This is a genomic window from Bacillus cereus group sp. MG9, from assembly GCF_040459995.1.
Lineage (GTDB): Bacteria > Bacillota > Bacilli > Bacillales > Bacillaceae_G > Bacillus_A > Bacillus_A mycoides.
Genome location: NZ_JARVHC010000001.1, coordinates 90,001 through 205,343 on the forward strand (window position 1 = coordinate 90,001; position 115,343 = coordinate 205,343).

Genomic DNA, 115,343 nt, shown 5'->3' on the forward strand with positions numbered 1-115,343 from the left:
GAAACTTCGTTCTCTCTTGAATGTATCCTGAGTACGGCGGAACACGTGAAATTCCGTCGGAATCTGGGAGGACCATCTCCCAAGGCTAAATACTCCCTAGTGATCGATAGTGAACCAGTACCGTGAGGGAAAGGTGAAAAGCACCCCGGAAGGGGAGTGAAAGAGATCCTGAAACCGTGTGCCTACAAATAGTCAGAGCCCGTTAATGGGTGATGGCGTGCCTTTTGTAGAATGAACCGGCGAGTTACGATCCCGTGCGAGGTTAAGCTGAAGAGGCGGAGCCGCAGCGAAAGCGAGTCTGAATAGGGCGTTTAGTACGTGGTCGTAGACCCGAAACCAGGTGATCTACCCATGTCCAGGGTGAAGTTCAGGTAACACTGAATGGAGGCCCGAACCCACGCACGTTGAAAAGTGCGGGGATGAGGTGTGGGTAGCGGAGAAATTCCAATCGAACCTGGAGATAGCTGGTTCTCCCCGAAATAGCTTTAGGGCTAGCCTTAAGTGTAAGAGTCTTGGAGGTAGAGCACTGATTGAACTAGGGGTCCTCATCGGATTACCGAATTCAGTCAAACTCCGAATGCCAATGACTTATCCTTAGGAGTCAGACTGCGAGTGATAAGATCCGTAGTCAAGAGGGAAACAGCCCAGATCGCCAGCTAAGGTCCCAAAGTGTGTATTAAGTGGAAAAGGATGTGGAGTTGCTTAGACAACTAGGATGTTGGCTCAGAAGCAGCCACCATTTAAAGAGTGCGTAATAGCTCACTAGTCGAGTGACTCTGCGCCGAAAATGTACCGGGGCTAAATACACCACCGAAGCTGCGAATTGATACCAATGGTATCAGTGGTAGGGGAGCGTTCTAAGTGCAGTGAAGTCAGACCGGAAGGACTGGTGGAGCGCTTAGAAGTGAGAATGCCGGTATGAGTAGCGAAAGACGGGTGAGAATCCCGTCCACCGAATGCCTAAGGTTTCCTGAGGAAGGCTCGTCCGCTCAGGGTTAGTCAGGACCTAAGCCGAGGCCGACAGGCGTAGGCGATGGACAACAGGTTGATATTCCTGTACCACCTCTTTATCGTTTGAGCAATGGAGGGACGCAGAAGGATAGAAGAAGCGTGCGATTGGTTGTGCACGTCCAAGCAGTTAGGCTGATAAGTAGGCAAATCCGCTTATCGTGAAGGCTGAGCTGTGATGGGGAAGCTCCTTATGGAGCGAAGTCTTTGATTCCCCGCTGCCAAGAAAAGCTTCTAGCGAGATAAAAGGTGCCTGTACCGCAAACCGACACAGGTAGGCGAGGAGAGAATCCTAAGGTGTGCGAGAGAACTCTGGTTAAGGAACTCGGCAAAATGACCCCGTAACTTCGGGAGAAGGGGTGCTTTCTTAACGGAAAGCCGCAGTGAATAGGCCCAAGCGACTGTTTAGCAAAAACACAGGTCTCTGCGAAGCCGTAAGGCGAAGTATAGGGGCTGACACCTGCCCGGTGCTGGAAGGTTAAGGAGAGGGGTTAGCGTAAGCGAAGCTCTGAACTGAAGCCCCAGTAAACGGCGGCCGTAACTATAACGGTCCTAAGGTAGCGAAATTCCTTGTCGGGTAAGTTCCGACCCGCACGAAAGGTGTAACGATTTGGGCACTGTCTCAACCAGAGACTCGGTGAAATTATAGTACCTGTGAAGATGCAGGTTACCCGCGACAGGACGGAAAGACCCCGTGGAGCTTTACTGTAGCCTGATATTGAATTTTGGTACAGTTTGTACAGGATAGGCGGGAGCCATTGAAACCGGAGCGCTAGCTTCGGTGGAGGCGCTGGTGGGATACCGCCCTGACTGTATTGAAATTCTAACCTACGGGTCTCATCGACCCGGGAGACAGTGTCAGGTGGGCAGTTTGACTGGGGCGGTCGCCTCCTAAAGTGTAACGGAGGCGCCCAAAGGTTCCCTCAGAATGGTTGGAAATCATTCGTAGAGTGCAAAGGCATAAGGGAGCTTGACTGCGAGACCTACAAGTCGAGCAGGGACGAAAGTCGGGCTTAGTGATCCGGTGGTTCCGCATGGAAGGGCCATCGCTCAACGGATAAAAGCTACCCCGGGGATAACAGGCTTATCTCCCCCAAGAGTCCACATCGACGGGGAGGTTTGGCACCTCGATGTCGGCTCATCGCATCCTGGGGCTGTAGTCGGTCCCAAGGGTTGGGCTGTTCGCCCATTAAAGCGGTACGCGAGCTGGGTTCAGAACGTCGTGAGACAGTTCGGTCCCTATCCGTCGTGGGCGCAGGAAATTTGAGAGGAGCTGTCCTTAGTACGAGAGGACCGGGATGGACGCACCGCTGGTGTACCAGTTGTTCTGCCAAGGGCATAGCTGGGTAGCTATGTGCGGAAGGGATAAGTGCTGAAAGCATCTAAGCATGAAGCCCCCCTCAAGATGAGATTTCCCATAGCGTAAGCTAGTAAGATCCCTGAAAGATGATCAGGTTGATAGGTTCGAGGTGGAAGCATGGTGACATGTGGAGCTGACGAATACTAATAGATCGAGGACTTAACCATATAATATGAAGCAATGTTATCTAGTTTTGAAGGAATATACCTTCATCAGTTTGGTGATGATGGCAGAGAGGTCACACCCGTTCCCATACCGAACACGGAAGTTAAGCTCTCTAGCGCCGATGGTAGTTGGGACCTTGTCCCTGTGAGAGTAGGACGTCGCCAAGCAAAATAAAAACACAAGTCTTTTGACTTGTGTTTTTTCGTGTTTCTTTTTACAATTCATAGTAATTTAAAAAATCTTTACTTAAAGAATCGTCCTTTTGATTAAAGACAGGGAAATGTGGCTAGGATAGTGAATAAGCAAAAGAGTTGCAAATTTTTTTAATACGTATATAATTAAAGTCAAAGATAGTCAAAGTCAATAAAGGTGGCGGATAAATGAGAAATATATCTGATATCATTGAGAAATATCTAAAGCAAGTTATTGACTTAAGCAATAATAATGCGATTGAAATCAAGAGGAATGAGGTCGCTGATCGATTCGATTGTGTGCCGTCTCAAATCAACTATGTAATCAATACCCGTTTTACGTTAGAAAGAGGATTCGTAGTAGAAAGTAAACGAGGTGGAGGAGGTTACATTCGCATTATAAAAGTCAAACTGCATGATGATATAGACATTATTGATCAAATGCTTCATATGATTGATCATAGCGTTGCACAAGGAAATGCTGAAAGTATGATTATACGTTTAATAGAAGAAGGAATTATAACAAATCGTGAAGCTAAACTTATGTTAAGCGTACTAGATCGTTCTGTATTATTAATGGATGTTCCTTCTCGAGATGAACTTAGGGCTCGAATATTATGCGCAATGTTAAGAACACTGAAATATAAATAAATATAACTTTTGTTAAGAATGATAGCTAAGATAATGCAGTTTAATATTGTAGGGATTTTGAAAGATGACATGTGCTTTTACTAAATGGATTAAGGAAAGAGAACAATCTAGTAATGTATGAAAAGTATCATGAGATAGATCGTTCCTGTTGTAAAGGTGGGGGATAGCGATGACTTGTCAAAACTGTAATATAAGACCAGCAACTTTACATTATACAAAAGTAATCAACGGAAAAAAGGCGGAAGTTCATCTTTGCGAGCAATGTGCAGAACAAAGTGGCTATACGTCTTTCTTTCAATCACCGCAGTCTAATTTTTCATTCCATGACCTATTAGCCGGATTATTGCATAGTGAACCGGCAATGTTTGAAGAAGGGCAAGATGCATTTTCAAATACAAATATATCAAGATGTCCGAATTGTAAGATGACATATGAACAATTTACAAAAGTGGGACGCTTTGGATGTGCTTCTTGTTACGATACATTTAAGGGGCATTTAAAACCGTTGTTAAAACGTCTTCACGGTGGGCATACGGATCATTGTGGAAAAATTCCTGAACGTATAGAAGGAAATATCTACTTAAAGAAAGAATTAGATGAACTAAAACTCAATCTGAAACAATATGTACAGAAAGAGGAATTTGAGAAAGCGGCTGAAGTACGAGATAAAATTCGAGGTCTTGTAAATCAGCTTAGTGAGCATAGAGAGGGGGAATAGTTCTATGTCACTGGACAGAATCATGAATGAAGCGATTAGTCCATGGATGAAGGGAGATGGCCCTGATTCTGATATTGTTTTAAGTAGTCGAATTCGTTTGGCTCGTAATTTTAAAAAATATCAATTCTCTACTATGCAAAACGAGGAAGAAGCTAAGCAGATTCATGAGTTATTTAAGAAGAAGTTTATAAAAAAACCTGTAGAACCTTTTGGGGAGTTTGAACTATTAAAAATGAATGAATTAAATCCTCTTCAAAGGAGAGTTTTAGTTGAGAAGCATTTAATTAGTCCAAATCTTGCAGGAACAGAATACGGAGCATGCCTACTATCAGAAAGTGAACATATAAGTATCATGCTTAATGAAGAGGATCATGTTAGGATTCAGTGCCTATTTTCAGGTTTACAGTTATCAGAGGCGCTTCAAAGTGCCAATCAAATAGATAATTGGATCGAGGAGCAGGTTGAATATGCTTTTGATGAATCGCTTGGATATATTACGAGTTGCCCCACTAACGTCGGTACAGGATTAAGGGCTTCGGTAATGATTCATTTGCCGGGACTGGTTTTAACGAAAAGAATTAACCGTATTATACAAGTAATTCAAAAATTAGGGTTAGTAGTAAGAGGAATATACGGTGAAGGTAGCGAAGCGTTAGGTAATATATTTCAAGTGTCAAATCAAATGACACTAGGGAAATCAGAAGAAGATATTATTGCAGATTTAAAGAGTGTCATTCAACAAATCATCCATCAAGAAAAAACGGCTAGAGAATTAATTGTACAAAATTCAAGCATTGAGCTTGAAGATAAAGTATATCGTTCTTACGGAATACTAGCTAACAGTCGTTTAATTCAATCTGCAGAAGCAGCCACTTGCTTATCAGATGTACGGCTTGGTATTGACTTAGGATATATACAAGGTATATCGAGAAATATTTTAACTGAGTTAATGGTTCTTACTCAGCCAGGCATTTTGCAACAATATGCAGGAGGACCTTTAGGGCCAGAAGAAAGAGATTATCGAAGAGCAACCTTAATCCGTGAGCGATTACGAATTGAACAAAATTAAGCGCAAGTAGGAGGCGATTTCTATGATGTTTGGAAGGTTTACAGAACGAGCACAGAAAGTATTAGCTTTATCTCAAGAGGAAGCAATTCGCATTGGGCATAATAATATTGGAACAGAACATATTTTACTTGGGCTTGTACGCGAAGGTGAAGGAATTGCAGCAAAAGCGTTAATTGCTCTTGGATTAAGTCCAGAGAAAGTTCAAAAAGAGGTAGAAGCATTAATTGGACGTGGAACAGAAGCTTCTCAAACAGTACATTACACACCTCGTGCTAAAAAAGTTATTGAGTTGTCTATGGACGAAGCTCGTAAGCTAGGCCATTCCTACGTTGGAACAGAACATATTTTACTTGGTTTAATCCGTGAAGGTGAAGGTGTAGCAGCACGCGTTTTAAATAATTTAGGTGTAAGCCTAAATAAAGCAAGACAACAAGTGTTACAACTCCTTGGAAGTAATGAAGCTAGTTCAGGTCACCAGGGTGGTTCATCAACAAATGCGAATACACCTACACTTGACAGTCTAGCACGTGATTTAACAGTTGTTGCACGTGAAAATCGTTTAGATCCTGTTATTGGACGTAGTAAAGAAATTCAACGTGTAATTGAAGTGTTAAGCCGTAGAACAAAAAACAATCCAGTATTAATTGGAGAACCTGGTGTAGGTAAGACAGCAATTGCGGAAGGATTAGCACAGCAAATTGTAAATAATGAAGTTCCTGAAACTTTAAGAGATAAGCGTGTTATGACATTAGATATGGGTACAGTTGTTGCTGGAACAAAATATCGTGGTGAATTTGAGGATCGTTTAAAGAAAGTGATGGATGAGATTCGCCAAGCTGGTAACATCATTCTATTTATTGATGAGCTTCATACGTTAATTGGTGCAGGAGGGGCGGAAGGTGCAATTGATGCATCGAATATTTTAAAACCATCTTTAGCACGTGGTGAATTACAATGTATTGGTGCAACAACTTTAGACGAATATCGTAAATATATTGAAAAGGATGCGGCATTAGAAAGACGTTTCCAACCAATTCATGTTGATGAACCAAACTTAGAAGAATCAGTTCAAATTTTAAAAGGTTTACGTGATCGTTATGAGGCGCATCACCGCGTATCTATTACAGATGATGCAATCGATGCGGCTGTAAAACTTTCAGATCGTTACATTACAGACCGTTTTTTACCTGATAAAGCAATCGATTTAATTGATGAGGCTGCATCAAAAGTGCGCTTACGTTCTTATACAACACCGCCAAACTTAAAAGAGCTTGAAGTGAAGCTTGAGGAAATTAGAAAAGAAAAAGATGCAGCTGTACAAAGCCAAGAATTTGAAAAAGCTGCTTCCTTACGTGATATGGAACAACGTTTACGTGAAAAGTTAGAAGATACAAAGCGTCAGTGGAAAGAGAAACAAGGACAAGAAAACTCAGAAGTAACAGTAGAAGATATTGCAAATGTCGTTTCCACATGGACACGTATTCCAGTTTCTAAACTTGCACAAACAGAGACAGATAAATTATTAAACTTGGAATCAATTTTACATGATCGTTTAATTGGGCAGGATGAAGCAGTTGTAGCTGTGGCAAAAGCTGTTCGTCGTGCGAGAGCGGGATTAAAAGATCCGAAACGTCCAATTGGCTCATTTATTTTCCTAGGACCTACTGGTGTAGGTAAAACAGAACTAGCAAGGGCATTAGCAGAATCTATGTTCGGTGATGAGGATGCAATGATCCGCATCGATATGTCTGAGTACATGGAAAAGCATTCTACTTCTCGTTTAGTTGGATCTCCTCCAGGATATGTTGGATATGAAGAAGGTGGACAATTAACAGAGAAAGTTCGTCGTAAGCCATATTCAGTTGTCTTATTAGATGAAGTAGAGAAAGCTCATCCTGATGTGTTTAATATTTTACTACAAGTATTAGAAGATGGCCGTTTAACAGATTCTAAAGGACGTACAGTTGATTTCCGTAATACAATTGTTATTATGACGTCTAATGTTGGTGCAGACGCATTAAAACGTAATAAACATCTTGGATTTAACGTACAAGATGAGAGCCGCGATTATTCAGATATGAAAGGTAAAGTAATGGATGAATTGAAAAAAGCATTTCGTCCAGAATTCTTAAACCGTATTGATGAAATTATCGTGTTCCATATGCTTGAGAAAAAACATATTCAAGAAATTGTAACTCTTATGGTGAATCAGTTAGTGAAACGCTTAAAAGAACAAGAGATTGAATTGCACTTAACAGAAGGAGCAATTTCAGCAATTGCTGATAAAGGATTTGATCGAGAGTACGGTGCTCGTCCGCTTCGTAGAGCAATTCAAAAACATGTAGAAGATAGACTATCAGAAGAACTGTTAAAAGGTGCTATTGAGAAAGGACAAAAAGTTATCTTTGATATAGAAGGAGAATCATTTGTCATTCATAGTGCGGAAAAGGTAAAATAAGTATAGACAAACAAAGAGGGCTACGCGATAGCCCTCTTTCTTGTACGAGAAGGATAAACGTTTGTAGATGAAAGTGAAGTGAACTATAAAAGATATGGCTAAAAAGAAAACAAAATTTACATGTCAAGAATGTGGTTATCAGTCGCCAAAATATATGGGGAAATGTCCTGGATGTGGTCAATGGAATACGCTTGTTGAAGAGATGGAACCAGTTGTATCATCAAGACGCCTTAATTATGCCAATGCAATTCAATCAGAAGTAACAAAACCAAGACGCTTAACAGAGGTAGAAACAAAGTCTGAGGCGCGTATTGAAACGAAATTTCAAGAGTTTAACCGTGTACTTGGTGGCGGGATTGTAGATGGATCTTTAGTACTTATTGGTGGAGACCCTGGGATTGGGAAATCAACATTGTTATTACAAATTTCATCGCAATTAGCAGATTCTTCATATGATGTACTATACATATCAGGTGAGGAGTCAGCAAAGCAGATCAAACTTCGTGCAGATCGTTTGCATGTAAAGGGTAGTAATCTATTTGTTGTAGCAGAGACTGATTTACAGAGAATTGCAGCGCACATTGAAGAGATGAATCCAGCTTTTGTTGTTATTGACTCCATTCAGACGATACATTTACCTGAAGTGGCGTCAGCCCCAGGGAGTGTAACGCAAGTACGTGAATGTACAGCGGAATTAATGAAACTTGCAAAGACGAAAGGGATTCCTATTTTTATCGTCGGACATGTGACAAAAGAAGGTGCAATTGCAGGACCACGTATGCTAGAACATATGGTTGATGCAGTTCTTTACTTTGAAGGAGATCGTCACCATACATATCGTATTTTGCGAGCTGTGAAGAACCGTTTTGGTTCCACAAATGAAATGGGTATCTTTGAAATGAAGGAACTAGGTCTTGCAGAAGTACTAAATCCTTCTGAAATTTTCCTTGAGGAACGTCCAGTTGGAGTTGCAGGATCCACAGTGGTTGCTTCAATGGAAGGAACAAGACCGGTTTTAGTAGAAATACAAGCATTAATCTCCCCTACTAGTTTTGGAAATCCTCGAAGAATGGCGACGGGAATTGATCATAACCGCGTTTCACTTATTATGGCAGTGCTAGAAAAAAGAACAGGTTTATTGTTGCAAAATCAAGACGCATATTTAAAAGTTGCGGGTGGCTTGAAATTAGATGAACCAGCAATCGATTTAGCTGTCGCCTTAAGTATTGCTTCAAGTTTCAGAGATAAAGCTACTGCACCAGCCGATGCGGTAATAGGAGAAGTAGGCCTAACTGGAGAAATAAGAAGAGTATCAAGAATTGAACAACGTGTACAAGAAGCAGCGAAATTAGGATTTCAACGTGCTATTATTCCTAGAAAAAATTTGGGAGGATGGACAATTCCAGATGGGATTGAGGTAGTAGGTGTTTCTAATTTAGGAGAAGCGCTTCGTTTGACATTAGGAGGCTAGGCTATGGAGGAAAACAAGCAACGTGTCAAAAGTATGATTAATATTCTACAGCTTGTTGCCCCAGGAACACCACTACGCGAAGGGATAGATAACGTACTTCGTGCGCAAACTGGAGGGCTAATTGTTCTTGGGTATAATGAGCAGATTAAAAGTATTGTTGATGGAGGATTTCACATTAATTGTGCATTCTCACCGGCTAGTTTATATGAATTAGCAAAAATGGATGGGGCACTTATTTTAAATGAAACTGGGAGCAAAATTTTAATTGCAAATGCACAATTAGTTCCAGATCCATCCATTGATTCTATTGAAACAGGTATGCGTCACCGAACGGCAGAGCGTGTAGCAAAGCAGACGGCTAGCCTTGTTGTGGCTATTTCACAAAGACGTAACGTAATTACACTATATCAAGGGAACTTACGTTATACACTAAAAGATATAGGGGTAATTTTAACAAAGGCAAACCAAGCTATTCAAACGTTAGAAAAATATAAAGCTGTATGGAATGATGGGATTACGAATTTGGGCATTCTAGAATTTGAAGAGGTCGTTACAATGTCCGAGGTAGTCCACGTTTTACATAGTGTTGAAATGGTACTGCGTATTAAAAATGAAATAGTGAGCTACATTCATGAGTTAGGAACGGAAGGAAGGTTAATTCGTTTACAACTTACAGAATTACTAGCTGACTTAGAAGCAGAGGCAGCGTTATTAATTAAGGATTATTATCAAGAAAAAACGCAGGATCACCATCAAATTTTGAAAAAGTTACAAGATCTTGCAAATACACAGCTTTTAGAGGATAGCGATTTAGTTAAATTGCTCGGCTATCCAGGGCAAATGAGCTTAGAAGAAAGCGTGACACCGAGGGGATACCGAATCGCAAGCAAAATTTCTCGTGTTCCACCACTTATCATTGAAAATTTAATTAATCGATTTAAAACATTGCAAGGTGTTTGTCGTGCAACTATTAATGAATTGGATGATGTGGAAGGAATTGGGGAAGTTAGGGCGAAGAAAATACGAGAGGGCCTAAAAAGAATTCAAGAGCATCTCTATATGAGTAGACACAATTAAGAATATTACATTGATTCCATAATATAACGACACTAGAACATTTTTGTTATATGATATGGTATATTGGTAAATAAAACTATTTACAAAAAAACACGTCCGCTTTTGCATTCGGCGTTTTGATTAGCAAAACAATGGTTAATAATGAGTAGGAGGTGGTTGGATGTTAAAAAGGATCGTACAGCTCTTCTTTTTAGTGATCGGGGGAGCGTTAGGGATTTTTCTAATCCCAAAAGTTATTAATGTATTGGACGTTGGTGCTGTTCCTTTGCTTGAGGGATCGTACGTTCGTGCGATTATTGGTGCAATTATTTTATTTTTAACAACATTTTGGCTTGTGGATTATATTGTTCAACTTATTAAACATATCGAAGAAGCCCTTGTAAAGGCACCGGTAGCGGATGTTTTATTTGGTACATTAGGGTTGATCTCTGGTCTTATTGTTGCATATTTAATTTTGATACCAATTCGTGAATTCACGATTCCAGTCATTAGTACAGTATTACAAGTGTTCTTTACTCTTTTACTTGGTTATTTAGGATTCCAAGTAGGATTTAAAAAGAGAAATGAATTGCTAGGATTATTTACATTACCCCAGCGTGGAGGTAAGAAGAAAAACAATAGCGAGAACGAAGAGGTAGAGGTAGAAAAATCTACAACTCATTGGAAAATTCTCGATACAAGTGTAATTATTGATGGACGTATTGCGGATATTTGCCAAACGAAGTTTTTAGAAGGAACAATTGTGATTCCACAATTCGTATTAGAAGAGCTTCAGCATATTGCCGATTCTTCTGATGCTTTAAAGCGTAATCGTGGTCGCAGAGGATTAGACATTTTAAATCGTATTCAAAAAGAGCTACCAATTCCGGTGGAAATTTATGAAGGCGATTTTGAGGATATCCAAGAGGTGGATAGCAAGCTTGTAAAGTTAGCTAAAATCACTGGTGGAACTGTTGTAACAAATGATTTCAACTTAAACAAAGTTTCTGAATTACAAGGAGTAACAGTATTAAACATTAACGATTTAGCAAATGCAATTAAACCAGTCGTACTCCCTGGCGAAGAATTAAGTGTTTATGTTGTGAAAGATGGTAAAGAACAAAATCAAGGTGTGGCATATTTAGATGATGGCACGATGATTGTAGTAGAAGACGGTAGAGAATATGTCGGTTCGCAACTTAATGTACTAGTTACAAGTGTGTTGCAAACATCGGCTGGTCGTATGATTTTCGCAAAACGTAAATTATTAGAAAAAGCATTATAAGTAGAGGATTATTAATATGTATACGTTAATTATTCCGGCAGCGGGTCAAGGGAAACGGATGGGTGCTGGCAAAAACAAGTTGTTCTTACTTATAAATGGAGTACCTATCATTGTGCATACATTACGTGCTTTTGAAAAAGATAAAGCATGTAAACGTATTATCATGGCAATTAACGAAGAGGAACGCCCTTATTTTGAGGAGTTAATGCAGAAGTACCCGGTTGAAAAGCAGGTGCAATTTATTCAAGGCGGGGCCGAAAGACAAGATAGTGTGTATAATGCGCTTCAGTATGTGAGTGGTGTTGAATATGTTCTCGTACACGATGGTGCGCGCCCGTTCGTAACGAATAAGATGATGCAGGATGTATTAACTGCAGCAGAGAAATATGGTGCTTCCATTTGTGCGGTGCCAGTGAAGGATACCATTAAGAAAGTAGAACAGGGTGTTGTTGTTGAAACGGTAGAACGTTCTCAGCTTAAAGCGGTTCAAACACCGCAAGGATTTTCTGTTCCTCTTTTATTAGAAGCTCATAGAAGTGCAAAGCAAAGTTGTTTTCTTGGTACAGATGACGCAAGTCTCGTAGAACGTGTAGGGAAGAAAGTGGGCGTAGTAGAGGGGAGTTACTATAATATTAAAGTGACGACTCCAGAGGATTTACTAATTGCTGAAAGTTTCCTTCATGTTCAGAAGAAATAGAAGTGATGGTATTATAGTAAAGAAAAGCTCGGCAGTTGCCGGGCTTTTCTTTATAGAGATAGCAATATAATATAGAATTCATAAAGTAGTTTAGATTGAGGAGGATGTAAAGAATGTTTCGAATTGGACAAGGTTTTGATGTACATGAATTTGCGGAAGGTAGACCGTTAATTATCGGTGGAATTACAATTCCTCATGAAAAAGGATTAATCGGTCACTCGGATGCAGATGTATTGTTACATACGATTGCTGACGCATGTCTAGGAGCAATTGCAGCAGGAGATATTGGAAAACATTTTCCCGATACAGATCCTGCCTTTAAAGATGCGGATTCAGCCGTATTGTTACAAAAGGTTTGGGAATTTGTGCGTGAACAAGGTTATGAGCTAGGGAACCTAGATTGTACAATTATTGCCCAAAAGCCAAAAATGGCACCGCATATTGAAAGCATGCGTAAACGCATTAGTGAACTATTAGAAACGTCTATTGATAATATTAATGTAAAGGCAACAACAACAGAAAAATTAGGATTTACAGGTAGAGAAGAAGGGATTGCTTCTCAAGCGGTTGTTTTATTACAGAAAAAATAGTGGTTTTTAATTCGTAAGATGGATAATCACGTTTTTTTGGTGTACAATTATAGAATGTGTTGACATTAAGATTGGAAGGTGTACCAACTATGGAAAAGCAAGTGAGAGTGCGCTATGCGCCAAGTCCAACAGGACACTTACATATCGGAAATGCGCGTACGGCATTATTTAATTATTTATTTGCTCGTCATCAAGATGGTAAGTTTATTATTCGTATTGAAGATACTGATGTGAAACGTAATGTTGCTGGTGGAGAAGAAAGCCAATTAAAATACTTGAAATGGCTCGGTATGGACTGGGATGAAGGTGTTGATGTTGGTGGTGAATTTGGACCATATCGTCAAACAGAGCGTTTAGATATTTATAAAAAATTATATAAAGATTTATTAGAGCGTGATTTAGCTTACAAATGTTATATGACAGAAGAAGAGCTAGAAGCAGAGCGTGAAGGTCAAATCGCTCGTGGTGAAACACCGCGTTATGCAGGAAACCACCGTGATTTAACTGAGGAGCAAATTAAAGGATTTGAGGCTGAAGGCCGTATTCCAAGTATTCGCTTCCGTGTGCCGGCTGATAGCGACTACACGTTTAAAGATCTCGTAAAAGATGAAGTTGCATTCCATTCAAATGATTTTGGTGATTTCGTTATCGTGAAAAAAGATGGAATTCCAACTTATAACTTTGCGGTAGCGGTAGATGATCACTTAATGGAGATTACACACGTACTTCGTGGTGATGATCATATTTCAAACACGCCAAAACAAATGATGATTTATGAAGCTTTCGGTTGGGATATCCCGAAGTTCGGTCATATGACTTTAATTGTAAACGAAAGCCGTAAAAAGCTAAGTAAGCGTGACGAATCTATTATTCAATTTATTGAGCAATATAAAGAGCTTGGATATCTTCCAGAAGCAATCTTTAACTTTATTGCATTACTAGGTTGGTCACCAGTAGGTGAAGAAGAAGTCTTCTCTCAAGATGAGTTTATCAAAATGTTTGATGCAGCTCGTTTATCAAAATCACCTGCATTATTTGATTCCCAAAAACTAAAATGGATGAACAACCAATATATGAAAAAACAAGATTTAGATACGGTTGTTGAACTAAGCTTACCGCATTTAGTGAAAGCGGGTCGCGTAGGTGAAAACTTAAGCGAACAAGAACAAGCCTGGGTTCGTGATGTAATTGCTTTATATCATGACCAAATGAGCTTTGGAGCTGAAATTGTAGAGCTTTCTGAAATGTTCTTTAAAGATCATGTTGATCATGAAGAAGAGGGACAAGAAGTATTGAAAGGTGAACAAGTACCTGAAGTACTTCGTGCATTTGCCGATCAATTAGAAGCTTTAGAAGCAATGGAGCCAGCGGCAGTTAAGGCGGCTATTAAAGCAGTTCAAAAAGAAACAGGACATAAAGGTAAAAACCTATTTATGCCAATCCGTGTTGCTACTACTGGACAAACACATGGTCCAGAGCTTCCTAACGCTATTGCTCTTCTTGGAAAAGAAAAAGTTTTAAATCGTATTCAAAAAGTAATTGGTTAACATTTTCTAGGTTTAGCAATATAATAAGTATATCTAAAATCTAATAAGGAAAAGCGACGAGAAGGAGAAGTAGAAAATCAGGCTTTTTACAGAGAGAACCACCCTTAGGCTGGAAGTGGTTTATAAGCGGATTTTTGAAATGCCCCTTCGAGTCTTCTGTTGAACAGCGAAGTATTTCGCGGAACGTCTTAGGGCGCAAAGTAAACAGAAGCGGTGTAAACCGTTATCATGGATGAGTTTGAGGCTTCTTTAGCCTAAACAGAGTGGAACCGCGCTTAAAAGGCGTCTCTGTCTATATGACAGAGGCGTCTTTTTTTTATACCATGTAAATGGTGTGAGTATAAGTTTTATCTCCTTGTATAGAGATTTAGGGGGAAGTGGGGAGTTAGTTCACTCGAAAAAAGCAGCCCATAAAGGGGAGGGAACATCGATGTTTAAGAGGCTTCGGGAAGATATTGAAGTCGTTTTTGAACAGGATCCAGCGGCAAGAAGTTATTTCGAAGTCATTTTAACTTACTCTGGATTACATGCAGTTTGGGCCCATCGAATTGCACATGCTTTTTATAAAAGGAATTTTTTCTTTATGGCACGTTGGATTTCGCAAGTTAGTCGTTTTTTTACTGGCATTGAGATTCATCCAGGAGCAACTATTGGTCGTCGTTTTTTCATTGATCATGGAATGGGGGTTGTAATTGGAGAAACGTGTGAAATTGGTGAAAACGTAACAATTTATCAAGGTGTCACATTAGGTGGTACAGGTAAAGAAAAAGGAAAGAGGCACCCTACAATTCAGGATAATGTATTAATTGCAACAGGTGCTAAAGTACTAGGTTCTATTACTATTGGAGAGAATTCTAAAATTGGAGCAGGATCTGTCGTGTTAAAGGAAGTTCCTGCGCATTCTACAGTTGTAGGTATACCTGGCCGAGTCGTTATTCAAAATGGAGTAAAGATTGGTCAAGAATTAAATCATTCTGATCTTCCGGATCCGATTTTTGATAAATTAAAGGTTATGGAAGTAGAACTTGATAAATTGAGAAAGCAACTTGAAGTAAAGGTAGGAAGGAAGGATAAAAATGACTATTCACATTTATAATACGTTAACGCGTCAAAAAGAAGAGTTTATGCCATTAGAAGAAAATAAGGTAAAGATGTATGTGTGCGGACCTACAGTGTATAACTACATTCACATTGGGAATGCAAGACCACCTATGGTGTTTGATACAGTACGCCGTTACTTAGAATATAAAGGATATGATGTGCAGTATGTATCTAACTTTACTGACGTGGATGATAAATTAATTAAGGCGGCAAACGAATTAGGTGAAGATGTGCCAACAATTGCAGATCGTTTTGTTGAAGCTTACTTTGAAGATGTAACGGCACTAGGTTGCAAACATGCAACGGTTCATCCACGTGTAACGGAAAATATGGATATCATTATTGAATTTATTCAAGAACTTGTGAATAAAGGGTATGCATATGAATCAGAAGGTGATGTGTACTTTAAAACGAAAGAATTCGAAGGTTACGGTAAATTATCACATCAACCGATTGCAGACTTACGTCACGGTGCACGTATTGAAGTAGGAGAAAAGAAACAAGACCCTCTTGATTTTGCTTTATGGAAAGCTGCGAAAGAAGGAGAAATCTTCTGGGAAAGCCCTTGGGGGAAAGGACGCCCAGGGTGGCATATTGAATGCTCAGCAATGGCGCGTAAATATTTAGGGGATACAATTGATATTCATGCTGGTGGTCAAGATTTAGCATTTCCTCATCATGAAAATGAAATTGCGCAGTCTGAGGCGTTGACAGGAAAAACATTTGCACGTTATTGGATGCATAACGGATATATTAATATTAATAACGAGAAGATGTCTAAGTCGCTTGGAAACTTCATTTTAGTTCACGATATCATTAAACAATATGATCCACAGTTAATCAGGTTCTTTATGCTATCGGTACATTACCGTCACCCAATTAACTTTAGCGAGGATTTATTGCAAAGTACTAATAATGGACTAGAAAGAATTAAAACAGCTTACGGTAACTTAAAGCATCGTATGGAAAGTAGTACGGATTTAACGGACCATAATGAAAAATGGTTAGCTGAAATGGAAAAGTTCCAGGTTGCATTCGAAGAAGCGATGGATGATGATTTCAATACGGCTAATGCGATTACTGAATTATATAACGTAGCAAATCACGCAAATCAATATTTGTTAGAAGAACATACTTCTAAAGTTGTAATTGAAGCGTATGTAAAACAACTTGAAACATTATTTAGTATTTTAGGATTAGAATTAGCACAAGAAGAGTTGCTTGATGAAGAAATTGAAGCACTAATCCAAAAGCGTATTGAAGCTCGTCAAAATCGTGACTTCGCACTATCTGATCAAATTCGCGATGATTTAAAAGGACGTAATATTATTTTAGAAGATACCGCTCAAGGTACAAGATGGAAAAGAGGATAAGAATGATTGATGCAAAGCAATTGAACAGCTTAGCTTTAGCATATATGGGTGATGCGGTATATGAGCAATATATCCGCTATCACCTCCTTCAAAAGGGGACAGTTCGCCCTAATCAATTACATCGCTTAGGGACGGGCTTTGTTTCGGCAAAAGCACAGGCGAAAGTTGTTTATCATTTATTAGAAACGGCATTTTTGACAGAAGAGGAAGAGGCGGTATTAAGAAGAGGGCGTAATGCGAATTCGGGTACTGTTCCAAAAAATACAGATGTACAAACATATCGACACAGTACAGCCTTTGAAGCGCTAATCGGTTATCATCACTTGTTGAATAATCGTGAAAGATTGGACGAGATTGTATATAAGGCGATTGACGTTTTGGAAGAAAAGGAAGGGAGCACATCATCATGAGTAGTGAATATATTATCGGACGTAACCCTGTAATTGAAGCTTTAAGAGCGGGGAGAGATATTAATAAAATTTTGGTAGCGGAAGGTGCTGCCAAAGGACAAGTGCAAATTGTACTAGCATTAGCAAAAGAGAATAAGGTTATTTTGCAACACGCACCAAAGAAGAAATTAGATCAATTGGTTGAGGGTAATCATCAAGGTGTAATTGCTCAAGTAGCTGCATATCAATATGCTGAGTTAGAGGATTTGTTTAAATTAGCAGAAAAACGCAATGAAGATCCGTTCTTCTTAATTTTAGATGAAATTGAAGACCCGCATAACTTAGGCTCTATTATGCGTACTGCAGATGCAACAGGGGCTCAGGGGGTTATTATTCCAAAAAGAAGAGCGGTGGGGCTTACAGCGTCAGTTGCGAAAGCGTCGACTGGGGCAATTGAATATATTCCTGTTGCACGTGTAACAAATTTATCGCGTACAATTGATGAATTAAAAGAACGTGGACTTTGGATTGCTGGTACAGATGCCAAAGGGAAAACAGATTACCGTAATTTAGATGGTAATATGCCAATCGGACTAGTAATTGGTAGTGAAGGAAAAGGTATGAGTCGTATTATTGGTGAAAAGTGTGATTTCCTAATTACTTTACCGATGGTCGGTAAAGTTACATCCTTAAATGCTTCAGTAGCCGCAAGTTTGTTAATGTATGAGGTATATCGTAAACGTCACGAAATTGGTAAATAAAAAATGAACGATATTTTAATCGTTGACGGTTACAACATTATCGGGGCTTGGGGAGACTTGAAGAAACTGCGGGATGTAGATTTACAGTCATCAAGAGACGCACTTATTGATAAGATGGCGGATTATCAAGGTTATACAGGCACAAAGGTAATGATTGTCTTTGATGCCTATACAGTCTATGGTATTGAAAAAAAGATGAAACAATCACGGGTGGAAGTAATATTCACGAGAAAAAATCAAACTGCAGATGAAAAGATAGAACAACTTGCGATTGAGCTTAGAAATATAAATACACAAATATACGTTGCAACTTCGGATTATACGGAGCAATGGATTATATTTGCGCAAGGTGCACTTCGAAAATCTGCGCGTGAATTAGAGTTAGAAGTGCAAGCGATGGAACAACAAGTAAGAAGGTGTACAAAAGACACGAAAGAAAAGCAACCCGCCATGCGAAAGATATTTAGTGAAGATATTACAGAAAAATTAGAAAAATTAAGAAGAGGAGAGCGTTGAAGCATTGACGCTCTTTATCTTTTTACTGTATAATATTGCTAAATATATAGCGGTCGGAGGGATCAGGGTGGAAGCAGGCTTCGTAAGTGTAGGCGACGTTACATTTCGTGATTTAGAGGATGAGGCAATCGTTGAGTTAGTTCGAAAAGGTAATACTGACGCTCTAGAATATTTAATTCACAAATATAAGAACTTTGTTCGCGCGAAATCAAGATCTTATTTCTTAGTGGGTGCCGATCGAGAAGATATTGTTCAAGAAGGCATGATTGGATTGTTTAAAGCTATTCGTGATTATAAAGGGGACAAGCTGTCTTCGTTCAAAGCATTTGCTGAACTGTGTATCACTCGACAAATTATTACCGCTATTAAAACAGCAACAAGGCAAAAACATATTCCGTTAAATTCGTATGTGTCTTTAGATAAGCCAATTTACGATGAGGAATCTGATCGAACATTATTAGATGTTATTTCGGAATCGAAAGTAACTGATCCAGAAGAGATGATTATAAGTCAGGAAGAATATACAGACATAGAATCTAAAATATCTGAATTATTAAGCGATTTAGAAAGAAAAGTGCTCTCTTTATACTTAGATGGTCGTTCCTATCAAGAAATTTCAGAACAGTTAAACAGGCACGTGAAATCTATTGATAACGCATTGCAGCGTGTAAAAAGGAAATTAGAAAGATATATGGAGATGAGAGAGAGCACAACTTTAAATTCATAGCAAGTGCCGCAGGTGTAAAATAATTCACCTGTTTTCTTTTTGTTAAGAGAGTGAAAGTCATGACATTGACATTGTCTTTTGTTGTATGATACATTTTTAGGGACAATGTTACAAGGTTGGTGTAACTAATGAGGAAAAAAGTTGTACTCTCATGTGAAGAGTGTAAAAATCGAAACTACTCTACGATGAAAGATACGAGCTCAGTAGAGCGACTTGAGATAAAGAAGTTTTGTAAAACATGCAATAAGCATACAGTTCACAAAGAAACAAAATAAATAATTGAAATAATAAACTGGAGGTCCCGTAGATGCGTTTAACGAACTTTTTCGGCGATGTAGGTCGCGAAATGAAAAAAGTAAGTTGGCCTAAAAAAGATGAATTACTCCGATCAACAACGACTGTTATCGCGACAGTTGTGTTCTTTGCGATTTTCTTCGCAGTGGTTGATATGGGCATTTCTTCTTTAATTCGGTTAATTCTTGGTTAATTCTTGAATAAGAAGCACTTATCCATGATATAATGTTATTTATAAGAACTGTGTAAAAGCCCGGTGAACGGGTTTTTTCATTTGCGCAAAAAAATGTACGTCAGGGAGGGAAGGACGCTCGTCCTAAATGAATGGAAAAAAGTTGGTATGTTGTCCATACTTATTCTGGATATGAAAATAAAGTAAAAGCAAACCTAGAGAAGCGTGTAGAATCAATGGGTATGCAAGATAAAATTTTCCGTGTTGTTGTCCCGGAAGAAGTAGAAGTAGAAATGAAAAATGGTAAAGAAAAAATAACGAAAAGAAAAGTGTTCCCAGGTTACGTATTAGTAGAACTAATCATGACTGACGATTCTTGGTATGTTGTTCGTAATACGCCAGGTGTAACAGGCTTTGTCGGTTCTTCTGGTTCAGGATCTAAACCATCGCCTCTATTAGAAGAGGAAGTTGTTACCATCATGAAGCATATGGGAATGGACAATGAAGTGGTTGATTTCGAATTTGAACTTCATGAAACAGTGCGTGTAAATGAGGGGCCATTCGCGGATTATACAGGTGCGATTGAAGAAATTGATGTGGAAAAGAAAAAAGTTAGCGTGCTTGTAGACATGTTCGGTCGCGAGACTCCGGTTGAACTTGATTTCCATCAAATTGAAAAATTATAAAATGAAACTTGAAATGAATTGTAAAAAGTGATAATATCTTTTAAGTCAGTACGTCTTCGGTAACGGAGACGTTTTTTGAAAAAGATTTTATCATTATGATAAAATATGAAGTGGGAGGGCAAATCACTGCCCAATTGACCACATCACGGACTTAAGGAGGTGTGTCTCGTGGCTAAAAAGGTAATTAAAATGGTAAAACTTCAGATTCCTGCAGGTAAAGCTAATCCAGCTCCGCCGGTTGGTCCAGCATTAGGACAAGCAGGTGTTAACATCATGGGCTTCTGTAAAGAGTTTAACGCTCGTACAGCTGATCAAGCTGGTCTTATCATCCCTGTTGAAATTACGGTATTTGAAGACCGTTCATTCACTTTCATTACTAAAACTCCTCCTGCTGCTGTTCTTCTTAAGAAAGTAGCTGGTATTGAGTCTGGTTCTGGTGAACCAAACCGTAATAAAGTGGCAACTGTTAAGCGTGATAAAGTACGCGAAATCGCTGAAACTAAAATGCCTGACCTAAACGCTGCTAGCGTAGAAGCTGCAATGCGTATGGTTGAAGGTACTGCGCGCAGTATGGGCATCGTTATCGAAGACTAATTCGATTTGTTTTTTGTAAAAAAGGTTGCGGGTCTGGAATTCCAATTCGCAACCTTTATTATCGTAAATGATCATCATTTTTAAATAAATGGATGGGCGCACATCCTCGGGGGTTCCCGGAATGAAGGCGTAAACGTGGGAGGTTATTCCGCTAAAACCACATTCAAGGAGGAAATAAACATGGCTAAAAGAGGTAAAAAGTACGTTGAAGCTGCAAAGCTTGTTGATCGTGCGTCTGCTTACTCTGCAACAGAAGCAGTAGAATTAGTAAAGAAAACAAACACAGCTAAATTTGATGCAACTGTAGAAGCTGCATTCCGTTTAGGTGTTGACCCTAAGAAAGCTGACCAACAAATTCGTGGTGCAGTTGTTCTTCCACACGGTACTGGTAAAGTACAACGTGTATTAGTATTCGCTAAAGGCGAAAAAGCAAAAGAAGCTGAAGCTGCTGGCGCTGAATTCGTAGGCGATGCTGATTACATCGGTAAAATCCAAAAAGGTTGGTTCGATTTCGATGTAGTAGTAGCAACTCCTGACATGATGGGTGAAGTTGGTAAACTTGGTCGTGTATTAGGACCTAAAGGTTTAATGCCAAACCCTAAAACTGGAACAGTTACTTTCGATGTAACTAAAGCTGTTAACGAAATCAAAGCTGGTAAAGTTGAATACCGCGTTGATAAAGCTGGTAACATCCACGTTCCAATCGGTAAAGTATCTTTCGAAGATGCTAAATTAGTAGAAAACTTCAAAATAATTGCTGACACGCTACAAAAAGCTAAGCCAGCTGCTGCAAAAGGTACTTACATGAAGAACGCAACTGTTGCTTCTACAATGGGACCTGGCGTACGCGTAGACGTTTCTACACTTGCGTAAAAATTGGAAGTTGACTTCATAAAGAAGTTTTAATATAATCATTTATGTTGTGAATTTTAATAGTGTACCGTAGACAGTAGGAGTCGATTCGACTTAATTTCCTACCTAGGTGTTAATATACGAAGCGGAATCTTTTTTCTGTGACTATATGCCTCCATGTCTACAAGTTGGGCATGGAGGTTTTTAGTGCACTTTCGGTACATCTTCTATATAATCTACAGGAGGTGTAATAACATGAGCAAAGTAATCGAAACTAAACAACAAGTTGTAACTGAAATCGCTGAAAAACTTCGCGCGAGTAAATCTACAATTGTTGTTGACTACCGTGGTTTAACAGTTTCTGAAGCAACAGAATTACGTAAAAACTTACGTGAAGCTGGCGTTGAGTTCAAAGTTTACAAAAACTCTTTAACTCGTCGTGCTGCAGAGTCTGCTGAAATGGCTGAGTTAAACGAATTCTTAACAGGACCAAACGCAATCGCGTTCAGTAACGAGGATGTAGTTGCTCCTGCGAAAGTATTAAACGACTTCGCTAAAAATCATGAAGCTTTAGAAATTAAAGCGGGCGTAATCGAAGGTAAACTTGTAACACTTGATGAGGTTAAAGCTATCGCTACTCTTCCATCACGTGAAGGCTTACTTTCTATGCTTCTTAGCGTTCTTCAAGCTCCAATCCGTAACCTTGCACTTGCTACTAAAGCAGTTGCAGATCAAAAGGAAGAGCAAGGCGCTTAATTTTTTAAAAGATAATTACTTGTTATCTATAAAACAATACAAACCTATTTAAGGGAGGATATTTACAATGACTAAAGAACAAATCATTGAAGCAGTTAAATCTATGACTGTATTAGAACTTAACGACTTAGTAAAAGCTATCGAGGAAGAATTCGGCGTAACTGCTGCTGCTCCTGTAGCTGTAGCTGGTGGCGCTGGTGAAGCTGCTGCTGAGCAAACTGAATTTGACGTAGTACTTGCAAGTGCTGGCGCTCAAAAAATCAAAGTTATCAAAGCTGTACGTGAAATCACTGGTCTTGGCTTAAAAGAAGCTAAAGAATTAGTTGACAACACTCCAAAAGCAATCAAAGAAGGCGTTACTAAAGAGGAAGCTGAAGAAATGAAAGCTAAACTTGAAGAAGTTGGCGCTGCTGTAGAAGTTAAGTAATTAACTTTTGGTGCTTTAAAAAAGCTCGCTCTTATGCGAGCTTTTTTTTTAACTGTAAAGAAAAGAGGTGGCCATATGGCAGACCATTATTTTTCTAACGACCCTTCTAGTAAAAGTGATCGTAAACGATGGGAAGTTACACTTCGTGAATCTCGATTTACTTTTTTATCTGACCATGGGGTGTTCTCGAAAAACGAAGTGGACTTTGGTTCTCGTCTTTTAATTGAAGCGTTTCAAATGCCAGATGTTAAAGGTAATGTGTTAGACGTAGGATGTGGGTACGGTCCAATCGGTTTGTCGTTAGCGAAAGAGTTTCAAGATCGTGAAATTCACATGGTGGATGTGAATGAAAGGGCCTTGGGACTTGCAAAAGAAAATGCCGCTAATAACAGAATTGAAAATATACGTATTTTGCAAAGTAGTGTCTATGAAAATGTAGATGGCAAGTATGCTGTTATTCTATCTAATCCTCCAATTCGTGCTGGTAAAGATATCGTGCATGAGATTTTAGAAAAGGCTGTGGAGTATTTAGTTTCAGGTGGAGAATTGTGGATTGTTATTCAAAAGAAACAAGGTGCGCCATCTGCGATGAAAAAACTAGAAGAAGTATTTTCTGAAGTTGAAGTTGTAGAAAAGAAAAAAGGATATTATATCATAAAATCAAAAAAGCGTTGACGGTTATTTTTGGCTATGTTAACATTATACAATGCCAATATATGATTTTCTGCGTTGAGAAAGATGTATATTTTTGCTTCTCTTGGAAAAGATAGTAAAATCAGCAGATTATGAAACAGAATGATGGTTTTCTTATAGAAGCCATTTTTCTTTTTTGAGCAGGTAGAAAGACTCAACGTATCTATCTTTAAGAGAAAAAAACTACGCTAATAGCAGTAGTTGTATTTATTTGTGATTTTGCACAAATTTTTTTGTGCATTTATAATACTCATGATTTGAGGGGTGAAGCAGTTGACAGGTCAACTAGTTCAATACGGACGCCACCGCCAACGAAGAAGTTATGCCCGTATTAGTGAAGTATTAGAGTTACCAAATCTTATCGAAATTCAAACCTCTTCTTATCAGTGGTTTCTTGATGAGGGTTTGCGAGAAATGTTCCAAGACATTTCTCCGATCGAAGACTTTACGGGAAATCTATCGCTTGAATTTATCGACTACAGCTTGGGTGAACCTAAATACTCTGTAGAAGAATGCAAAGAGCGTGATGTGACGTATGCAGCACCACTTCGTGTAAAAGTGCGTCTAATCAACAAGGAAACTGGTGAAGTAAAAGAACAAGATGTGTTCATGGGAGATTTCCCACTCATGACAGAGACTGGAACATTCGTAATTAACGGTGCAGAACGTGTTATCGTTTCCCAGTTAGTTCGCTCTCCAAGCGTATACTATAGTGGCAAAGTGGATAAAAACGGAAAACGTGGTTTTACTGCTACTGTAATTCCAAACCGCGGAGCTTGGTTAGAGTATGAAACAGATGCTAAGGATGTTGTATATGTGCGTATTGACCGTACGCGTAAACTTCCTGTAACTGTTTTGTTACGCGCATTAGGGTTTGGCTCTGATCAAGAAATCACCGAGCTTTTAGGTGATAACGAATACTTAAGCAATACGTTAGAAAAAGACAACACAGATAGCACAGAGAAAGCATTGCTTGAAATTTATGAGCGTCTACGCCCTGGTGAACCACCAACAGTAGAAAATGCAAAGAGCTTACTTGTGTCTCGTTTCTTTGATCCGAAGCGCTACGATTTAGCAAATGTAGGTCGCTATAAGATCAACAAAAAGCTACACATTAAAAACAGATTGTTTAACCAACGTTTAGCTGAAACACTGGTGGATCCAGAAACTGGTGAAATTTTAGCGGCAGAAGGAACAGTCTTAGATCGTCGTACACTGGATCGCATTCTACCTTACTTAGAGAAAAACATTGGATTCAAAACAGCGAAACCAATGGGTGGAGTGGTAGCAGGCGATGTTGAGCTGCAATCTATTAAGATTTATGCTCCAGAATCAGAAGGCGAACGATCTATAAACGTAATTGGGAATGCAAATATTACTCGTGATATAAAACACATCACACCAGGTGATATTCTTGCTTCTATTAGCTACTTCTTTAACTTGCTATATAAAGTAGGGGATACAGATGATATTGACCACTTAGGAAATCGTCGTCTGCGTTCTGTAGGAGAGTTACTACAAAACCAATTCCGTATCGGTCTTTCTCGTATGGAACGTGTTGTTCGTGAGAGAATGTCGATTCAAGATACAAATGCAATTACACCACAAGCGTTAATTAACATTCGCCCGGTTATTGCATCTATTAAAGAGTTCTTCGGAAGTTCTCAGTTATCTCAGTTCATGGATCAAACAAACCCATTAGCAGAGTTAACTCACAAACGAAGACTATCTGCATTAGGACCCGGTGGTTTAACGCGTGAGCGCGCAGGCTTTGAAGTACGTGACGTTCACTACTCTCACTATGGTCGTATGTGTCCAATTGAAACGCCAGAGGGACCAAACATCGGTTTGATTAACTCATTATCTTCGTTTGCGAAAGTAAATGAGTTTGGTTTCATTGAAACGCCATACCGTCGTGTTGACCCAGAAACTGGTCTTGTAACAGGGCAGGTTGATTATTTAACAGCAGATGAAGAAGATAACTATGTTGTAGCCCAAGCGAATATGAAATTATCTGAAGTAGGGGAATTCCTTGATGAAGATATCGTAGCTCGTTTCCGTGGTGAAAACATTGTCACAAATAAAGAACGCATCGACTACATGGATGTATCTCCAAAACAAGTAGTGTCGGCAGCGACAGCTTGTATTCCGTTCTTAGAAAACGATGACTCTAACCGCGCACTTATGGGAGCGAACATGCAACGTCAGGCGGTTCCGTTAATAAATCCGGAATCTCCGATTGTAGGTACAGGTATGGAGTACGTATCAGCAAAAGACTCAGGTGCTGCAGTAATCTGTAAACAGCCTGGTGTTGTTGAGCGCGTAGAAGCACGTGAAGTTTGGGTACGTCGCTATGTAGACGTTGACGGTCAAACAGTAAAAGGCGACTTAGATCGCTACAAAATGCAAAAATTCATTCGTTCTAACCAAGGAACTTGCTACAACCAACGTCCAATCGTAAGTGTTGGAGACCAAGTTGTAAAAGGTGAAATCCTTGCGGATGGTCCTTCTATGGAACTAGGTGAACTGGCGCTTGGACGTAACGTGCTTGTTGGCTTTATGACATGGGACGGTTATAACTATGAGGATGCGATCATCATGAGTGAGCGCCTTGTAAAAGATGATGTGTACACTTCTATCCATATTGAAGAATATGAATCAGAAGCTCGTGATACGAAGCTTGGACCAGAAGAAATTACACGTGATATCCCGAATGTTGGAGAAGATGCACTTCGTAATCTTGACGAGCGCGGTATTATTCGCGTCGGTGCTGAAGTAAAAGATGGAGATCTACTTGTTGGTAAAGTAACGCCAAAAGGTGTAACAGAATTAACGGCAGAAGAACGTCTATTACATGCAATCTTCGGTGAAAAAGCACGTGAAGTACGTGATACATCACTACGTGTACCACACGGTGGTGGCGGTATTATCTTAGACGTAAAAGTGTTTAACCGTGAAGATGGCGATGAATTGCCACCAGGCGTGAATCAACTTGTACGTGCATATATCGTTCAAAAGCGTAAAATTTCTGAAGGTGACAAAATGGCCGGTCGTCATGGTAACAAAGGTGTTATCTCCCGTATTTTACCGGAAGAAGATATGCCTTACTTACCAGATGGTACGCCAATCGATATCATGTTAAACCCATTAGGGGTACCATCTCGTATGAATATCGGTCAGGTATTAGAGCTTCATCTTGGTATGGCAGCAAGATACCTTGGTATTCACATTGCAACACCGGTATTCGATGGTGCTCGTGAGGAAGATGTATGGGGCACAATTGAAGAAGCTGGTATGGCAAATGACGCGAAAACAATCCTGTATGACGGACGTACTGGTGAGCCATTCGATAACCGTGTATCTGTTGGTGTCATGTATATGATCAAACTTGCGCACATGGTTGACGATAAACTTCATGCTCGTTCTACTGGACCATACTCACTTGTAACGCAGCAACCTCTTGGAGGTAAAGCTCAGTTCGGTGGACAGCGTTTCGGTGAGATGGAGGTTTGGGCACTTGAAGCTTATGGTGCTGCTTATACTCTTCAAGAAATCTTAACAGTGAAGTCTGATGATGTTATTGGACGTGTTAAGACGTATGAAGCAATTGTTAAAGGTGAAAATGTTCCAGAACCAGGCGTTCCTGAATCATTCAAAGTATTGATTAAAGAACTGCAAAGTTTAGGTATGGACGTTAAAATGATGTCTATCAACGATACAGAAATTGAAATGCGTGATACGGAAGATGACGATGATCATCAATCAGCAGATAAATTGAATGTTGAAGTTGAGACAACTAAGGAATAATTGGGATAACCTGTAGACTAAAAGGGAGGTAGGCCCCTTGATAGATGTAAATAACTTTGAATATATGAAGATTGGACTTGCTTCACCTGACAAGATTCGTTCTTGGTCATACGGTGAAGTTAAGAAACCAGAAACAATTAACTATCGTACGTTAAAGCCTGAAAAAGATGGCTTGTTCTGTGAGCGTATTTTCGGACCACAAAAGGACTGGGAATGTCATTGCGGGAAATATAAACGTGTACGTTATAAAGGTGTAGTTTGTGATCGATGTGGCGTTGAAGTAACGCGTGCAAAAGTTCGTCGTGAACGTATGGGTCATATCGAATTAGCTGCTCCTGTATCTCATATTTGGTATTTCAAAGGTATCCCGAGCCGCATGGGACTTGTCTTAGACATGTCCCCTCGCGCGCTTGAAGAAGTAATTTATTTCGCTTCTTATGTTGTAACAGAAAGTGGAGATACACCACTTGATAAGAAGCAATTACTTTCTGAAAAAGAATACCGTGCATATCGTGATCGATATGGCAGTACATTCCATGCTGCTATGGGTGCAGAAGCGATTAAAAAATTACTGCAAGACATCGATTTAGATAAAGAAGTAGACTTCTTAAAAGAAGAATTAAAAACAGCACAAGGACAACGCCGTACTCGTGCTATTAAACGTCTAGAAGTATTAGAAGCATTCCGTAACTCTGGAAATCACCCATCTTGGATGATCTTAGAGGTTCTTCCAGTTATCCCACCAGAACTACGCCCAATGGTACAGTTAGATGGTGGACGTTTTGCTACTTCTGACTTAAACGACTTATATCGTCGTGTAATTAACCGTAACAACCGTTTAAAACGTCTATTGGACTTAGGTGCACCAAGCATTATCGTTCAAAACGAAAAACGTATGTTACAAGAAGCTGTAGACGCATTAATCGATAATGGTCGCCGTGGCCGTCCAGTTACTGGACCAGGTAACCGTCCATTAAAATCACTATCTCACATGCTTAAAGGTAAACAAGGACGTTTCCGTCAAAACTTATTAGGTAAACGTGTTGACTACTCTGGCCGTTCTGTAATCGTTGTAGGACCGAACTTAAAGATGTACCAATGTGGATTGCCGAAAGAAATGGCACTTGAATTGTTTAAACCTTTCGTTATGAAAGAGTTAGTTGGAAAAGGATTAGCACACAACATTAAGAGTGCTAAACGTAAAATCGAGCGTGTACACCCTGAAGTTTGGGACGTTTTAGAATCTGTGATCAAAGAGCATCCAGTACTTCTAAACCGCGCACCAACACTTCACCGTCTTGGTATCCAGGCGTTTGAACCTACACTAGTAGAAGGTCGTGCAATCCGTCTTCACCCACTTGTATGTACTGCATACAACGCGGACTTTGACGGTGACCAAATGGCGGTTCACGTTCCGTTATCATCAGAGGCACAAGCAGAAGCTCGTATCCTTATGTTAGCGGCACAAAACATCTTGAATCCAAAAGACGGAAAACCAGTTGTTACTCCATCTCAGGATATGGTATTAGGTAACTATTACTTAACACTTGAGCGCGAGGGTGCAATCGGTGAAGGTATGGTCTTCAAAGATGCAAACGAAGCAATACTTGCATACCAAAATGGATATGTACATCTGCACACACGTGTTGCAGTTGCTGCGAGTTCGGTAAATAATGTAACGTTTACTGAAGAGCAAAAGAGTAAGCTTCTATTAACAACAGTTGGTAAATTAATATTTAACGAAATCTTACCAGAGTCGTTCCCGTATATTAATGAACCAACAAACTCAAACCTTGAAAAAGAAACACCAGCGGAATATTTCGTTGAAAAAGGTGCGAACATTAAAGAAATTATTGCTAGTCGCGAAGAAGTGGCACCATTTAGCAAGAAAATCCTTGGTAATATTATTGCGGAAGTATTCAAACGTTTCCAAATTACAGAAACGTCTCGCATGCTTGACCGTATGAAAAACTTAGGATTTAAATACTCTACAAAAGCTGGTATTACAGTTGGGGTATCAGATATTCTTGTATTAGGTGAAAAAGATGAAATTCTCCATGAAGCACAAGCAAAAGTAGATAATGTAATTAAACAATTCCGTCGCGGTTTAATCACGGAAGAAGAACGTTACGATCGCGTTATCTCTATTTGGAGTAATGCAAAAGATGTTATCCAAGGAAAGCTGATGAAATCCTTGAATAAACGCAACCCAATCTTCATGATGAGTGATTCCGGTGCCCGTGGTAACGCATCGAACTTTACTCAGCTTGCTGGTATGCGTGGTCTGATGGCCAATCCATCTGGTCGTATCATTGAGCTTCCGATCAAATCGAGTTTCCGTGAAGGTTTAACAGTACTTGAGTACTTCATCTCTACGCATGGTGCGCGTAAAGGTCTTGCCGATACAGCACTTAAAACTGCCGATTCTGGTTACTTAACACGTCGTCTTGTAGACGTTGCACAAGATGTAATTGTTCGTCAAGATGATTGTGGAACAGATCGCGGTTTACTAATTGGTGCGATTAAAGAGGGTAATGAAGTTATTGAGTCACTATATGATCGTCTTGTTGGACGTTTTGCAAGAAAAACTGTAAAACATCCTGAAACAGGTGAAGTATTAGTTGTTGAAAATCAATTAATTACTGAAGATATTGCTCATATCGTTGAAAAGTCGGGTGTTGAAACTGTAAACATTCGTTCAGCGTTTACGTGTAATACTCGCCATGGTGTATGTAAGAAGTGTTACGGTCGTAACTTAGCAACTGGTACAGACGTAGAAGTAGGAGAAGCGGTAGGTATTATCGCAGCTCAATCTATCGGTGAGCCAGGTACACAGTTAACGATGCGTACGTTCCATACAGGTGGGGTTGCCGGGGATGATATCACACAAGGTTTACCTCGTATCCAAGAGATCTTCGAAGCTCGTAATCCGAAGGGTCAGGCAGTTATCAGTGAAATTGACGGTGTTATCGCAGCGATCAACGATGTTAAAGATCGCCAAGAAGTAGTTGTACAGGGTGAAGTTGAAGCTCGTACGTATGCTATTCCTTACGGTGCTCGTCTGAAAGTAACTCTAGGACAGCCAATTAGCCACGGTAAAGAGTTAACAGAAGGTTCTATTGATCCGAAGGAATTACTAAAAGTAACGGACATTACAGCAGTTCAAGAATACTTATTACGTGAAGTTCAAAAAGTATACCGTATGCAAGGGGTAGAAATTGGTGACAAACACGTAGAAGTAATGGTACGTCAAATGCTACGTAAAGTTCGTGTAAGTGATGCGGGTGAAACAGATGTATTACCAGGAACATTACTAGATATCCATCAGTTTACTGATGCGAATGCGAAGGTGTTACTGAAAGGTAAACAACCAGCAACGGCTAGACCGGTTCTACTTGGTATTACAAAAGCTTCACTTGAGACAGATTCGTTCTTATCTGCGGCGTCATTCCAAGAAACAACTCGTGTTCTAACAGATGCAGCAATTAAGGGTAAACGCGATGAGCTTCTAGGATTGAAAGAGAATGTTATTATCGGTAAGCTTGTTCCTGCTGGAACAGGTATGAATCGTTATCGCAAAGTGGATCTTGTAAAAACAACACAAGATAACATGAATGTAGAAAACGATGAAGTTTATGTGGAACAGTAAAATTTTCCGTCGTAAATTTTGTATAAAAACAGCTGATCCTAGTTGACATTGTATGAGACAAAATGTTACTATAATCAAGGTTGCTCCTGAACGATGCTTTGGAGGATATTTAAATGTCTTATCAAAAAGTGTCAAATGCTGAAAATGTAGTCGTTGGTCATAAACGAACATTGGAAGCAATCAAAAATGGTATAGTTAAAGAAGTTGTTATTGCGGAAGATGCTGATGTGCGGTTAACCCATGTTATCATTCGTACTGCCTTGCAACATAACATACCCATAACCAAAGTTGAATCAGTTCGTAAGCTTGGAAAAGTTTCGGGGATTCAAGTGGGAGCTTCAGCAATAGGAATAATAAGTTAAAACTGTTTTTGTGAGGAGAGAGCATTTGCTCTTCCTTGCAAAAACTTTGTTTTCAACTAATAATGAACCACCTGGATATGTGGTCATACAAACATGCGAAGGGAGGATAATCAAATGCCTACTATTAACCAATTAGTGAGAAATGGTCGTACTGATAAAGTATGGAAGTCTAAATCACCTGCGTTAAACAAAGGTTTTAATTCTTTAAAGAAAAAATCAACTGATATCTCTGCACCTCAAAAACGTGGTGTGTGTACTCGTGTTGGTACAATGACTCCGAAGAAACCTAACTCAGCGTTACGTAAATACGCTCGTGTACGTTTAACAAATGGTATTGAAGTTACAGCTTACATCCCAGGTATCGGTCATAACCTACAAGAGCATAGCGTAGTATTAATTCGCGGTGGTCGAGTAAAGGATTTACCAGGGGTACGTTACCACATCGTTCGTGGTGCGCTTGATACAGCTGGTGTTGACAAACGTATGCAAGGACGTTCTAAATATGGTACTAAGCGACCAAAACCTGCTAAAAAATAATAAATTTATAATGAAAGGAGGAACTCAATATGCCTCGTAAAGGACCTGTTGCGAAACGTGACGTGTTACCAGATCCAATGTACAATTCTAAGCTTGTAACACGCCTAATCAACAAAATGATGGTTGACGGTAAAAAAGGTAAATCTCAAACAATTCTTTATAACGCTTTCGAGATCGTTCGTGAACGTTCAGATAAAGAACCAATGGAAGTATTCGAGCAAGCTCTTAAGAACATCATGCCTGTTCTTGAAGTACGCGCTCGTCGTGTTGGTGGTGCTAACTACCAAGTTCCAGTTGAGGTTCGTCCAGAACGCCGTACAACTTTAGGTCTTCGCTGGTTAGTAAACTATGCTCGTCTTCGTGGTGAAAAAACTATGGAAGAGCGTCTAGCTTACGAAATCTTAGATGCATCTAACAACGCTGGTGCAGCTGTTAAGAAACGTGAAGATACTCATAAAATGGCAGAAGCTAACAAAGCATTTGCTCATTACCGTTGGTAGGATTCAACGTAAAATAAATGTAAGCATAAACCGCTTTATTTGTCGCTTATGGAAGTGTGGAGAGGGAGAATGCCTCTCCCTTTCGTTGGGCGCTCGTTTTACATAATGAGGGTACTGGACACTGGCATATGTAACAATATAAAGTGGCTTTTTTGCTACTTAAAATAAAATAATCCAATCCATATATGGAAGGAGCAAGACACCAAATGACTAGAGAGTTCTCTTTAGAAAACACTCGTAATATTGGTATCATGGCTCACATCGATGCTGGTAAAACAACAGCAACTGAGCGTATTCTGTATTACACAGGACGTATTCATAAAATCGGTGAAACTCATGAAGGTGCATCTCAGATGGACTGGATGGAGCAAGAGCAAGAACGTGGTATCACAATTACTTCTGCTGCAACTACAGCACAATGGAAAGGTCACCGTGTAAATATCATTGACACTCCAGGACACGTAGATTTCACAGTAGAAGTAGAACGTTCTTTACGCGTACTTGATGGCGCAGTAGCAGTACTTGATGCACAATCTGGTGTAGAACCACAAACAGAAACTGTTTGGCGTCAGGCTACTACTTATGGTGTACCTCGTATCGTATTCGTTAACAAAATGGATAAGATTGGTGCAGATTTCTTATACTCTGTAGGAACAATCCACGATCGTTTACAAGCAAACGCACATCCAATTCAGTTACCAATCGGTGCTGAAGACGAGTTCAATGGTATTATTGACCTTGTTGAAGAGTGTGCTTACATGTACAGTAACGATTTAGGAACAGACATCGAGCGTGTTGAAATTCCTAAAGAGCACAAAGAATTAGCTGAAGAATACCGTGGAAAACTTATTGAAGCGGTAGCTGAGCTTGATGAAGAAATGATGATGAAGTACCTAGAAGGTGAAGAAATCACTGTAGAAGAGCTTAAAGCGGGTATCCGTAAGGCTACAACTTCTGTTGAATTCTTCCCAGTAATCTGTGGTTCTGCATTCAAAAATAAAGGTGTTCAAATTCTGTTAGACGCAGTTATTGACTACCTACCATCTCCATTAGATGTACCCGCTATTAAAGGTACTCTTCCGGATACGGAGGAAGCTATCGAGCGTAAGTCTAGCGATGAAGAACCATTCGCAGCTCTAGCATTCAAAATCATGACTGACCCTTATGTTGGTAAGTTAACGTTCTTCCGTGTGTACTCTGGTGTGTTAAACTCTGGATCATACGTGAAAAACTCAACTAAAGGTAAGCGTGAGCGTGTAGGTCGTATCCTACAAATGCACGCTAACAGCCGTGAAGAGATTTCAACAGTTTACGCTGGTGATATCGCTGCTGCTGTAGGTTTAAAAGATACTACTACTGGTGATACTCTTTGTGATGAGAAGAGTCTTGTTATCCTTGAGTCTATGGAATTCCCAGAACCAGTTATCTCTGTAGCTATCGAACCAAAATCTAAAGCTGACCAAGATAAAATGGGTACAGCATTATCTAAGCTTTCTGAAGAAGATCCAACATTCCGTGCTCACACTGACCAAGAAACTGGCCAAACAATCATCGCTGGTATGGGTGAACTTCACCTTGATATCATTGTTGACCGTATGCGCCGTGAATTCAAAGTGGAAGCAAACGTTGGTGCTCCTCAGGTAGCATACCGTGAGACTTTCCGCGCTGCTGCGAAAGTTGAAGGTAAGTTCGCTCGTCAATCTGGTGGTCGTGGACAATTCGGTCACGTTTGGATTGAGTTTGAACCTAATGAAGAAGGTAAAGGATTCGAATTCCAAAACAAGGTTGTCGGTGGTGTAGTTCCACGTGAATACATCCCAGCTGTTGGAGCGGGTCTTGAAGACGCACTTAAAAATGGTGTACTAGCTGGTTATCCACTAGTTGATATTAAAGCTGCGTTAGTTGACGGATCTTACCATGATGTCGATTCATCTGAGATGGCGTTCAAAATCGCTGCATCTATGGCGCTTAAAGCTGCGGTTTCTAAATGTAGCCCAGTAATTCTTGAGCCAATGATGAAAGTTGAAGTTGTAATTCCTGAAGAGTACATGGGTGACATTATGGGCGACGTAACATCTCGTCGTGGACGTGTAGAAGGTATGGAAGCTCGCGGTAACGCACAAGTTGTTCGCGCTATGGTTCCACTTTCTGAAATGTTCGGTTATGCAACAGCATTACGTTCTAACACTCAAGGACGCGGAACATTCTCAATGACATTTGATCATTATGAAGAAGTACCGAAGTCTGTTTCTGAAGAAATTATTAAAAAAAATAAAGGTGAATAATTGATTTTTATCGATTGTTCAAGTATAACTACTTATGTAAGCTTAGAAAGTGAGACGCAAGTTTCACTTTCTAGTCTAAATATAAAATAACCTATATAAACTAAGGAGGAATTTAGAATGGCTAAAGCTAAATTCGAACGTTCTAAACCCCATGTTAACATCGGTACAATCGGCCACGTTGACCATGGTAAAACTACATTAACTGCTGCGATCACTACAGTTCTTGCAAAAGCTGGTGGTGCTGAAGCACGCGGATACGATCAAATCGACGCTGCTCCAGAAGAAAGAGAGCGCGGAATCACAATCTCAACTGCACACGTTGAGTACGAAACTGAAACTCGTCACTATGCACACGTTGACTGCCCAGGTCATGCTGACTATGTTAAAAACATGATCACTGGTGCTGCTCAAATGGACGGCGGTATCTTAGTAGTATCTGCTGCTGATGGTCCAATGCCTCAAACACGTGAGCACATCCTTCTTTCTCGTCAAGTAGGTGTTCCTTACATCGTTGTATTCTTAAACAAATGCGACATGGTAGATGACGAAGAATTATTAGAATTAGTAGAAATGGAAGTTCGCGACCTATTATCTGAATACGGATTCCCAGGCGACGATATTCCTGTAATTAAAGGTTCTGCTCTTAAAGCTCTTCAAGGAGAAGCTGAGTGGGAAGAAAAAATCATCGAATTAATGACTGAAGTTGATGCTTACATCCCAACTCCAGAACGTGAAACTGACAAACCATTCTTAATGCCTATCGAGGATGTATTCTCTATCACAGGTCGTGGTACAGTTGCAACTGGTCGTGTTGAGCGTGGAATCGTTAAAGTTGGTGACGTAGTAGAAATCATCGGTCTTGCTGAAGAGAATGCTACTACAACTGTAACTGGTGTAGAAATGTTCCGTAAGCTTCTTGACCAAGCTCAAGCTGGAGACAACATCGGTGCTCTACTTCGTGGGGTTGCTCGTGAAGACATCCAACGTGGACAAGTTCTTGCTAAAACTGGCTCTGTAAAAGCACACGCTAAATTCAAAGCTGAGGTTTTCGTATTATCTAAAGAAGAAGGTGGACGTCACACTCCATTCTTCGCTAACTACCGTCCACAGTTCTACTTCCGTACAACTGACGTAACTGGTATCATCCAATTGCCAGAAGGTACTGAAATGGTAATGCCTGGTGACAACATCGAAATGACTATCGAACTTATCGCTCCAATCGCTATCGAAGAGGGAACTAAATTCTCTATTCGTGAAGGTGGACGTACAGTAGGTTACGGTGTAGTTGCTACAATCGTTGCTGAGTAGTCTTTAATTAGATTATTAAAAACTCAAGGGATTCTCCCTTGAGTTTTTTTTATTGCTTATTACTATAGAAGAAAGAGATGCGTTTTCTATTTTTGGATGAGTTTCTTCTATAGTATATAAAACGAAAACAACACCCAAAAACTGTAAGGTGAATAAGAGTAGATGAAAACTTGATATTCTTTAAAGTGCCATGTATAATAGCAAAAGTAGAGAAAAGCAGATGTGAACAAAAAGATGCTTGCATCTAGACGAATAACATTGTATAATAGACAATGTTGGTCTTTGACTGCGATGAAGTGGAAGGTTGCTGACACACCCGGCCGCTTTGCCATGGCATGGTGTGGGGAAATTTCCATGGAGAAGGTCTATTTTAGAAATAGGCGAACGAAGGAGGGAAAATAATGGCAAAAGAAAAAATTCGTATCCGTTTAAAAGCTTATGATCACCGTATTCTTGATCAATCAGCTGAGAAAATTGTAGAAACAGCTAAGCGTTCTGGGGCAACAGTTTCTGGTCCGATCCCATTACCAACTGAGAAGACTATTTACACAATTCTTCGTGCTGTTCATAAGTACAAAGATTCTCGTGAACAATTCGAAATGCGCACGCACAAACGTCTAATCGACATCGTGAGTCCTACTCCGCAAACAGTAGATTCATTAATGCGTTTAGATCTACCATCTGGTGTAGATATCGAAATCAAATTATAATTCATATAACTTAAAAATGTAGGAGGTGTAACTCATGACCAAAGGAATCTTAGGAAGAAAGATCGGTATGACTCAAGTATTTGCTGAGAACGGTGAGTTAATCCCAGTAACGGTAATCGCTGCTAATCCAAACGTTGTTCTTCAAAAGAAAACAACTGAAACTGATGGCTACAACGCAATTCAGTTAGGATTTGAAGATAAACGTGAAAAGTTAACTAACAAACCTGAACAAGGCCACACTGCTAAAGCATCTACAACTCCTAAGCGCTTCATTCGCGAAATCCGCGATGCAGACGTGGACGGATTAGAGGTTGGTCAAGAGGTAAAAGTTGAAGTTTTCGCTGCAGGTGAAATCGTTGACGTAACAGGAATTTCTAAAGGTAAAGGTTTCCAAGGTGTTATTAAACGCCACGGACAATCTCGCGGACCTATGTCTCATGGTTCTCGCTATCACCGTCGTCCAGGTTCAATGGGGCCAGTTGCTCCGAACCGTGTATTCAAAGGCAAAAAACTTGCTGGACGTATGGGTGGAGACCAAGTTACTATCCAAAACTTAGAAATCGTTCAAGTTGACACTGAGCGCAACTTATTACTAGTAAAAGGTAACGTTCCAGGTGCTAAGAAATCTCTTGTAGTTGTTCAAGGCGCTGTGAAGGTTAGCAAATAATTCACAATAGGAAGGAGGAATTCCAATGCCAAAAGTTACTGTATATAACCAAACTGGTTCACAGGTTGGTGAAATCGAATTAGCTGAAGCTATTTTCGGTATCGAACCAAATGAAGCTGTACTATTTGAAGCTGTAATGATGCAACGTGCATCTTTACGTCAAGGTACACACAAAGTAAAAACTCGCTCTGAAGTTCGCGGTGGTGGTCGTAAACCATGGCGTCAAAAAGGAACTGGACGTGCTCGTCAAGGTTCTATCCGCTCTCCTCAATGGCGTGGTGGTGGTACGGTATTCGGACCTACACCAAGAAGCTATGCGTACAAACTTCCTAAGAAAGTTCGTCGTTTAGCAATCAAATCTGCATTAGCTACTAAAGTAGTTGAGAACAACATTGTAGTTCTTGAGGACCTAGTGTTAAATGCACCAAAAACAAAAGACATGGTAGCAGTACTTAAAGGATTAACTGTTGAGAAGAAAGCTCTTATCGTAACTGCTGATGCAAACGAATCTGTAGAGTTATCTGCTCGCAATATCCCTGGAGTAACAGTAATCACTGCTGATGGCGTAAACGTGCTAGATGTGCTTCATCATGATAAGCTAATCATGACAAAAGCGGCAGTGGAAAAAGTAGAGGAGGTGCTTGCATAATGAGAGATCCTCGTGATATCATTAAGCGCCCAGTTATCACTGAACGTTCTATGGAAATGATGGCTGAAAAAAAATACACGTTCGACGTGGACGTTAAATCTAATAAAACAGAGGTTAAAGACGCTATAGAAGCGATCTTTGGTGTTAATGTAGACAAAGTAAATATCATGAACTACAAGCCGAAAGCAAAACGTGTTGGTCGTCACGCTGGTTTTACTAGCCGTCGTCGTAAAGCAATCGTTAAGCTAACTGCTGACAGCAAAGAAATCGAAATCTTCCAAGGCGTTTAATTCTTACTAAAGAAGGAGGGAAATTGAGATGGGAATTAAAAAGTATAATCCAACTACTAACGGTCGTCGTAACATGACTACGAATGATTTCGCTGAAATCACGACCGACAGACCGGAAAAGTCTTTACTTGCTCCTTTAAGCAAAAAGGCTGGTCGTAATAACCAAGGTAAAATTACTGTACGTCATCAAGGTGGCGGACATAAGCGTCAATACCGTATCATCGACTTTAAGCGTAACAAAGATGGAATTCCAGGACGCGTTGCTACGATCGAATATGATCCAAACCGCTCTGCGAATATCGCATTAATTAATTACGTTGACGGTGAAAAACGTTACATTCTTGCTCCTAAAACTTTAGAAGTAGGTATGGAAGTTATGTCTGGTCCTGAATCTGACATTAAAATCGGTAACGCATTACCATTAATCAACATTCCAGTAGGTACTGTTGTTCATAACATCGAGCTTAAGCCTGGTCGTGGCGGACAATTAGTTCGTTCTGCTGGTACATCTGCTCAAGTACTTGGTAAAGAAGGAAAATACGTACTTGTACGTTTAACTTCTGGTGAAGTACGTTTAGTATTATCTGCTTGTCGCGCTTCAATCGGTCAAGTTGGTAACGAACAACACGAACTTATCAAAATCGGTAAAGCAGGTCGCTCTCGCTGGTTAGGTAAGCGCCCAACAGTTCGTGGTTCTGTAATGAACCCGGTTGATCACCCACACGGTGGTGGTGAAGGTCGCTCTCCAATCGGACGTAAGTCTCCAATGTCTCCATGGGGTAAACCAACTCTTGGATTCAAGACTCGTAAGAAAAACAAAGCGTCTGATAAATTTATCGTTCGTCGTCGTAAAAAATAATGGGATTGTAGTACGGTTCGCTTCAAGAACCGTACGCCAATCACGAAGGGAGGCACCAAAATGGCTCGTAGCTTAAAAAAAGGACCATTTGTCGATGATCACTTAATGAACAAAATGGAAAAATTAGTTGCATCTGAGCAAAAACAAGTTGTTAAAACTTGGTCTCGCCGTTCAACAATCTTCCCTCAGTTCATCGGACATACAATTGCTGTATATGATGGTCGTAAACACGTACCTGTGTACATCACTGAGGATATGGTTGGCCATAAGTTAGGTGAATTCGCACCAACTCGTACGTATAAAGGTCACCTTGCTGACGATAAGAAAACTAGAAGATAATGAGAGGAGGCACTTCAATGCAAGCTAAAGCAGTAGTGAGAACAGTTCGTATTGCTCCTCGTAAGGTTCGTTTAGTAGTAGACTTAATCCGAGGTAAGCAAGTGGGTGAAGCGATTGCTATCCTTAACCACACACCAAAAACTGCTTCTCCAGTTGTAGAAAAAGTTTTAAAATCTGCAATCGCAAATGCAGAGCACAATTATGAGATGGATATTAACAACCTAGTTGTTGAAAAAGTCTTCGTTGACGAAGGTCCAACGTTGAAACGTTTCCGTCCACGTGCAATGGGTCGTGCAAGCCAAATTAACAAACGCACAAGCCACATCACAGTTGTGGTATCAGAAAAGAAGGAGGGATAATCGATGGGTCAGAAGGTTAATCCAATTGGTCTTCGTGTCGGTATTATCCGCGACTGGGAATCTCGTTGGTTCGCTGAGAAAGATTATGCTACGTTATTACATGAAGACATCAAAATCCGTGAGTACATTACTGTACGCTTAAAAGATTCTGCTGTTGCTAAAGTAGAAATCGAACGTGCAGCAAATCGTGTAAATGTTACAATTCACACTGCAAAACCTGGTATGGTAATTGGTAAAGGTGGTACTGAAGTTGAAGCACTTCGTAAAGCTCTTAACCAATTAACAGGCAAGCGTGTACACATTAACATTTTAGAAGTTAAGAGAGCTGATCTTAACGCTAAATTAGTAGGCGAAAACATTGCTCGTCAATTAGAAAACCGTGTATCATTCCGTCGTGCACAAAAGCAAGTTATTCAACGTGCTATGCGTGCAGGAGCAAAAGGTATTAAAACACAGGTTTCTGGTCGTCTTGGCGGAGCTGATATCGCTCGTGCAGAATCTTACAGTGAAGGAACTGTTCCACTTCATACACTTCGCGCTGATATTGACTATGCAGCAGTTGAAGCTGATACAACATACGGTAAATTAGGCGTAAAAGTATGGATCTACCGTGGAGAAGTCCTTCCTACAAAAAAGAAAGCTTCTGAGGAAGGAGGAAAATAATATGTTAATGCCTAAACGCGTAAAATATCGTAGAGAGCATCGTGGTAAAATGCGTGGTCGTGCAAAAGGTGGAACTGAAATCGCTTTTGGTGAATTCGGTTTACAAGCACTAGCTGCTTCATGGATTACAAACCGTCAAATCGAAGCTGCTCGTCGTGCAATGACTCGTCACATGAAACGTGGCGGTAAAGTATGGATTAAAATTTTCCCTTCTAAACCTTACACTGCAAAACCTCTAGAAGTACGTATGGGTTCCGGTAAAGGGGCACCAGAAGGCTGGGTAGCAGTAGTAAAACCTGGGAAAATTATGTTTGAAATTGCGGGTGTATCTGAAGAGGTAGCACGCGAAGCATTACGTCTTGCAGCTCACAAGTTACCTGTGAAATGTAAATTCGTAAAACGTGAAGAAAATGGTGGTGAATCTAATGAAAACTAATGATATTCGTGAATTAACCACTGCCGAAATCGAAACAAAAGTTAAAGCTTTAAAGGAAGAGTTGTTTAATCTTCGCTTCCAACTTGCTACAGGACAATTAGAGAACCCAACTCGCATCCGTGAAGTACGTAAAGCGATTGCTCGTATGAAAACTGTAGTTTGTGAAAGAGAGATCGGAATTAATCGATAAATTGAGGGGAGGTTTGCATAGTGAGCGAACGTAACCAACGCAAAGTTTATACTGGTCGTGTTGTTTCTGACAAAATGGACAAAACGATTACAGTTTTAGTTGAAACTTACAAAACTCATTCCTTATACGGAAAACGTGTTAAGTATTCTAAAAAGTATAAAGCCCATGATGAGCAAAACCAAGCGAAACTTGGCGATATCGTTAAAATCATGGAAACTCGCCCGCTTTCTGCTACTAAGCGTTTCCGTTTAGTTGAAATCGTTGAAGAAGCGGTTGTTATCTAAATAGACGAATCGGAATTTTTAGTCCGAAGGGAGGTTTCATAACATGATCCAACAAGAATCTCGTTTGAAAGTTGCTGACAACTCTGGTGCCCGCGAACTTTTAACAATTAAAGTATTAGGCGGCTCTGGTCGTAAATATGCTTATATTGGTGATATTATCGTTGCTACGGTAAAACAAGCAACACCAGGTGGCGTTGTTAAAAAAGGTGACGTTGTTAAGGCAGTAGTGGTACGTACGAAGAGCGGAGCTCGTCGTCCGGACGGTTCTTACATTAAATTTGATGAAAACGCAGCGGTTATCATCAAAGACGATAAGAGCCCACGTGGTACTCGTATCTTCGGACCAGTAGCTCGTGAATTACGTGATAGCAACTTCATGAAGATCGTTTCTTTAGCTCCAGAAGTTCTATAATTTAAGGTATTGCCTTGCTAAGGAGGTGCAGAATTAAGATGCATGTAAAAAAAGGTGATAAAGTTCAGGTAATCACTGGTAAAGACAAAGGAAAACAAGGTGTTATCCTTGTGGCTTTCCCAAAGCAAAACCGTGTTATCGTTGAGGGTGTTAACATCGTTAAAAAACACTCTAAGCCATCTCAATTAAATCCACAAGGTGGAATTATTACGAAAGAAGCACCTATTCACGTTTCTAATGTTATGGTATTAGATCCGAAAACAGGCGAACCTACTCGCGTAGGCTTCAAAGTAGAAGATGGTAAAAAAGTGCGTATTGCAAAAAAATCTGGTGAATTATTAGATAAATAATTTTCTTAAGAAAGGAGGTCACTTCATTGAATCGCCTTAAAGAGAAGTTCCAAAAGGAAATTACTCCTGCTCTAATGAGCAAGTTTAACTATAAATCTGTGATGGAAGTACCGAAAATCGAAAAGATCGTAATCAACACTGGTGTTGGTGACGCGGTATCTAACTCAAAAGCTTTAGACAATGCAGTAGAAGAATTAACTCAAATCGCAGGTCAAAAACCTGTTGTAACTCGCGCTAAAAAATCAATCGCTGGTTTCCGTCTTCGTGAAGGTATGCCAATCGGTGCGAAAGTAACTTTACGCGGTCAGCAAATGTATGAGTTCTTCGACAAATTAGTATCAGTTTCTTTACCACGTGTACGTGATTTCCGTGGTGTTTCTAAGAAATCATTTGATGGTCGTGGGAACTACACATTAGGTGTTAAAGAGCAACTAATTTTCCCTGAGATTGATTATGATAAAGTAAGTAAAGTCCGAGGTATGGACATCGTAATCGTTACTACAGCGAAAACTGATGAAGAAGCTCGTGAACTTTTAACACAATTCGGTATGCCATTCCAAAAATAATGGAAGCCAACGCTAAGTAGAGGAGGCGAAAACGTGGCTAAAAAATCTATGATCGCGAAACAAAAGCGTACTCCTAAGTTTAAAGTACAAGAGTATACACGTTGCGAACGCTGCGGTCGTCCGCATTCTGTATACCGCAAATTTAAGCTTTGCCGTATTTGTTTCCGTGAACTTGCATATAAAGGTCAAATTCCTGGTGTTAAAAAAGCTAGTTGGTAAAACCCACAAATGGGAAGGAGGTAAAACACATGGTGATGACAGATCCAATTGCAGACATGCTTACTCGCATCCGTAATGCGAATATGGTACGTCATGAGAAATTAGAGGTTCCTGCTTCTAAAATCAAAAAAGAGATCGCTGATCTTTTAAAGCGTGAAGGTTTCATTCGTGATGTAGAATACATCGGGGATAACAAACAAGGTATCCTTCGTATTTTCCTGAAATATGGTGCAAACAATGAACGTGTAATCACTGGATTAAAGCGTATCAGTAAACCTGGCTTACGCGTTTACGCAAAAGCTGATGAAGTACCTCGTGTACTTAACGGATTAGGTATCGCTCTTGTTTCTACATCTAAGGGAGTAATGACAGACAAAGATGCTCGTCAATTACAAACTGGTGGAGAAGTAGTAGCATACGTTTGGTAATATATATTTAAAACGAACGGAGGTGTGACCACATGTCTCGTATTGGTAAAAAGATTCTTGAAATCCCTGCAGGTGTTACTATTACAGTTGCAGAAGACAATACTGTAACAGTAAAAGGCCCTAAAGGTGAATTAACTCGTACTTTCAAAACTGATATGTCTATCAAAATTGAAGAAAATACACTAACAGTTGAGCGTCCATCTGAACAGAAGGAACACCGTGCATTACACGGTACAACTCGTGCTTTAATCGGAAACATGGTTGAAGGTGTAACTACAGGTTTTGCACGCGGACTTGAATTAGTCGGTGTTGGTTACCGTGCTCAAAAACAAGGTGATAAACTTGTTTTAAGCGTAGGTTATTCTCATCCAGTAGAAATGACTCCAGAAGCAGGACTTGAAGTTGAAGTACCTGTACCAACTAAAATCGTAATTAAAGGTATCGACAAGCAACGTGTTGGCGAATTTGCTGCTAACATCCGTGCTGTACGTGCTCCTGAGCCATATAAAGGTAAAGGTATTCGTTACGAAGGCGAAGTTGTTCGTCGTAAAGAAGGTAAAACTGCTAAGTAAACCCGTTAGGTGAAAGAAAGGAGTGACAAGAATGATCACTAAAGCTGCTAAAAATGCGACTCGTAAGAAAAGACATGCACGTGTACGTGCTAAACTTACTGGTACTGCAGAACGTCCACGTTTAAACGTGTACCGTTCTAACCAACATATTTACGCTCAAGTTATTGATGATGTAAATGGTGTAACATTAGTAAGTGCATCTACTCTTGATAAAGACCTTGCTCTTAACGGTACTAGCAATACTGAAGCTGCTACGAAAGTTGGAGAATCAGTTGCTAAGCGTGCTGTAGAGAAAGGCGTTAAAGAAGTAGTATTTGATCGCGGTGGTTACTTATACCATGGCCGTGTTAAAGCTCTAGCTGAAGCTGCTCGTGAGGCTGGATTACAATTTTAATGGTCAAAGGAGGGAAAATTGATGCAACGCATTGACCCAAGTAAATTAGAACTTGAAGAACGTGTAGTTACGATAAATCGTGTCGCGAAAGTTGTTAAGGGTGGTCGTCGTTTCCGCTTTGCTGCACTAGTTGTAGTTGGCGATAAAAACGGTCATGTTGGATTCGGTACTGGTAAAGCACAAGAGGTACCAGACGCAATCCGTAAAGCTATCGAAGACGCTAAGAAAAACCTAATCGCAGTACCATTAGTTGGTACAACAATTCCACATACAATCAACGGTCATTTTGGAGCTGGTGAAGTATTCTTAAAACCTGCTGCTGAGGGTACTGGTGTTATTGCTGGTGGACCTGTTCGTGCGGTACTAGAATTAGCTGGTGTACAAGATATTCTTTCGAAATCTCTTGGTACTAACACACCAATCAACATGATTCGCGCTACTGTGAACGGATTAAGCGAACTTAAGCGCGCTGAAGATGTTGCAAAATTACGCGGTAAATCTGTAGAAGAGCTACTAGGTTAAGGAGGGAAAACAAATGGCGAAAAAGTTAGAAATTACCCTCACTCGTAGTGTAATTGGTCGTCCACAAGATCAACGTGCGACGGTAGAAGCTTTAGGTCTTAAAAAGTTGAATTCAACTGTAGTTAAGGAAGAAACTCCTGCTATTCTTGGTATGATCAACAAAGTTTCTCACCTTATAACTGTAAAAGAAGCTTAAGGATAACTCATTAATATAAGGAGGTGCCTGGGAATGAAACTTCATGAATTAAAACCTGCAGAAGGTTCTCGTAAAGTACGTAACCGTGTCGGTCGTGGTATCGGTTCTGGTAACGGTAAAACTGCTGGTAGAGGTCATAAAGGACAAAACGCACGTTCTGGCGGCGGTGTTCGTCTTGGCTTCGAAGGTGGTCAAACTCCACTATTCCGTCGTTTACCAAAACGCGGCTTCACAAACATTAACCGTAAAGAGTTTACTATTGTAAACTTATCAACGTTAAATCGTTTTGAAGATGGTACAGAAGTAACACCTGAATTATTGCTGGAAACTGGCGTTATCAGCAAGTTAAACGACGGTGTTAAAATTCTTGCAAGCGGAGCAGTAGAGAAAAAATTAACTGTTAAAGCGCACAAGTTCTCTTCAAGTGCTAAAGAAGCAATTGAAGCAGCTGGCGGATCAGTTGAGGTGATCTAATGTTTCGTACAATCTCCAACTTTATGCGCGTTGCTGAGATAAGACGTAAAATATTATTCACTTTAGCGATGTTAGTCGTATTCAGGATTGGCACGTTTATCCCAGTGCCATTTACAAATGGAGACGTACTGAAAGCACAAGATCAATTAAATGCCTTAGGTATCCTAAATACATTTGGCGGTGGCGCCTTGAAGAACTTCTCCATCTTCGCGATGGGAATCATGCCGTATATTACAGCATCCATCATCGTGCAATTATTGCAGATGGATGTTGTTCCTAAATTTTCGGAATGGTCGAAGCAAGGCGAAATGGGCCGTCGTAAACTAACGCAATTCACGCGTTACTTTACAATTGTTCTTGCGTTTATTCAGGGGTTTGGTATGTCAATCGGTTTTAACGGTATGGTAGGTGGGCAATTAATTTTGAATCCAGGTTGGAGCACTTATTTATACATTGCTACGGTACTGACTGCTGGTACTGCATTTTTAATGTGGTTAGGTGAACAGATTACATCTAAAGGTGTAGGTAATGGTATTTCCATTCTTATCTTTGGTGGTATTGCCGCAGCGATCCCAAGTGTTATATCTCAAGTGTATCAACAACAGTTTCAAAATATCGGAGATCAATTGTTCATGAGTATCGTTAAAGTTGCATTGATTTTACTAGCTGTGCTAGCAGTTATTGTTGGTGTTATTTTCATTCAACAGGCTGTTAGAAAGATCCCAATTCAATACGCGAAGCGTGTAACAGGAGGGAATGGGAATCATGCTGGAGCACAAAACACTCATTTACCACTTAAGGTAAATAGTGCGGGTGTTATTCCAGTCATTTTTGCTGTTTCATTCTTAATTACGCCTCCAACTATTGCACAGTTCTTCCCGAAACATGATGTATCGCAGTGGATTATTGCAAACTTTAACTATTCTCACCCAGTGGGAATGATCATATATGTTGCGCTCATTGTAGCCTTCACATACTTCTATGCATTTGTTCAGGTTAATCCAGAGCAAATGTCAGAGAATCTAAACAAGCAAGGTGGATATGTTCCAGGTATTCGTCCGGGTAAGAATACAGAACAATATCTAACAAAAATCTTGTATCGTTTGACCTTTGTGGGATCAATTTTCCTAGCAGCGATTGCAATCTTACCAGTTATCTTTACGAAATTGGGAAATCTTCCTCCATCTGCACAGATTGGTGGAACGAGTATGTTAATCGTTGTCGGCGTTGCTTTAGAAACAATGAAGCAGCTAGAAAGCCAATTGGTAAAACGCCATTACAAAGGGTTTATCAAGCAGTGAGTAAGTGGGAAGAACTGTCTTCCCTACATGCTCATGTACTGAGGGGGAACAAGGATGAACTTGATTTTAATGGGGCTTCCTGGTGCTGGTAAAGGTACACAAGCCGAACAGATTGTTGCCAAGTATAACATCCCTCACATCTCAACAGGAGATATGTTCCGTGCAGCTATGAAGGCTGAAACTGAACTTGGTTTACAAGCAAAATCTTTTATTGATAAAGGTGCGCTTGTTCCAGATGAAGTTACAATTGGAATTGTTCGTGAACGTTTAAGCCAAGAAGACTGTATTAAAGGCTTCTTATTAGATGGTTTCCCACGAACTGTTGCACAAGCATCAGCTCTTGAAGAGATTATGAAAGATCTTGGCAAAAAAATCGACTATGTTTTAAACATTAATGTGGATTCAGGATTGTTATTAACACGCCTTACAGGCCGTCGCATTTGTAAAGAATGCGGTGCGACTTACCACTTAGAATTCAATCCGCCAGCAAAAGCTGATGTGTGCGATAAATGTGGTGGCGAATTATATCAACGCTCTGATGACAATGAAGAAACTGTAGCAAATCGTTTAGATGTAAATATTAAGCAAACAAAACCTTTGCTTGATTTCTACGAGGAGCTTGGCTACTTACAAAGCATTAATGGTGAGCAAGATATCAATAAAGTATTTGCTGATATCGATGTTCTCATCGGAGACTTAGCGTAATGATCATCTGCAAAACTCCTCGCGAGATAGAAATCATGCGAGAAGCTGGCAGGATCGTTGCTTTAACTCATCAAGAGTTGAAACAACATATTACTCCAGGAATTACAACGAAAGAGCTCGATCAAATAGCGGAAAAGACGATTCAAAAATATGGTGCTACGCCATCTTTTAAAGGATACAACGGATTTCCGGGGAGCATTTGTGCTTCTGTAAATGAAGAGCTTGTACACGGGATTCCAGGGAAGCGTAAGCTCGAAGAGGGCGATATCATCAGTATCGATATTGGTGCGAAATACAATGGGTACCATGGAGATTCTGCATGGACATATCCAGTTGGAAACATTTCTGAATCTGTTCAAAAGCTACTTGATGTCACAGAAAAATCGTTGTATCTTGGTCTAGAACAAGTAAAACCAGGCGTAAGATTATCAAATATCTCGCATGCGGTTCAAACACATGCTGAAGAGAATGGGTTCTCGATCGTTAGGGAGTATGTTGGTCACGGAATCGGGCAAGACTTACATGAGGACCCTCAAATCCCGCACTATGGTCCACCAAATAGAGGCCCTAGATTAAAGCCGGGAATGGTCATCTGTGTCGAGCCGATGGTGAATCAAGGAAGACGATATATAAAAACACTATCTGATGACTGGACAGTGGTAACGGTAGATGGTAAATGGTGTGCCCATTTTGAGCACACGATTGCTCTTACAGAAGCAGGATACGAAATCCTTACCACTTTATAAGTAGCTGGCTCTCCGGGATTTCAGAGCAGTGTAAAATGTTACTGATTTGAAGAAGGGAGAACTATTGAATGGCTAAAGATGATGTAATTGAAGTCGAAGGTACCGTTCTTGAAACGTTGCCAAATGCTATGTTCAAAGTAGAATTAGAGAATGGGCATGTCGTATTGGCTCACGTTTCTGGTAAAATCCGTATGAACTTCATTCGTATTTTACCAGGAGACAAAGTTACGGTAGAATTATCTCCGTACGATTTAAATCGTGGTCGTATTACGTACCGTTTTAAATAATATAGCACTCCGTAATCTTTAAGGAGGTTCGAGACATGAAAGTAAGACCGTCAGTTAAACCAATCTGCGAAAAATGTAAAGTTATTCGTAGACGTGGAAAAGTAATGGTTATTTGTGAAAACCCTAAACATAAACAAAAACAAGGTTAATCAGAAGGAGGTGCATTCAGAATGGCACGTATCGCAGGTGTAGATATTCCTCGTGACAAGCGCGTTGTTATTTCTTTAACTTACGTATTCGGCATTGGTCGCACAACTGCTGAAAAAATTATTACAGAAGCTGGTATTTCTTCGGAAACACGAGTTCGTGATTTATCGGAAGATGAATTAGGACGTATCCGTGATATCATCGATCGTATTAAAGTTGAGGGAGACCTTCGTCGTGAAGTATCTCTTAACATTAAACGTCTAATGGAGATCGGTTCTTACCGTGGTCTTCGTCACCGTCGTGGTTTACCAGTTCGTGGTCAAAACTCTAAAAACAATGCTCGTACACGTAAAGGTCCACGTCGTACAGTAGCAAATAAAAAGAAATAATAAGTAAAGGAGGTTGAACTAACAATGGCACGTAAAACAAACACTCGTAAAAAACGTGTGAAAAAGAATATTGAAGCTGGTATAGCTCATATTCGTTCTACTTTCAACAACACAATCGTAACACTTACAGATACTCATGGTAACGCACTTTCTTGGTCTAGTGCTGGTGCACTTGGTTTCCGTGGATCTCGTAAATCTACTCCATTCGCTGCGCAAATGGCTGCTGAAGCTGCTTCTAAAGTTGCAATGGAGCATGGTTTAAAAACTTTAGAGGTTACTGTTAAAGGTCCTGGTGCTGGTCGTGAAGCTGCAATTCGTGCTCTTCAAGCGGCAGGTCTAGAAGTAACAGCAATTAGAGATGTTACTCCAGTTCCTCATAATGGATGTCGTCCACCAAAACGTCGTCGTGTGTAATTTTTCTGTATAGAATTTTCCCTTTTGTCTATAATGGATATGATGCATTATCGAGAAATTTCGTACAGAAACATCGCTTGTTGTGCACAATCGGGAACTGCCTAAGGGGGACTTTCGGTTAAACAGAGGTTCTTCCTTTGTTTAACCGGGGTTTCGACGTTTTGAAGGAGGGTTTAGTTAATGATTGAAATCGAAAAACCGAAAATCGAAACGGTTGAACTTAACGAAGATGCTAAGTATGGCAAATTCGTGATTGAACCGCTTGAGCGTGGATATGGTACTACTTTGGGTAACTCCTTACGTCGTATTCTTTTATCCTCACTCCCTGGTGCCGCTGTAACTGCTATCCAAATCGATGGCGTTTTACACGAATTTTCAACAGTTGAGGGCGTAGTAGAAGACGTTACGACGATGATCTTAAACTTGAAAAAGTTAGCTCTTAAAATCTACTCTGAAGAAGAGAAGACGTTGGAAATCGATGTACAGGGCGAAGGTATTGTCACAGCTGCTGATATTACTCACGATAGTGATGTTGAAATCTTAAATCCAGATTTACACATTGCGACGTTAGCAAAAAATGCGCATTTCCGCATGCGTTTAACTGCAAAGCGTGGCCGTGGGTATACGCCAGCTGATGCAAATAAAAGCGAAGATCAACCAATAGGAGTAATTCCTATTGATTCTATTTATACTCCAGTATCACGTGTGACTTACCAAGTGGAAAAGACACGTGTCGGACAAGTGGCTAATTATGATAAGCTTACGCTTGATGTATGGACGGATGGAAGCATCGGGCCAAAAGAAGCTATCTCTTTAGGTGCCAAAATCTTAACTGAGCATTTAAATATCTTTGTTGGTTTAACTGACGAAGCACAAAATGCTGAGATTATGGTCGAGAAGGAAGAAGATCAAAAAGAAAAAGTTCTTGAGATGACTATCGAAGAACTAGATCTTTCTGTTCGTTCTTATAATTGCCTAAAACGTGCAGGAATTAATACTGTACAAGAGCTTGCGAACAAAACAGAAGAAGATATGATGAAAGTTCGTAACTTAGGACGTAAATCCTTAGAAGAAGTTAAACATAAACTTGAGGAATTAGGTTTAGGTTTACGTAAAGACGACTGAGGATTTAAACCCATCAACAAAGGAGGGAACTACGAATGGCATACAGAAAATTAGGCCGTACAAGTGCGCAACGTAAAGCTATGTTACGTGATTTAGCTACTGATTTAATTATCAACGAGCGCATCCAAACGACAGAAACTCGTGCAAAAGAACTTCGTTCTGTAGTGGAAAAAATGATCACTTTAGGTAAACGCGGAGATCTTCATGCTCGTCGTCAAGCAGCAGCTTTCATCCGTAATGAGGTTGCTAACGCTGAGACTGGTCAAGATGCACTTCAAAAATTATTCGCTGATGTAGCTCCACGCTATGCTGAGCGCCAAGGCGGATACACTCGTATTGCAAAAATTGGTCCACGTCGCGGAGACGCAGCACCAATGGTAATTATCGAGTTAGTATAATGATGATTAAAAGGGCAGGACAGTTCTTTTCAAGTAACTGGTCATGGCCCTTTTTTTTTAAGTATAAAAATAGGCTAACTTGACGAAAGAAAGGGTGCCTTGTATTGAAAAAAGAGAAACTTCGGACAGAAAATATATCATTTCAATATCCTGGGGCAGCCTCTTATGCATTAAAAGATGTTTCGTTTTCCTTATATGAAGGAGAATGGGTATCTGTTATTGGACAAAATGGTTCAGGGAAGTCTACACTTGCAAAATTATTGAATGGCTTATTTTTACCGGAATCAGGGGAAATTACTTTAAATGATACAATGATTTTATCAGAGGAAACAGTATGGGATGTTCGAAAGCAAATTGGCATGGTATTTCAAAATCCAGATAATCAATTTGTTGGAACGACAGTACAAGATGACGTTGTATTCGGCCTAGAGAACATCGGAATGCCAAGGGAGCAGATGATAGAAAGACTAGAACAAGCTCTGCAACTTGTCCGTATGGAAGATTTTTTAAATGAAGAACCCCATTCGTTATCTGGTGGACAAAAGCAGCGAGTCGCAATAGCAGGTGTTCTAGCACTTCAACCATCTATTTTAATACTAGATGAAGCAACTTCAATGTTAGACCCTCAGGGGAGACGTGAAGTAGTAGAAACGGTCAGACAACTTGTTGATCAAAAGGGTATTACGGTGTTATCGATTACGCACGATTTAGAAGAAGCGGCACAGTCAGACCGTATTATTATTTTGAACAAGGGAGAAATATTAGAGGAAGGTACTCCAGAGCAAATTTTCAAATCCTCTCATATGCTCCAAGAGATTGGATTAGATGTACCTTTTTCGGTGAAAATAGCAGAATTATTAAAAAGAAATGAAATTCACTTGCAAAATACGCATCTTACAATGGAAAGCTTGGTGAACGAACTTTGGAGATTACATTCCAAAAAGTAGAACATCGTTATCAATATAAAACTCCATTTGAAAGACGCGCACTTTATGATGTAGACGTGTCGTTTCCAAGTGGGGGCTATTATGCCATTATCGGTCATACTGGTTCAGGTAAGTCGACGATGATTCAACATTTAAATGGTTTATTGCAGCCGACAAATGGTACGGTTCAAATTGGTGAACATTTAATTTCAGCAGGGAAGAAAGAGAAAAAGCTTAAGCCGCTACGAAAAAAAGTAGGGGTTGTCTTTCAGTTTCCAGAACATCAACTATTTGAAGAAACAGTTGAAAAGGATATTTGTTTTGGACCGACTAATTTTGGTGTATCTGAAGAAGAGGCAAAACAAAAGGCGAAAGATGCAATCCAGCTTGTTGGATTGGACATAGAGTTATTAGCACGTTCTCCGTTTGAATTAAGCGGTGGGCAAATGAGGCGTGTTGCAATAGCAGGCGTACTAGCGATGGAACCCGAAGTGCTTGTATTAGATGAACCTACAGCAGGGCTTGATCCAAAAGGACAGCACGAGCTCATGGAGATGTTTTACAATTTGCATAAGGAACAGGGGCTTACAGTCATTCTTGTTACCCATAATATGGAGGATGCCGCTAAGTATGCAGATCAAATAGTGGTCATGCATAAAGGAACGGTCTTTTTGCAAGGAAGAGCAGAGGAAGTATTTTCATATGCTGATGAATTAGAACAAATCGGTGTGGATCTTCCAATGTCTTTAAAGTATAAACGTGCAATTGAAGAGAAGTTTGGTATTTCAATTTCGAAGGCTACCTTATCTTTAGAGGATCTTACTCATGAAGTTGTACAGGTGTTACGAAAAGGTGGTCATGAATCATGCAGCAGTTGATTATTGGGAGATATATTCCAGGTCAGTCACTCATTCATCAACTTGATCCTCGTACGAAGCTGTTGATTGTCTTTTTATATGTATTTGTTGTTTTCTTAGCAAATAATGCGATTTCATATGGATTTTTATTTTTATATGCACTCATTGCTTTATTTTTTGCAAAAGTGCCGATTCGTTATGTACTTTCGGGCTTAAAACCAATTCTGTGGATTTTTCTTTTTACATTTTTCCTGCATATTTTTACAAATAAAGAAGGGGAAGTACTATTCCAGCTTGGTTGGTTTTCGATACATGAAAAAGGATTAGAGCAAGGGATATACATTTCTATACGATTCTTCGTTATTATTTTAATGACGACATTATTAACGTTAACGACGACACCTATTGAAATTACAGATGGGTTGGAGACGTTATTAAAGCCGTTCAAGCGTATAAAAGTTCCTGTTCATGAAATCGCATTAATGATGTCAATTTCACTACGTTTTATCCCGACATTAATGGATGAAACGAGTAAAATTATGAAAGCACAAGCGTCACGTGGCATTGATTTCGCCGGGGGACCGATAAAAGATAGGATGAAAGCTATTATCTCACTACTCGTTCCATTATTTATCAGTGCTTTTAAGCGTGCAGAGGACTTAGCGATTGCGATGGAATCTCGTGGATATAAAAGTGGCGAAGGACGTACTAAATTTAGGCAACTACGCTGGAAAATAAGTGATACAGTAACAATTGTAAGCTTACTTTGTTTAGCTTGTATTTTGGCATGGGTGCGGTCGTAATGGAGAATAGAGAAATGGAAAGAATAAAATGTACAGTTGCATATGATGGCATTCATTTTTGTGGTTACCAAATTCAACCACAGCATCGGACTGTTCAACAAGAAATAGAGAAAGCATTGCAGAAGTTGCATAAAGGAGAACTTGTTCGTGTACAGGCATCAGGCAGAACGGATTCTACCGTTCACGCCAAAGGACAAGTGATACACTTTGATACACCTTTGTCTCTTGAAGAGTGGCAATGGAGTAATGCTTTAAATACAATGTTGCCGGATGATATTATTATCAGGCAGGTAGAGAAGAAAACAGAAGAATTTCATGCACGTTACGGTGTCGAGAAAAAAGAATATCGCTATCGTGTATTATTATCAAAGACTGCGGATGTATTCCGTAGAAATTACGTATATCAATATCCATATCCACTCGAAATAAACTCTATAAGAAAAGCGATTCCTTATTTTATTGGAACGCATGACTTTACTTCTTTTTGTTCGGCAAAAACTGACAAAAAAGATAAAGTACGAACAATTTATGAAATCGAATTAATTGAGCAAGACGATGAATTAATTTTTCGCTTTGTAGGTAATGGATTTTTATATAATATGGTCAGAATTATTGTTGGTACGTTACTTAGCGTAGGTCAAGGAAAGCTTGATCCGGATAGTATTCCAGAGATTTTAGCGAAACAAAATCGCCAGTTTGCTGGAAAGATGGCTCCAGGTCATGGACTTTACTTATGGCAGGTAAACTATAACAACTAATCCTGGTGTAACATTTGCTTGACATTAGAAACTCAAAAGTATATCATAACATATGGTATTGTTTCTAAAACCACGATTAGCCCCGGAAGGAAATCGTGTTTAAGATAAACAATAGATTTTTTCTATGGAAAAGATAACGAGGAGGGAAACACATGCGTACGACTTTTATGGCAAAAGCTAACGAAGTTGAGCGTAAATGGTATGTGGTTGATGCTGAAGGTCAAACTTTAGGTCGCCTATCTACTGAAGTAGCATCCATTTTACGTGGTAAACACAAACCAACATTTACACCACACGTTGACACGGGTGATCATGTAATTATTATTAACGCTGAGAAAATTCATTTAACAGGTAATAAATTAAACGATAAAATTTACTACCGTCACACTAACCACCCAGGTGGACTTAAGCAAAGAACAGCTCTAGAAATGCGTACAAACTACCCTGTACAAATGTTAGAGCTTGCAATTAAAGGCATGCTTCCAAAAGGACGTTTAGGACGTCAAGTGTCTAAGAAATTAAACGTGTATGCTGGAGCAGAGCATCCACACCAAGCACAACAACCAGAAGTTTACGAACTTCGCGGATAATTAATTAAAGGAGGGCTTACTTTGGCACAGGTTCAATACTATGGCACTGGACGTCGTAAGAGTTCAGTAGCGCGCGTACGCCTAGTTCCAGGCGAAGGACGCGTTATTATTAACGGTCGTGATTTTGAAAACTATATCCCATTTGCTGCATTACGTGAAGTAGTGAAACAACCTCTAGTTGCAACAGAAACTTTAGGTAACTACAATGTACTTGTAAACGTAAATGGTGGTGGATACACTGGTCAAGCTGGTGCTATTCGTCACGGTATTTCTCGCGCTTTATTAAAAGCTGATCCAGAATACCGTCTAACATTAAAACGTGCGGGTCTATTAACTCGTGACGCACGTATGAAAGAGCGTAAAAAATACGGTCTTAAAGGCGCACGTCGTGCACCTCAGTTCTCAAAACGTTAATTTTTGCGAACTACAAACCCCAACCATTTTGGTTGGGGTTTTTTTATGTTTAATTCTTCTTTTGTAATTTTTTTAGCTTGGAATATTTTAGTGCTACCGTCCTACGTATGCTTCTTCTTTAGAAGTTTAGACTAATACGTATTAGGGAGGTTTATAAGTACTATGAATGTCATTGTCAGCTTACAAGAAAAACAAAAAGAAAAGCAGTTAAAATACGAGCGGAAGATGCTGCGAGAATTATCATTAAAAACATTGCGTTTAAATATTCGTGATGCCTTTCAGATGCAAGAACTTCATCGTCAGTATGAAGATTATTGCATTGAACTAGGGATAGAATCTTATTTATTAGGAGCGAGATACAGTAAATTTGGTTATCATGGTGAATCATTCTTTGATGTGAAATATAGGGCTTTAGAAGAAGAACAACAATTAACTGAAACGTTATTTCAATTTTTAACGAGTATGACTATACGTGAAATTAAGTTGCAAGACGAGGAATTGCTTTTTGAATCTTGCCAGCAGTTTATCGGCTTGTGGTGGCAGGAAGGGTATGAAAAAGGCGAAAGAAGATATCGATTAAAGCTACACTAAGACAAGCATAAACTTTCCTCTTGTCCCATATAAGTAATTAGAGGGACTAGCTGGAGGAGGAAAGGTATGAAGAGAATTCGAATTATCTCTTTTGCGCTCGCTGCGGTTGTTTTGTTTTTTTTAGTTAAACAAGAATTTCAAATTACAAAATCGTGGCGAGCTTGGAATTTACCCTTATCAGGGAAAGTGATTGTACTAGATGCTGGGCATGGTGGGCCAGACGGAGGGGCTGTTGGTGGAAAGGATATTGTAGAAAAAGATATTACACTTGAGATTACAAAAAAGGTACAAGATTATTTACAAGAACAAGGTGCTTTAGTTATTTTAACGCGTGAAGGAGATTATGATTTAGCTAATAAAGATACAAAGTCATATAGTAGACGTAAAGCAGAGGATTTAAAAAAGCGTGTTGAGATCATTAATAAGCCTGATGTAGACTTTTTTGCGAGTATTCATTTAAATGCCCTAACTAGTAGTGGATCTAAGGGCGCACAAACGTTCTACTATCGTTCTTCGATTGAAAATGAACGGGCTGCTAAATTTATACAAGCTGAATTGAGAACAAGCTTAGAAAATACGAATCGTTCTGCTAAAACAATTCCTCACGTGTATTTATTGAAGTATGCCAAAACACCAGGTGCTTTAATTGAGGCTGGCTTTTTATCGAATGTGAATGAAAGATATATGTTAAATTCGGAGAAATACCAACAAAAAGTAGCTGCTGCAATATATCGTGGTATATTACGTTATTTTACGGAAAAAGGAAATCCTCCAGAATAAGGAGGATTTTTTCGAGTTTCTCTCGTTAACGAAGTTTTCCGAAAATATGTTATACTGGAAATGTAAACGCATTTATTTCAAAAATAAAGAGAGATAAATTTAATTAACAATACGTTATTTTTCATACAGGGGGCTGGGCTAATTATGGTAACAAAAGAGCAGGTAGTGGAAGCATTGGAAGGGATTGTAGATCCGTTTATACATAAAACGTTAAAAGAAACAAATGCAATTAAAGAGGTGACAGTCAAACCTGAGAAGGAACATGTAAGTGTTAAAATTGCAATTGTAAAGACGGGTACAGCGGAACAAATGCAGTTGCAGTCTGGAATTGTAAAGTTAGTAAAAGAACTTGGAGCAACAACAGTTGGACTTCGTTTTGCAGAATTTACAGAAGAGGAATTAGCTCAGTTTGCACCACCGCAAGAGGAAGAGAAAAGTGAATCCTTATTATCACCGAACTCAAATACAACATTTTTAGCAGTGGCAAGTGGAAAAGGTGGAGTAGGGAAATCAACTGTTTCTGTTAACCTTGCAATTGCTTTAGCTCGTTTAGGCAAAAAGGTTGGTATCATTGACGCGGATATTTACGGTTTTAGTGTACCGGATATGATGGGTATAGAAAAACGTCCAATCGTAAGAGGTGATAAGATAATACCAGTGGAGCGTCTAGGCGTGAAAGTAATCTCAATGGGATTCTTTGTAGAAGATAACGCACCTGTTATTTGGAGAGGACCGATGCTTGGGAAAATGTTAAATCACTTTTTCACAGAAGTAGAGTGGGGTGATTTAGATTACTTAGTATTGGACCTACCACCAGGTACGGGTGATGTTGCTTTAGATGTACATTCGATGTTGCCGGCTTGTAAAGAGATTATTGTAACAACGCCGCATCCAACAGCGGCATTTGTAGCAGCGCGCGCTGGAGCCATGGCTTTACGTACAGAACATAGTATTCTTGGTGTTGTTGAAAATATGGCGTATTTTGAAAGTAAAGCAACTGGTGAAAAAGAGTATGTGTTTGGAAGAGGTGGAGGAGATAAATTGGCTACGGAACTCCAAACGGATATACTTGGCCGAATTCCACTTCAACAACCTGATTGGAATAAAGAGGACTTTGCGCCGTCAGTATATGAAGATACACATACAACGGGTCTCATTTATCGTACGATAGCTGAGACAGTTATTGATAAAACAGCTGTTACACAAAAATAAAGTAGTAATGAGTGGACAATATATACATTGTCCACTCAGTGCTATAATTTTTATTATTGTTCTTTGTTCCCATCTTGAGAACCGCCTTCACCACCTGCGCCTTTCTTATCAGACCCACCTTTTTCGGCTTTTTGTACACCTTTACTAATGATGTCAATCATCTTAGCTTGGAAGAGAGGACTTTCGGCAGTTTCAGTTAGTACTTGCTGTAAATATTGACGATATTCTTTACTCTTCATTGTTTGTAACATAATTTTCTCTACTTCAGGATTTTTCATAATCTCTATAACACCTGATTGGTATTCAGGATCTTTTAGTAAAGTTTTCATTAAGTTTGTTTGTTCTTTTCCCATACTTTTAGCAAATTTCGATGAGAACTCAGGGTCTTTAAAGAGCTTTTCCCAGAATTGTTGCCCTTTTTCAGATACCAGTGCATCTTCAATCGTTTTCTTTACTACTGTTTCATCTAGTATGAGTGCTTGTTTCATTTTTTCATCAGTTAATACATCTTGGATCGCTTTTTTTCCTTGATCGGTTTTTAAAATATCAACAATCATTTTTTTTGTTTGATCATAATCAAGTTCGGATTTTGCTTCTTTTTCTTGTGCACATGCCGCTAGTGCTATAAATAGAAAAGAAGAAATCAAAACGAGCAGCATCCGTTTCATAAGTTGGAGCTCCTTTCAGCAAAGTTCTCTTTTTTTAATATAAATCTCTTTAAGGAATTTATACATTAACATGGCTAGCTTTTTGAAATTGTCATTGTTACAATTTAATTAGAAATATAAGAATAATGGGGGATGTGTTGTGAATAGCCGCAAGTGGGTACGACTATTTTTTACGACGTTGTTTCTTGGTGGGATTAGCACAGTCTTTATTGGTTTTGTTTTAGAGTGGGACAAGTACGCTAAATTTTTTCAAAATTTCGACGGAAAAGAGATTTTAGCAATTTCCTTTTGGTTGATGGGCGTAGGATTTATTTTTAGTGTTATAAGTCAAATGGGGTTCTTTGCGTATTTAACGATCCATCGTTTTGGATTAGGGATGTTTCGGTCATCTTCTTTATGGAATACAGTGCAACTGTTCTTTATTGCGTTCGTATTATTTGATTTCGTTTATTTAAGGTCAGTACTTGTTGCAAATGGGGAAGTTTCATTAGGGAATAACATACTTGTTGCTGGGATGTTATTTGTGTTTGGGGCAATTGTCGCTTATATAAAGAGTAAAGAAACGAATAAAAAAGCATTTGTTCCCGCTCTGTTCTTTATGGTTGTTGTAACAATTCTTGAATGGGTACCAGCGCTCCGGATTAATGATACAGATTGGTTATATTTAATGGTGATACCACTTTTATTATGTAATTCATATCAGTTACTTGTATTGCATCGTTTAATTGGACAAAAGAGTAAGTCAGCTTAATGAGGAGAGTGGATTTTTAATTATCCAGATTCTTATCGTCTGTAAATGCTAGGATAAAAAAGCTCTGCTATCTTAACAAAAGATAGCAGAGCTTTTTATGTGTGAAGGACCGTGTAGAAAGGAACTACTTAATATCTTCACTTTTTGTACTTGTGTTGGAAATAAGTTGTGATACAGATGTTTGTTCATATCCGTCGCTCTTTAATTTTTGTAAGAGTAATGGTAAAGCCTTATTTGTTTGAAGGGCAGAATCAGAAGCATGTAATAAGACGATATCTCCACCCTTTAAATTGCTAGAGACTGTGGAAATGATTTTATTTACGCCGGGATTTTTCCAGTCATTTGAATTGTTACTCCAATGAACGATGGTGTATCCGAGTGATTCCGCTATTTTAAGAGTTGTTTTGTTAAAATCGCCACTAGGTGGACGTAATAGCTTGACTTGTTTTACGCCAAGTTTCGTAAAAACATCTTGTGCCCGCAAAAGATCTCGTCGTATTTCATTTGCTTCTAGTGAAGTGTAGGATGTGTAATTATAGCCCATACTACCAATCTCATGTCCATCTTTCATGATGCGTTCGACAATATCAGGGTGTCTTTCAGCCCATGCAGCAGAGAGAAAGAAGGTTGCATTCTTAATTTCTCTTTCTTTGAGTGTATTAAGGATTGGAATAGCTTTTTTGTCCCCCCAGCTAATGTCAAACGTGAATGCAACTTGTTTTTTTGCAGTGTCCCCTTTGTAAATCACTTTAGGGCCAGTAGCAGTTGAAAAAGCAGATTCATGTGAATATGTTTTTAAAAAGAGTAGCCATGCTGTAAATAAGGAAAGTACGACTATTAAGCTAATGTGTTTAAATGTTCTTTTACTCGTAATAAAAAAGAAAAACATAATATTACGCCCCTTTGTCCAATCCTTTTCAGTTACATATATGCTTTAAATTTAAAAAAGAGAACAAGGGATTAATATCGTAAGTGGTGGATATAATGAGTGATAGAATTTTGTTTTTGGTGATACATTATTGATAATTGAAAATGAGTGGGGCGTTTATCGGTACACGTAAGGAGTTATTGAGGTGATAATTTGCTTGGGATTATGTTGACGAAGGAAGAGAAAAAAGAAATGGAATACATACTGAAGAGAGAGTTAGAGGAACTTTTATTTGATTTTGAAGATGAGCGTATACATAGCGTTGTAAAAAAGGCGATGGAAGAAAGGTATAAAATCATTTTTTGTTTATTTCGGAGAGTTGCTAATAGGGAAGAATGTATTCGTTATGTAAGAAAAAGAATTTTTTATTAAAAAGTGTTGACGCTAAGAGTAAGGATATGATAAATTAATAAACGTCGCTGATGCAGAAACGCAGAAAACGACAAAAAAGAAATTAAAAAACTTAGTTGACATCGAAAAATGAAGATGTTAACATAAGGAAGTCGCAAATGAGCGACTAAGTAGTTCTTTGAAAACTGAACGAAACAAACAACGTGAACGTCAATTTTTATTTTTAGATGCTAGACAAACTAACTTTATTGGAGAGTTTGATCCTGGCTCAGGATGAACGCTGGCGGCGTGCCTAATACATGCAAGTCGAGCGAATGGATTAAGAGCTTGCTCTTATGAAGTTAGCGGCGGACGGGTGAGTAACACGTGGGTAACCTACCCATAAGACTGGGATAACTCCGGGAAACCGGGGCTAATACCGGATAATATTTTGAACTGCATAGTTCGAAATTGAAAGGCGGCTTCGGCTGTCACTTATGGATGGACCCGCGTCGCATTAGCTAGTTGGTGAGGTAACGGCTCACCAAGGCGACGATGCGTAGCCGACCTGAGAGGGTGATCGGCCACACTGGGACTGAGACACGGCCCAGACTCCTACGGGAGGCAGCAGTAGGGAATCTTCCGCAATGGACGAAAGTCTGACGGAGCAACGCCGCGTGAGTGATGAAGGCTTTCGGGTCGTAAAACTCTGTTGTTAGGGAAGAACAAGTGCTAGTTGAATAAGCTGGCACCTTGACGGTACCTAACCAGAAAGCCACGGCTAACTACGTGCCAGCAGCCGCGGTAATACGTAGGTGGCAAGCGTTATCCGGAATTATTGGGCGTAAAGCGCGCGCAGGTGGTTTCTTAAGTCTGATGTGAAAGCCCACGGCTCAACCGTGGAGGGTCATTGGAAACTGGGAGACTTGAGTGCAGAAGAGGAAAGTGGAATTCCATGTGTAGCGGTGAAATGCGTAGAGATATGGAGGAACACCAGTGGCGAAGGCGACTTTCTGGTCTGTAACTGACACTGAGGCGCGAAAGCGTGGGGAGCAAACAGGATTAGATACCCTGGTAGTCCACGCCGTAAACGATGAGTGCTAAGTGTTAGAGGGTTTCCGCCCTTTAGTGCTGAAGTTAACGCATTAAGCACTCCGCCTGGGGAGTACGGCCGCAAGGCTGAAACTCAAAGGAATTGACGGGGGCCCGCACAAGCGGTGGAGCATGTGGTTTAATTCGAAGCAACGCGAAGAACCTTACCAGGTCTTGACATCCTCTGAAAACTCTAGAGATAGAGCTTCTCCTTCGGGAGCAGAGTGACAGGTGGTGCATGGTTGTCGTCAGCTCGTGTCGTGAGATGTTGGGTTAAGTCCCGCAACGAGCGCAACCCTTGATCTTAGTTGCCATCATTAAGTTGGGCACTCTAAGGTGACTGCCGGTGACAAACCGGAGGAAGGTGGGGATGACGTCAAATCATCATGCCCCTTATGACCTGGGCTACACACGTGCTACAATGGACGGTACAAAGAGCTGCAAGACCGCGAGGTGGAGCTAATCTCATAAAACCGTTCTCAGTTCGGATTGTAGGCTGCAACTCGCCTACATGAAGCTGGAATCGCTAGTAATCGCGGATCAGCATGCCGCGGTGAATACGTTCCCGGGCCTTGTACACACCGCCCGTCACACCACGAGAGTTTGTAACACCCGAAGTCGGTGGGGTAACCTTTATGGAGCCAGCCGCCTAAGGTGGGACAGATGATTGGGGTGAAGTCGTAACAAGGTAGCCGTATCGGAAGGTGCGGCTGGATCACCTCCTTTCTATGGAGAATTGATGAACGCAGTTCATCAATAAACGTTGACTTGTTTTGTTTCGTTCAGTTTTGAGAGAACTATCTCTCAAGTTTAAATGTATGTTCTTTGAAAACTAGATAACAGTGTAGCTCATATTTTTTTAATTTTAGTTTGGTTAAGTTAGAAAGGGCGCACGGTGGATGCCTTGACACTAGGAGTCGATGAAGGACGGGACTAACGCCGATATGCTTCGGGGAGCTGTAAGTAAGCTTTGATCCGAAGATTTCCGAATGGGGAAACCCACTATACGTAATGGTATGGTATCCTTACCTGAATACATAGGGTATGGAAGACAGACCCAGGGAACTGAAACATCTAAGTACCTGGAGGAAGAGAAAGCAAATGCGATTTCCTGAGTAGCGGCGAGCGAAACGGAATCTAGCCCAAACCAAGAGGCTTGCCTCTTGGGGTTGTAGGACATTCTATACGGAGTTACAAAGGAACGAGGTAGACGAAGCGACCTGGAAAGGTCCGTCACAGAGGGTAATAACCCCGTAGTCGAAACTTCGTTCTCTCTTGAATGTATCCTGAGTACGGCGGAACACGTGAAATTCCGTCGGAATCTGGGAGGACCATCTCCCAAGGCTAAATACTCCCTAGTGATCGATAGTGAACCAGTACCGTGAGGGAAAGGTGAAAAGCACCCCGGAAGGGGAGTGAAAGAGATCCTGAAACCGTGTGCCTACAAATAGTCAGAGCCCGTTAATGGGTGATGGCGTGCCTTTTGTAGAATGAACCGGCGAGTTACGATCCCGTGCGAGGTTAAGCTGAAGAGGCGGAGCCGCAGCGAAAGCGAGTCTGAATAGGGCGTTTAGTACGTGGTCGTAGACCCGAAACCAGGTGATCTACCCATGTCCAGGGTGAAGTTCAGGTAACACTGAATGGAGGCCCGAACCCACGCACGTTGAAAAGTGCGGGGATGAGGTGTGGGTAGCGGAGAAATTCCAATCGAACCTGGAGATAGCTGGTTCTCCCCGAAATAGCTTTAGGGCTAGCCTTAAGTGTAAGAGTCTTGGAGGTAGAGCACTGATTGAACTAGGGGTCCTCATCGGATTACCGAATTCAGTCAAACTCCGAATGCCAATGACTTATCCTTAGGAGTCAGACTGCGAGTGATAAGATCCGTAGTCAAGAGGGAAACAGCCCAGATCGCCAGCTAAGGTCCCAAAGTGTGTATTAAGTGGAAAAGGATGTGGAGTTGCTTAGACAACTAGGATGTTGGCTCAGAAGCAGCCACCATTTAAAGAGTGCGTAATAGCTCACTAGTCGAGTGACTCTGCGCCGAAAATGTACCGGGGCTAAATACACCACCGAAGCTGCGAATTGATACCAATGGTATCAGTGGTAGGGGAGCGTTCTAAGTGCAGTGAAGTCAGACCGGAAGGACTGGTGGAGCGCTTAGAAGTGAGAATGCCGGTATGAGTAGCGAAAGACGGGTGAGAATCCCGTCCACCGAATGCCTAAGGTTTCCTGAGGAAGGCTCGTCCGCTCAGGGTTAGTCAGGACCTAAGCCGAGGCCGACAGGCGTAGGCGATGGACAACAGGTTGATATTCCTGTACCACCTCTTTATCGTTTGAGCAATGGAGGGACGCAGAAGGATAGAAGAAGCGTGCGATTGGTTGTGCACGTCCAAGCAGTTAGGCTGATAAGTAGGCAAATCCGCTTATCGTGAAGGCTGAGCTGTGATGGGGAAGCTCCTTATGGAGCGAAGTCTTTGATTCCCCGCTGCCAAGAAAAGCTTCTAGCGAGATAAAAGGTGCCTGTACCGCAAACCGACACAGGTAGGCGAGGAGAGAATCCTAAGGTGTGCGAGAGAACTCTGGTTAAGGAACTCGGCAAAATGACCCCGTAACTTCGGGAGAAGGGGTGCTTTCTTAACGGAAAGCCGCAGTGAATAGGCCCAAGCGACTGTTTAGCAAAAACACAGGTCTCTGCGAAGCCGTAAGGCGAAGTATAGGGGCTGACACCTGCCCGGTGCTGGAAGGTTAAGGAGAGGGGTTAGCGTAAGCGAAGCTCTGAACTGAAGCCCCAGTAAACGGCGGCCGTAACTATAACGGTCCTAAGGTAGCGAAATTCCTTGTCGGGTAAGTTCCGACCCGCACGAAAGGTGTAACGATTTGGGCACTGTCTCAACCAGAGACTCGGTGAAATTATAGTACCTGTGAAGATGCAGGTTACCCGCGACAGGACGGAAAGACCCCGTGGAGCTTTACTGTAGCCTGATATTGAATTTTGGTACAGTTTGTACAGGATAGGCGGGAGCCATTGAAACCGGAGCGCTAGCTTCGGTGGAGGCGCTGGTGGGATACCGCCCTGACTGTATTGAAATTCTAACCTACGGGTCTCATCGACCCGGGAGACAGTGTCAGGTGGGCAGTTTGACTGGGGCGGTCGCCTCCTAAAGTGTAACGGAGGCGCCCAAAGGTTCCCTCAGAATGGTTGGAAATCATTCGTAGAGTGCAAAGGCATAAGGGAGCTTGACTGCGAGACCTACAAGTCGAGCAGGGACGAAAGTCGGGCTTAGTGATCCGGTGGTTCCGCATGGAAGGGCCATCGCTCAACGGATAAAAGCTACCCCGGGGATAACAGGCTTATCTCCCCCAAGAGTCCACATCGACGGGGAGGTTTGGCACCTCGATGTCGGCTCATCGCATCCTGGGGCTGTAGTCGGTCCCAAGGGTTGGGCTGTTCGCCCATTAAAGCGGTACGCGAGCTGGGTTCAGAACGTCGTGAGACAGTTCGGTCCCTATCCGTCGTGGGCGCAGGAAATTTGAGAGGAGCTGTCCTTAGTACGAGAGGACCGGGATGGACGCACCGCTGGTGTACCAGTTGTTCTGCCAAGGGCATAGCTGGGTAGCTATGTGCGGAAGGGATAAGTGCTGAAAGCATCTAAGCATGAAGCCCCCCTCAAGATGAGATTTCCCATAGCGTAAGCTAGTAAGATCCCTGAAAGATGATCAGGTTGATAGGTTCGAGGTGGAAGCATGGTGACATGTGGAGCTGACGAATACTAATAGATCGAGGACTTAACCATATAATATGAAGCTAATGTTATCTAGTTTTGAAGGAATATATATTTAAAATTCCTTTTGACATTCTCAAAAGAATGTGTATAATGATAAAAGTCTGGTAATGATGGCAGAGAGGTCACACCCGTTCCCATACCGAACACGGAAGTTAAGCTCTCTAGCGCCGATGGTAGTTGGGACCTTGTCCCTGTGAGAGTAGGACGTTGCCAGGCTTATATTATTCCGCAGTAGCTCAGCGGTAGAGCTATCGGCTGTTAACCGATCGGTCGTAGGTTCGATTCCTACCTGCGGAGCCATTATGCTTCCATAGCTCAGCTGGTAGAGTACTTCCATGGTAAGGAAGAGGTCACCGGTTCAAGCCCGGTTGGAAGCTTGGGAAAAGTTTTGTTTTTTTTTTTTTTGGCCCGTTGGTCAAGTGGTTAAGACACCGCCCTTTCACGGCGGTAACACGGGTTCGAATCCCGTACGGGTCACCACTTTTGGAGGATTAGCTCAGCTGGGAGAGCACCTGCCTTACAAGCAGGGGGTCGGCGGTTCGATCCCGTCATCCTCCACCATATATTTTTAAATGTCGGAGGGGTAGCGAAGTGGCTAAACGCGGCGGACTGTAAATCCGCTCCTTTGGGTTCGGCAGTTCGAATCTGCCCCCCTCCACCATTTTCTTTAAAATAACCTGAGAGGGTTTATTTTTTTGAAAAGATAACCATACTAGTAAATATTAATGGGCTATAGCCAAGCGGTAAGGCAACGGACTTTGACTCCGTCATGCGCTGGTTCGAATCCAGCTAGCCCAGCCATTTACGAGCCATTAGCTCAGTTGGTAGAGCATCTGACTTTTAATCAGAGGGTCGAAGGTTCGAATCCTTCATGGCTCACCATTTTCGCGGAAGTAGTTCAGTGGTAGAATACAACCTTGCCAAGGTTGGGGTCGCGGGTTCGAATCCCGTCTTCCGCTTAATTACTAAGGGGCCTTAGCTCAGCTGGGAGAGCGCCTGCCTTGCACGCAGGAGGTCAGCGGTTCGATCCCGCTAGGCTCCATATAAATAGGAAAAGCTTACATCAAATGATGTAAGCTTTTTTTGTGTTTAAATTCCACTCAAAAAGGAAACTTTTCCGTATATCGTTTAAAATGAAAAAAGGGATTGAATAAGGGGGGATAATTATGAAAGTTGTCATTGCATCGGATTCATATAAAGAAAGCCTGAAAGCTATAGAGGTATGTGAAGCTATTGAAAGGGGCTTTGCAGCAGTTTTTCCTAAAGCAGAGTACGTTAAAGTACCAATTGGAGATGGAGGTGAAGGAACGGTCGAATCTCTTGTTGGTGCTACAATGGGGGAAATTATATCACTTAATGTGACAGGGCCGCTTGGGGAGAGTGTGCAAGCCTATTATGGTATGTCTAAGGATAAGGAGACAGCATTTATTGACATGGCGGCAGCATCAGGATTACAACACGTTCCAATTGAAAAGAGAAACCCACTTATTACAACGACAAAAGGGACAGGTGAACTGATATTACATGCATTAGATCAAGGAGCTAAACACATTATTTTAGGGCTTGGAGGAAGTGCTACAAATGATGGTGGGGCAGGTATGTTGTCTGCTTTAGGCGTAGAGTTTATTAATAGGAAAGGTGAAGTAATTGAGCCCTCTGGAGGAACATTACATTTGATTACTGCTCTTAACCTTTCTCGTATGGATACACGTTTGAAGGATATAAAGCTAGAAGCAGCATGTGATGTCGACAATCCATTAGTTGGACCAAAGGGAGCGTCTTTTGTATTTGGGAGACAAAAGGGTGCGAATGTAGAGATGATGAAAGAGCTAGACGGGAATTTAAAACATTATGCTAATATACTTAAACAGTACGTATCTTTTGATGTGTCCCTAATACCTGGTGCAGGGGCAGCTGGAGGAATGGGAGCCGCTGTCGTTGCAGTACTAAAGGGACAGCTAAGAAAAGGGATTGAAATTGTATTAGATTATACAAATTTTGATAAGTGTATAGAGGGTGCCGATCTTATTGTAACTGGTGAGGGAAGGATAGATGAACAAACAGCTTATGGAAAAGCTCCTGTTGGTGTCGCGAAGCGGGCGAAATGCCGTCATATTCCTGTAATTGCTATTGGTGGATCTGTATCCTCGAATTATACGACTGTTTACGAAAAGGGAATTGATGCAGTGTTTAGTATTACGGCTAGCCCAATGACATTAGAAGAAGCATATAAAGCGGCAGAAGAGAATATCGAAATGACAGCAAAAAATATTGCAGCAGTGTGGAAACTAGCATCAGAAAAACGCTTCTAAGTGTAGAAGTGTTTTTTAAATTCAGTTATTTGAGGATATTTTGTGTAATTCTAGGTATTGATGGAGAAAGGCACGGATAAAAATATTAGCTGATAGAAAAGTTAGTTGGTTCATTAAGTTAACTTTATACATAGAATAGTTTAAAAATCGGGAGTCCAACGTAAATATAAGTGAATAAAATGTATATCCATGCAGAAAAATGTCGAGTTGAGTCAGACTATATAAAAGATTTAAAATATTTAGTGAAGGCATAAAAGGGGGATACTATCTATGAAAAAAGAAATCTCAGTTATTGGAGTTCCAATGGATTTAGGACAGATGCGTCGCGGGGTTGATATGGGACCAAGCGCGATCCGTTATGCAGGGGTAGTTGAAAGAATTGAACAAATTGGATATGACGTAAAAGATATGGGAGATATATGTATAGAGAGAGAAAAAGAAGTAGATGAAAATACAAAGTTACGAAACCTTACTCAAGTTGCAACTGTATGTAATGAACTAGCGACTAAGGTTGATCATATTATAGAAGAAGGTCGTTTTCCACTTGTATTAGGCGGTGATCATAGTATTGCTATCGGTACGCTAGCTGGTGTGGCGAAACATTATAAAAATTTAGGTGTTATTTGGTATGATGCACACGGTGATTTAAATACAGAAGAAACATCACCATCTGGAAATATTCACGGTATGTCACTTGCTGCGAGTTTAGGTTATGGACATTCTTCACTTGTAGATTTATACGGGGCATACCCGAAAGTAAAAAAAGCGAACGTTGTAATTATAGGTGCACGTGCATTAGATGAAGGGGAAAAAGACTTTATTCGTAATGAAGGCATTAAAGTATTTTCAATGCATGAAATTGATCGTATGGGTATGACGGCTGTTATGGAAGAAACAATTGCTTACTTATCTCATACTGACGGTGTTCATTTATCATTAGATTTAGATGGTCTTGATCCTCATGATGCACCAGGAGTTGGGACGCCTGTAATTGGTGGTTTATCGTATCGTGAAAGCCACCTAGCGATGGAAATGTTAGCAGAAGCTGATATTGTTACATCTGCTGAATTTGTTGAAGTAAATACGATTTTAGATGAGAGAAATAGAACAGCAACAACAGCGGTTGCTTTAATGGGTTCTTTATTCGGTGAAAAACTAAAATAAATGTAAGAAAAGCAACTGAGAAGTTGCTTTTTTTATTTGGAAATAGGCGTATAATAATGACTTATATTATACTGTAGGATAAGAAAGTTTGACATCTTACCAATTTAAGCTAAAGGGGGGCGTTTGTAATTGTCGTTTGGTTCATGTATGGTATAATTAACTAGTTGTTGGAAATACATACAGATAGAGCATAAAATAATATTTCAATATATGGATAGAATTGCTCGTAAGTAGGAGGAAGGGTTAGCATGCCTTTTGAAGATACGACCATTTTGAAATATCTTAGTACGGCATTAGATATTGCTGTTGTATGGTTTATTATATATAAGCTAATTCTTATAATTCGGGGCACGAAGGCTGTGCAACTTTTAAAAGGTATTACAGTTATTATTGTCGTCCGGATGATTAGTATTTTACTTGAATTGCATACGCTATATTGGCTAACGGAACAAGTATTAACGTGGGGATTTTTAGCCGTTATTATTATCTTCCAGCCAGAATTGAGAAGAGCACTTGAGCAGCTAGGACGGGGTAGCTTATTTTCGCGTGTGGGAACTCACGAGGACGATGAACCTGAAATTGTTGCAACAGCGATAGCGAAAGCAACGGAATATATGGGAAAACGTAGAATTGGTGCACTAATTACTTTGTCAAAAGAGACTGGGGTGGATGATTATGTAGAAACGGGTATTCCGCTAAATGCAAATGTGTCATCGGAATTACTCATTAATATTTTTATCCCTAATACCCCTCTTCATGATGGAGCAGTAATTATGCAGGGAAGTACAATTAAAGCAGCAGCATGTTACCTTCCGTTATCAGAAAGCCCATTTATTTCTAAGGAGTTAGGAACTAGGCATCGCGCTGCAATGGGAGTTAGTGAAGTCACTGATAGTATTACAGTAGTTGTGTCGGAAGAAACAGGCCAAATTTCTTTAACGAAAAACGGGAAGTTACATCGTGATTTGAAGACAGAACAGCTGAAGGACATGTTGTTAGCAGAATTTAGTGGGAATGAAAAAACGACTTCTTCGTCTTTATGGAATTGGAGGAGAAAGCGTCATGGATAAGTTAATGGAGAATCATTGGTTTTTAAAAGGAATCTCATTACTATTGGCGTGTATGCTTTTCATGTCAGCAACTTTAACTGAAAAAAATACGACATCGAGTATATTACCTTTCGTAAATGAAACGAAAGAAACATTAACTGATTATCCTATTACCCTTAAGTATGATGAAGAGAAATATATTGTAAGTGGTATTCCATCAGGTGGAGTCAAGGTGAAGTTGGAAGGTCCAAAATCAGCAGTTGCTACAGCAAAAGCAAAAAAACAATTTGATATACCAGTTGATTTGAGAGATAGCGAAAAAGGAACTTATGAAGTTTCTTTGAAAACGAACGGGCTTCCAGATGATGTGAAAGGAACAGTTCAGCCATCAACAATTAAAATTACTCTACATGAAAAAGCGAGAAAATACGTTCATGTAGACTTAAAATTATCAAATGAGGATCAAATGCCAGCGGGTTCTACTCTCGAAAAATCAAACATTAAACCTGATACTGTTGAGGTAGTTGGGACGAAAGAAGAAATTGAAAGTATTTCATCTGCTAAGGCGTATATTGATTTAAAAGGTGTTAATAAAACTGTTACAAAAACAGCCGAAGTTACATTATACAATAAAGAAGGAAAACGTTTAAATGTAAGAACGAGTCCATCTAAAATTAGTGTAACATTGAATGTGGCGACGCAAGCTACGGCCAATAATACTGAAAAAACTGTTCCTGTGACGTATACGAAAAAGGGGAGTTTGCCAGAAGGATTGACTGTTACAAATATTAGCGTTGAGCCGAGAGAAGTAACGATAGCAGGTCCAAAAGACATTTTGGATAATATACAATCTATAGAGGGGGTCGAGGTAGATTTTAGTCAATTGACGGATTCTACAACATTCGATGCCTCTGTTTTATTGCCAAAAGGTGTAACAAGTGCAAAACCAAATCAAGTGAAGGTTTCCGTAGGGGTACAAAAGGTAAAACAAACGAAAAGTAAAACTATTGATGGTATCCCGATTCAAAAAAGTGGAATTCCGAATGATGTTACTGCGCAGCTACTTTCGCCACAAGATGGAAAGATAAGCGTTGATATTTCAGGAGAAGCAAGTATAGTAGATAAAATAACAGCTGCTCAAATAACAGCGGCGATTAATCTGCAAAATGTATCTCCGGGGACGAAAGATGTTTCTATTCAAGTGAGTGGTCCTGGTAATATTTCGATAGAAGCAAAACAAAAAAGTGCTAAAGTCACAATTGTGAAGAAAGAAAAGCCGGATAAAGAAGTACAGGGTAATATTGAACAACCAGATTCAAAAAACAATCAAGAAAATCAAACTGAAAAACCAAAAAATCCTGAACCAGATCCAGAAAAGGATCAGGAAAAAGATAAAGAAAAAGAAAAAGAAAAAGAAAAAGAAAAAGAAAAAGAAAAAGAAAAAGAAAAAGACAAAGAAAAAGAAAAAGAAAATGGCCAAGAACCAAGCCAAGAACCAACAGTAGATAATCAAAAAGAGCACGAAAAAGGAGCGAATAATAATGGGTAAATATTTTGGTACAGACGGAGTACGTGGGGTTGCAAATAAGGAATTAACACCTGAATTAGCTTTTAAAATAGGACGTTTTGGCGGCTATGTATTAACAAAAGATACAGATCGTCCAAAAGTAATTATTGGCCGTGATACACGTGTATCTGGACATATGCTAGAAGGAGCTTTAGTAGCAGGCCTATTATCAACTGGAGCGGAAGTAATGCGCCTTGGTGTTATTTCTACACCAGGTGTGGCTTATTTAACAAAAGCTTTAGGGGCGCAAGCAGGTGTTATGATCTCTGCATCTCATAACCCAGTACAAGATAATGGAATTAAGTTCTTCGGTTCAGATGGATTTAAATTAACAGATGAGCAAGAAGCAGAAATTGAAGCGTTATTAGACAAAGAAGTTGATGAGCTACCACGTCCAACAGGTACTAACCTTGGACAAGTGAGTGATTACTTTGAAGGTGGACAAAAATATTTACAATACATTAAACAAACTGTAGAGGAAGATTTCTCTGGTTTACATATTGCTTTAGATTGTGCACATGGTGCTACATCTTCTTTAGCTCCATATTTATTTGCAGATTTAGAAGCTGATATTTCAACAATGGGAACTTCACCGAACGGTATGAATATTAACGCTGGAGTAGGTTCTACGCATCCAGAAGTGTTAGCTGAATTAGTAAAAGAAAAAGGTGCTGACATTGGTCTTGCTTTTGATGGTGACGGAGACCGTTTAATCGCAGTAGACGAAAAAGGAAACATCGTTGATGGCGATCAAATTATGTTTATTTGCGCGAAGTATATGAAAGAAACTGGTCAATTGAAACATAATACAGTTGTTTCAACAGTTATGAGTAACTTAGGTTTCTACAAAGCGCTTGAAGCAAACGGTATTACAAGTGATAAAACAGCAGTTGGTGATCGCTACGTAATGGAAGAGATGAAACGTGGTGGATATAACCTGGGCGGAGAACAATCAGGTCATATTATCTTACTTGATTACATTACAACTGGTGATGGAATGTTAAGTGCACTTCAACTTGTAAACATCATGAAAATGACGAAAAAGCCATTATCTGAGCTTGCAGGCGAGATGACAAAATTCCCACAATTACTAGTAAACGTTCGTGTAACAGATAAAAAACTAGCATTAGAAAACGAGAAAATTAAAGAAATTATTCGTGTTGTAGAGGAAGAAATGAATGGAGACGGTCGTATTCTTGTTCGTCCATCTGGAACAGAACCACTTATTCGTGTAATGGCAGAAGCACCGACACAAGAAATTTGTGATGGGTATGTACATCGTATTGTAGAAGTTGTGAAAGCGGAAGTTGGAGCTGAATAATTTACCAAATTTGTTTTAAAAGGAGCACAAGAAGTGCTCCTTTTTCATATGTTTTATAGACAATGAAAAAAATTTCATTGACGATTTATATTGTTTGTTATACGATGGTCTTGTTCTTTTTCTCAAAGGAAATATTGTAAATTATAAAAGCGCCAGAACTACAAGTAGTGTAGTTGACGAGGTGGAGTTTATCGAGATTTCGGCGGATGACTCCCGGTTGTTCATCACAACCGCAATCTTTTACTTAAAACATTAAGGTGACTTAGTGGACAAAGGTGAAAGTGTGATGAGAGAAAAGGAACGGATGAATACTAGCTGTATAAGTATATACGGACTTTAACCCAATCGAGAGGAAGGTGAAAGCCGTTACAAGCTTACAGGGCTAGCAATATGTAATCCGTTTTTTTAATATAAATAAATGGTATCGGACTATGTCGTTACATGTTCGCAATGCAGTGTAAGCATTTGTAACGGCGACTAAACATGTGTGGAATCGTAGGATTTATTGGAGAGCAAGATGCAAAGGAAATTTTATTAAAAGGTTTAGAAAAGCTAGAATATCGCGGATATGATTCAGCAGGTATTGCAGTACAAGCAGAGAACGGTGTTGTTGTATACAAAGAAAAAGGCCGTATTGCAAAACTTCGCGAAGTCGTAGAAGAGAACGTAGCAGCAAGCGTGGGAATCGGTCACACACGCTGGGCTACACACGGTGTTCCAAGCAAACTAAACGCGCATCCGCATCAAAGTACATCAAAACGCTTTACACTAGTTCATAACGGTGTAATTGAAAACTATGAGTTAGTGAAAAAGGAATATTTACAAGATGTAACGTTCGTAAGTGAAACAGATACAGAAATTATCGTGCAACTTATGGAACAACAAGTGAGCACAGGACTAAGTGTAGAAGAAGCGTTCCGTAATACGCTATCTCTTTTACATGGCTCTTATGCAATCGGATTACTTGATGCTGAAAATCCAAACATGATTTATGTTGCTAAAAACAAAAGCCCGCTATTAGTAGGTGTTGGTGACAACTTTAATGTTGTGGCGAGCGACGCTATGGCGATGTTACAAGTTACAGATCAATTTATTGAGTTAATGGATAAAGAAATCGTAATCGTAACGAAAGAAAGTATTACAATTAAAAACTTACAAGGTGAAACGATTGAACGTGCACCGTTTACAGCGGAATTAGACGCAAGTGATATTGAAAAAGGAACATACCCTCATTTCATGCTTAAAGAAATCGATGAGCAACCACTTGTAATCCGTAATATAATTCAAAAGTACCAAGATGAAAATGGCGAGATTGAACTGAATGAAGATATCCGTAACGCAATTTTAGATAGCGATCGTATTTACATCATTGCATGTGGAACAAGTTATCATGCAGGTCTTGTTGGAAAACAATTTATCGAGAAGTTTGCAAAAATGCCAGTTGAAGTGCATGTAGCAAGTGAATTTTCTTATAACATGCCATTATTAACAGAGAGACCATTCTTCATTTACATTTCACAAAGTGGTGAAACAGCTGATAGCCGTGCAGTACTTGTACAAACGAATGAAATGGGTCATAAAGCATTAACGATTACAAACGTACCTGGTTCTACGCTTTCTCGTGAAGCTGATTATACACTTCCGTTATACGCGGGACCAGAAATCGCAGTTGCATCAACGAAAGCTTACACAGCACAGCTTGCGGTACTTTCAATTTTAGCTGCGGACATTGCTAAAGCAAAAGGCGAAGTTCTTGATTTTGATTTAACACACGAATTAGGACTTGTAGCAAATGCAATGATAGAACTTTGTGATCAAAAAGAAGAAATGGACGCATTAGCAAAACAATTTTTAGCAACAACGCGTAACTGCTTCTTCATCGGACGTAGCGTAGACTTCTTCGTAGGTTTAGAAGGTGCGTTAAAACTAAAAGAAATCTCTTACATCCAAGCAGAAGGATTTGCTGGAGGAGAATTAAAACACGGTACAATTGCCTTAATCGAAAACGGTACACCAGTTATCGCACTTGCTACACAAGAGCACGTAAACCTTGGAATTCGTGGTAACGTGAAAGAAGTAGTAGCACGCGGAGCTAACCCATGTATCATCTCAATGAAAGGCTTAGAAATGGAAGGTGACAGCTTCGTATTACCAGCTGTACACGAAGCACTAGCACCGCTAGTAGCAGTTATTCCATTCCAACTTATCTCATACTACGCAGCGCTTCACCGCGAATGTGACGTTGATAAGCCACGTAACTTAGCTAAGTCTGTTACTGTTGAGTAGGAGATTGGTAGGTTAATAAATATAGTTATAGCTTTAAAATAAACTTACGAATCTGTACCCCTTTAGATATTTTATCTAAAGGGGTATTTTTTATGTCGAAAAAGAATACCTAAAATTGATAAGTGGATAGAACCCTATTAATTAAAGTTGTACTTTATCGAATTTGGAATGGAAATACCTTTACCTATCTGAATTTTCCGTTATCATTTTAAGTATTCGTGAACAATTTTCTTTATTATGACAAGAAGAGACGATAGATTCATGGACATTACAAGGGGGCATATTGATGAAAGTGAATGAAAAAACATATCTAAGTATAGAAGAGATTATTTCATTACCAACCTTATCAGGTGCAAATATAAGTGATGACGGCAAAGGCGTAGCATTTGTTAAGAAGACAGCTAACTGGAAAGACAATACATATAGGAATCATATATGGATATATGAAAAAGATAAGGAGCAGAGTTACCCATTAACAACTGGGGATATAGACAGTATACACCCATTATGGTCCCCAGATTCTAGGGATATCGCATACCTTAGCCCAGTTGGTGAGGGGGATAATAAGAAAAATCAAATCTTTGTTAAGTCAATAGATGGTTATAGTGAGTTACAAATTAATGATGAGAAAGAAGGGATCAGTACATTCAAATGGGAGCCTACTGGTAAAGGTTTTTATTATGTTGCCCAGTCAAAAGAATGTGAGGAAATAAAGAAGCGTAAGGAACGATATGGAGATTTCCACCATGTAGGTAAGGAACATCGGAATAATTGTTTATACTACGTTGAAATAGAAAAAGGGATACAAAATGATAAAGGGGAACGGAAGGTTAGCAGTGTTTATCAACTAACGAATGGTAAGGATTTTTATATACATAACTTTGATATTTCAAATGATGGGACAAAGGTTGTATTTATGGCTACACCAAGTTTAAACGATTATACGAATGGTGATCTATACATATTAGATGTTGAAGCTGGGGAACTACAAAAAATGAATATGGATAAGTTGTTAGGAGGGAGCGTCTGCTTTTCCCCTGAGGGCAGCAAAATATGTTACTCGGCAAGCATAAGAGAGAAGGAGTACTATAGAAACCATATACAAGATAGTACATTAGAAATATATGATATGAATACGGGAGAGGTAATTCAGCCTCTAACAAACTTTGATAGTACGGTTATGCCATTACAGTGGACAGATAAGGGGATTTTAATTAGATGGCAGGATAAAACTAATTATCTCATTGGGTTGCTATGTGAAGATGGCACTGTGGAAATGTTAAGTGACAAAGTAGATGGCTTTATAATGGATGCTTCTATAACAAGGGATGGACGTCATATATCCTATAGTAAGGCCATAACAAATGAAACCTTTGAAATCTATTTAGACGATAAAAAAATAACGGATGAAAATAGCTTTTTTAAAGGGAAGCTGAAAAGTAACAGGGAAATAATCTCATGGCAAAGTAGTGATGGTCTTGAAATAGAGGGTGTTTTATCAACCCCAGTAGATTTTGATGCCAACAAAAAATATCCCTTATTAGTAGTAATCCATGGTGGTCCGGCTTGGGCATCCTTTCCGATATTCTCAGACTGTTTTAATGAGAAATATCCGATTGAGCAGTTTATCGAAAAAGGCTTTATAGTTTTAGAGCCAAACTATAGAGGAAGTTCTGGCTATGGTAATGAGTTCTTAAAAGCCAACTATAGAAAACAGGGAATTGCTGACTATGAGGATGTTATATCTGGAGTGGATAAACTAGTTGAGCAAGGGATTGCAGATAAAGATAGAGTAGGGGTTATGGGATGGAGCAACGGGGGATATATATCAGCTTTCTGTTCTACATTTAGTAATAGATTTAAAGCTATTTCAGTTGGAGGTGGAATTACTAACTGGAGTACCCATTATGTGAATACAGATATACCTTACTTTATTAGAATGTATTTAGGAAATACTCTATGGAATGATCCAGAGATATATACGAAAACATCACCAATGACGTATATTAAATCAGCCTGTACGCCTACCTTAATCCAACATGGCGAAAAGGATGCAAGGATTCCAACTTCCAATGCATATGAGCTATATCAAGGGTTAAGGGATATGGAAGTTGATACAGAATTAATTATTTTTAAAGGAATGGCATATAGTTCTGATCAGCCAGGAATTAATGTGGCTATTATGAAGCAGAATTTGATGTGGTTTTCACACTATATTCTTGGAGAAAGTATGAAAGGTTTTAGGGTTTTATAATGGCTTGTTTTAGTCTTTAAGCTTTTTAGGTGCTTGAAATAAAGTCGTACACATTTATCCGGTTATATATGATTGAGTTTAACATTTCGGATAAGGCAAACTGTGAAATATTTTGGTGTAAATGAGAAAAGAGCCTGAATGTAGGCTCTTTCCTTATTTATATTTAAAAGATGAACTATTCTTATGCAGTTTTACTTAATTTATATGCTTCACGGTTATTTTTTTTGAAAAGTTTTGGGAAAACATAACCATCTAATCCAATACGTCCAGCATTATGTCCTGCAACTAAAATGAACATAGTTAAAATAAGTAGGTTTGGGTTTACACTAACAGTTCCGCTTAATAAAAATGAAAGGTTCATTATGATGCCGAAAAATGCAGCTGTTTTTGTTAATCCACCTAAAATCAAACCTAGACCTACTAAAATTTCTCCCCATTGAACTAAAAAGCTAAATAGGTCTGCGTTTGGAAGAACAAAATGTTGAAGAAAATCTGCCCACCAACCTTGTACTGCAGGGTGGTCACCTGATGCTTGAGCGATAGCTCCTTTTAGAAAACCACTTGCATCAAAAGACTGTCCAAAAACTTTTCCTATTCCAGCAGCGAGCCATGCATATCCTATGTAAAGTCGTAAAAATAATAATATGAAAGTAGCGCGTTTATCAGTTCTTAAAAAATTGATAACCATTGAAATCCCTCCAATGTATTGTATTTACATGTTTATTATATATCCATTGTGAATAAATTCACAATGGATAAAGTGTGAACAAAAATTATGATTTTTCATTTGTACATAAAGTATTTGGAAATATATTGTTTGGAGGATGAATAATACATGAAGGGAGCTCTCCACTAAAATAGGTTGCTCCCATAGTAAACAGATTTATGTACGTTCTTTTAACTAGCTACTATTAGTTTATCTTGTCTTTTCCTTATTATTTCTCTGGTTTTATATAAGGAACAACTTGTGCAGTAGCCCCTACAGAAGCACCGCGAATAAAGTCTTGGTTTTCTAATTCCTTAAAGTTTTCCGTTTTTCCTGTTAGCATAACCCCTAAGATTTTCACTTGATCGAATGGTTTGTTTTCGTTTGATTTTAAAAATTTTTGAATGTCCTTGTCATACCCATCATTATATTGTTTAAGGGAATCAAAGAACCTTTTGTACGATTCTTCGGGAGGGGTTCCTGGCTCAAATCCGTAAACTGGCATACCAGCAGGGCCTCCGCTCTCATCTCTAATAGGTGAGACCATATATAGCCATACGATATTTAAGTTATCCGGTATTTTTGTTTGAATTTCTTTTAATGTATAAGGTTGATCGAAAGAGATAGCGACTTCCGCAACATAGTTTTCCATTTTGGAAACTGCACTTAATTCATTTTTGACTCCATCGTAATATTCCTTGATGGCCGGATTATAAAATGTAGCAACTTTATTTTTCGTTTGTTTATCGTAATTATAAGACTCTTTATTAGACCTACCCCAATGAGTTCCTGGTATTAACTCATTGTAATCGATGTTAGAGCGAAACCAATCGTAAGGGCTTGTCAGTGTATTCCATCGCACTACGTAACCATTAATGTTTTTAGAACGATTGGATGTGATATTGCCGCCAAACATAGATGAACTACTCGTTACTTGAGAATCAATTTGTATATTCGGTTCTGCAATTGCGTTATGTAAAAAGAGTTTTTCGTGAAGCTTCGTAGAGCTTTTTGCTGCGAAGTAATTGCCAACTTTATAAAATATAGGGATAAGTATGATTACAACGATAATAGAGGTAATAATATTTTTAAATAACTGTTTTCTTTTAGCTTTTTTTAATGCATCTTTTAAAGAAGTATCCATTAAGGTTTTCCTCCTATTTTTGAGTGAACTGCTTTACGTGCACGATGTAACTTTTGTTTGACGCTGTTTACTTGAATATCTAGTATTAGGGCGATTTCCTCATATGAAAAGTTGTAGTAGTACTTTAAAAAGAAGGCTTCTTTATATTCTAGTTTTATATCTTTTAATAGATAGAAAATCTCATCTTTATTTAAAACAGCGTCTAATTCTCGGTCTGTATATTGTAATTTTGAATAAATCTCTTCAGTTAAATAGATGTTTTGTTGCTCTTTTTTCCTTTTCAAGTCAATGTATTCGTTTAATGCGACTCTGAAAAACCATGGACGTATGTTACCCTCGGTTAGATCATCTAGCAATGTGTATACTTTATAGAAGGTATTTTGGATGATGTCTTCTGCATCTTCTTTTATAGCCCCTTTCGCTAATAGTAGTTTGAACACTTCCTCTCCTAAATTGATAAGATAGGAGGTCAATATATTTTCTTTTCCCATCACTTTTCCTCCCTACACTTATACAACGGATAGGTAATGATAAATGTATACACTTAAATTAAAATTTTGTTCTTTATACAAATAGAAAAGGCATATAACAATCATATGTTATATGCCTTTTCTATTATATGTTTAGTAATCTATTTAGGTAATGTAAATTTAGCTTTTTTACCCTGTGAAATATCTTTTGCTTCTTTATTTCTCATAGGTCCTAACTCAATCTCGAAGCTTTTGTCTTTCAAAATCTTTTCATACTGCTCTTGGTCTAAAATATATACTTGCAGTAACTCTCCAGATGTTCCTGTTTTGACTGAAGCGTTATAGTCGTAATTTAATAGCATACCTTCATTAATCGTATATTGTGTACCATCATTCACTCTTAATGTAGAGCTTATAGGAGATAGTGAAACGTCTTGAGCATCTTTGTTATCAAGCTTGAATTTTACTGTTAACAGAACAAGACCGTTTTTAAAATTTGCAAAGCGTGGAGCTTCGACGGAATTTGGTGTGAATTGAGTGAATTGGTATCCGTCTAATGTAACATTAACAGCGCCTAATTCTTGGCTGTTATTAATACTTGATTTCTCTTTTAACATTTTTTTATCGCCCATGTTATTAGCTGTAGCTTTATCTTGGTAGAAAGTGTTATCTGTTGCAACCTTTTCAGCACCTTGTTTGTTTAAACTTAATGAAAAGCTTCCAGGACTTCCGATTGGAGCATCAAATTTTCCTTTATTAGCTTGTGCAGTTGGGACTGTGACTGAGACCGTTGAGAGATTTGAAATTTTCGCTAGATCATCTTTTCCGAATGGATAAGCGATATAACCAGAAATAGTTTCTCCTGCTTTTACTAAGTAATCATTCGTTGGAGCAAGCTTAGTTGGTAGCTGATCTTCTGTTGGAATTAAATCTCTATAGTTACTATATGCTTTCTGAGCACCAGTAAATGACATGTCCAATGCTGGCATATAATAAATATCTTTAGCTGAACTATTTTTTACGCTGTAGTTCACAAGAATAACTCCGCCCTCTGTTTGACGATTAAACGGAATGTCGAAGTTTGTATGGAATCCATTTAATTCAACTAATGTATAACCATTCATTGTTACTGAAACATCTTCAGCTTTATACACTTGTGGTTCCTTATTTTCAAAAAGAACTTTTGTTTTACCACCTGTTTCTTTTTCCATATAGGAAATCAGCTTAGAGTAATCGCTTGAGCTAGTAGCTGTATTTTCAGGCTTTTTATCTTCAGCTTTTTTATCTTCAGCTTTTTTATCTTCGGATTTTTTATCTTCAGGTTTATTTTCTTTCGTTGTATCCGTTTTTTCTGTTTTGTTTTCTTGCGTTACATCTTCTTTTTGTTCTTTATTTGTCGTATCGCTTTGACCACAGCCAGTTATTACAAAAGCTGCTACGATTAGTGTAGAAAATAAAGAAAGTAATTTTTTTGACATGTTTCTTCCCCCTATTTGTTTAAAACCAGTTGGGTCTGTATAATCAGACCCTTTATATCTCTCACATTAGCCCCACGTTTTATTATAAGAAAGTGAACCAGTATTTACCAGTGTTTTTCTGATTGTTTTTATTATTTTGGTATCTTAATGGTTATTTTTAATAGAAACATATTTAAAGCTTATATAGGTAATTACAATATTTTTCCGCCAAAAGAGAGAGAAGATTATCTTTTCTATTTTAAATATTGAATCTTTTTGTTAGAGTAAATAATAGAGATATATTGAAAGGGGACAAAGACTCGATATGTGGATGAACTTGTAATGATTAGAAATTAGATAGATGAATTTTTCTCTCATAAGTGAGGGTTTATTTAGCTATCTGTAAATCATTCAAGGACTGCATATTTAGCTTGTACATCCCTTTTGTAAGGATAGATGCCTATTTTATGTATCTGTCTTTTTTGTGGGAAAGTTTATATCTCCTATATAAAATATGCGTCCTTTAAAATTGGAGGAGTATATGATGAATCAATTAAAAAATAAAATAGCAGTTGTTACAGGTGTAAGTCGTCTAGACGGTATAGGAGCAGCTATTTGCACGGAGTTAGCAGAGGCTGGATACGATATATTTTTTACGTATTGGACAGAATACGATAAAGAGATGCCTTGGGGCGTTGATGAAAATGAACAAATACAATTAAAAGAAGAGTTGATACAAAACGGTGTCAAAGTATCGAGCATGGAGTTAGATCTAACTCAGAATGATGCATCAAATCAGCTTATAAATAAAGTTACTGAACAATTAGGGTACCCTCATATATTAATTAATAATGCAGCATATTCTACAAATAATGATTTCTCTAATTTGACTGCTGAAGAACTAGATAAGCACTACATGGTAAATGTTCGTGCGACTACATTGTTAAGTAGTCAATTTGCCCAAGGTTTTGATAAGAAATCTGGTGGTAGAATTGTGAATATGACGTCGGGACAATTTAAAGGACCTATGGCAGGAGAATTAGCGTATGCAACAACGAAGGGAGCAATTGACGCTCTTACTAGTACGTTGTCAGCGGAAGTGGCCCATTTAGGGATAACAGTGAATGCAATTAATCCAGGTCCAACTAGTACAGGATGGATGACTGAGGAGATAAAGCAAGGATTAAGACCGATGTTTCCTTTCGGCAGAATTGGTGAGCCAAAGGATGCAGCAAGACTTATTAAGTTTTTAGTGGGCGAAGAAGCCGAATGGATTACAGGGCAAGTTATTCATTCAGAAGGTGGATTTAAGAGATAATTTTATAATTAAAAAGAAGGTATCTCATTTCAATGAGATACCTTCTTTTTAATCTTTCTTCAATCTTCGTGCAACACCATTCCCTAAAGACTGTAATCCTTGAACGAGGATAATCAAAATAAAGACTGTTGCATACATTACTTCAGGTTCGTAGCGTAAATGTCCGAATCGATATGCTAAATCACCAAGGCCGCCAGCACCTACAAGTCCAGCCATTGCTGTTGCACCGATTAAGCCGATCGTTGCGATTGTTAATCCAAGTACGAGAGACGGGCGAGCTTCTTTAACCATAACGTGCCAAATGATTTTTAAAGTAGAGACTCCCATTGCTTGATATGCTTCAATGACACCGCGATCCACTTCTAATAAAGCAGTTTCCATTAAACGGGCAATGTAAGGGGCTGTGAAGACAACAAGTGGTACGATAACACCTTGCACGCCAATGGACGTTCCCATTAGAAACTTTGTAAAAGGTAAAATGAAGAATAATAGAATGATAAATGGAAGAGAACGAATGATATTAATAACTGTATTAAGAATAGGATAGATAATCTTATTTTCTCGCTGTCCACCAGGTCTCGTTAAAACAAGTGTGACGCCGAGTGGTAATGCAATAAGAATAGAGATAAGTAGTGAAATAGATGTCATTTGAAATGTTTGAATTGTTGCTTCCCATATTACGTTACCCCACTCATCCAAAAAGGACTTGTTTCCCATAATCTGTTCTACCTCCTTCTACGATGATCCCTTGTTCTTGTAAAAATGATAAGGCACGGTGTACTTCACTTTTTTCACCTTGCATATGAACGGTCAGTTTCCCATATGCCTCATGTTTTAACTGCGTAATATTGCCTGATAAAATATTCGGATATACGTGGAAACGTTTTGTAGCGATAGCTAACGCTGGTTCTCCTGAAGCGGTTCCTATAAATGAAAGTGTTACGATTTCCCCGGTGCTTTGTAGTTCTTTCTGTACATCTTCTGGAATTTTAGCTGCAAACGCGCTATTTACAAATTTCTTCGTTGTTACATGTTGTGGGTTTGTGAAAATATCTTTTACGGTTCCACTTTCGACTACCGCCCCATGTTCCATTACAGCAACTTGGTCACAAATACGCTGGATGACATTCATTTCGTGTGTAATTAGCAAAATCGTAATTCCGATTTCTTCGTTGATCTTTAATAATAAATCAAGAATAGAATCGGTCGTTTCCGGATCTAATGCGCTCGTTGCTTCATCACTTAATAAAACTTCAGGCTCATGAGATAGTGCGCGAGCGATCGCTACACGTTGTTTTTGACCACCAGATAATTCACTTGGATAGGCATCTTTTTTATTAAAGAGATCAACAATGCGTAAATACTTTTCTACCCTTTTTTCAATTTCATTTTTGGGAAGACCAGATAGACGTAAGGGTAGTGCGATATTTTCATAAACGGTAACGGTTTTAAGTAAATTGAATCCTTGAAAAATCATGCCGATCTTTTTTCTCGCCTTTGCGAGTTCTTTTGTCGATAAGGTTGTTAACTCTTGTTCATTTACAATGATATCTCCTGTCGTTGGTTTTTCTAATAAATTTACACAACGGATTAATGTACTTTTACCAGCGCCACTATATCCGATGATTCCAAATACTTCGCCCTTTTTTACTTTAAGGGAAGTTGATTTAAGAGCCTCAACATTCCCTTTTTTTGTTGTAAATACTTTGGAGACATTTTTTAATTCAATCATTATAGTCAGCTCCTACCAAGACGGTAAAACAGAACCATCGAATTTTTTCTCAATGAAATCTTTTACTTCTTTAGATTGATAAGCTTTCTTTAATTTATTAACAACAGCATCATCTTTATTTTCAGTACGAACAACGACCCAATTCACATATGGTGAATCTTTTCCTTCGCGGAAAATAGAATCTTTCGCTGGGCTTAATTTTGCACCTAATGCAAAGTTTGTATTAATTGCAGCTGCCTTTACTTCACTTAGTTGTGTTGGTAATTGAGATGCCTCTAATTCAACAATCTTTAAATTTTTCGGGTTTTCAATTACATCTTTTGCAGTCGCTTTTTCTGTAGCTTTTGGATCAACCTTTAAAACACCTGCTTTTTCAAATAGCTTTAAAGCACGAAGCTCATTTGTTGGATCATTTGGGACAGCGATTGCATCGCCCTCTTTTAATTCTTTTACATCTTTTAAGCTTTTAGAATATACACCCATAGGGAATGTTACTGTGGAAAATACTTCAGTTAATTTCATGTTGCGTTCAGCTTTAAATACGTCTAAATAAGATTTAGTTTGATAGCTATTTACATCGAGGCTTTTTTCATCTAAAGATACGTTTGGTGCTACATAATCATTAAATACCTTTACATCAATTTCGAGACCATCTTTTGCTGCCACTTCTTTTACCTTTTCAAAAATTTGTTCATGCGGTCCGCCTGTTACACCGACAGTAATCTTTTTCTCATCTAATGCTTTTACCTCTTTATCAGAATTAGCACCACACGCACCTAACAATAATACAGCTCCGCTTACAATACTTAATAATACCTTTTTCATCTATAATTCCCCCTTAATATACGTTCCAAAATAAAAAGCACCTCTCAAAAATAAGAGAGGTGCCGAATAGACGAAATAGGTTCCTCTCTTATCTTCCAAAACGAAAATCGTTCTGCAGGAATTAGCACCTTAGCTTATACGTTCTAAGCTCGGTTGCCGGGCATCATCGGGCCAGTCCCTCCGCCACTCTTGATAAGAGTATGTGTATGTAGTTTTTAAATATGGTACTAATAGTAAATCTTACAAAAAGAATTGTCAATATTATTTTCTGAATATATTTTATTTTAAGGTAATCGAAACGTTCCCTTTTTTATGTCCCTTTTCCACATACATATGAGCTTCAGCAATTTCTTCTAATCGGTAAGTTCTATCAATAACGGGCTTTAGTTTTTCCGTTTCGACTAGTTTTTTAATAGAATCATATCCTCTTTACTTACCTTGGCCATCATTCCATTAACAGATACATATTTTCCATTGGGTGTTAATGTATTTGTACAAAGGGATTTTTTATACTTCCCAACTGCATCAAATATAATATCGTAGCATTTGCCTTGCTTAGTAAAATCTTCTTTCGTATAATCAATTACTTTATCAGCTCCTAAAGATTGCACGAGTTCAAAATTTGAATTACTACAAACAGCCGTAACGGTCGCGCCGAAATATTTAGCAAGTTGTACAGCAGCTGTTCCTACTGATCCGGAGGCACCATATATGAGCACTTGTTGCCCTTTTTTTATACGGCCCTTTCTCAGGAAATGTAATGCTGAAGTTCCACCAAAAGGAATAACTGCCGCTTCTTCATACGTCACATTGGTAGGTTTTAATGTTATTAATCCACTTTCATGTACGCATGTGTACTCGGCATAACCACCGAGGTTTAGTTCTGTTAATGCAAAAATTGGATCACCTTTTTTAAATTGAGTTACATCTGTTCCTACTTCTTCGATTTCACCGGATAACTCTACGCCGAGTACAGGTTTTCTCGGTTTTCTGAAACCTAATATGATCCGCATAGGAATCCAAAATAAGAGGGGGCTATTAAAGCCGCGTATTCTACAATCTCCAGTCGTTACACTTGTTGCGTGAATTTTAATTAATACTTCGTTCTTTTTAGGTGTAGGTTTCTCTATATTTTGAAGCTGAAGAACGTTAGGTGGTCCATACTGTGTGCAAATAATCGCCTTCATAATGACCTCCTGAAATGAGTTGTTGTTATTTACATCATATTTAAAATCTTCATTAAACATGTCGCTATATAGCGAATATAGATTGAAAATTGTATAGATTTCATAGGGAAAGAGGTGATATTATTTTGGGAAAGGGGGCGACGTTATGAAAAAAAATATTTTTATTTCAAGTTTAGTGCTTGCAATCAGTCTAGGGGTAGGGTGTAGCAATGAGAAAACAACAAAGACTGATGAACCGAAAAAAGAAGCCATGCAAAAAGAAAAGGAATTAGAAGCGAAGGATGTTTTCAAGAAAACGAACGAAGCTTTTAAAAATGAAGAAAATGTAACGATGACATATGATGTAGGGTTAAAAGCTGAGGGAACAGAGATGGATATATTAAAGGCTAAGATGCAATTAGAGCCAAAGACAAAGAATTCTCGTTCTGAAATGAATATTTCTGGTACAGATGTTGTAGTGTATACTGTGGATGGTAAAGTTGCTGGTGAGGTGAAAAACCCTAATACAGGAGAAGTTATAACCGTACCAGAGGAGCAATTAAACGCTGGTGGAATGAAAGCGACTCAAGATATTATAGATAATTTAGAAGTACCAGCAGTAGTTTTAGATAAAATGAAGATGGAGAAAAGCGGAGATAAATATAAACTGAAATTTACATTAAAAGGGCAAGAAACAGAAAGTATGTTAACTAGCATGGATGAAACGCAGAAGAAAATGTTACAAGCACAAAATGCGAAGATAGAAGAAGTGGATGCAGAATATATCATTACAAAAGATTTTAAATATGAATCAGCGAAGATAGATATGATTATGAGTAGTAATGGTAAGGATAAGGCACACATTATTACGAATGCAAAATATACGTCGTACGAAAAGTTTGAGCCAATACAGCTGCCAGCAGCAAAGTAACAGTCTTGATGAGGGAGGGACCTAAAATAAAGGGTCTCTCTCTTTTTTGTTAATACCTTCTTCGTAGGAAAGTAGGTACAATATGAAGAGGAAGAACGTTAGAAGAGGAGAGTGCCATTTGAAAAAAAGAAAGATAGCAGTTGTTATTGTAGCGTATACAGTGTTGCTCGCGACATCTGTATATACATACAAAGGGCAACTGGATCATCCTATTATGAGTGATGTAGGGAAGTTGCTTCCAACGAAAATTAAACGTGTTGAAAATGCTGAGGATGAACGTTCATTAAAACAGTTAGTGCAAGATGCAAATGTTTCTGGAGAGAAGATTTCTATTGCAGGTATGCAACATAGCCAAGGTGGGCAGACGTATTATCCGAACGGTACGATGCTTGATATGAAAGGGTATAATGAAATATTAGAATTCGATCCGGAGAAGAAGAGGATTAGGGTGCAAAGCGGTGTCACATGGAATGACATTCAAAAGAAAATCAATCCATATGGTCTTGCGGTTCAAGTAATGCAATCTCAAAACATTTTTACTGTTGGTGGTTCATTAAGTGTAAATGTACATGGGCGTGATATTCGTCATGAAGCATTGATTGATACAGTAGAGTCGTTCAGATTGTTAATGGCAGATGGTACGGTGCGTAATGTAAATAGAGAAGAAAATGCTGACTTGTTTCCATATGTAATTGGGGGATATGGATTATTTGGTGTGATTTTAGATGTGACGCTACAGTTAACAAACGATGAATTGTATGAAACGCATACGAAAGTACTAGATTATAAAGAATACTCTTCATACTTTAAGAATAAAGTGCGAAGGGATGAGAATATACGTATGCATTTAGCACGTATTTCTGTTGCCCCAAATTCATTTTTAAAAGAAATATATGTAACAGATTATGTACTGGCAGAAGATCAACAGAAGCTGGGAGAGTACAGCAAATTAAAAGAAGAAAATATTATAGCTGCACCGAAATTTTTACTTGGGTTATCACGTTATAGTGACTGGGGAAAGGGCGCATTTTGGGATATACAAAGAAGTTATTTTGAACGTACAGATGGTAAGTACGAAACTCGAAATAACGTAATGAGATCTGATAGTGCTTTTATGGAATACGATAATCCAAACTTGACCGAAGTTTTACAAGAGTACTTTGTACCGATAGATGGTTTTGCAGCGTATATAGATGATTTGCGAAGCGTTTTAAATGAAGAGGAATTAAACCTTCTTAACATTACAATCCGCTATGTAGAAAAGAATGAGAATGCGGTGCTATCTTATGCGAAAGATGATATGTTTGCGCTTGTGCTTCTAATTAATCAAGGGCGTTCTGAAGATGAAATAAAGAAAACAAAAGTGGTCATTCAAAAGATGATTGATGTTACGTTAAAGCATAATGGAAGTTATTATTTACCGTATTATTCTTATCCGGAAAAGGAGCAACTAAAGAAAGCGTATCCTCGCATAGAAGAATTCCTTCAGAAGAAAAAGGAAGTAGACCCAGAGGAAAGGTTTGTGAATTTATTTTATAAGGAGTATAGCAAATGACATATAGAAGATTTGTAGCCTCACAAAGCATTATTATGATGGCAGGTAGTATGGTATTTCCTTTTTATATACTATTGCTTCGAAATGTAGGAAATAGTTTCTCGCAATTTGGCTGGGCGTACGGCTTATTTGCCTTAACTTCAGCTCTAGTATATCCGTTAGTTGGAAGAATCTCTGATAGGGTAGGTGATAGAAAGTTATTAATTATATACGCATGGTCCATGGCTATATTAATGCTTTTTTTCCCTATTGCAACAGAAGTTTGGCATGTATACATTCTCCAAATTTTAATGGGTATTTTAGGTGCTGTGCAGCGTAATACGGAGAAGACATCGTTAGCACGAAAGGTAGCGCATAAGGAAGCTGGTTACGAAATTGGAAAATACCATGTATGGACATCAATTGGGGGCGGAGTAGCTATAATTGCAACTGGTTACCTAGTGGATTTCTTTACGATAGGGACTATTTTTTACATTGCTTCAGTTTTATATGTAGTTAGTGGATTTGTATTAAGCCGCGGTGATAAGTAATTAAAAGTATTTCCATTCCCATTTTTACCTGATTACCCTTTATTTGTTATACTTATGGAGAAGACAAAAGAAAAGGGGACATTGCCTTTGATGAAATTTATAGTTTTAGCTATTCTCACTTTGTTTTTGATTCCATGGACTAGAAGCGGTAATAAAATTCGCGCGGTGAATAAAGGAGGAAATGAGAAAGTTGTAAAGGGTAAGAAATCATCTATTTTAGTTATTCCTGTTTTATTTTGGATAGGTATTGCAATCTATGAATATTTCTGGCTAATTGATGATCGAGCAGATTCTATTCTTACTCATTATTCTGTTGCAGTAGCGATTTTAATTGGGCTTGTTTTATTCTCACAAGAGCAGGTAGGGAAATTAGAAGGTACGTTAAAAGGACTTCTAATGTTTGTTTTACTCGCAAGTTACGGCTATTTTGGTTATTTGCACGATATAGTAATCTCGCAAAAGAAATATGATTCGGTCGTGAAGGTAGAGAAAGATATTTCAGAGCCATTTACTGAAAATGATCAGCCGTTTACAGTGCCGCCTAAAACAGCGGAAAATAAAATGAAAAAGGTATTTGGTGATATTCCGAAAGTAGCTTATTTTGAGCTAGGGGAATTAACGCCACAAATGGTAAATGGTGAAGCCTTGTATGTAGCACCGATAGAAGTTTCAGGATTTTTTAAAGCACGTAAAGCGGAAACAATTCCAGGTTACGTAACAATGTCAGGTACGAATCCTGATGCGGAAGCGAAACTGCATCTTGGTTATAAAATGAAATATGTGCCGAGCATGTTTTTCGGTAATAAATTAGAACGTGTCGTTCGAAAAGCAGAGCCAGATTTAGTTTTTAAAGGGAAACCAAAATTTGAAGTTGATGATAAAGGGAAACCGTATTATACAATGACGTATGGTGAATTTATTTCAGGAAGATCTGGATTTGAAGTAGAAGGTGTTGTAGTAGTAGACGCACAAACAGGTGAAGTGAAAAGATACGACAAAGGAAAGGCACCTAAATTCGTTGATGGCGTATTAAATCACGAGACTGCATCTACATTAAATACGTATTTCGGTAAATATATTCACGGATTTTGGAATACGAAATTCTCACAAACTGACATGAAGATGCCGACTGAGTGGGGGACGAAGGAAGGCGTTACGCCAATCTTCGGAAAGGATGGTAAACTGTATTACTTTACAGATTTCACCTCTCCGAAAGAAGGCGTAGATTCTGCCCTCGGCTACTCATTAGTTGATGCACGTACAGGAAAGTTGTATTATTACAACGGAAAAGAAGTGAAGGGAATTATGGACGGTTCGGCTGCTACAGAAGTAGTGGATAATTCCTTTAAGAGAGAGAAATGGCATGGAACAATGCCGGTTATTTATAACGTATATGGTAAACCTTCTTGGATTGTACCGGTTATTGATGACGGCGGATTAGTACGTGCTCATACTGTCATATATGCTTCTAATGCAAAAGTGTTTGCAACAGGTTCAACGCAAAAAGAAGCACTTGAGAATTATAAAAATGCGCTGAGCGGAAGTGGTGATTCATTTAGACCGACCTCAAATGGGAAAGAAGCGCAAAAAGAAGGTACTGTACAACGTGTGTATAAAGAAAAATCAGGTGAAAATACGATTGTGTACGTACTATTAGAAAACGAGCAAAAAGTATTCATGGTACCGGCGAAGAAATTCCCATATGCAATGTTTACAGAAGTAGGAGATTCAATTCAAATCACATATTTAGACACAGGAGAAATGATGGCATCTGTATCTAAATTTACAAATAGTAATTTGAAAAAGTAAAGCGATAGAGATTCTATCGCTTTTTTTACATTATTAAACAGGAAAATACGGTATACTTGACGTATATTTATGTTGTAACTATAATTGTTACGATTAAGTGTTTATATGAAAGGGTGAATGGAAAAAGTGAATGGAGTTAATCACGAAGTATATAAACCTGTAAAGACAAACAGGTTATGGATGATTCTTGTATTAGGGACACTTACGGCAATTGGGCCATTATCTATTGATATGTATTTGCCTTCTTTACCAAAGTTAACGGATGATTTACAAACGGGTGCATCCCTCGCGCAGCTTACATTAACTGCTTGTCTGCTTGGGCTTTCAGTAGGGCAGTTATTTATTGGTTCAATTAGTGACATTTACGGAAGACGCAAACCTCTTATTATCGCTCTTATTATTTATGTTGCTTCTTCTTTACTTTGTGCTGTTGCACCATCTATTTGGAGTTTAGTGCTTTTACGTTTCTTACAAGGTGCTTCAGGATCTGCTGGTATCGTTATATCACGTGCAATGGTACGTGATATGTATTCAGGTTCTGAAATGACGAAGTTTTTCTCATTACTTATGTTAGTAAACGGAGCAGCGCCTATTTTGGCACCGATTATTGGAGGGCAATTATTACAGTTCACATCATGGCGCGGCGTTTTTATCGTTCTTGGAGCAATTAGTGTATTCATGCTAATATCAGCTACTTTCGTATTACGTGAAACATTACCTCCTGAAGAAAGAGAGACAGGTGGATTATCAGGAACGCTTGCAACATACGGAAAGCTTCTGAAAGATCGTTTATTTATGGGGTATGCATTGTCGCAAGGATTAGTAACAGCTGCAATGTTTGCTTATATTTCTGGTTCACCGTTTGTGTTGCAGAACATATACGGAGCATCACCACAGCAATTTAGCTTATTCTTTGCGATTAACGGTATCGGTATTATTATTGCTAGTCAGGTTACGGGCCGTTTAGCAGGGAAAGTGAATGAGAAAACTTTATTCGTTTCCGGTATTATTATTGCGGCTGTTGGCGGTCTATCATTACTACTTACAATCGTATTAGGAATAGGGCTAATCGGTGTTTTATGCTCGTTATTCCTTGTTGTATCAAGTGTCGGGGTTGTATCAACAACTGGGTTCTCGTTAGCGATGAGAAATCAGAAACAGGCTGCAGGAACGGCATCGGCTTTATTAGGTTTATTACAGTTCATTTCAGGAGCACTTGTTGCACCATTAGTAGGTATTGGCGGAAGCAATACCGCATTACCGATGGGGGTTGTTATAGCGCTTTGTGAAATTGGTGCTGTGTTATGTTATCTATTTATGGCCAGAAGAAGTGAGAAGCAGTTTGAACTGCAACAAAGACAAAATTTAGAGGCCTAATTTATAAAAAAGAGCTGATTCAAACATGTGTTGAATCAGCTCTTTTTTCATTTCTTTGAAATAACCCATACAGCGTTGTAAGGTGATGCAAAAGTTATTTGCATAAAGTGACGATACTGTGACAAAAATGTTGGTGTGTATATTAAGATCTCGTCTTAAGTGTAAAAAGTAGGGTGTTCTCGGTATAATAACAAGTGGAGATAAAAGAAACTATAATGATTAATAGCTGTAGATAAAAGGAGAAGAAGAGATGAAGAAGGTTTTGGGTATTGCTGTAATGGGAAGTATGCTCCTTCTAGCAGGGTGTAATGGAAATAAAGATACGAAAGAACCGAAAGAAAAGGTAGAGCAATCTACTGAACAAACAGAAGAGATGAAAGTGTATCGCGAAATACATGAAAAATATGATATGAAGATGAACAAAGAAATTAATAAAGCATTACAGTTATGGGAAGTGGCAAAAGAAAAGGGTGGTAAGGAAATAACGAATGCTAAATATAAAGAAGACGTACAGAAGGTAACGACGGGCATGTTAGAAGATATTGATCATATGCGTAAAGAAATTCGTGTGCCGAAGTCGAAAGAGGACGAACATGAACTATATGTTGGTTTCTTAAATGAAGCAGAACAAGCGATGAAAAAATTACAGAAGTTAGCTAAAGAAGAAGATTCATCGTTGATTCGTGATATAGAAATTAATTTTTCAACAGCATCGACATACTATAAACGCTTTCAAACAGAGGCGAAAAAATAACCTTGCGCATGCGCAAGGTTATTTTTTCTTTTTACCATCTCCGTCTTCATCCTCGGATACTAATACCTTCTGTTCTTCGTGAAATTCTGAAATTGTTTGGCCAGTAATATTATCGAATGGAGTGTAAAAAGAAGTGATGCTTTTCTTTTTAATGAAGAGTTTATCCCGCATTAACGGGCAGTAAGACCCCCACCTCAAAGTTCAGTGAAAGCAAAGAAGTTAGGTAGGGGATCAACTGCCCGTAAAAGCCCGATTGGTGAGGGCTGATAATCAGTGGGGGATGAACAAAACCCCCACTGATTAAAGTTTCACTTTATAGAAGCCGATGATGACAAGTACAAGTATTACGATTGTTAATGGTAATCCTATAGTAGCAAGAAGTAAGGGATCAATTTTATAACTCCTTTAATACAATTTCTTTTTATTATAAGCGAAAGATTGTAATTTCAATAACTAATATAATATAAAACTGATTTTTCTAAATATATCCAATTTGATTGACTTTTCATTTTTTCAGAATTATAATTCAAAATATACAATTTGAACCAAATAATAATATAGCAATTTACTTATCCAGAGAGGTAGAGGGACTGGCCCTATGACACCTCAGCAGCGGGTTCTGTAACAGGAACACCGTGCTAATTCCAGCAAGCAAGTCTTGAAAGATAAGTGATGGGCCTTCGTTTATTAAGCCTTGATCTTATTTTTTAAGATCAAGGCTTTTTGTGTTTTAAGAAGTAGAGAAGGAGTAATGGCAACAAATATGTCAATAAAACAAAGTAAATTCATTTGTTTAGGGGGTTATTGAAGTGTATGTTATTAAAAAACTATCGGTTATGGTATTCACGCTATGGGTCATTACGACAGTAACATTTTTAATTATGCATATTATTCCAGGTGATCCGTTTTCATCAGATGCGAAAATCTTTCCTGAAGAAGTAATACAAAACATGAGAGCGAAGTATCACCTTGATGAACCGTTATGGAATCAGTATGTTGCTTATTTGGATGGGGTAGTTCATTTTGATTTTGGCGAATCTGTTCAATCGACAGGTCAAGGTGTATCGGAAATTATAACAACTGGTTTTGGACCATCGGCAATTATTGGTTTACAAGCACTTGTTATTTCATTGTTAGTCGGAATTGCCGCAGGTACATTTGCCGCGCTATATCATGGGAAAGTGATTGATTATAGTATGAGCTTGCTTGCGATTCTCGGTATTTCTATTCCTAGTTTTATTTTAGCACCACTATTTATACAAGTATTCGCCATACAATTTGAATTACTACCAGTGGCGTCTTGGGGAACATTTGAGCATACTGTATTACCCTCCTTCGCATTAGCGTTAGGACCAATCGCAGTTATTACAAGATTTGTTCGCTCTAATATGATTGAAGTGTTGCAGAGTGATTATATTAAGCTAGCGAGAGCGAAAGGTATACCAATTAAGAAAATCATTATAAGACATGCTCTTCGAAATGCGATTGTTCCGGTACTTACATTTGTTGGCCCATTAATGGCTGGACTTTTAACAGGGACTTTCGTTATTGAAAAAATCTTTTCAATTCCTGGTTTAGGAAAATATTTTGTAGACAGTATTTTCAACCGAGATTATCCGGTGATTATGGGAACAACCATTTTCTATAGTGCGCTATTAATTGTATGTATTTTTATTACAGATATCATTCATCGTATTGTTGATCCGCGCATTCGTTCTATTACGTAAGGAGGGTGATGTTTAAATGGGGGCTTATGAAATTAATGACCAGTTATTAACGAATGAAGAGAAAAAAGAATTAACGATAAATAAAGATCAGCAAACGATTAGCCGGAAAAAGGAAGTGTTTCGCAAGTTTATATCAAACCCTATAGCAGTTTTAGGGGCAGTGACGTTATTACTAATTATTGTTTTCTCGCTTATTGGCGAAAGTTTAACGCCATTTACTGCGAGTGAACAAGTAAAAGAAGCAACTAATTTACCGCCTAGTAGTGAGCATTGGTTCGGAACAGACGATTTAGGGAGAGATATTTGGGCGCGTACTTGGGCTGGTGGGAAAATTTCATTAACAGTTGGATTGGTAGCAGCAGCTCTTGATATAGGGCTTGGTGTACTTATCGGTGGCTTTAGTGGATATGTGAGAGGACGTAATCGTCTTGGAACGTTAATTGATGAGTGGATTATAAGAGGGATTGAAGTGTTATACGGTATCCCATATTTACTGATTGTTATTTTACTATTAATCATTATGAAACCAGGACTTTTTACAATTATTATAGCTCTTGCGTTAACGGGATGGATTGGCATGGCACGTCTCATTCGGGCGCAAGTACTTTCATTGAAACAAAGAGAATTTGTTATTGCAGCAGAGCGATTAGGTACATCTCATATGAAAATTATATATGGGCATTTAATTCCAAACTTAACAGGGATTATTATCGTCAATTTATCATTCACAATTCCAGCAGCTATTTTCTCAGAATCATTTTTAAGTTTTATCGGACTTGGAGTACAATCACCAGCAGCGAGCTGGGGCACGATGACAAACGATGCACTCGGGACATTACTAAGCGGAGAGTGGTGGCAACTTTTCTTCCCGGCAATCATGATTGCATTCATCATGTTCGCATTTAATGCGATTGGTGATGGTTTGCAAGATGCGATTGATCCGAAAATCGTAAAACGTAATCGAAAGGAGAAAAAACATGGCACAAATCTTATCTTTAGAAAACGTAACGTTGGCCGTTGAAAAAGAGAATAGTAAGCAAGCAATTGTGAAGCATGTTTCCTTTTCTATTAACGAAGGTGAAATAGTTGCACTTGTCGGAGAAAGTGGTTCAGGGAAAAGTGTTACAGCACAATCAATTATCGGCTTAAATCAAGAATCGATTCATATTGATGATGGAAATGTATCTTTCCAATCAAAGGAATTAACGGATTTACAAGAATCAGAATGGAATCAAATTCGCGGGAAAGATATTTCCTTTATCTTTCAAGACCCGCTTTCATCTTTAAATCCGACGATGAAGGTTGGAAGACAAATTACAGAAGTAATTGTGCAGCATGAAAAGAAATCGAAAAAAGAGGCAAAAGAAATTGCAATTAACTTACTAAATGATTTAGGGATACATGAAGCAGAGAAACGCTTTGAACAATACCCGTATCAGTTGAGCGGAGGTATGAGGCAGCGTATTTGTTTAGCAATTGCATTTGCTTGTCACCCGAAGCTCGTTATTGCAGATGAACCTACAACAGCATTAGATGTAACGATTCAAAAGCAAATTATGGAGTTGTTAAAAGAAAGAAAGGAAAAACAAAATACGAGTATTTTATTAATTACACATGATTTGGCACTTGTACGTGAAGTAGCTGACCGAGTAGTAGTTATGTACGGGGGACGTGTTGTTGAAAAAGGAACGATACAAGAAGTAATTGGCTCACCTAAGCACCCTTACACAAAAAGTTTATTGCAAGCAATTCCGAATATGGATGATTCAGAAAAGGTACTTAGAGCAATTGAGGGAACAACACCTTCAATTGAAACGTTAAATAGTTTTGGATGCCCGTTTGTGAATCGTTGTCCTGTAGCGATAAAAGAATGTATTCATCGCTTCCCAGAGAGAACAACATATTCTGAGGAGCATAGTTCACATTGCTGGCAGCATATTCTGGAGCATAATAAAGCGAAATCAAAAGAGAGGGTGAATGCCTCATGACGACAGATTTAATTACTGTAAAGCAAGTAACGAAAACGTATGGAAGTAAAAATAAAGAAATCGCAGCGTTAAAAGGTATATCACTTTCTATCCCAAAAGGAACAACGCTTGGCATTATTGGAGAAAGTGGTTCTGGAAAGACAACACTTGGTAAGCTCATAGCTGGGATCGAGCGTCCAACGTCTGGTGAAATTGATTATAACGGTCAAGTTGTTCACAAGCTGAAGTCAGCTCATAAGCGGGATTTCTTGCAGAAAGTACAGTTCATTTTTCAAGATTCCACAGCTGCATTAAATCCGCGCTGGAAAGTACGCGATATTGTAACAGAAGGCTATATTTCATTCGGTTTAGGCGATAAAGGATTGAAAGATAAAGTCGCAGGTGATGCGCTAGAGCGTGTTGGATTAGATAGACGATATATTGATCGCTATCCACACGAATTTAGCGGAGGACAACGTCAACGTATTGCCATTGCAAGAGCGCTATTATGTGAGCCAGAAGTATTAATCCTTGATGAACCAATTTCAGCATTAGATGTTTCACTGCAAATCCAAATTGTACATTTACTGCAAAAGATTCAAAAGGAACAAGGCTATACATATTTATTTATCGCACATGATTTACCGATGGTTCACTATTTATGTGAAAAAGTGGCTGTCTTATACAAAGGAGAACTTGTTGAATTTGGAAATACGGACGAAGTATTCCGTAATCCACAACATTCTTATACAAAAACATTATTAGCATCAACACCAAAAATTTCAGGTTAAAGGAGAATGTAGGATGAAGAAATTTTTACTGTTTGTCATTATGACTGTTTTAGCAATTACTTCTGTCGCTTGCGGTAAGAAAGAGACGCAAAAGGCAAGTGCTGGTAAGGGGGAAGGAGATCGATTAGTAACGAATATTAGTAGTGATCCATATACACTTGATTCCGCTATTGCGACAGATACTACTTCGAGATATGTAATTGGGAATTTATTTTCAAGTCTATATACTGAGGATAACAATGGGAAAATCCATAATGAGTTAGCGGATAAAGAAGAAGTAAATGCTGATGGGACTGAATATACAATTCATTTAAAGAAAGATATTAAATGGTCAGATGGTTCTCCTATTACAGCAAATGATTTTGAGTTTGCATGGAAGCGATTATTAAATCCGAAAACGGGTTCTATGAATGCGACAGAAATGTATTTTATTAAAGGTGCAGAGGCATATAATACTGGAAAAGGTGAAGAAGGCCAAGTTGGGATTCAAGTCGTTGATCCTCAAACGTTAAAAGTAACACTTGAATATCCAGTTGCTTCTTTCAAACAAAAACTAGCAAGTTCATTATTTATTCCATTATCTAAAAAATCAATTGATGATAATAATAAATTAAAAATAGATCCAAAAGAGTTAATTACGAACGGACCATTCACGTTAAAAGAATGGAAGCATAACCAAGCAATTACAGTACAAAAAAATAAAGAATACTATGATAAAAAGGTAACATTAAAAGAAATTGAGTTTCGTATTATTCCAGACTCTAAAACAGCGTATCAATTATTTAAATCAAAAGAATTAGATTTACTAAGTGGTTTACCACAAGAGATGATTGAGAAAGAAAAAGAAAATAAAGAATATAAACGTGTTGCAGGATTTTCATCTTATATTTATTCCTTTAACGTAGAAAAAGAGCCATTTACAAATGCGAAAGTACGTAAAGCATTTTCATTAGCAGTTGATCGTAAATTTATCGTTGAAAAATTGTATAAAAATAATGCACAAGCAGCATATGCATTCGTTCCAGAAGGGGCAAAAACACAAGGTGGTCGTGATTTCCGTAAAGAAAAAGGCGATTACGTAAAATTTGATCCAGCGGAAGCGAAAAAATTATTAGAAGAAGGTATGAAAGAGCAAGGATGGTCTACATTACCTGAAGTAACATTAAAATTCACTACAGATATACAACATAAAAAAGTAGCAGAAGCAATGCAAGAAATGTTTAAGAAAAACCTTGGTGCAGATATTAAATTAGAAAATAAAGAGTGGAAGAGTTACATCGACACATACAAGCAAAGTGATTTCCAATTAGCTTATATGGGATGGGGAGGTTCTAACTTAGACCCTAGTGCCCGTTTAGAATTATATGCAGGTGATGGTCCAAGTAACTATGCGAAATGGTACAATAAAGAATTTGATAATTTAATTAATCAAGCAAAAACAGAACAAGATGAAAATAAACGTTTTGATATATTACATAAAGCAGAAGATATTATGTTTGATGATACACCATTAATCCCAATTATTTTCCCAAGCTCTTCATATTTACAAAAATCATCAGTATCTGGCGTCCAATTTATTATCGGTTCTAGTCCAGAACTAAGATACGTAAAAATTAAAAAATAAAGAAGTAGGCAACTGCCTACTTCTTTATTTTATTTCTCTTTTATATTCTTTTTTCGTTCCATCAGAGAAGACAACTTCTAAATCGAATTTTTGGTAGTCTTTATCAAGTTTGAATACATTGACTACTTGATCAATTACTTCTTGATCTGGTGTGTTTTTATCGAATTTTAATTCTTGTAGAAGAGGGCTTAATTTTGTAATAGCTTCGTCGCCTGTGAACTTTACATCTGTTTTATGATCTTCAATTTTTGCTTCCATTTTCTTGTCCGCTGCTACATTTTTATAATCAGCTTCGTAGTCTTTCTTCGTATCTTGATAGTCTGCTTTTAAATCAAATTCATTAAAGTTTAGTTTTAAATCTGCAGGAGCCTCATTTTTTGCTTCTTCAGTCGTTTTCTTATTAGAAGTTGTATCTTCTTTTGCAGGAGCTTTACATCCTGTTAATGCAGGTACTAGCATGAGAGCTAATAAAGCTGATAGTAAAATTCTCATTATAAATTCCTCCTTATGTAAATTTGTTCTATACAAGTTTTTCCCAAAATCATGTAATTATGTATGTGTTGAAAATAAATTATTTTCTCGTAGCTTCAAGGGTAAATGCGCAATTTAAATCAAAAATGATTTGTATGTATATGGTAAATTAAAGTTGTAAGGAGGTACTGAAATGCATGAAGAATATAAAGAGATGATAAAAAAAGCAATCGAATATATAGAGAATCATTTACATGAAGAGCTTACAACAGAAAGAGTGGCATTTCACGGGGCAGTATCGATGTACCATTTTCATCGTATTTTTCAAAGTTATATTGGGATGAGTGTAACGGATTATGTTCGTAAGAGAAGATTAACTCATGCTGCACAGGCTTTAGTATCGACTGAAAGAGCAGTCATTGATATTGCAGTGCAAAATGGCTTTTCCTCACAAGAGGCATTTACTAGAGCTTTTAAAAGAATGTTTCAATTACCACCAAAAAAATATCGGAAATATTTCCAGTCATTTTATATAGAAAGAGAGGGCGTTTCAATGGAAAAAGGTATACCGAAAGGATGGGTATTAAGTGGAAGTCATCCTGCTGAATATGAGATGGGTTTAGATTACGAAGTTGTTCATCAAGGAAAAGTATCTGCATATATAAAAGGAAAAGAGAACGTTACACACGGAGGGTTTTCAACATTAATGCAAATGTTCCGAGCGGATAAATATGTAGGTAAGAGGTTGCGTTTAACAGCATTTATTAAGAGTGAAAATGTAAAAGACTGGGCAGGATTGTGGATGCGAGTAGACGGAAAAGATACAGAGCCTATTGCTATGGATAACATGCAAAATCGTCCAATTAAAAATACGAATAACTGGCAATCATACTCGGTTGTACTAGATATAAAAGAAGAAGCACTTGGTATTGCATTTGGTGTTTTATTATCAGGAGAAGGCTGTGTCTGGCTAGATAGTATTCGTTTTGATGAAGTGGATGAAAAAATTCCTTCAACAGATTTGGCAGAAAACTTTTATGAAACACTCCTAGAAGAGCCGGTGAATCTGCAATTTGAAGAGGTAGAAAAGTAAAAAGTAAGGAGAAAAGGTATGCTCAAATATGTAAAACTAATAAGTATTAGTTTAGTAGTATCATCGTGTATTATGGGAATCAACTATTTAATTAGTTATCTTTGGTCAGGGCATATACCTTCTTTGACGTGGAGAACATATTTGATATTTATGGTTATATTTATGATGAGTTTTGGTTCAATACAAAAAGAGAGCTATGAAGAGAGTTGATAATCGTCCTTTTAGCCTTCTTAGTATTAATACATATGTATTTATCACCATTGGAAAAACAGGTTTGCCGTTCGGGATTATTTCCCGCAACATATGCAGCGAATGGTTATTACACAATAATATTTGGTGGAGTTAATTTAGCAGGAAATATTATTTCATTATTACTTATTATACTAGTTACACAATTGGTAGCGGGAATCACTATAGGTATAAAAGGGATAGTAAAGAGGAGAAGTTCTGTAGTTAAAGAAGCATAAAGTAAAAAAGGTATCCTTCGTGGGATACCTTTTTTACTAGCGTTTATTATTTTGCAACTTCTGTCCACTTGTAGTTAAACTCACCGCCGAAGTCTGTTGTTACAAGTCCTTTAATAAATCCGCGTTGTAGGTAAGAACGACCTTGTTGGTATAAAGGAGCGACAGCACCATCTTGTAATAAGATTTTTTCAGCTTGCTTCATTGCTTCCCAGCGACCTTTTTCATCACCAGCTAAATCAGTTTTTACTTTACGAATAAGCTCGTCGTACTCTTTGTTAGAGTATTTATCGAAGTTATAAGCACTATCTGTTGTGAATAGATCTAAGAATGTAATAGGGTCTGCGAAGTCAGGGCCCCAGCCATCGATTCCGATTTCGTAATCACCACTTAATAGTAGTTTTAACTGCTGTTTACGTGGTTGAGGTTTTAAAGTCACTGTTAATCCATCTAGATTCTTTTCTAGTTCACCTTTTAAATATTCGCCAGTTTTCTTAGCTAAAGCATTATCGCTTGTTAATAGTTCAATTGTTACTTTGTCAGTACCGAGTTCTTGTTTCGCTTTTTTCCAGTTTTCTTTTGCAGATTTCACATCATCTTTGACTAGATTTCCATTCTCTTTACGGAAGTCATTACCGTCTGGACTTTTTGCGAATTTCGCAGGAACCATTCCTTCTGCTGGGATTGCACCGTTATTTAAAATTGTTTCTACGTACGCTTTTTTATTCATTGCTCCGTTAATAGCGAGGCGTGCATGTTGATTTTTTAATACTGCATTTTTCTGATTTAGTCGTAAGAATTGGATACCGACTTCAGCGCGTTCCTTGAAGTTGGAATCGTTCTTATACTTATCAACAAACTCCGCAGTTAAAGCAACACGATCAATTTGTCCTGAATCATATAAGTTAACTTCTGTAGATTTATCTTTAACGACATTGAAGTTGATTTCTTCTAGTTTTACAGTTTTAGCATCCCAATAGTTAGGGTTCTTCTTCAATTGGAAGCTTTGTTCATGTTTCCAGTTATCTAATGTGAAAGCACCATTGTAAATTAAATGATTCGTTTCTAAACCGTATTTATCGCCTTGAGATTTTAAATACTCTTCATTGATTGGTAAGAATGTTGCAAATGTCGTTAAGCTTAAGAAGTAGGGAACAGGGCGGTCCAGTTGTACTTCTAAAGTTTTATCGTCAAGAGCTTTAACGCCTAATTGATCGATTGCTACTTCTTTTTGGTTTATTTGTTTCGCATTTTTTATATCAAAGAATAAGAATGCATATTCAGCAGCTGTTTCAGGGTTAACGGCACGTTGCCAAGCGAAAATAAAATCTTTTGCTGTAACAGGAGTACCGTTTGACCATTTTGAATCACGAAGATGGAAAGTATACTTTGTTTTATCCGGACTAATGTCAACCGATTCAGCAACACCAGGGATCGGTTTATTATCTTCTCCTATAGCATATAAACCTTCAAAAACATTTCTCATTACATTCATGGATTCCCCATCCGTCGCTTTTGCAACATCCATTGTTGGAATTTCTGAAGCAAATGATAAGTTAATCGCTTGTTTATCAGGTGCTTTATCGTTCGCTTTCGCTCCGCCTGCATTATCTTTATTTCCCCCGCAAGCAGTTAGTAGTAGACTTGCCCCTAAAACAGATGCAACAACAGGTACAACTTTTTTCTTCATTGTTCTTTCCTCCCTAAATGTGTTGTTCGTAACGTCATAATGTCCATGTCTTGAAGTGTAGCTATAGAAGGAGAGAAAACCTATTATAAATATGTGTATATAGGTAATCAGGTATTCTATATGTATATACATGTTGAACTATAATCTATCGTTATATGTTTCAACTTAGTAGACATTACATTTTGATGGTAAAATATTTTGTTTCTTTGATTATTTAGAATATTAACACTGGAAAGAACTATATGTCAATAATAAAAAGTGGAGTGTTAATTTCTTGGAATAATATATTGAAAAAGCAGATTTCCTCATATTAGGGAATCTGCTTTTAATATATTTTGCTAAAAAAACAATGGGTGTGGGTGAGAACACGATGATCTAAGTTGCATTTTATCCCGCATTAACGGGCAGTAAGATCCTCACCTCAAAATTCAGTGAAAGCAAAGAAGTTAGGGGGGATCAACTGCCCGTAAAAGCCCGATTGGTGAGGGCTGATTAAAGTTTCACTTTATTTTTCAATTTTTGCCCATTTGAAGTTTAATTGACCTGCAAAGTCTACTTGCACAATGCCTTTCACATAAGAACGCTCTAAATAAGATTCTCCTTTTTGGTAAAGAGGAGCAATAACAGAGTCCTTAAATAAGATTTTTTCTGATGCTAGTAACGCTTCCCAGCGAGCTTTTTCATCACCAGCCAAAGTAGTTTTAACTTTTTCAATTGTGTCATCAAACTCTTTATTAGAGTAATGATCTAAATTGTAAGGGTTATTCGTCGTAAATAGTTCAAGGAATGTAATTGGATCAGCAAAGTCAGGGCTCCAACCGTCAATTCCAATCTCGTAGTCACCTTTTAATAAGAGTGAAACTTGTTGTTTACGTGGTTGCGGTTTTATATTTACCGTTAAGCCATCTAAATTCTTTTCTAGTTGTCCTTTTAGGAACTCACCAGTTTTCTTCTCAAGGTCACCATCACTTGTTAATAATTCTAATGTTATCTTTTCAGAACCAAGTTCTTTTTTTGCTTTCTTCCATAATTCTTGTGCAGATGTTGTATCAACTTTTGTTAAATCGCCGTTTGCAGTACGGAAGTCTTTTCCATCAGGCCCTTTTGCAAAGTTTTTCGGCACGAGACTAAAGGTTGGTGTAGAGCCATCATTTAATAACGTATTTACAAAAGATTTTCGATCAATTGTTTGATCGATTGCTTGGCGTGCAGAAACGTTTTGAAGTATTTTGTTTTGCTGATTCATACGTAAAAACTGTACCCCTACGTTCGGACGTTCTTTAAAGTTAGCATCCTTTTTATATTTATCAACGAAGTCAGATGTTAGTTTTATACGGTCTAATTGTTTGGATTCGAATAAATTTACTTCTGTTGATTTCTCTTTCACAACGTTGAAATTGATTTCTTCGAGTTTGACATTATCTTTATCCCAATAGGTAGGGTTTTTCTTAAATTTAAAGCTTTGTTCATGCTTCCAATCGCTTAGTGTAAAAGCTCCGTTGTACAAGATTTTGTTATCTTCTAAAGCGTACTTATCACCTTGTGCTTTAAAGAATTCCTCGTTGATTGGTAGAAATGTTGGGAACGCCGTTAAGCTAATAAAATATGGAACAGGGCGCTCTAATTCTACTTCAAACGTATGGTCATCAACTGCTTTTATACCAAGTTGATCGGATGGGAGTTCTTTGCTATTAATTTTTTTAGCGTTTTTAATATCCAGGAATAAAAAAGCATATTCAGAAGCTGTTGCTGGATCGACAGCTCTTTGCCAAGCGAAGACAAAATCTTTCGCTGTTACAGGTGTGCCGTTTGACCATTTTGAATCTCGTAAATGGAATGTGTATTTCGTTTTATCAGCACTTACTTCATGAGATTTCGCAACGCCAGGAACAGGTTTATTACCTTCACCAAGATTGTATAAACCTTCAAATACGTTTCTCATTACTTGACCAGAATCAGTATCTGTAGCACGAGCCGTATCCATTGTTCGAATCTCAGTAGGTGAAGATAAGTTTAAAACTTGCTTACTAGGTGCCTCATCTTTTGCATTTGCTCCGCTCGCTTCGTTTTTATAACTACCGCAACCAGATAATAAAATACTTACTCCTACAACTGATGCAATACCGGGTACAAACTTCTTTTTCATTTGATTTTCCTCCTAAATAGTTAATAAGATTGGATGATGATGAGGGAAATGAAAAACAAAAAATCCCTCTTTTCGTATTGAGAAAGAGGGATTTTTACGTACAAGTTATGCACCCGTATATAAACGAAGTCCCTCATTCTATCTTTCAAGCACAAAGCTTGCAGGAAGTGGCACAGTATTCAAAATGAACCTGCTGCCGAGGTTTCAAAGGGCCAGTCCCTCCACCTCTCTTGATACAATGAGAAAAAATTTTATTAATTTTTGTGTTTCTTTGATAATTCAAAATCTTACACCTTAGATAATGAAGTGTCAATCAAACGGAATATAGTTTAAATTTTCAGTTTTATTAAAAATAAAAAAACCACTGCATATGGCAGTGGTTTCCCTACTAGAAGTTAAAGTTATCTGGATCTGGACCAACGCGATGATTTTCGTTTAAAGCTTGAATTGCTTTCATATCATCCGAGCTTAATTCAAAGTCAAAGATGTTTGCATTTTCAATAATGCGGTGTTCTTTAATAGACTTAGGGATTGTTACAACTTCATTTTGTAGATCCCAACGTAAAATAACTTGTGCAGTCGATTTATTATATTTCGTAGCGATTTCTTGTAATGTTGGGTGATTAAGTAGCTGCCCCTGCATTAATGGTGACCAAGCTTCAAGCTGGATGTTATGTTCTTTACAGAAGGCATGTAATTCTTCTTGTGCTAAACGTGGGTGGTATTCCACTTGGTTAACCATTGGTTTAATTTCTGCAATTTCAAATACGTCTTGCAAATGGTGAATATGGAAATTACTCACACCGATAGCACGAACACGACCATCTTTATAAAGCTGCTCTAAAGCTTTCCATGATTCAGTGTATTTTCCTTTTACAGGCCAATGTACTAAATATAGATCTAAATATTCTAGACCTAATTTTTCTAATGTAGTTTCAAATGCTTGTAGTGTTGACTCGTAACCTTGATCACTATTCCACACTTTTGAAGTGATGAATAACTCTTCACGAGGAATACCAGATTCTTGAATTGCCTGTCCAACGCCTTCTTCGTTTTTATATATCGCAGCAGTATCGATACTACGGTATCCATTTTTTATAGCTGCTTTTACAGAATCAATTACTTCTGTACCATCTTCAACTTTAAAAACACCCAAGCCGAACCAAGGCATTTTCACGCCGTTATGTAATGTTGTATAGTCGTTTAAACTTGTTAAAGTCATATTAATTCCCCCTAGCTTTTTTATTGGTCGCTTCAACTGCTTGTTGAATGACTTCTGAAAAATTATTTTCATATAGAACTTTTAAGCCTTCAGCCGTTGAACCTCCTGGTGTTGTTACTTGTTCGCGGAGCATAGCTGGATCCTGATTTTGCTGGAGCATAGCGGCAGAGCCAGCAATCATTTGAATGACAAGGTGTTTTGCTGTTTCCTCATCAATACCATAGCTTTTCGTTGCTTCAATTAAACCTTCAGCAAAGTGATAGAGAAAAGCGGGTGCACTACCAGTAACTGCGGTAAGTTGGTGAACTTCCTCTTCGGTACAAAACTGTGAGGTACCGATACCTTTTAAAAGAAGTTGTAACGTTTCTTGATGTGTTTCATCTACAGAATGTCCCGTCGTATATAAGGAGATAGACTTTCCAATCCCAGCAGCTGTATTTGGCATAATCCAAGCAACAGGTGTCCCTTGGGGAAGTCTTTCTTCTAGATAAGATGGTCCGATTCCGGCAGCAACTGTCACGACAAATTGATTAGTTAGAAGAGGGGATAGATCCGCTAATAGCTGTTCATGTGCGACAGGCGGCATTGCTAAAACGATTGTATCTACAGATTTAATATGCTGTTTCCAATCTGTTGTAATCGATAGATCATATTGAGTTTGTAATTGCGTTAGTTTTTCTATGTTACTTCGGTTGGAAACAATAATTTCTTCGATGTATTCTTTACTTGTTGTAAGTAGTCCAGCAAATATAGCTTCTGCCATACGACCGGCACCAATAAATAAAATTCGATGTTTATTAGGCATATCCTTTATTCCTTTCTGATGAGAATATGTTATAAAAAACGATAACATTTTTAAGAGAATTTTGTAAAAAGAAACGGCTTATCGTAAGTGGAATAGATGAGTGGGGAGTTTTACAGGAGAAAATTTATAGTAAGTATAAGAGTTATTTCTTATACTGTTGATAGGGAGTTTATTACATATCTGGGGAGAGATAAATATGGTTAGAAGTCCACTTTTTTTACTCATTTCTAGTATTATTTGCATATTAGTTGGGTTCTATATCCGATCAAGTTATATTGAAATTTTCGCATCGGTTATGGGGATTATTAATGTTTGGTTACTTGCAAGGGAAAAGGTATCAAACTTTTTATTTGGGATGATTACAGTTGCGGTATTTCTGTATATTTTCACTACACAAGGCTTATACGCAATGGCAGTATTAGCAGCCTTCCAATTTATATTTAATGTGTACGGTTGGTATTACTGGATTGCGCGTAGTGGGGAGGAGAAGGTAAAACCGACAGTTCGCTTAGATTTGAAAGGATGGATTATTTATATATTTTTTATTTTAGTTGCTTGGATTGGTTGGGGATATTATCAAGTCCGTTATTTAGAATCGACAAGTCCATATTTAGATGCTTTAAACGCTGTATTAGGATTAGTAGCTCAATTTATGCTGAGCCGAAAAATCTTAGAAAATTGGCATTTATGGATTTTGTATAACATAGTTAGCATTGTGATTTATATTTCAACGGGCTTATACGTCATGTTAGTATTAGCTATTATTAATCTATTTTTATGTATCGATGGCTTGCTAGAATGGAAGAAAAACCATAAAGAGCGAGAACGTGTAAATAATTATATTTAGAAAATAATTGTAATCAAAAAACCCCCTGAAGCATATACGTTTCAGGGGGTTTAAATATAGTGTGAATTTATGCTTTTGTCATACCAAGCAATACAGCGCCGCCGATAATTAAAACACTACCTAGGGCAATAAAGATCAATTGACGTTTTGTTTTCTTTTCACCTAAGAAGACAATCGCACCGAATGTTGAGATAACGATTCCAGTTTGAGATAATGGGAAGCTTGTCGCTACTCCGACACGTGGTAATGAAAGAAGTAAGAATAAGTTTCCTGTTCCCCAAAGTAAACCAGATACAGCATTACGAATTGCATATTTGTTAAATGGTTTATGTTTAGACGTCAGTACAACCGCACCAACGAACATACCAACTGCCTGTGGTAAAATAGCAGACCAACCATCGATATTATACCAACGAATAATAATTACATATACAAGATAGCCGAAAGTAGAAACAATTAAAGTAAGAAGTCCCTTTTTCAATTGTCCTGGTGGCTGTGCATTTTCTTTATCATCTAGTGATGTGAATACTACACCAACTACGATTAATAGGATTGCAATCGTTCCCAGAACAATCGTTGTAGTAGTAGTCCACTCACGAAAAGCGATAACTCCAAAGATAGAAGTTGCAACAAGTTGCATACCAGTAGAAATAGTTACAGTAGTTGAAACACCTAGTTTTTCAACTGTTTTTAATTGGTTTACTTGTCCTAAAGCCCAGAATAAACCTGAAATAAAGCCAACAATCAAGACTGTCATTGTTAAAGTTGGTTGAGTAAATACATACATAGTTGTTGCGAAGAATAGAGCACCGATTGTCATACCTACCGTTTGGCTATATGCACCACCGCCCATTTTTACGCTTACTAATAAGATGTTTCCCCATGCGATTGCAGGAAGAAGCGCTAATAAAATGTCCATTACAAGACTCCCTTCGGTTTTCTATACCAATATAATTACATATCGTTCTAACGATCGGTAATGCCCCACTAATAGAGTAGAAGATTACCGATCGCTAAAACAGGATGAAGAATTTACGATATAAATGCGTTTTCATTTCTTCATTTTTTGAAACACTTTCATATAATAACAGGAAATTACCTATTTTAGAAAGTGAATTCAAATAAAATGTATATTTAAATAAGAGAAAAAATTCAGTTATTAATCAAATTATTTTATTTTCCGGGAAATAAAAAGCAACTTTTGTCGAAAGTTGCTTTAAGAAGTAGTAATTCTTCTATTAATGAGTTGAATGCATAGTAAGAATAGAAGGGACATACTAATCGTTATGATTACAAGTGTCCAAGCTAGTTGCATATTACTCGCATCAATAGCCATATAAATCGCCGTTGGAATCGTCTGAGTTTTGCCAGGTATATTTCCTGCAAACATTAAAGTTGCACCAAATTCACCGAGTGCGCGAACAAAGCTTAAAATCATACCGCTAAGTAGTGCGGGGAATGCAAGCGGGAGTGTAACATGTAGAAAAACTTGATATTCACTTGCACCAAGATCGCGCGCGCCATCTTCAATTTGTACATTTGCGATAGAAAATCCTGTTTTTGCTGATTGGTACATGAGCGGAAATGCAACGACTGTAGAAGCAATGATAGCAGCAGTAGATGTAAACATAATGGACTGCTGAAATAATGATTCAATCCACTTTCCAATGGGACTGTTATTTCCAAAAATGATAATTAGAAAAAAGCCGATAACAGTTGGTGGAAGCACCATTGGTAATAAGAAAATAGTTTCTAGTAGTACTTTATATCGCCACGAGGAGCGCGCTAATGCTCGTCCAATAATCGTTCCTAAGATCGTAACGATTATTGTGGCGCACGCAGCTACTCGCAAGGATAGAAAGACAGGTGACAAAATTGCATCAAAGCTCATAGCGATTATGGCAGGATTGTAAATCCATATTTCTTAAAGATAGATTGTGCATCTTTTGATTGTAAATACTCATAGAATGAAGTCGCCTCTTTCTTATGCTTAGATTCCTTTATAACACCTAAAGGATAGTGGATTGGCTCATGAGAATTAACTGCTACCGCTTCTACAATTTTTACCTTGTCTGAAACGAGAGCGTCTGTTTTATATACAATACCAGCATCAACATTACCTGTTTCTACATATGTTAACACTTGGCGAACATCTTTTGTAAATACGATTTTATTTTGAACGTCATTCCAAAGATTTTCATATGTGAGAGAAGCTTTTGCATATTTTCCTGCAGGTACAGATTCGGGTGTACCAAGTGCGATTTTCTTGATTTTCTCATCCTTTAAATCTTGAAGTTTTGTAAGAGCACTATCTTTTGGAACGACTAGAACTAGTTCATTTCCAAGAAGGTTTTTCCCTTCTTTTTCATTAATAAATCCTTTTTTAACAAGAGTTTGGAATTTATCCTCTGCTGCAGAGAAGAATAAATCAGCAGGTGCACCTTGCTCAATTTGTTGTTGAAGTGCACCAGAAGCACCGAAGTTAAAAGAAAGTTGAATAGTTGGTTCTTTCTCTTTATATTGCTTTTCAATTTCTTTTAATGCATCTTGTAAACTTGCAGCAGCTGATATAGTCAGCTCCACTGATTCTCCCTCTTTAGCAGCTGACTTTTCTTCACTTGAACAAGCTACATTAAATATAAGAAGAAAAGAAAGTATAAGTACCCCAATGGATCGTAAAGTAAATTTGTTCATAAAAAATCTCCCTTCGTTTACTAAATTAATTATAACTAATTATAACTAATTATAACTAGTTATAATTGAATATAATTTGAACGATATAGTTGTTTTTAAAAACTAGGAGAAATATTCTTTTCTTTGTTACAATGAAGGAAGAAAGTGAGGAATCGTCTATGGATCATCATTCCTACACAACGGAAGAAGTAGCAAAGCAATTAAAAGTATCAAAATTAACTGTATACGACCTAATTAAAAAAGGAGAACTTCCTTCTTATAGGGTTGGTAGACAAATGCGCATTGATGCAGCTGATTTAGAACAATATATAAAGCAAATGAAAACAGGGAAGGTACAATTTACTCCTGTAAAGAAGGACGAAATTAGTAGTTCGAATACACGCATCATTAGTGGTCAAGAACTAACGTTAGATATGTTGGCAAAGCATATAGAAAATCGATTGCCAAATTCTAATATATTGAGAGCGTATCAAGGTAGTTTAACGAGTTTAGTGAAGATGTACCAAGGAGAAGGAAGCGTCGTTAGTTTACACTTATTTGATGGTGAAACGGGTACATATAATGTTCCTTACGTAAAACGTATTTTGGTTGGACAACCATATATTATGATGAATTTATTAGCAAGAAATGTTGGGTTTTATGTGCAAAAAGGGAACCCACAAAATATAAAAACATGGGCTGATTTAGCTCAGTCATCTATACGATTTGTAAATCGAGAAAAAGGTTCTGGTATTAGGGTGCTAGTGGATGAGCAATTGCGAATTCAAAAATTAAGTAAAGAAGATATTAACGGGTATGGATGGGAAGAATCGAATCACCTTGGCGTTGCCTCGCAAGTCGCGAATGGAAAAGCTGATGTTGGGGTAGGATCAGAAAAGTTTTCCCAAATTGTGAACGTAGACTTTATTCCAATAATGAAAGAACAGTATGATTTAGTACTTCTGAAGAATAAAGAAAATGAGGAACTTATTGAGGTTATAAAAGAGGTTTTGCAATCTGAAGAGTTTCACAATGAATTAAAAGCAATTGGTGGATATGATATAAGCAAAACAGGCCAAATTATATATGAAACAAACTAAAAGGCTGCTTGTCTATAAGACGAGCAGCCTTTTCTATATATAAAGGGATTGGGGGAAACAAAGTGTTAAATAAGACTTTGAGCAAGTGCATAAATGAATGCAGTAAGAAGAGTAGCTCCACTTGCAAGTCCGATAAAGTGAAACTTTAATCAGTGAGGGCGGGGTATCCCTCGCTGATTATTAGCCCTCACCAATCGGGCTTTTACGGGCAGTTGATCCCAAACCTAACTTCTTTGATTTCGCTGAATTTTGAAGTGGGAGTCTTACTGCCCGTTAATGCGGGATAAAGTCTGATTTGTTGAAAGTAATGTTGTTCATTATAATCTCTCCTTATTTGTTTAATGTAGTTGCAACTGCTTTTGCATCGACAAGTGCGGATAGCACCATGCCCATTGTATTGAAAAATTTGTTTGATTTCATTTTGTTCATCATGCGTATCCGCTCCTTTTCGAATTGTTGTTGCCCTGCTTTCTGTCTTAATTATATGAAATATAGCAGCCTGCAACTATCGAATTGGCTTACGTAAGACTTACACTTTTGTAAGAAAAAAAGACATTCGTGTAAGAATGTCCTTCAAAGCATATTGATATGATGGTGCTCTTTAATTGTTTTTAAAAAGCTGCGCATCGAATTGGTCATGTAACTATCTTTACGGCGTATGAAAACAGTTGAAATACTGCCGTATTTCTCCGGAATTGGATGGCAGTGGACTTTACCTGCTGTAGAAAGGTGCTGCACCGCAGACTGGGGGACGAGTGTAATCCCAAGACCGAGCGCTACGCTATTTAATATAGTTTCTAATATGTTAAATTCCATAATTCTTTTTGGTAGCAAACCTTCATCTTTAAGCCATCGTTCAAGCTTGGAACGGTATCCACATCCTTGATTAAAAACGAGTAGGGGCGTCGTAGTAAATTCTTCTATATGAAAAGCTTTATTTTGTGTAACAAGCATTAATTTCTCAGTACTAACATCGTATTGTTCAATTAGTGGATGTTTAATAGGACCTGATATAAAGGCGCCATCTAATTGGTGATCGAGTACTTCTCTAATAAGCTCTTCCGTTAGACCAGCTTGTAATGATAAATCAACATTTGGATAGCTTTTATAGTAAGAAGACAAGATGGTAGGCAATGTACTGACTGTTTCGACTGTACCGATTTTTAATATACCAGATGGTGTTTCACTATCTAAAAACACTTGTTTTAGCTCTTCAACATCTTGCAAAATTTTATGAACGTAAACGAGCATTTTTCTTCCTTCAGCTGTTAAAGTCATGCCTCGCTTATGACGGTAAAAGAGAGGTGTTTTCAGCTCGTTTTCTAATTGTTTAATACGTGCGGTTACATTTGATTGTACATAATTTAATTCCTTTGCTGCGCCGCTTACACTACCGCGGTCGGCAACGCTCTGGAAGATTTGTAAGTCTCGTAATTCCATTTTATGCTCCTCCTTGATGTTAACTATCATTATAAATGATAGTTAACATCATTTTGAATCATTTTACGTGATATATTTTTTCTTTTACAATTCTCTTTGTGCAAATAGAAAGAAGCGGGGGATTGTGGTGAGAAAAGGTCAAATGATAATAGGTGCTTTGGCATGTTTAATTGCAAGTATGTCATGGGGAGCGATGTTTCCGGTTGCTGATCATGCTCTAGAATACATAGATCCATTTTATTTTTCGTTTATTCGTTATGGGGCGGTAGCAATTGTATTGATTGTATTATTGCTAATGAAAGAAGGAAAGAAGGCATTTCGCTTAGAAGGAAGAGGGAAGTTACTCGTCTTTTTTGGAACAATGGCTTTTACCGTATATAATGTATTAATTTTTCTAGGACAAATGTTAATGGGAAAATCAGGTGTAATGGTAGCTTCTATTATGGAGGCGCTTATGCCAATGATTTCAATTTGTATTTTATGGGGATATAAAAATATAAAGCCGAAGAAATATATGATAACGAGCATGATTATTGCGTTTGTAGGGGCTGTATTTGTTATTACGAAAGGTGATATGAGTTTCTTTTTAACATTGAAAGATAATATGTTTTCACTAGTATTTATATTTGTTGGTGTTGTAGGATGGGTTATTTATACGATGGGTGGTCAAACGTGTAGCGATTGGTCAACATTACGTTATTCTACTTTGACATGTGTATTGGGTACAACTGTCACAGGGATTATAACTGTGGTCATTACAGTGCTTGGATATGTATCTGTTCCAAGTATGGAAACGATTTCTATTGTGAAGTATGATTTGTTATTTATGATGACATTACCAGGTATCGTAGCACTACTTGCTTGGAACTACGGTGTGAAAATCTTATCATCAATTAATGGTATTTTATTTATTAACTTTGTGCCAATTACTACTTTAGTTATTATGATGATACAAGGATATAAAATAACGACATTTGATGTATTAGGAACATTATTTGTTATTGCAGCGCTTATTCGTAATAATGTTTGTCAGAGAAAAGAAGAAAATATAAATAAACAAATTTTGCAAGAAAAGCAATTGCGTCAAGCTGTTTAATAGGCAACTGGAGGATTTTATATGTTAGAAAGTTTATTGTTTTTCTTTGCTGCTGGAGTTGCCTGCGAGCTTGCAGCAATTAATCGAAACGGTCGTAAAAATATAAAACAACAAGCTGAACTGATACAGCTTTTAAAAGACTTGAAGGAAAGAAAAAATTAAAAAGACGACCGGGCATAGACGGTCGTCTTTTCTATTATTATTTATATAAAGGGGAAAGGGGACACAAAGTTATATAAGCGTAGCAGCGTAAATGAAAGCAGTAAGAAGAATCGAGCCGCTAGCTAGTCCTAAAAAATCTAATTTATTAAAAGTCATGTTATTCATTATAAATTCTCCTTACGTGTTTAATATAGAAGCAACAGCTTTTGCATCGATAAGAGCGGAGAATACCATGCACATTGTATTTAAGAAATTGTTCGTTTTCATTTTGTTCATCATATAGATCCGCTCCTTTTCAAATGGTTGTTGTTACTTTCTGACTTAATTGTATAAGATAGTGGAGGGAGCCACTATCGAATTAGCTTACAAGAAAATTACACTTTTGTAAGAATTGAAATTTAACAATAAATACTTATTTTTATTACCAACTCCTAAAACTTAGTGTTATAATCGTTGTAAGAAAATAATTATACTTCGGATATTCAGAAAGGAACGAAACAAATGTATAAACCAATTACATTTTCGTTGAAATATATATTTAAAATGGCTGGGAAGGTAGAAGTACAAGGGAGAGAGAAATTACCGGAAGGTGGCCCTTACGTTGTTGCGTGTACACATACAAGTTTTATGGATGTTTTAATGTTAGCGGCAGGAATGTACCCAACCC

The 115,343-nt window shown here is 38.5% G+C and carries 119 protein-coding genes, 9 tRNA genes, 5 rRNA genes, 3 pseudogenes, 3 riboswitches and 2 other annotated features (2 of these 141 only partly in view); of the genes and pseudogenes, 114 read left to right on the forward strand and 22 right to left on the reverse strand.

Features of this window, described 5'->3' with window-relative positions; genetic code table 11:
- The 72 genes from QCI77_RS00500 to QCI77_RS00855 all read left to right on the forward strand — a co-directional run.
- Nucleotides 1-2,535: ribosomal RNA gene (locus QCI77_RS00500) — 23S ribosomal RNA — on the forward strand; it begins 387 nt to the left of the window's first position.
- Between the two features lie 49 nt (nt 2,536-2,584).
- Nucleotides 2,585-2,700 (forward strand): 5S ribosomal RNA (gene rrf / locus QCI77_RS00505).
- Between the two features lie 213 nt (nt 2,701-2,913).
- On the forward strand, nt 2,914-3,375 hold the full coding sequence (ctsR, locus tag QCI77_RS00510) for a transcriptional regulator CtsR (RefSeq protein WP_002029353.1): 462 nt from the start codon (nt 2,914-2,916) through the stop codon (nt 3,373-3,375).
- 169 nt (nt 3,376-3,544) lie between these two features.
- A complete protein-coding gene (gene mcsA / locus QCI77_RS00515; RefSeq protein WP_002009823.1) occupies nt 3,545-4,093 on the forward strand; it encodes a protein-arginine kinase activator protein McsA in 549 nt (182 codons plus the stop codon).
- 4 nt (nt 4,094-4,097) lie between these two features.
- On the forward strand, nt 4,098-5,162 hold the full coding sequence (gene mcsB, locus QCI77_RS00520) for a protein-arginine kinase McsB (RefSeq protein WP_002169332.1): 1,065 nt from the start codon (nt 4,098-4,100) through the stop codon (nt 5,160-5,162).
- Between the two features lie 22 nt (nt 5,163-5,184).
- The gene (clpC, locus tag QCI77_RS00525; protein WP_002009819.1) at nt 5,185-7,620 is read left to right on the forward strand and encodes an ATP-dependent protease ATP-binding subunit ClpC; all 2,436 of its coding nucleotides are present in this window, start codon (nt 5,185-5,187) and stop codon (nt 7,618-7,620) included.
- 94 nt (nt 7,621-7,714) lie between these two features.
- Nucleotides 7,715-9,091 (forward strand): DNA repair protein RadA, encoded by a 1,377-nt coding sequence (gene radA / locus QCI77_RS00530; protein WP_353824397.1) that lies wholly within the window; start codon nt 7,715-7,717, stop codon nt 9,089-9,091.
- A gap of 3 nt (nt 9,092-9,094) precedes the next feature.
- Entirely contained in the window at nt 9,095-10,168 is a 1,074-nt protein-coding gene (gene disA, locus QCI77_RS00535) for a DNA integrity scanning diadenylate cyclase DisA (protein ID WP_000392162.1), read from the forward strand.
- A gap of 160 nt (nt 10,169-10,328) precedes the next feature.
- A complete protein-coding gene (locus QCI77_RS00540; protein ID WP_002063406.1) occupies nt 10,329-11,432 on the forward strand; it encodes a PIN/TRAM domain-containing protein in 1,104 nt (367 codons plus the stop codon).
- 16 nt (nt 11,433-11,448) lie between these two features.
- On the forward strand, nt 11,449-12,129 hold the full coding sequence (ispD, locus tag QCI77_RS00545; RefSeq protein WP_002009811.1) for a 2-C-methyl-D-erythritol 4-phosphate cytidylyltransferase: 681 nt from the start codon (nt 11,449-11,451) through the stop codon (nt 12,127-12,129).
- A gap of 113 nt (nt 12,130-12,242) precedes the next feature.
- Nucleotides 12,243-12,719 (forward strand): 2-C-methyl-D-erythritol 2,4-cyclodiphosphate synthase, encoded by a 477-nt coding sequence (gene ispF, locus QCI77_RS00550; RefSeq protein WP_000488386.1) that lies wholly within the window; start codon nt 12,243-12,245, stop codon nt 12,717-12,719.
- Between the two features lie 89 nt (nt 12,720-12,808).
- The gene (gltX, locus tag QCI77_RS00555; RefSeq protein ID WP_002091496.1) at nt 12,809-14,266 is read left to right on the forward strand and encodes a glutamate--tRNA ligase; all 1,458 of its coding nucleotides are present in this window, start codon (nt 12,809-12,811) and stop codon (nt 14,264-14,266) included.
- Nucleotides 14,267-14,313: 47 nt separating this feature from the next.
- Nucleotides 14,314-14,559, forward strand: a binding site (T-box leader).
- 137 nt (nt 14,560-14,696) lie between these two features.
- Nucleotides 14,697-15,362, forward strand: coding sequence for a serine O-acetyltransferase (cysE, locus tag QCI77_RS00560; protein WP_002091498.1), 666 nt, complete (start codon nt 14,697-14,699; stop codon nt 15,360-15,362).
- Nucleotides 15,343-16,740, forward strand: coding sequence for a cysteine--tRNA ligase (gene cysS, locus QCI77_RS00565; RefSeq protein WP_002091500.1), 1,398 nt, complete (start codon nt 15,343-15,345; stop codon nt 16,738-16,740). The genes cysE and cysS overlap by 20 nt, the downstream gene beginning before the upstream one ends.
- A gap of 2 nt (nt 16,741-16,742) precedes the next feature.
- Nucleotides 16,743-17,150, forward strand: a complete 408-nt coding sequence (locus tag QCI77_RS00570; RefSeq protein ID WP_002009804.1) for a Mini-ribonuclease 3 — start codon at nt 16,743-16,745, stop codon at nt 17,148-17,150.
- Entirely contained in the window at nt 17,147-17,890 is a 744-nt protein-coding gene (gene rlmB, locus QCI77_RS00575) for a 23S rRNA (guanosine(2251)-2'-O)-methyltransferase RlmB (protein WP_353824398.1), read from the forward strand. The genes QCI77_RS00570 and rlmB overlap by 4 nt, the downstream gene beginning before the upstream one ends.
- A 3-nt stretch (nt 17,891-17,893) precedes the next feature.
- On the forward strand, nt 17,894-18,406 hold the full coding sequence (locus QCI77_RS00580) for an NYN domain-containing protein (RefSeq protein ID WP_002009801.1): 513 nt from the start codon (nt 17,894-17,896) through the stop codon (nt 18,404-18,406).
- Between the two features lie 67 nt (nt 18,407-18,473).
- Complete coding sequence (locus tag QCI77_RS00585) at nt 18,474-19,133, forward strand: RNA polymerase factor sigma-70 (protein ID WP_002009799.1); 660 nt, start codon at nt 18,474-18,476, stop codon at nt 19,131-19,133.
- 128 nt (nt 19,134-19,261) lie between these two features.
- Nucleotides 19,262-19,408: a 50S ribosomal protein L33 gene (gene rpmG, locus QCI77_RS00590; RefSeq protein ID WP_012260172.1), complete on the forward strand. Its 147-nt coding sequence runs from the start codon at nt 19,262-19,264 to the stop codon at nt 19,406-19,408.
- Nucleotides 19,409-19,440: 32 nt separating this feature from the next.
- On the forward strand, nt 19,441-19,620 hold the full coding sequence (gene secE / locus QCI77_RS00595) for a preprotein translocase subunit SecE (RefSeq protein ID WP_002009797.1): 180 nt from the start codon (nt 19,441-19,443) through the stop codon (nt 19,618-19,620).
- A gap of 131 nt (nt 19,621-19,751) precedes the next feature.
- Complete coding sequence (gene nusG / locus QCI77_RS00600; protein ID WP_002009795.1) at nt 19,752-20,285, forward strand: transcription termination/antitermination protein NusG; 534 nt, start codon at nt 19,752-19,754, stop codon at nt 20,283-20,285.
- Nucleotides 20,286-20,453: 168 nt separating this feature from the next.
- Nucleotides 20,454-20,879: a 50S ribosomal protein L11 gene (rplK, locus tag QCI77_RS00605; protein ID WP_001085872.1), complete on the forward strand. Its 426-nt coding sequence runs from the start codon at nt 20,454-20,456 to the stop codon at nt 20,877-20,879.
- Nucleotides 20,880-21,059: 180 nt separating this feature from the next.
- A complete protein-coding gene (gene rplA / locus QCI77_RS00610; RefSeq protein WP_353824399.1) occupies nt 21,060-21,752 on the forward strand; it encodes a 50S ribosomal protein L1 in 693 nt (230 codons plus the stop codon).
- A 49-nt stretch (nt 21,753-21,801) separates the two neighbouring features.
- Nucleotides 21,802-21,947 (forward strand) — a sequence feature (ribosomal protein L10 leader region).
- A 39-nt stretch (nt 21,948-21,986) separates the two neighbouring features.
- Nucleotides 21,987-22,487 (forward strand): 50S ribosomal protein L10, encoded by a 501-nt coding sequence (gene rplJ, locus QCI77_RS00615; protein WP_002009790.1) that lies wholly within the window; start codon nt 21,987-21,989, stop codon nt 22,485-22,487.
- 67 nt (nt 22,488-22,554) lie between these two features.
- A complete protein-coding gene (gene rplL / locus QCI77_RS00620; RefSeq protein WP_002009788.1) occupies nt 22,555-22,914 on the forward strand; it encodes a 50S ribosomal protein L7/L12 in 360 nt (119 codons plus the stop codon).
- 75 nt (nt 22,915-22,989) lie between these two features.
- Nucleotides 22,990-23,589, forward strand: coding sequence for a class I SAM-dependent methyltransferase (locus QCI77_RS00625; protein WP_113770692.1), 600 nt, complete (start codon nt 22,990-22,992; stop codon nt 23,587-23,589).
- A 291-nt stretch (nt 23,590-23,880) separates the two neighbouring features.
- The gene (gene rpoB / locus QCI77_RS00630) at nt 23,881-27,414 is read left to right on the forward strand and encodes a DNA-directed RNA polymerase subunit beta (RefSeq protein WP_002113316.1); all 3,534 of its coding nucleotides are present in this window, start codon (nt 23,881-23,883) and stop codon (nt 27,412-27,414) included.
- A 37-nt stretch (nt 27,415-27,451) separates the two neighbouring features.
- The gene (rpoC, locus tag QCI77_RS00635) at nt 27,452-31,063 is read left to right on the forward strand and encodes a DNA-directed RNA polymerase subunit beta' (protein ID WP_002009783.1); all 3,612 of its coding nucleotides are present in this window, start codon (nt 27,452-27,454) and stop codon (nt 31,061-31,063) included.
- Nucleotides 31,064-31,176: 113 nt separating this feature from the next.
- Nucleotides 31,177-31,425, forward strand: coding sequence for a 50S ribosomal protein L7ae-like protein (locus QCI77_RS00640; RefSeq protein ID WP_000121833.1), 249 nt, complete (start codon nt 31,177-31,179; stop codon nt 31,423-31,425).
- A 114-nt stretch (nt 31,426-31,539) separates the two neighbouring features.
- Nucleotides 31,540-31,962: a 30S ribosomal protein S12 gene (gene rpsL / locus QCI77_RS00645; RefSeq protein WP_001142341.1), complete on the forward strand. Its 423-nt coding sequence runs from the start codon at nt 31,540-31,542 to the stop codon at nt 31,960-31,962.
- 29 nt (nt 31,963-31,991) lie between these two features.
- Nucleotides 31,992-32,462: a 30S ribosomal protein S7 gene (gene rpsG, locus QCI77_RS00650; RefSeq protein ID WP_002063416.1), complete on the forward strand. Its 471-nt coding sequence runs from the start codon at nt 31,992-31,994 to the stop codon at nt 32,460-32,462.
- A 206-nt stretch (nt 32,463-32,668) separates the two neighbouring features.
- Entirely contained in the window at nt 32,669-34,747 is a 2,079-nt protein-coding gene (fusA, locus tag QCI77_RS00655) for an elongation factor G (RefSeq protein WP_113770693.1), read from the forward strand.
- A 117-nt stretch (nt 34,748-34,864) separates the two neighbouring features.
- Nucleotides 34,865-36,055, forward strand: a complete 1,191-nt coding sequence (gene tuf / locus QCI77_RS00660; protein ID WP_002009778.1) for an elongation factor Tu — start codon at nt 34,865-34,867, stop codon at nt 36,053-36,055.
- A 401-nt stretch (nt 36,056-36,456) separates the two neighbouring features.
- Nucleotides 36,457-36,765 (forward strand): 30S ribosomal protein S10, encoded by a 309-nt coding sequence (gene rpsJ / locus QCI77_RS00665; protein WP_001040595.1) that lies wholly within the window; start codon nt 36,457-36,459, stop codon nt 36,763-36,765.
- Nucleotides 36,766-36,799: 34 nt separating this feature from the next.
- On the forward strand, nt 36,800-37,432 hold the full coding sequence (gene rplC, locus QCI77_RS00670; protein WP_000160209.1) for a 50S ribosomal protein L3: 633 nt from the start codon (nt 36,800-36,802) through the stop codon (nt 37,430-37,432).
- 25 nt (nt 37,433-37,457) lie between these two features.
- Nucleotides 37,458-38,081 (forward strand): 50S ribosomal protein L4, encoded by a 624-nt coding sequence (gene rplD / locus QCI77_RS00675; RefSeq protein WP_001127261.1) that lies wholly within the window; start codon nt 37,458-37,460, stop codon nt 38,079-38,081.
- Complete coding sequence (gene rplW / locus QCI77_RS00680; RefSeq protein WP_001205557.1) at nt 38,081-38,371, forward strand: 50S ribosomal protein L23; 291 nt, start codon at nt 38,081-38,083, stop codon at nt 38,369-38,371. Before rplD ends, rplW begins: the two co-directional genes overlap by 1 nt.
- Before the next feature lie 28 nt (nt 38,372-38,399).
- Nucleotides 38,400-39,230 carry a 50S ribosomal protein L2 gene (gene rplB, locus QCI77_RS00685; protein ID WP_002063418.1) on the forward strand — a complete coding sequence of 277 codons (831 nt, stop codon included), beginning with the start codon at nt 38,400-38,402 and terminating at the stop codon, nt 39,228-39,230.
- A gap of 60 nt (nt 39,231-39,290) precedes the next feature.
- Entirely contained in the window at nt 39,291-39,569 is a 279-nt protein-coding gene (rpsS, locus tag QCI77_RS00690) for a 30S ribosomal protein S19 (RefSeq protein WP_000124452.1), read from the forward strand.
- Between the two features lie 17 nt (nt 39,570-39,586).
- A complete protein-coding gene (gene rplV / locus QCI77_RS00695) occupies nt 39,587-39,928 on the forward strand; it encodes a 50S ribosomal protein L22 (protein ID WP_002009773.1) in 342 nt (113 codons plus the stop codon).
- A 3-nt stretch (nt 39,929-39,931) separates the two neighbouring features.
- Nucleotides 39,932-40,591, forward strand: a complete 660-nt coding sequence (gene rpsC / locus QCI77_RS00700; protein ID WP_002009771.1) for a 30S ribosomal protein S3 — start codon at nt 39,932-39,934, stop codon at nt 40,589-40,591.
- Nucleotide 40,592: 1 nt separating this feature from the next.
- Entirely contained in the window at nt 40,593-41,027 is a 435-nt protein-coding gene (gene rplP, locus QCI77_RS00705; protein WP_002063419.1) for a 50S ribosomal protein L16, read from the forward strand.
- Nucleotides 41,017-41,217 (forward strand): 50S ribosomal protein L29, encoded by a 201-nt coding sequence (gene rpmC, locus QCI77_RS00710; RefSeq protein ID WP_002091523.1) that lies wholly within the window; start codon nt 41,017-41,019, stop codon nt 41,215-41,217. The genes rplP and rpmC overlap by 11 nt, the downstream gene beginning before the upstream one ends.
- Nucleotides 41,218-41,237: 20 nt before the next feature.
- Complete coding sequence (rpsQ, locus tag QCI77_RS00715; protein ID WP_002091526.1) at nt 41,238-41,501, forward strand: 30S ribosomal protein S17; 264 nt, start codon at nt 41,238-41,240, stop codon at nt 41,499-41,501.
- Between the two features lie 43 nt (nt 41,502-41,544).
- On the forward strand, nt 41,545-41,913 hold the full coding sequence (rplN, locus tag QCI77_RS00720; protein WP_002063420.1) for a 50S ribosomal protein L14: 369 nt from the start codon (nt 41,545-41,547) through the stop codon (nt 41,911-41,913).
- 38 nt (nt 41,914-41,951) lie between these two features.
- Nucleotides 41,952-42,263, forward strand: coding sequence for a 50S ribosomal protein L24 (gene rplX / locus QCI77_RS00725; RefSeq protein WP_000558201.1), 312 nt, complete (start codon nt 41,952-41,954; stop codon nt 42,261-42,263).
- A gap of 26 nt (nt 42,264-42,289) precedes the next feature.
- Entirely contained in the window at nt 42,290-42,829 is a 540-nt protein-coding gene (gene rplE / locus QCI77_RS00730; protein WP_002091528.1) for a 50S ribosomal protein L5, read from the forward strand.
- Nucleotides 42,830-42,862: 33 nt separating this feature from the next.
- Nucleotides 42,863-43,048 carry a 30S ribosomal protein S14 gene (rpsN, locus tag QCI77_RS00735; protein WP_001085700.1) on the forward strand — a complete coding sequence of 62 codons (186 nt, stop codon included), beginning with the start codon at nt 42,863-42,865 and terminating at the stop codon, nt 43,046-43,048.
- A gap of 29 nt (nt 43,049-43,077) precedes the next feature.
- Entirely contained in the window at nt 43,078-43,476 is a 399-nt protein-coding gene (rpsH, locus tag QCI77_RS00740; protein ID WP_002091529.1) for a 30S ribosomal protein S8, read from the forward strand.
- 32 nt (nt 43,477-43,508) lie between these two features.
- Nucleotides 43,509-44,048, forward strand: a complete 540-nt coding sequence (gene rplF, locus QCI77_RS00745; protein ID WP_002063425.1) for a 50S ribosomal protein L6 — start codon at nt 43,509-43,511, stop codon at nt 44,046-44,048.
- A 31-nt stretch (nt 44,049-44,079) separates the two neighbouring features.
- Nucleotides 44,080-44,442: a 50S ribosomal protein L18 gene (gene rplR, locus QCI77_RS00750; RefSeq protein ID WP_002009761.1), complete on the forward strand. Its 363-nt coding sequence runs from the start codon at nt 44,080-44,082 to the stop codon at nt 44,440-44,442.
- A 21-nt stretch (nt 44,443-44,463) separates the two neighbouring features.
- Nucleotides 44,464-44,964: a 30S ribosomal protein S5 gene (gene rpsE, locus QCI77_RS00755; protein ID WP_002063426.1), complete on the forward strand. Its 501-nt coding sequence runs from the start codon at nt 44,464-44,466 to the stop codon at nt 44,962-44,964.
- A 13-nt stretch (nt 44,965-44,977) separates the two neighbouring features.
- A complete protein-coding gene (rpmD, locus tag QCI77_RS00760) occupies nt 44,978-45,160 on the forward strand; it encodes a 50S ribosomal protein L30 (RefSeq protein WP_001085231.1) in 183 nt (60 codons plus the stop codon).
- Between the two features lie 33 nt (nt 45,161-45,193).
- The gene (gene rplO / locus QCI77_RS00765; protein WP_002009754.1) at nt 45,194-45,634 is read left to right on the forward strand and encodes a 50S ribosomal protein L15; all 441 of its coding nucleotides are present in this window, start codon (nt 45,194-45,196) and stop codon (nt 45,632-45,634) included.
- Entirely contained in the window at nt 45,634-46,935 is a 1,302-nt protein-coding gene (gene secY / locus QCI77_RS00770; protein WP_002091534.1) for a preprotein translocase subunit SecY, read from the forward strand. The genes rplO and secY overlap by 1 nt, the downstream gene beginning before the upstream one ends.
- 54 nt (nt 46,936-46,989) lie before the next feature.
- Complete coding sequence (locus QCI77_RS00775; protein ID WP_113770694.1) at nt 46,990-47,640, forward strand: adenylate kinase; 651 nt, start codon at nt 46,990-46,992, stop codon at nt 47,638-47,640.
- Nucleotides 47,640-48,386, forward strand: coding sequence for a type I methionyl aminopeptidase (gene map / locus QCI77_RS00780; protein ID WP_353824400.1), 747 nt, complete (start codon nt 47,640-47,642; stop codon nt 48,384-48,386). The genes QCI77_RS00775 and map overlap by 1 nt, the downstream gene beginning before the upstream one ends.
- Before the next feature lie 68 nt (nt 48,387-48,454).
- Entirely contained in the window at nt 48,455-48,673 is a 219-nt protein-coding gene (gene infA, locus QCI77_RS00785; RefSeq protein WP_001029884.1) for a translation initiation factor IF-1, read from the forward strand.
- Between the two features lie 35 nt (nt 48,674-48,708).
- Nucleotides 48,709-48,822 (forward strand): 50S ribosomal protein L36, encoded by a 114-nt coding sequence (gene rpmJ / locus QCI77_RS00790; protein ID WP_000868344.1) that lies wholly within the window; start codon nt 48,709-48,711, stop codon nt 48,820-48,822.
- A gap of 21 nt (nt 48,823-48,843) precedes the next feature.
- Entirely contained in the window at nt 48,844-49,209 is a 366-nt protein-coding gene (gene rpsM, locus QCI77_RS00795) for a 30S ribosomal protein S13 (RefSeq protein ID WP_002063431.1), read from the forward strand.
- A 24-nt stretch (nt 49,210-49,233) separates the two neighbouring features.
- Nucleotides 49,234-49,623, forward strand: a complete 390-nt coding sequence (rpsK, locus tag QCI77_RS00800; protein ID WP_002009745.1) for a 30S ribosomal protein S11 — start codon at nt 49,234-49,236, stop codon at nt 49,621-49,623.
- A 180-nt stretch (nt 49,624-49,803) separates the two neighbouring features.
- Nucleotides 49,804-50,748, forward strand: coding sequence for a DNA-directed RNA polymerase subunit alpha (locus QCI77_RS00805; protein WP_002009743.1), 945 nt, complete (start codon nt 49,804-49,806; stop codon nt 50,746-50,748).
- Nucleotides 50,749-50,783: 35 nt separating this feature from the next.
- Entirely contained in the window at nt 50,784-51,146 is a 363-nt protein-coding gene (rplQ, locus tag QCI77_RS00810) for a 50S ribosomal protein L17 (RefSeq protein ID WP_000331490.1), read from the forward strand.
- 104 nt (nt 51,147-51,250) lie between these two features.
- Entirely contained in the window at nt 51,251-52,093 is an 843-nt protein-coding gene (locus QCI77_RS00815) for an energy-coupling factor ABC transporter ATP-binding protein (RefSeq protein ID WP_353824401.1), read from the forward strand.
- Nucleotides 52,069-52,950 (forward strand): energy-coupling factor ABC transporter ATP-binding protein, encoded by an 882-nt coding sequence (locus tag QCI77_RS00820; protein ID WP_002124690.1) that lies wholly within the window; start codon nt 52,069-52,071, stop codon nt 52,948-52,950. The genes QCI77_RS00815 and QCI77_RS00820 overlap by 25 nt, the downstream gene beginning before the upstream one ends.
- A complete protein-coding gene (locus QCI77_RS00825; RefSeq protein WP_002124692.1) occupies nt 52,938-53,732 on the forward strand; it encodes an energy-coupling factor transporter transmembrane component T family protein in 795 nt (264 codons plus the stop codon). The genes QCI77_RS00820 and QCI77_RS00825 overlap by 13 nt, the downstream gene beginning before the upstream one ends.
- Nucleotides 53,733-53,746: 14 nt before the next feature.
- Entirely contained in the window at nt 53,747-54,490 is a 744-nt protein-coding gene (gene truA, locus QCI77_RS00830) for a tRNA pseudouridine(38-40) synthase TruA (RefSeq protein ID WP_002124694.1), read from the forward strand.
- Nucleotides 54,491-54,642: 152 nt separating this feature from the next.
- Complete coding sequence (gene rplM / locus QCI77_RS00835; protein ID WP_002029337.1) at nt 54,643-55,080, forward strand: 50S ribosomal protein L13; 438 nt, start codon at nt 54,643-54,645, stop codon at nt 55,078-55,080.
- A gap of 21 nt (nt 55,081-55,101) precedes the next feature.
- Nucleotides 55,102-55,494 (forward strand): 30S ribosomal protein S9, encoded by a 393-nt coding sequence (rpsI, locus tag QCI77_RS00840; protein ID WP_002009728.1) that lies wholly within the window; start codon nt 55,102-55,104, stop codon nt 55,492-55,494.
- Between the two features lie 162 nt (nt 55,495-55,656).
- Nucleotides 55,657-56,085 carry a DUF2521 family protein gene (locus QCI77_RS00845; RefSeq protein WP_002029335.1) on the forward strand — a complete coding sequence of 143 codons (429 nt, stop codon included), beginning with the start codon at nt 55,657-55,659 and terminating at the stop codon, nt 56,083-56,085.
- Between the two features lie 66 nt (nt 56,086-56,151).
- Nucleotides 56,152-56,865 (forward strand): N-acetylmuramoyl-L-alanine amidase CwlD, encoded by a 714-nt coding sequence (cwlD, locus tag QCI77_RS00850; protein WP_002009721.1) that lies wholly within the window; start codon nt 56,152-56,154, stop codon nt 56,863-56,865.
- Between the two features lie 144 nt (nt 56,866-57,009).
- Entirely contained in the window at nt 57,010-58,077 is a 1,068-nt protein-coding gene (locus tag QCI77_RS00855) for an Mrp/NBP35 family ATP-binding protein (RefSeq protein WP_002009718.1), read from the forward strand.
- Between the two features lie 53 nt (nt 58,078-58,130).
- Here the strand turns inward: QCI77_RS00855 and gerD are convergent, their stop codons facing one another.
- Entirely contained in the window at nt 58,131-58,745 is a 615-nt protein-coding gene (gene gerD, locus QCI77_RS00860) for a spore germination lipoprotein GerD (protein WP_002009716.1), read from the reverse strand.
- 139 nt (nt 58,746-58,884) lie between these two features.
- On the opposite strand from gerD, the gene kbaA reads away from it, so the two are divergent.
- A complete protein-coding gene (gene kbaA, locus QCI77_RS00865) occupies nt 58,885-59,496 on the forward strand; it encodes a KinB signaling pathway activation protein KbaA (protein ID WP_002124701.1) in 612 nt (203 codons plus the stop codon).
- A gap of 124 nt (nt 59,497-59,620) precedes the next feature.
- Here the strand turns inward: kbaA and pdaB are convergent, their stop codons facing one another.
- Nucleotides 59,621-60,385 carry a polysaccharide deacetylase family sporulation protein PdaB gene (gene pdaB, locus QCI77_RS00870; RefSeq protein WP_002029332.1) on the reverse strand — a complete coding sequence of 255 codons (765 nt, stop codon included), beginning with the start codon at nt 60,383-60,385 and terminating at the stop codon, nt 59,621-59,623.
- Nucleotides 60,386-60,577: 192 nt separating this feature from the next.
- Between pdaB and QCI77_RS00875 the strand changes: the two genes are divergently transcribed.
- The 21 genes and pseudogenes from QCI77_RS00875 to QCI77_RS00970 all read left to right on the forward strand — a co-directional run bounded on the left by QCI77_RS00875 (nt 60,578) and on the right by QCI77_RS00970 (nt 77,584).
- Nucleotides 60,578-60,796: a hypothetical protein gene (locus QCI77_RS00875; RefSeq protein ID WP_002139933.1), complete on the forward strand. Its 219-nt coding sequence runs from the start codon at nt 60,578-60,580 to the stop codon at nt 60,794-60,796.
- Nucleotides 60,797-61,020: 224 nt separating this feature from the next.
- Nucleotides 61,021-62,572: ribosomal RNA gene (locus tag QCI77_RS00880) — 16S ribosomal RNA — on the forward strand.
- Nucleotides 62,573-62,718: 146 nt separating this feature from the next.
- Nucleotides 62,719-65,640, forward strand: a 23S ribosomal RNA gene (locus QCI77_RS00885).
- A gap of 91 nt (nt 65,641-65,731) precedes the next feature.
- A 5S ribosomal RNA gene (gene rrf / locus QCI77_RS00890) occupies nt 65,732-65,847 on the forward strand.
- The 16S, 23S and 5S rRNA genes sit together here with 9 tRNA genes alongside, the layout of an rRNA operon.
- A gap of 9 nt (nt 65,848-65,856) precedes the next feature.
- Nucleotides 65,857-65,931, forward strand: a tRNA-Asn gene (locus QCI77_RS00895).
- A gap of 4 nt (nt 65,932-65,935) precedes the next feature.
- Nucleotides 65,936-66,008, forward strand: a tRNA-Thr gene (locus QCI77_RS00900).
- Between the two features lie 28 nt (nt 66,009-66,036).
- A tRNA-Glu gene (locus QCI77_RS00905) sits at nt 66,037-66,111 on the forward strand.
- 5 nt (nt 66,112-66,116) lie between these two features.
- Nucleotides 66,117-66,192 (forward strand) — tRNA-Val (locus tag QCI77_RS00910).
- A gap of 16 nt (nt 66,193-66,208) precedes the next feature.
- Nucleotides 66,209-66,292, forward strand: a tRNA-Tyr gene (locus tag QCI77_RS00915).
- A gap of 65 nt (nt 66,293-66,357) precedes the next feature.
- Nucleotides 66,358-66,432: transfer RNA gene (locus QCI77_RS00920), tRNA-Gln, on the forward strand.
- 5 nt (nt 66,433-66,437) lie between these two features.
- Nucleotides 66,438-66,513 (forward strand) — tRNA-Lys (locus QCI77_RS00925).
- Between the two features lie 5 nt (nt 66,514-66,518).
- Nucleotides 66,519-66,590 (forward strand) — tRNA-Gly (locus tag QCI77_RS00930).
- A gap of 10 nt (nt 66,591-66,600) precedes the next feature.
- Nucleotides 66,601-66,673 (forward strand) — tRNA-Ala (locus tag QCI77_RS00935).
- Between the two features lie 124 nt (nt 66,674-66,797).
- Complete coding sequence (locus QCI77_RS00940; protein ID WP_088034696.1) at nt 66,798-67,943, forward strand: glycerate kinase; 1,146 nt, start codon at nt 66,798-66,800, stop codon at nt 67,941-67,943.
- 270 nt (nt 67,944-68,213) lie between these two features.
- Entirely contained in the window at nt 68,214-69,107 is an 894-nt protein-coding gene (gene rocF / locus QCI77_RS00945; RefSeq protein WP_353824402.1) for an arginase, read from the forward strand.
- A gap of 248 nt (nt 69,108-69,355) precedes the next feature.
- The gene (gene cdaA / locus QCI77_RS00950; protein WP_002191712.1) at nt 69,356-70,177 is read left to right on the forward strand and encodes a diadenylate cyclase CdaA; all 822 of its coding nucleotides are present in this window, start codon (nt 69,356-69,358) and stop codon (nt 70,175-70,177) included.
- The gene (locus QCI77_RS00955) at nt 70,170-71,705 is read left to right on the forward strand and encodes a CdaR family protein (RefSeq protein WP_353824403.1); all 1,536 of its coding nucleotides are present in this window, start codon (nt 70,170-70,172) and stop codon (nt 71,703-71,705) included. Before cdaA ends, QCI77_RS00955 begins: the two co-directional genes overlap by 8 nt.
- The gene (gene glmM / locus QCI77_RS00960) at nt 71,698-73,044 is read left to right on the forward strand and encodes a phosphoglucosamine mutase (RefSeq protein ID WP_085308606.1); all 1,347 of its coding nucleotides are present in this window, start codon (nt 71,698-71,700) and stop codon (nt 73,042-73,044) included. Before QCI77_RS00955 ends, glmM begins: the two co-directional genes overlap by 8 nt.
- 286 nt (nt 73,045-73,330) lie before the next feature.
- Nucleotides 73,331-73,515: pseudogene (locus QCI77_RS30850) on the forward strand (hypothetical protein).
- 12 nt (nt 73,516-73,527) lie between these two features.
- Nucleotides 73,528-75,330, forward strand: a complete 1,803-nt coding sequence (gene glmS / locus QCI77_RS00965; protein WP_002029375.1) for a glutamine--fructose-6-phosphate transaminase (isomerizing) — start codon at nt 73,528-73,530, stop codon at nt 75,328-75,330.
- Between the two features lie 286 nt (nt 75,331-75,616).
- A complete protein-coding gene (locus QCI77_RS00970) occupies nt 75,617-77,584 on the forward strand; it encodes a S9 family peptidase (RefSeq protein ID WP_353824404.1) in 1,968 nt (655 codons plus the stop codon).
- 181 nt (nt 77,585-77,765) lie between these two features.
- Here QCI77_RS00970 and QCI77_RS00975 read toward each other — a convergent pair whose 3' ends face one another.
- The 4 genes from QCI77_RS00975 to QCI77_RS00990 all read right to left on the reverse strand — a co-directional run bounded on the left by QCI77_RS00975 (nt 77,766) and on the right by QCI77_RS00990 (nt 81,382).
- Nucleotides 77,766-78,272, reverse strand: a complete 507-nt coding sequence (locus QCI77_RS00975; RefSeq protein WP_002029373.1) for a DoxX family membrane protein — start codon at nt 78,270-78,272, stop codon at nt 77,766-77,768.
- Nucleotides 78,273-78,519: 247 nt separating this feature from the next.
- Entirely contained in the window at nt 78,520-79,434 is a 915-nt protein-coding gene (locus tag QCI77_RS00980) for a sigma factor regulator N-terminal domain-containing protein (protein ID WP_002029372.1), read from the reverse strand.
- Nucleotides 79,434-79,925 carry an RNA polymerase sigma factor gene (locus QCI77_RS00985; RefSeq protein ID WP_002029371.1) on the reverse strand — a complete coding sequence of 164 codons (492 nt, stop codon included), beginning with the start codon at nt 79,923-79,925 and terminating at the stop codon, nt 79,434-79,436. The genes QCI77_RS00980 and QCI77_RS00985 overlap by 1 nt, the downstream gene beginning before the upstream one ends.
- 140 nt (nt 79,926-80,065) lie before the next feature.
- A complete protein-coding gene (locus tag QCI77_RS00990) occupies nt 80,066-81,382 on the reverse strand; it encodes a DUF5068 domain-containing protein (RefSeq protein ID WP_353824405.1) in 1,317 nt (438 codons plus the stop codon).
- Between the two features lie 520 nt (nt 81,383-81,902).
- Here QCI77_RS00990 and QCI77_RS00995 point away from each other — a divergent pair.
- The gene (locus QCI77_RS00995; protein ID WP_353824406.1) at nt 81,903-82,679 is read left to right on the forward strand and encodes an SDR family oxidoreductase; all 777 of its coding nucleotides are present in this window, start codon (nt 81,903-81,905) and stop codon (nt 82,677-82,679) included.
- Between the two features lie 48 nt (nt 82,680-82,727).
- Here QCI77_RS00995 and QCI77_RS01000 read toward each other — a convergent pair whose 3' ends face one another.
- The 4 genes and pseudogenes from QCI77_RS01000 to QCI77_RS01015 all read right to left on the reverse strand — a co-directional run bounded on the left by QCI77_RS01000 (nt 82,728) and on the right by QCI77_RS01015 (nt 86,423).
- Entirely contained in the window at nt 82,728-83,396 is a 669-nt protein-coding gene (locus QCI77_RS01000; RefSeq protein WP_002124718.1) for a methionine ABC transporter permease, read from the reverse strand.
- Nucleotides 83,371-84,411 (reverse strand): methionine ABC transporter ATP-binding protein, encoded by a 1,041-nt coding sequence (locus QCI77_RS01005; RefSeq protein WP_061674526.1) that lies wholly within the window; start codon nt 84,409-84,411, stop codon nt 83,371-83,373. The genes QCI77_RS01000 and QCI77_RS01005 overlap by 26 nt, the downstream gene beginning before the upstream one ends.
- 12 nt (nt 84,412-84,423) lie before the next feature.
- Nucleotides 84,424-85,236: a MetQ/NlpA family ABC transporter substrate-binding protein gene (locus QCI77_RS01010; RefSeq protein WP_000756967.1), complete on the reverse strand. Its 813-nt coding sequence runs from the start codon at nt 85,234-85,236 to the stop codon at nt 84,424-84,426.
- A gap of 85 nt (nt 85,237-85,321) precedes the next feature.
- Nucleotides 85,322-85,435: riboswitch (SAM riboswitch) on the reverse strand.
- Between the two features lie 80 nt (nt 85,436-85,515).
- Nucleotides 85,516-86,423 (reverse strand): annotated as a pseudogene (locus QCI77_RS01015) (NAD(P)-dependent alcohol dehydrogenase).
- Between the two features lie 145 nt (nt 86,424-86,568).
- On the opposite strand from QCI77_RS01015, the gene QCI77_RS01020 reads away from it, so the two are divergent.
- The 6 genes from QCI77_RS01020 to QCI77_RS01045 all read left to right on the forward strand — a co-directional run bounded on the left by QCI77_RS01020 (nt 86,569) and on the right by QCI77_RS01045 (nt 93,358).
- Nucleotides 86,569-87,333, forward strand: a complete 765-nt coding sequence (locus QCI77_RS01020; RefSeq protein WP_353824407.1) for a hypothetical protein — start codon at nt 86,569-86,571, stop codon at nt 87,331-87,333.
- A gap of 118 nt (nt 87,334-87,451) precedes the next feature.
- Nucleotides 87,452-88,888, forward strand: coding sequence for an FAD-binding protein (locus QCI77_RS01025; protein WP_353824408.1), 1,437 nt, complete (start codon nt 87,452-87,454; stop codon nt 88,886-88,888).
- Complete coding sequence (locus tag QCI77_RS01030; protein WP_002091456.1) at nt 88,885-89,418, forward strand: MFS transporter; 534 nt, start codon at nt 88,885-88,887, stop codon at nt 89,416-89,418. Before QCI77_RS01025 ends, QCI77_RS01030 begins: the two co-directional genes overlap by 4 nt.
- A gap of 90 nt (nt 89,419-89,508) precedes the next feature.
- Nucleotides 89,509-91,227, forward strand: coding sequence for a DUF3981 domain-containing protein (locus QCI77_RS01035; protein WP_353825748.1), 1,719 nt, complete (start codon nt 89,509-89,511; stop codon nt 91,225-91,227).
- 117 nt (nt 91,228-91,344) lie between these two features.
- The gene (locus QCI77_RS01040; RefSeq protein ID WP_002029359.1) at nt 91,345-92,604 is read left to right on the forward strand and encodes a multidrug effflux MFS transporter; all 1,260 of its coding nucleotides are present in this window, start codon (nt 91,345-91,347) and stop codon (nt 92,602-92,604) included.
- 250 nt (nt 92,605-92,854) lie between these two features.
- Nucleotides 92,855-93,358 (forward strand): lipoprotein, encoded by a 504-nt coding sequence (locus QCI77_RS01045; protein WP_016121352.1) that lies wholly within the window; start codon nt 92,855-92,857, stop codon nt 93,356-93,358.
- A gap of 18 nt (nt 93,359-93,376) precedes the next feature.
- Here the strand turns inward: QCI77_RS01045 and QCI77_RS01050 are convergent, their stop codons facing one another.
- Nucleotides 93,377-93,529, reverse strand: a complete 153-nt coding sequence (locus tag QCI77_RS01050) for a DUF3951 domain-containing protein (protein ID WP_002029357.1) — start codon at nt 93,527-93,529, stop codon at nt 93,377-93,379.
- A gap of 395 nt (nt 93,530-93,924) precedes the next feature.
- A riboswitch (SAM riboswitch) is annotated at nt 93,925-94,030 on the forward strand.
- Between the two features lie 137 nt (nt 94,031-94,167).
- On the opposite strand from QCI77_RS01050, the gene QCI77_RS01055 reads away from it, so the two are divergent.
- The 5 genes from QCI77_RS01055 to QCI77_RS01075 are packed head-to-tail and all read left to right on the forward strand — an operon-like array spanning nt 94,168 to nt 99,467.
- A complete protein-coding gene (locus QCI77_RS01055; protein ID WP_353824409.1) occupies nt 94,168-95,085 on the forward strand; it encodes an ABC transporter permease in 918 nt (305 codons plus the stop codon).
- 16 nt (nt 95,086-95,101) lie between these two features.
- Complete coding sequence (locus tag QCI77_RS01060) at nt 95,102-96,106, forward strand: ABC transporter permease (RefSeq protein ID WP_002029386.1); 1,005 nt, start codon at nt 95,102-95,104, stop codon at nt 96,104-96,106.
- Nucleotides 96,063-97,073 (forward strand): ABC transporter ATP-binding protein, encoded by a 1,011-nt coding sequence (locus tag QCI77_RS01065; RefSeq protein WP_353824410.1) that lies wholly within the window; start codon nt 96,063-96,065, stop codon nt 97,071-97,073. Before QCI77_RS01060 ends, QCI77_RS01065 begins: the two co-directional genes overlap by 44 nt.
- Nucleotides 97,070-97,843: an ABC transporter ATP-binding protein gene (locus QCI77_RS01070; RefSeq protein WP_002151286.1), complete on the forward strand. Its 774-nt coding sequence runs from the start codon at nt 97,070-97,072 to the stop codon at nt 97,841-97,843. Before QCI77_RS01065 ends, QCI77_RS01070 begins: the two co-directional genes overlap by 4 nt.
- 13 nt (nt 97,844-97,856) lie before the next feature.
- A complete protein-coding gene (locus QCI77_RS01075) occupies nt 97,857-99,467 on the forward strand; it encodes a peptide ABC transporter substrate-binding protein (protein WP_353824411.1) in 1,611 nt (536 codons plus the stop codon).
- A gap of 24 nt (nt 99,468-99,491) precedes the next feature.
- On the opposite strand, the gene QCI77_RS01080 is transcribed toward QCI77_RS01075, so the two are convergent.
- Entirely contained in the window at nt 99,492-99,959 is a 468-nt protein-coding gene (locus QCI77_RS01080) for a YusW family protein (RefSeq protein WP_098766990.1), read from the reverse strand.
- Between the two features lie 172 nt (nt 99,960-100,131).
- Here QCI77_RS01080 and QCI77_RS01085 point away from each other — a divergent pair, with 172 nt between their 5' ends.
- The 3 genes from QCI77_RS01085 to QCI77_RS01095 are packed head-to-tail and all read left to right on the forward strand — an operon-like array spanning nt 100,132 to nt 101,498.
- Entirely contained in the window at nt 100,132-101,031 is a 900-nt protein-coding gene (locus QCI77_RS01085; protein ID WP_353824412.1) for a helix-turn-helix domain-containing protein, read from the forward strand.
- 18 nt (nt 101,032-101,049) lie between these two features.
- Nucleotides 101,050-101,241: a hypothetical protein gene (locus QCI77_RS01090; protein ID WP_002124741.1), complete on the forward strand. Its 192-nt coding sequence runs from the start codon at nt 101,050-101,052 to the stop codon at nt 101,239-101,241.
- Nucleotides 101,238-101,498: a hypothetical protein gene (locus QCI77_RS01095; protein ID WP_353824413.1), complete on the forward strand. Its 261-nt coding sequence runs from the start codon at nt 101,238-101,240 to the stop codon at nt 101,496-101,498. The genes QCI77_RS01090 and QCI77_RS01095 overlap by 4 nt, the downstream gene beginning before the upstream one ends.
- 46 nt (nt 101,499-101,544) lie before the next feature.
- Here the strand turns inward: QCI77_RS01095 and QCI77_RS01100 are convergent, their stop codons facing one another.
- From QCI77_RS01100 to proC, 4 genes are all read right to left on the reverse strand, one after another.
- Nucleotides 101,545-103,185 carry a peptide ABC transporter substrate-binding protein gene (locus tag QCI77_RS01100; protein WP_353824414.1) on the reverse strand — a complete coding sequence of 547 codons (1,641 nt, stop codon included), beginning with the start codon at nt 103,183-103,185 and terminating at the stop codon, nt 101,545-101,547.
- Nucleotides 103,186-103,690: 505 nt separating this feature from the next.
- The gene (locus QCI77_RS01105; RefSeq protein ID WP_201063724.1) at nt 103,691-105,331 is read right to left on the reverse strand and encodes a peptide ABC transporter substrate-binding protein; all 1,641 of its coding nucleotides are present in this window, start codon (nt 105,329-105,331) and stop codon (nt 103,691-103,693) included.
- A gap of 135 nt (nt 105,332-105,466) precedes the next feature.
- Nucleotides 105,467-105,571, reverse strand: a riboswitch (SAM riboswitch).
- A 148-nt stretch (nt 105,572-105,719) separates the two neighbouring features.
- On the reverse strand, nt 105,720-106,553 hold the full coding sequence (locus QCI77_RS01110; protein WP_002063472.1) for an aldo/keto reductase: 834 nt from the start codon (nt 106,551-106,553) through the stop codon (nt 105,720-105,722).
- 1 nt (nt 106,554) lies between these two features.
- Complete coding sequence (gene proC / locus QCI77_RS01115; protein WP_002091431.1) at nt 106,555-107,358, reverse strand: pyrroline-5-carboxylate reductase; 804 nt, start codon at nt 107,356-107,358, stop codon at nt 106,555-106,557.
- A 196-nt stretch (nt 107,359-107,554) separates the two neighbouring features.
- Here proC and pnuC point away from each other — a divergent pair, with 196 nt between their 5' ends.
- Nucleotides 107,555-108,205: a nicotinamide riboside transporter PnuC gene (pnuC, locus tag QCI77_RS01120; protein ID WP_340780013.1), complete on the forward strand. Its 651-nt coding sequence runs from the start codon at nt 107,555-107,557 to the stop codon at nt 108,203-108,205.
- A gap of 67 nt (nt 108,206-108,272) precedes the next feature.
- Here the strand turns inward: pnuC and QCI77_RS01125 are convergent, their stop codons facing one another.
- From QCI77_RS01125 to modA, 3 genes are all read right to left on the reverse strand, one after another.
- Nucleotides 108,273-109,124, reverse strand: coding sequence for a GRP family sugar transporter (locus tag QCI77_RS01125; RefSeq protein WP_002009926.1), 852 nt, complete (start codon nt 109,122-109,124; stop codon nt 108,273-108,275).
- A gap of 297 nt (nt 109,125-109,421) precedes the next feature.
- Nucleotides 109,422-110,096, reverse strand: a complete 675-nt coding sequence (gene modB / locus QCI77_RS01130; protein ID WP_002029397.1) for a molybdate ABC transporter permease subunit — start codon at nt 110,094-110,096, stop codon at nt 109,422-109,424.
- Between the two features lie 5 nt (nt 110,097-110,101).
- The gene (gene modA, locus QCI77_RS01135) at nt 110,102-110,899 is read right to left on the reverse strand and encodes a molybdate ABC transporter substrate-binding protein (protein WP_353824415.1); all 798 of its coding nucleotides are present in this window, start codon (nt 110,897-110,899) and stop codon (nt 110,102-110,104) included.
- A 131-nt stretch (nt 110,900-111,030) separates the two neighbouring features.
- On the opposite strand from modA, the gene QCI77_RS01140 reads away from it, so the two are divergent.
- Entirely contained in the window at nt 111,031-111,978 is a 948-nt protein-coding gene (locus QCI77_RS01140; RefSeq protein ID WP_353824416.1) for a substrate-binding domain-containing protein, read from the forward strand.
- Between the two features lie 65 nt (nt 111,979-112,043).
- Here QCI77_RS01140 and QCI77_RS01145 read toward each other — a convergent pair.
- Both QCI77_RS01145 and QCI77_RS01150 read right to left on the reverse strand, forming a co-directional pair.
- Nucleotides 112,044-112,124: pseudogene (locus tag QCI77_RS01145) on the reverse strand (DUF3948 family protein); the annotation flags it as partial.
- Between the two features lie 427 nt (nt 112,125-112,551).
- Complete coding sequence (locus tag QCI77_RS01150) at nt 112,552-113,418, reverse strand: LysR family transcriptional regulator (RefSeq protein WP_002063480.1); 867 nt, start codon at nt 113,416-113,418, stop codon at nt 112,552-112,554.
- Between the two features lie 127 nt (nt 113,419-113,545).
- Between QCI77_RS01150 and QCI77_RS01155 the strand changes: the two genes are divergently transcribed.
- Together QCI77_RS01155 and QCI77_RS01160 are read left to right on the forward strand one after the other, a co-directional pair.
- A complete protein-coding gene (locus QCI77_RS01155; protein WP_040963027.1) occupies nt 113,546-114,514 on the forward strand; it encodes a DMT family transporter in 969 nt (322 codons plus the stop codon).
- 21 nt (nt 114,515-114,535) lie between these two features.
- Entirely contained in the window at nt 114,536-114,676 is a 141-nt protein-coding gene (locus tag QCI77_RS01160) for a YrzO family protein (protein WP_002063481.1), read from the forward strand.
- Nucleotides 114,677-114,745: 69 nt separating this feature from the next.
- Here QCI77_RS01160 and QCI77_RS01165 read toward each other — a convergent pair whose 3' ends face one another.
- Entirely contained in the window at nt 114,746-114,841 is a 96-nt protein-coding gene (locus tag QCI77_RS01165) for a DUF3948 family protein (protein ID WP_002124767.1), read from the reverse strand.
- A 336-nt stretch (nt 114,842-115,177) separates the two neighbouring features.
- On the opposite strand from QCI77_RS01165, the gene QCI77_RS01170 reads away from it, so the two are divergent.
- Nucleotides 115,178-115,343 carry the 5' portion of a lysophospholipid acyltransferase family protein gene (locus QCI77_RS01170; RefSeq protein ID WP_002124771.1) on the forward strand. It continues 440 nt past the right edge of the window, so only the first 166 of its 606 coding nucleotides appear in the window; it begins with the start codon at nt 115,178-115,180; its stop codon lies off the right edge, out of view.

What these genes read in the sequence shown, in the direction of transcription:
- QCI77_RS00845 (WP_002029335.1), top strand. Translation starts at nt 55,657, where the DNA reads ATGAATGTCATTGTCAGCTTACAAGAAAAACAAAAAGAAAAGCAGTTA.
- glmS (WP_002029375.1), top strand. Translation starts at nt 73,528, where the DNA reads ATGTGTGGAATCGTAGGATTTATTGGAGAGCAAGATGCAAAGGAAATT.
- rplB (WP_002063418.1), top strand. Translation starts at nt 38,400, where the DNA reads ATGGGAATTAAAAAGTATAATCCAACTACTAACGGTCGTCGTAACATG.
- rpmJ (WP_000868344.1), top strand. Translation starts at nt 48,709, where the DNA reads ATGAAAGTAAGACCGTCAGTTAAACCAATCTGCGAAAAATGTAAAGTT.
- QCI77_RS00955 (WP_353824403.1), top strand. Translation starts at nt 70,170, where the DNA reads ATGGATAAGTTAATGGAGAATCATTGGTTTTTAAAAGGAATCTCATTA.
- QCI77_RS01010 (WP_000756967.1), bottom strand. Translation starts at nt 85,236, where the DNA reads ATGAAAAAGGTATTATTAAGTATTGTAAGCGGAGCTGTATTATTGTTA.
- secY (WP_002091534.1), top strand. Translation starts at nt 45,634, where the DNA reads ATGTTTCGTACAATCTCCAACTTTATGCGCGTTGCTGAGATAAGACGT.
- secE (WP_002009797.1), top strand. Translation starts at nt 19,441, where the DNA reads ATGCGTTTAACGAACTTTTTCGGCGATGTAGGTCGCGAAATGAAAAAA.
- rpsL (WP_001142341.1), top strand. Translation starts at nt 31,540, where the DNA reads ATGCCTACTATTAACCAATTAGTGAGAAATGGTCGTACTGATAAAGTA.
- QCI77_RS01110 (WP_002063472.1), bottom strand. Translation starts at nt 106,553, where the DNA reads ATGACTTTAACAAGTTTAAACGACTATACAACATTACATAACGGCGTG.
- QCI77_RS00970 (WP_353824404.1), top strand. Translation starts at nt 75,617, where the DNA reads ATGAAAGTGAATGAAAAAACATATCTAAGTATAGAAGAGATTATTTCA.
- map (WP_353824400.1), top strand. Translation starts at nt 47,640, where the DNA reads ATGATCATCTGCAAAACTCCTCGCGAGATAGAAATCATGCGAGAAGCT.
- QCI77_RS00570 (WP_002009804.1), top strand. Translation starts at nt 16,743, where the DNA reads ATGATTGATGCAAAGCAATTGAACAGCTTAGCTTTAGCATATATGGGT.
- glmM (WP_085308606.1), top strand. Translation starts at nt 71,698, where the DNA reads ATGGGTAAATATTTTGGTACAGACGGAGTACGTGGGGTTGCAAATAAG.
- QCI77_RS00805 (WP_002009743.1), top strand. Translation starts at nt 49,804, where the DNA reads ATGATTGAAATCGAAAAACCGAAAATCGAAACGGTTGAACTTAACGAA.
- QCI77_RS01030 (WP_002091456.1), top strand. Translation starts at nt 88,885, where the DNA reads ATGACATATAGAAGATTTGTAGCCTCACAAAGCATTATTATGATGGCA.
- QCI77_RS01005 (WP_061674526.1), bottom strand. Translation starts at nt 84,411, where the DNA reads ATGATTGAATTAAAAAATGTCTCCAAAGTATTTACAACAAAAAAAGGG.
- rpsG (WP_002063416.1), top strand. Translation starts at nt 31,992, where the DNA reads ATGCCTCGTAAAGGACCTGTTGCGAAACGTGACGTGTTACCAGATCCA.
- cwlD (WP_002009721.1), top strand. Translation starts at nt 56,152, where the DNA reads ATGAAGAGAATTCGAATTATCTCTTTTGCGCTCGCTGCGGTTGTTTTG.
- rpsK (WP_002009745.1), top strand. Translation starts at nt 49,234, where the DNA reads ATGGCACGTAAAACAAACACTCGTAAAAAACGTGTGAAAAAGAATATT.
- rplD (WP_001127261.1), top strand. Translation starts at nt 37,458, where the DNA reads ATGCCAAAAGTTACTGTATATAACCAAACTGGTTCACAGGTTGGTGAA.
- QCI77_RS01080 (WP_098766990.1), bottom strand. Translation starts at nt 99,959, where the DNA reads ATGAGAATTTTACTATCAGCTTTATTAGCTCTCATGCTAGTACCTGCA.
- QCI77_RS00580 (WP_002009801.1), top strand. Translation starts at nt 17,894, where the DNA reads ATGAACGATATTTTAATCGTTGACGGTTACAACATTATCGGGGCTTGG.
- nusG (WP_002009795.1), top strand. Translation starts at nt 19,752, where the DNA reads ATGGAAAAAAGTTGGTATGTTGTCCATACTTATTCTGGATATGAAAAT.
- clpC (WP_002009819.1), top strand. Translation starts at nt 5,185, where the DNA reads ATGATGTTTGGAAGGTTTACAGAACGAGCACAGAAAGTATTAGCTTTA.
- mcsB (WP_002169332.1), top strand. Translation starts at nt 4,098, where the DNA reads ATGTCACTGGACAGAATCATGAATGAAGCGATTAGTCCATGGATGAAG.
- cdaA (WP_002191712.1), top strand. Translation starts at nt 69,356, where the DNA reads ATGCCTTTTGAAGATACGACCATTTTGAAATATCTTAGTACGGCATTA.
- rpmC (WP_002091523.1), top strand. Translation starts at nt 41,017, where the DNA reads ATGAAAACTAATGATATTCGTGAATTAACCACTGCCGAAATCGAAACA.
- QCI77_RS01020 (WP_353824407.1), top strand. Translation starts at nt 86,569, where the DNA reads ATGAAAAAAAATATTTTTATTTCAAGTTTAGTGCTTGCAATCAGTCTA.
- rplO (WP_002009754.1), top strand. Translation starts at nt 45,194, where the DNA reads ATGAAACTTCATGAATTAAAACCTGCAGAAGGTTCTCGTAAAGTACGT.
- tuf (WP_002009778.1), top strand. Translation starts at nt 34,865, where the DNA reads ATGGCTAAAGCTAAATTCGAACGTTCTAAACCCCATGTTAACATCGGT.
- QCI77_RS00775 (WP_113770694.1), top strand. Translation starts at nt 46,990, where the DNA reads ATGAACTTGATTTTAATGGGGCTTCCTGGTGCTGGTAAAGGTACACAA.
- rplV (WP_002009773.1), top strand. Translation starts at nt 39,587, where the DNA reads ATGCAAGCTAAAGCAGTAGTGAGAACAGTTCGTATTGCTCCTCGTAAG.
- rplC (WP_000160209.1), top strand. Translation starts at nt 36,800, where the DNA reads ATGACCAAAGGAATCTTAGGAAGAAAGATCGGTATGACTCAAGTATTT.
- fusA (WP_113770693.1), top strand. Translation starts at nt 32,669, where the DNA reads ATGACTAGAGAGTTCTCTTTAGAAAACACTCGTAATATTGGTATCATG.
- QCI77_RS01125 (WP_002009926.1), bottom strand. Translation starts at nt 109,124, where the DNA reads ATGGACATTTTATTAGCGCTTCTTCCTGCAATCGCATGGGGAAACATC.
- QCI77_RS00985 (WP_002029371.1), bottom strand. Translation starts at nt 79,925, where the DNA reads ATGGGAAAAGAAAATATATTGACCTCCTATCTTATCAATTTAGGAGAG.
- rpsS (WP_000124452.1), top strand. Translation starts at nt 39,291, where the DNA reads ATGGCTCGTAGCTTAAAAAAAGGACCATTTGTCGATGATCACTTAATG.
- QCI77_RS01075 (WP_353824411.1), top strand. Translation starts at nt 97,857, where the DNA reads ATGAAGAAATTTTTACTGTTTGTCATTATGACTGTTTTAGCAATTACT.
- rplM (WP_002029337.1), top strand. Translation starts at nt 54,643, where the DNA reads ATGCGTACGACTTTTATGGCAAAAGCTAACGAAGTTGAGCGTAAATGG.
- QCI77_RS01085 (WP_353824412.1), top strand. Translation starts at nt 100,132, where the DNA reads ATGCATGAAGAATATAAAGAGATGATAAAAAAAGCAATCGAATATATA.
- rplX (WP_000558201.1), top strand. Translation starts at nt 41,952, where the DNA reads ATGCATGTAAAAAAAGGTGATAAAGTTCAGGTAATCACTGGTAAAGAC.
- QCI77_RS00940 (WP_088034696.1), top strand. Translation starts at nt 66,798, where the DNA reads ATGAAAGTTGTCATTGCATCGGATTCATATAAAGAAAGCCTGAAAGCT.
- QCI77_RS01045 (WP_016121352.1), top strand. Translation starts at nt 92,855, where the DNA reads ATGAAGAAGGTTTTGGGTATTGCTGTAATGGGAAGTATGCTCCTTCTA.
- rpsJ (WP_001040595.1), top strand. Translation starts at nt 36,457, where the DNA reads ATGGCAAAAGAAAAAATTCGTATCCGTTTAAAAGCTTATGATCACCGT.
- QCI77_RS01000 (WP_002124718.1), bottom strand. Translation starts at nt 83,396, where the DNA reads ATGGGAAACAAGTCCTTTTTGGATGAGTGGGGTAACGTAATATGGGAA.
- rplP (WP_002063419.1), top strand. Translation starts at nt 40,593, where the DNA reads ATGTTAATGCCTAAACGCGTAAAATATCGTAGAGAGCATCGTGGTAAA.
- QCI77_RS01100 (WP_353824414.1), bottom strand. Translation starts at nt 103,185, where the DNA reads ATGAAGAAAAAAGTTGTACCTGTTGTTGCATCTGTTTTAGGGGCAAGT.
- pdaB (WP_002029332.1), bottom strand. Translation starts at nt 60,385, where the DNA reads ATGTTTTTCTTTTTTATTACGAGTAAAAGAACATTTAAACACATTAGC.
- QCI77_RS01165 (WP_002124767.1), bottom strand. Translation starts at nt 114,841, where the DNA reads ATGAATAACATGACTTTTAATAAATTAGATTTTTTAGGACTAGCTAGC.
- QCI77_RS01150 (WP_002063480.1), bottom strand. Translation starts at nt 113,418, where the DNA reads ATGGAATTACGAGACTTACAAATCTTCCAGAGCGTTGCCGACCGCGGT.
- QCI77_RS00540 (WP_002063406.1), top strand. Translation starts at nt 10,329, where the DNA reads ATGTTAAAAAGGATCGTACAGCTCTTCTTTTTAGTGATCGGGGGAGCG.
- rocF (WP_353824402.1), top strand. Translation starts at nt 68,214, where the DNA reads ATGAAAAAAGAAATCTCAGTTATTGGAGTTCCAATGGATTTAGGACAG.
- QCI77_RS00990 (WP_353824405.1), bottom strand. Translation starts at nt 81,382, where the DNA reads ATGTCAAAAAAATTACTTTCTTTATTTTCTACACTAATCGTAGCAGCT.
- QCI77_RS00980 (WP_002029372.1), bottom strand. Translation starts at nt 79,434, where the DNA reads ATGGATACTTCTTTAAAAGATGCATTAAAAAAAGCTAAAAGAAAACAG.
- rpsE (WP_002063426.1), top strand. Translation starts at nt 44,464, where the DNA reads ATGCAACGCATTGACCCAAGTAAATTAGAACTTGAAGAACGTGTAGTT.
- QCI77_RS00625 (WP_113770692.1), top strand. Translation starts at nt 22,990, where the DNA reads ATGGCAGACCATTATTTTTCTAACGACCCTTCTAGTAAAAGTGATCGT.
- infA (WP_001029884.1), top strand. Translation starts at nt 48,455, where the DNA reads ATGGCTAAAGATGATGTAATTGAAGTCGAAGGTACCGTTCTTGAAACG.
- rplN (WP_002063420.1), top strand. Translation starts at nt 41,545, where the DNA reads ATGATCCAACAAGAATCTCGTTTGAAAGTTGCTGACAACTCTGGTGCC.
- QCI77_RS01040 (WP_002029359.1), top strand. Translation starts at nt 91,345, where the DNA reads ATGGAAAAAGTGAATGGAGTTAATCACGAAGTATATAAACCTGTAAAG.
- pnuC (WP_340780013.1), top strand. Translation starts at nt 107,555, where the DNA reads ATGGTTAGAAGTCCACTTTTTTTACTCATTTCTAGTATTATTTGCATA.
- QCI77_RS01065 (WP_353824410.1), top strand. Translation starts at nt 96,063, where the DNA reads ATGGCACAAATCTTATCTTTAGAAAACGTAACGTTGGCCGTTGAAAAA.
- QCI77_RS00995 (WP_353824406.1), top strand. Translation starts at nt 81,903, where the DNA reads ATGATGAATCAATTAAAAAATAAAATAGCAGTTGTTACAGGTGTAAGT.
- rplQ (WP_000331490.1), top strand. Translation starts at nt 50,784, where the DNA reads ATGGCATACAGAAAATTAGGCCGTACAAGTGCGCAACGTAAAGCTATG.
- QCI77_RS01050 (WP_002029357.1), bottom strand. Translation starts at nt 93,529, where the DNA reads ATGCGGGATAAACTCTTCATTAAAAAGAAAAGCATCACTTCTTTTTAC.
- QCI77_RS01105 (WP_201063724.1), bottom strand. Translation starts at nt 105,331, where the DNA reads ATGAAAAAGAAGTTTGTACCCGGTATTGCATCAGTTGTAGGAGTAAGT.
- QCI77_RS01160 (WP_002063481.1), top strand. Translation starts at nt 114,536, where the DNA reads ATGTTAGAAAGTTTATTGTTTTTCTTTGCTGCTGGAGTTGCCTGCGAG.
- rpmG (WP_012260172.1), top strand. Translation starts at nt 19,262, where the DNA reads ATGAGGAAAAAAGTTGTACTCTCATGTGAAGAGTGTAAAAATCGAAAC.
- QCI77_RS00825 (WP_002124692.1), top strand. Translation starts at nt 52,938, where the DNA reads ATGCAGCAGTTGATTATTGGGAGATATATTCCAGGTCAGTCACTCATT.
- rpsC (WP_002009771.1), top strand. Translation starts at nt 39,932, where the DNA reads ATGGGTCAGAAGGTTAATCCAATTGGTCTTCGTGTCGGTATTATCCGC.
- rplJ (WP_002009790.1), top strand. Translation starts at nt 21,987, where the DNA reads ATGAGCAAAGTAATCGAAACTAAACAACAAGTTGTAACTGAAATCGCT.
- disA (WP_000392162.1), top strand. Translation starts at nt 9,095, where the DNA reads ATGGAGGAAAACAAGCAACGTGTCAAAAGTATGATTAATATTCTACAG.
- cysS (WP_002091500.1), top strand. Translation starts at nt 15,343, where the DNA reads ATGACTATTCACATTTATAATACGTTAACGCGTCAAAAAGAAGAGTTT.
- gltX (WP_002091496.1), top strand. Translation starts at nt 12,809, where the DNA reads ATGGAAAAGCAAGTGAGAGTGCGCTATGCGCCAAGTCCAACAGGACAC.
- mcsA (WP_002009823.1), top strand. Translation starts at nt 3,545, where the DNA reads ATGACTTGTCAAAACTGTAATATAAGACCAGCAACTTTACATTATACA.
- radA (WP_353824397.1), top strand. Translation starts at nt 7,715, where the DNA reads ATGGCTAAAAAGAAAACAAAATTTACATGTCAAGAATGTGGTTATCAG.
- QCI77_RS01070 (WP_002151286.1), top strand. Translation starts at nt 97,070, where the DNA reads ATGACGACAGATTTAATTACTGTAAAGCAAGTAACGAAAACGTATGGA.
- gerD (WP_002009716.1), bottom strand. Translation starts at nt 58,745, where the DNA reads ATGAAACGGATGCTGCTCGTTTTGATTTCTTCTTTTCTATTTATAGCA.
- rplL (WP_002009788.1), top strand. Translation starts at nt 22,555, where the DNA reads ATGACTAAAGAACAAATCATTGAAGCAGTTAAATCTATGACTGTATTA.
- modB (WP_002029397.1), bottom strand. Translation starts at nt 110,096, where the DNA reads ATGAGCTTTGATGCAATTTTGTCACCTGTCTTTCTATCCTTGCGAGTA.
- ctsR (WP_002029353.1), top strand. Translation starts at nt 2,914, where the DNA reads ATGAGAAATATATCTGATATCATTGAGAAATATCTAAAGCAAGTTATT.
- rplF (WP_002063425.1), top strand. Translation starts at nt 43,509, where the DNA reads ATGTCTCGTATTGGTAAAAAGATTCTTGAAATCCCTGCAGGTGTTACT.
- rpmD (WP_001085231.1), top strand. Translation starts at nt 44,978, where the DNA reads ATGGCGAAAAAGTTAGAAATTACCCTCACTCGTAGTGTAATTGGTCGT.
- QCI77_RS01090 (WP_002124741.1), top strand. Translation starts at nt 101,050, where the DNA reads ATGCTCAAATATGTAAAACTAATAAGTATTAGTTTAGTAGTATCATCG.
- proC (WP_002091431.1), bottom strand. Translation starts at nt 107,358, where the DNA reads ATGCCTAATAAACATCGAATTTTATTTATTGGTGCCGGTCGTATGGCA.
- ispD (WP_002009811.1), top strand. Translation starts at nt 11,449, where the DNA reads ATGTATACGTTAATTATTCCGGCAGCGGGTCAAGGGAAACGGATGGGT.
- QCI77_RS01140 (WP_353824416.1), top strand. Translation starts at nt 111,031, where the DNA reads ATGAAGGAAGAAAGTGAGGAATCGTCTATGGATCATCATTCCTACACA.
- rpsM (WP_002063431.1), top strand. Translation starts at nt 48,844, where the DNA reads ATGGCACGTATCGCAGGTGTAGATATTCCTCGTGACAAGCGCGTTGTT.
- QCI77_RS01035 (WP_353825748.1), top strand. Translation starts at nt 89,509, where the DNA reads ATGAAATTTATAGTTTTAGCTATTCTCACTTTGTTTTTGATTCCATGG.
- truA (WP_002124694.1), top strand. Translation starts at nt 53,747, where the DNA reads ATGGAAAGAATAAAATGTACAGTTGCATATGATGGCATTCATTTTTGT.
- QCI77_RS01060 (WP_002029386.1), top strand. Translation starts at nt 95,102, where the DNA reads ATGGGGGCTTATGAAATTAATGACCAGTTATTAACGAATGAAGAGAAA.
- rplW (WP_001205557.1), top strand. Translation starts at nt 38,081, where the DNA reads ATGAGAGATCCTCGTGATATCATTAAGCGCCCAGTTATCACTGAACGT.
- cysE (WP_002091498.1), top strand. Translation starts at nt 14,697, where the DNA reads ATGTTTAAGAGGCTTCGGGAAGATATTGAAGTCGTTTTTGAACAGGAT.
- rpsH (WP_002091529.1), top strand. Translation starts at nt 43,078, where the DNA reads ATGGTGATGACAGATCCAATTGCAGACATGCTTACTCGCATCCGTAAT.
- QCI77_RS00640 (WP_000121833.1), top strand. Translation starts at nt 31,177, where the DNA reads ATGTCTTATCAAAAAGTGTCAAATGCTGAAAATGTAGTCGTTGGTCAT.
- QCI77_RS00975 (WP_002029373.1), bottom strand. Translation starts at nt 78,272, where the DNA reads ATGGTTATCAATTTTTTAAGAACTGATAAACGCGCTACTTTCATATTA.
- rplA (WP_353824399.1), top strand. Translation starts at nt 21,060, where the DNA reads ATGGCTAAAAGAGGTAAAAAGTACGTTGAAGCTGCAAAGCTTGTTGAT.
- QCI77_RS00855 (WP_002009718.1), top strand. Translation starts at nt 57,010, where the DNA reads ATGGTAACAAAAGAGCAGGTAGTGGAAGCATTGGAAGGGATTGTAGAT.
- ispF (WP_000488386.1), top strand. Translation starts at nt 12,243, where the DNA reads ATGTTTCGAATTGGACAAGGTTTTGATGTACATGAATTTGCGGAAGGT.
- rlmB (WP_353824398.1), top strand. Translation starts at nt 17,147, where the DNA reads ATGAGTAGTGAATATATTATCGGACGTAACCCTGTAATTGAAGCTTTA.
- rplR (WP_002009761.1), top strand. Translation starts at nt 44,080, where the DNA reads ATGATCACTAAAGCTGCTAAAAATGCGACTCGTAAGAAAAGACATGCA.
- modA (WP_353824415.1), bottom strand. Translation starts at nt 110,899, where the DNA reads ATGAACAAATTTACTTTACGATCCATTGGGGTACTTATACTTTCTTTT.